This window comes from Aequorivita viscosa (genome assembly GCF_900106795.1).
GTDB lineage: Bacteria > Bacteroidota > Bacteroidia > Flavobacteriales > Flavobacteriaceae > Aequorivita > Aequorivita viscosa.
This window is the reverse complement of sequence record NZ_FNNS01000003.1, coordinates 56,945-146,540: the sequence shown is the minus strand read 5'-3', so window position 1 is coordinate 146,540 and position 89,596 is coordinate 56,945. Positions and strand designations below refer to the sequence as shown.

The following is an 89,596-nucleotide window of genomic DNA, read 5'->3' as shown; positions in this document are numbered from 1 at the left end:
TGTAGGTATTAATGAAACGACTGAAATCTCCTTTATTTTTTGAAACTATAGACCTAATTATGAAGTATGATGATTACAGCACCAAAGTTTTAGCACTAAAAAAATAGACCTACAAGGTTTTGGAAACCTTGTAGGATGAAAAATATACCTATAAAGAAATAATTATATCGCAACCATCTACCGTCTACCGTCTAAAGACTACCAACTATTATGACTGAATATTTCAATCTTCTCTGGCACGATTACACCTTGCGCACCATAACTTTGGGAACAGCGGTTCTTGGGGCAATATGTGGCATGTTAGGAAGTTTTGCCGTGTTGCGGAAGGAGAGTCTGTTGGGCGATGCCATTTCGCATGCCGCACTCCCGGGAATTGCGTTGGCGTTTATAATCACCGGAGCGAAAGATTCAGCAACACTACTCTTGGGGGCATTGGTAAGTGGTTTAATTGGAACGTATTGGATTCGTGGAATAACTTCCAAAACCCATTTAAAAAGTGACACAGCCCTAGGACTTATCCTTTCCACTTTTTTTGGTTTTGGAATGTTGCTATTGACGTTTATTCAGAAACAACCCAACGCCAATCAGGCTGGATTGGATAAATATCTTTTTGGACAAGCTGCAACTTTGGTCGAAAGTGATGTAAAATTGATGGTCATTGTTACTGCAGTATCGTTGGTTGTACTTCTTCTTTTTTGGAAGGAATTTAAAATCCTACTCTTCGATCCAGACTATACCAAAACGATTGGCTTCAACACAAAGTTTATAGATGTATTAGTTACATTTTTTATTGTTCTTGCTATTGTTCTTGGATTGCAAACTGTGGGTGTTGTGCTTATGAGCGCAATTCTCCTCGCCCCTGCCGCAGCTGCGAGACAATGGACAAATAGTTTGAGCACCATGGTTTTATTGGCAGGATTGGTTGGAGCACTGTCCGGTATTTTTGGCACTGCAATCAGTGCGAGTCAAGACAATCTTTCAACAGGACCGGTAATTGTTTTGGTGGCAAGCGTTTTTGTTTTGTTCTCATTAATATTCGCCCCTGGAAGAGGGTTGTTATTTAGAGAAATCCGTTTTAGAAATAATAGAAAAGACTTAGAACTGATGAAAACACTTCAGTTTATGTATGATATTGCACGCGATCACGAAAACATTTCGCATCCGCATGCTATTCGTATTCTCAACAATTTTCAAGGATACACAAAGGGTTCGCTCAAAAAACTAGAAAATGAGGACTTGATAACACTTGATGGACCCGACTGGGCATTGACTCAAAAAGGATTCGATACGGCAGCCGAAATGTATAATCAACATATGAACAATGAGTAGTCCACAGATAGAAATACAGATTATAGCTGCTGTTGTAGCGATGGCTTGTGCTATTCCGGGCGTGTTTCTGGTATTGCGCAAAATGGCATTGATTAGCGATGCCATCAGTCATTCTATTCTTCCTGGAATTGTAATTGGGTTTTTCATCACTCAGGATTTGAATTCGCCATTACTTATTCTTTTTGCTGCGTTTGTCGGGGTTTTAACGGTGGTATTAGTTGAATATATTCAAAAAACTGGTTTGGTAAAGGAAGACACAGCCATTGGTCTTGTGTTTCCCGCACTTTTTAGTATTGGGGTCATTATGATTTCCAAGAATGCAGGCGATGTTCATTTGGATGTAGACGCTGTTTTACTTGGAGAACTTGCCTTTGCACCTTTCGACAGCATGATGATTGATGGAACAGATTGGGGTCCAAAATCGTTATGGATAATGGGAAGTATTTTGATAGTGATTATAAGTCTGTTGCTACTCTTTTTCAAGGAATTGAAAGTAAGCACTTTTGACGCTGGTCTTTCGGCTTCATTAGGGATATCGCCCGTCGTGATTCATTATGGGTTGATGTCTGTTTCTTCTATAACTGTTGTTGGTGCTTTTGATGCTGTTGGAGCAATATTAGTTGTCGCACTAATGATTGCACCGGCCGCAACCGCATATCTTTTAACCGAAGATTTAAAAAGAATGATTGTACTTTCTATTTTTTTCGGAGTGCTTGCGGCCATTTCGGGATATTGGTTTGCCAATTGGTTGGATGCTTCTATTTCGGGATCGATAGCAACAACGTTAGGGATAATTTTTCTGATAGTGTATTTATTCGCGCCAAAAAAAGGTCTTATTTCTGTGCTTTATCGTCAAAAGCAACAACAGATAGAAGTTTCTTTAATTACCTTTCTTCTGCATTTAAACCGGCACGACGAAAAAAGGGAACGGCACATTAATCACTTGCGGGAACATATAGATTGGCAAGAAGCAAAAGCACAAAAAGTACTGAATCTTGCACTCAAAAACAATCTAGTTGAAATTGAAAATGACATTGTGTTCTTAACGGAGAAAGGATTAACATTTACTGAAAAATCGTTGGCATATATAATTGAGAATAAGCACGAGAAAATCGATTCGATGAAAGATGATTTTTTCCTGTTCCGAGGATAGGGGTTTAATCTGTTTGCTATCTTTGAAAACGCTCTTTTTTGAGAAAACTTTACTTTGGTTCTCAATAGAACTCTCAGGTTTTTGAGACCTATGAGGTTTTATTTTTAACGTATCTTTAAAAAATGAAAAAACCATTTACTATGAAATATTCACTTTTATCAATCCTTATACTATTTTCAAGTTTCGCTTTTGGACAGAACGAAAAAGCAAATCCACCAGTAATTGCAGTGAAAATTCCGTTAAATGAGTCGATTGTTCTTGAAGGTGTTTCTATTAAGTTTCTAGAAGTATTGGAAGATTCTCGTTGTCCAGAAGGTGTAAGTTGTATTTGGGCAGGGCGCGCAATTATAAAAGTGGAAGTTACTGCCGATGGCAGAACAAACGAAGAAACCGTTATTTTCGGTGAGCTAAGACCCGGAGAAAAAAAGAATACTACAATTTATAGTTCAAGTAAGTATTCAATTAATGGCATAACGTTAAACCCATATCCAACGGTAGAAAACTCAGAAGGCACAAGTTATGTGTTACTGGTTAGTAAACGAAAAGAAATAGCAAATTAGTGCAAATTACAGCTACCACAGTTTGAATTACCTCCTTTTTTCCCACTCGGTTTACGGTTTTCAAAAATAGGGTTCCACACGAATTTTTTCAGCATAAAGCCAACAGCGAGCGAAAATGTTATTAAAACTAGTATTGTTTGCATGCTATAAAGATAATTAAAAAGCTTCTGACCCTCAATCCGTTCTACTTCAAATCCGTTGGGTTAAATAAGTCTTATTTCAAAAATTGATACGCTGCTAGGGATAAAACATAAGCAATCGCGGTCATTACACCCAATTGCCACATCGGCCACTTCCAGCTATTGGTTTCTTTTCTTACAATAGCAAGGGTACTCATACATTGCATTGCGAAAGCATAAAACAACAACAACGAAATGCCACTCGCAAAGTTAAACAACGGACCGCCTAACACTGGGTTTACCTCTGCTGCCATTCTACTTTTAATAGTTTGTTCGTCGTCACTACCAACGCTGTAAATTGTGGCTAATGTACCTACAAATACTTCCCTTGCTGCGAAGGAACTTACAAGCGCAATTCCTATTTTCCAATCGTAGCCTAAAGGACGCACTGCGGGTTCGATGGCGTGACCAATTCTGCCAATATAGGAATGTTCAAGTTTAAACGAATCTATATGATGTTCAAGTTCTTCGGGCGAAAGGTTTTGAGAAGCGAATTCGGTTTTTACAATGGTCTCGGCATCATTAAATTTCCCTGGCCCGTACGATGCCAAAACCCAAAGGATAATCGAAATGGCAAGGATTATTTTTCCTGCTCCAATCACAAATGCTTTGGTTTTTTCAACCACTGTAATCAGCACGTTTTTTGGAAGCGGAAGTTTATAATTCGGCATTTCGACCACAAAGAAACTTTTGGTTTTAATCTTCAGGATTTTATCCAAGATCCAAGCTGAGAAAATCGCTGCTCCAAACCCGAGAATGTACATAAACATCAAGGTAAGCGCCTGCAAGCTAAAAATTCCTAAGATACGAGTGTCAGGGATTACCAAGGCTATAATAATTAGATATACCGGTAAGCGAGCCGCACAGGTAGTGAATGGCGTAACCAAAATGGTAATTAGGCGTTCCTTCCAATTTTCAATATTACGGGTGGCCATAATTGCCGGAATAGCACAAGCCGTTCCTGCTACCAACGGGACAACACTTTTACCGCTAAGACCAAATCTTCGCATTAATTTATCCATCAAGAATACTACGCGGCTCATATATCCGGTTTCCTCCAAAATGGAAATAAACAGAAATAAAAACGCTATTTGAGGAATAAAAATGACGATTCCACCAATTCCGGGAATAATTCCTTCCGCAATTAAATTGGTAAACTCGCCGGCAGGAAGGGTGTTTTTAGTCCACTCGCCTAAGGAAGCGAACGAGCGATCAATAAAATCCATTGGGTATTCGCTCCAATCGAATATAGCCTGAAAAATCAATAGTAGGATGCCGAAGAAAATAACATAACCCCAGACTTTATGTGTCAACACCCGATCTAAACGACTTCGTAAATCTTTTGCATTTGCAGTGTCTATATGAAGTGTTTCCTTGAGCGTTTCGTTAATATATTGATAGCGAACTATGGTTTCACGCTGTTGCATCCGCTTTAAATTACTAGCAGATTCTGTCTGGAATGTTGCAATTCCCTTTAGTTCGTTTCTGTTAAGTTTTCCAAAGTTGACGTCTTGAGTAATAACCAACCACAATTTATAAAGGTCTTGATTTGGAAACGCTTTTCGCAATCGGTCGAAGTATTCTGGAGCTATGTTCGAAGCGTTTAAACAAGGTTTCGTAGGAAGCTGGTTATAGTTTTCAATCAGTTTTTTAAGATAATCGAACCCTGTGTTTTTTCTAGAACTGATTAGCGCAATTTTGGTATTTAGCTTTTTCTCGAGAAGTGGAACATCCAACGTAATTGCTTTTCTATCCATTCTGTCTGCCATGTTTATGGCTAGAATTGTCGGAATTCCCAAGTCCTTAATTTGGGTGAAAAGCAATAAATTTCGTTTCAAGTTTTCCACATCGGCCACAACAACAGCAACATCTGGGAAATCTTTATCGTTTTTGTTGAGAAGTAATTCAATAACCACATTTTCGTCCAGCGAAGATGCATTTAGGCTATAGGTGCCGGGTAGATCTAGAATGTGGACTGTACAAGCACGTCCGAATTTGCATGTGCCTTGCTTTTTTTCTACCGTAATGCCTGGATAATTTCCAACCTTTTGATTTAAACCTGTTAAACGATTAAAAACAGAGGTTTTACCAGTATTGGGATTTCCAAGAAGCGCAACGTTAATGTGTTTGGCCATACTTTGGCTCCGCTTAGTAGTTAGCGGGTTTTTTAAAAATTATAATAATTCAATTTCAATTTTTCTGGCTGTTTCCAAACGAATTGCAAGATGACTGCCGTTGATGTCTAAATACAAAGGATCTTTAAAAGGAGCTATTTGCACCAATCTTACTTCATTGCCCGGTAAACAGCCCATTTCCAATAACTTTAAAGGCACGGCATCCAAAGAAAATTCTTTGATAATGCCCTTCTGACCAATTTTTAAAGAAGCAATAGTAATCACTTGTCTTTATTTAGATTGAGTTTAAACAAGGCAAAAGTAAGTGTTTTAATTTAAAATGAAGAAGGTGGAATCTAGAATTGTTATACAGAATTCAAACTTCTAGAAAGATTAAGATTTCCAACGCCCTCTAAGCGTTCTCCATACAATTTCAGAAAATAATCTCAAGTGGTTATTGCCAAAAAGAGAAAATTATTCCTCTTGCTTCAATATTTCGATGTCTTCTAATAAAGTTTCAATGGCTTCAGGGTCTGTTCCGTCATAAAACCCACGGATGCGTTTCTTTTTATCCACTAAAACGAAATTTTCGGTATGAATTAAATCGAATTCTTCATAAGGATTGTCTTTAGCAACCAAATAAGATTTTCTGGCAAGATCGTATATTTCTTTTCTATCGCCAGTGACCAAATTCCATTTTGCATCATTCACACCTTTTTCAATAGCATATTTTTTAAGTTGCGGTACGCTATCTATTTCAGGAGTTACAGTGTGTGAAAGCAAGAGAATACTAGCATCATCGGCTAATGATTTCTGAATTTGAGCCATATGATCCGTCATAATTGGACAAATAGTTTGGCAAGTGGTAAAGAAGAAATCGGCTACATAAATTTTGTCTTTGTAATCGTCTTGGGTTACCGTTTTTCCATTTTGATTAATCAAAGAAAAATCGGCAATAGTGTGGTATTTTTTCACGTATTGAAGGGTAGTATCGACCAATTCTGAAGAAACCTCTGCGGGCTGAAAAACCTTTAAGCTCTTTTTAGGATCCATTACTTGGTAAATCGCCGTAATGATAATGGCAGAAAGGAAAAACATTACAATTGCGAAGAATTTATATTTCTTGAAGAAAGAAAGCATGCTGTTAAATTTTAAATCAAATCGACATATTCGTAGGCAAAAATAGTCCCTAATATTTTCAAAATCGATACATTTAACATCAAAACCCCCTAGGCGCGACATCTTAAAATTATATTTCGATACTGAAACAAGAGAATATCATTAGGATGTGCATTTTGAAATTTTAAAAACAACTAATCTGATGAAATTATTTCTATCGTTATCTCTTTTATTTTCTTCTCTAGCTCTATTCTCTCAAAATTCTGATATTAAGCACATAAGCGAAGCTGAAGCTAAATCGGCGTCGAATCATTTTATAGGTGCTCGAAATATGAATACAAATAACTACGATTTAAAATACCATAGGTTAGCGCTGAACGTAGATCCAACACAAGCATATATTTCAGGAACTGTAACATCTCACTTTGAAGCAAAAGAATCTATTGCCACTGTTGTTTTCGAGTTAGTTAACAATATGACCGTTTCGGAAGTTAAACAAAGAGGAGTATCCCTTCCATTTACCCAAAACAGCGACGATGAAGTAGTAATTACTTTGCCACAAGTGCAGCAACAAGGAGTGTTAGATTCGTTAAGTATTAGTTATTCTGGAAATCCCGTTAGTTCTGGATTTGGTTCTTTTGAAGTAAATACTCATAACGGCGATCCTATTTTATGGACACTTTCCGAACCTTATGGAGCAAAGGCTTGGTGGCCATGCAAGCAAGATTTAATCGATAAGGTTGATTCTGTAGATTTCCATATTACCACCCCTCGTTTTAACCCTTCAAATGAAGAATATGTAGCCGTTGCGAATGGTTTGGAAATAAGTCAGACAATTCAAGGCGATACTAAAACAACACATTTTCATCACGGACATCCTATTCCAGCATATTTAATGGCAATTGCGGTTACCAATTACTCCGTGTATTCAGAGACTGTAGAAAACAACGGAAACCCATTCGAAATTGTTAACTATGTTTATCCAGAAGACCTTGCGTATGCACAACAAAATACACCGGTTACGGTAGATATTATGAATCTGTTTGCCGACAAGTTTGAACCCTATCCGTATGCCGATGAAAAATACGGTCACGCCCAAATGGGTTGGGGCGGCGGAATGGAGCACACTACGGTTTCTTTTATGGGAAACTTGAGTCGCGGATTAATTGCACACGAATTAGGCCATCAATGGTTTGGCAACAAGGTAACTTGTGGCAGTTGGCAAGATATATGGCTTAATGAAGGTTTCGCAACGTATATGGCAGGAATGGTCTATGAAAACCTAGATGGTAATGACGAATTTAGAAATTGGAAAATAGGACAGATATATTCAGCAACCGATTACCCCGATGGTTCTGTATATGTTCCTGCCCAAGACACCATCTCTGTAGGCAGGGTTTTTAGCGGAAGGCTTTCGTATAACAAAGCTTCTATGGTAGTACATATGCTTCGAAAAAAACTAGGAGATGCTAATTTTTTTCAAGGCGCAACAAACTATCTAAACGATCCTGCGTTGACCTTTGGATATGCTAAAACTGAAGATCTAAAACGAAATATGGAAGCTGTAAGTGGAGAAGATTTAACTGAATTTATTAATGATTGGATTTATGGTCAAGGCTATCCAAGTTATACTGTTACCTGGAATCAAGCCAATAGTGGCAGTGTGAATGTAAAGATTTCCCAAACGCAAAGTCATTCGTCTGTTTCCTTTTTTGAAGCCCCTGTACCCTTACGATTGAAAGGAAGCCAAGGAGAAACCCTCGATATTATATTGGAAAATACCGTCAATAATCAAACATTCCAGCCATCGGTGAATTTTATGGTTCAGAGCGTCCAATTTGATCCTGAATTCGACCTTATTTCACGAAATAACAATGTTGTATTAGGAACATCAGATATAAATCTGGAAAATGAAATTGTATTGTATCCAAACCCAACTTCTGACATACTTAACATTCAAAAACCAAATGCAGTACAGGTAGATCAAATTAAAATTTATAATGCTTTGGGGCAGTTAATAAGTTCGCAAGAATTTTCTGAAAACCTAGATTTATCTACGTTTACAAATGGTGTGCTTTTTATTCAATTAGAGACTTCGGAAGGTGTAATTAACAAAAGTATTGTAAAGGAATAGCGTTACTACATCATAAAATCGCTATGAAATAACTTCAAAATGTGTGTTAGTTCCCAATTTAGCTGACATATTTCCATTTAAGAAAATTGAATTATAAATAAGCGGCTTGTGTGTTGCTTATTTTTTTTGCCGAGCCGAAAAGATTACTTTTGTGCGCTAATTTTTTTAGAAACAACATATGAGTCCATTTGCTGTTAAGGCTATTCAGCTTCTTTTAAGTTTATCGTTATTAATTGTACTTCACGAATTGGGGCATTTTATCCCTGCCAAATTATTTAAAACTAGAGTTGAAAAATTCTATCTATTTTTTGATGTAAAATTCTCACTTTTCAAAAAGAAAATCGGCGAAACCGTTTACGGAATTGGTTGGCTTCCTTTAGGTGGTTATATTAAAATTGCCGGTATGATCGATGAAAGCATGGATCAAGAGCAAATGGCTGGACCGCCACAACCTTGGGAGTTTAGAAGTAAACCTGCTTGGCAACGACTTATTATTATGCTCGGTGGCGTTACGGTAAATATTATCGTTGGTTTCGTAATATATATGGGAATTCTATATGTCTACGGAAAAAACATTACCACCAATGAAGACCTACCACAAGGTTTTGCAATTACCGAACAATTTGAAGAATACGGCTTTAGAAATGGCGATCAGGTTTTAAAAGTAAATGGTGAACCGTTAGAAAACGTACTAGACATCAATAAATTCATTTTTCTTAGAGATGTTTCCAATGTAGAAGTCAAGCATGCCGATGGAACTATTGAAACCATTCAAGTGCCCGAAGATGCTGGATCGAAAATGTTTCAAAATGGAACAATGCACGCTTTTGAGCCTCGTCGTTCTGCTGTTATCGACACCGTTTTACAAGATCATCCTGCCGCAGCTGCAGGTTTGAAAAACGGGGATGTTATTACTTCCGTGAACGGTCAGTCTATTCAGTATTATGATGAATTTCAAAAATTAATGAATAAAGAAGATGAAAATACCATTGTATTTTTAAGAGGAAGCCAACAAGACACCATTAAGGTTACGCCTAACGAAGAAGGTCTAATTGGTGTAAATTCGCTTGGGAAAGACATTATTTCTCAATTAGGAAAAACTGAAATTACCTATACACTTGGAGAAAGTATCACTGGTGGGTTTAGCTACGGATATTACACATTAAGAGATTATATAGCCCAGTTTAAATATGTATTTACCAAAAAGGGCGCGACTCAAGTAGGAGGCTTTGGCGCCATCGGAAATCTTTTTCCACCTGTATGGGACTGGCAAAGTTTTTGGGCCACTACAGCGTTGATATCTATCATTCTGGCGTTCATGAACATTCTTCCAATTCCTGCTTTAGATGGAGGTCACGTAATGTTCTTGCTTTACGAAATTGTAAGTGGTCGTAAGCCTGGCGATAAGTTTATGGAATACGCTCAAATGGTTGGATTCTTTATTTTAATTGCCTTGGTACTATTTGCCAACGGAAATGATATATACAGATGGCTTTTTGAGTAAAAATTCACTAATTGCAATAAAATCAAACACCCCGTTCGAAAGTTCGGGGTGTTGTTTTTTAAGACTTATCGGGAATGAAAAAGCCGCTTCGGAAAACCCTAAGCGGCTTTAAAATAATTAGATTAGCTTGAGCTGTGTCAAGAACAATACAAGCAAACCATTAACAGCTTAATTAGGGATCAAGAACAGTTGTTGTGTTTATTCAAAGATTGTAGCTTCCCTAAATTGAAAAAATTACATGTTTTTTGCTCCTCCGAACTATGCGGGTTCGACTGGGCTCACCCTGATATAAGTGAGTTTTAAAACAGTGTGTACTATGACAATTTATGCTTCTTGTTTACCATAGCAAAGCGTATTCTAAAAACTTCTTCTTTTACGCTATATAAAAAGAAGGTTGAATGTATGATATATGAATGTAATACGTTTAATATACGCTATAAACACGCTATAAACACGCTATAAATATGCTACAAATACGCTATAAACACGCTATAAAGATGCTGTAATCATACTTTAAATTAAAGGGTACTCGATTTCTGGAGTTGCTATTAGCTTGTTAATGGATAATTGCGAAGGGTGATGAATAAATCTAGAAATGATTATTTTACGACGCTACTCTCTTGAGCTTTCAGTTTTTGGATCTCCTTCATTCTGCGTCTTTTTCTAACTTTCAGTTTCGCTCGATTGACCAAATAGAACATCACAGGAACCACAACGAGTGTTAGGAATGTTGCGAATATCAATCCGAAGATAACTGTCCAAGCTAAGGGTCCCCAGAAAATTACGTTGTCTCCACCAATGTAAATATTTGGACTGTAATCTGTGAATAACCCAAAGAAGTCTATGTTAAGTCCGATAGCTAAAGGTATAAGTCCGAGAACTGTTGTTATAGCCGTAAGCAATACAGGGCGCAAACGTGATTTTCCACCGGCGACTATTAAGTCGAAATATTGACGTTTTACAAGCATATCTTCTGCATCCATCCCTAATTCGTACTTTTTACGATCTATCAGAATTTGGGTATAATCTATTAGAACAATAGCGTTGTTTACCACAATTCCTGCAAGCGAAATAATTCCCATCATCGTCATTATTATAACGAAATCCATTTGGAAGGCAATCATTCCCAAGAATACGCCCGCCAAGCTGAGCACTACCGAAGAAAGAATTATTACAGGTTTTGAAAGTGAATTAAACTGTGCTACCAAAATCAATAAAATTCCACCAAGTGCAAAGAACAATGCTAATACCAAGAAGCCCATATTATCGTCTTGCTTTTCTTGTTCTCCTGTAAAGGCCAAAGTAATACCGCGTGGTAAGTCGTAATTTTGAAGCTCGGCTTTAAGATCATTTACAATTTGGGTTCCGTTATAACCTCCTAAAACATTTGAATAGAGCGTAATTGTTCGTTTAAGATCTTTTCTTTTAATAGAACTAAAAGACGCCGTATTTTTTTTGGAAATAACAGATGAAATAGGAACCTGTACAATTTTTCCTTGATTGTTTCTAAAAGTAATTGGTTGGTTGAAAAGCACACTTTCATTATAACGATATTCGGGTGCTAACCTTACGTTAATTTCATAATCGTCATCGTCTTCTTTATAGGTAGATGCTTCTTCTCCAAAAATGGCACGTCGAAGCGTTTGCCCAATTTGTCCTGATGAAATTCCCACTTGCCCAGCTTTTTCACGGTCTACGCTAATGTTCATTTCAGGTTTGTTTTTATTAACGTCGATTTTGAGTTCTTCAATACCTGCAATGCCCGAGGTTTCAATAAAGGTTCGAAGGTTTTCAGCAGTACGAAGCATTTCATCATAATCATCGCCCCGTAATTCTAGGTTTATAGGATAACCAACTGGCGGACCAGCAGCGTCTTTTTCAACTATGATGGAAGCTCCGGGAAAACCTTTTACTGCCTCTCGCACCTCATCGAGTACATCACTACTTTTTATTCCGCGTCGCAGTTGGAAATCTCGCATGGAAAGCGTTACTTTTCCTTTTTGAGGCATTTCGTTGCTTTGGCCACCATCGGTCATTGGGTTTCCTGCGCCTTGTCCAACTTGCGAAATAGCACTTTCGACCATAAAATTATAGCCGTTATCGTCATATTTTGAAATAGCGTTGTAGATACGCTGTTCTACTTGTTTAGTAAGTTCGTTGGTTTTGGCTATATCTGTTCCCTGAGGATATTCAATATACGTAATAATTTGATTGGGCTGATTTTCAGGAAAGAAGAGCACTTTAGGCTGAACGATTCCAACTAAAACAAATGATACTATTAAAATCGCAATGGTTCCGAAAAGAAAAACATAAGCCTTCTTGCCACGAAGTGCGAATTTTAGGGTGTTTTCATAGATATTTTCTAGTTTTTTAAGCGATTTATACTGAAAATATTCAACAGCTCCCGCCAGTACATATTTATAAAGCCACAACAAAAGTGCTGTTAGAATAGCCAAGTTTCCAAATCCACGGAAAGCGGCAATGTCCATTATAAAACCGGCTACCAAAAGCAACGCTCCTACTCCGAGTAAAATTAAGCTCCAACGAATAAGTTTTCTTTTGGTGAATGCTTCTTCTTCCACTTTCATAAATTCTGATGTAAGCATCGAATTCACTATTAAAGCCACAAAGAGTGAAGATGAAAGCACTACTGAAAGCGTAATTGGGAAATACACCATAAACTTCCCGATGGTTCCAGGCCAAAGTCCTAATGGGAAGAAGGCTGCTAAGGTTGTTGCTGTTGAAGCAATAATAGGCCACGAAATTTCACCCATTCCTTGTTTTGCGGCTTTTCGACGAGACATTCCTTGGCTCATTAAGCTATATACGTTTTCAACAACCACAATTCCGTTATCTACTAGCATTCCAAGCCCCATGACCAATCCGAAAAGCACCATAGTATTCAAAGTGAAACCCATAGCAGAAAGGATGGAAAGCGACATTAACATGGAGAGCGGAATTGCAAATCCAACAAAGAGGGCGTTTCTAAATCCGAGGAAAAACATCAATACGAGAACCACCAAGATTACTCCGAAAATGATGTTGTTAACCAAGTCGTTTACCTGATTTTCGGTTTTGATGGATTGGTCGTTTGTGAGGGTAACGTCTAAACCTTGCGGAAGAAAGTTTTTTTGTTCTTCAGCGACAATGGTTTTGATTTGCTCCACGGCCTCAATCATATTTTTTCCCGCTCGTTTTTTAATATCGAGCATCACTACGGGCTGTCCGTATTCGCGGGCATAGGTTGTGGGGTCTTTTTCTTGAAATTTGATGTCGGCAATGTCTTTTAAGAAAATAATTCCGTCATCTCTTTTAACAACCACTTTTTCCAGTTCTTTCGGATCTTGAATTTCTCCTGTAATACGAATGTTTTTCTGAACTCCGTATGTAATGATATTTCCACCAGAAATGGTAACGTTTTCACCTTTTATTGCATTTATTATGTCGTCAAAACTTACTTGTGATGCCGACATTTTGTATAGATCTACAGCAACCTCAACCTCTTTGTCTTCAACTCCACGGATGGTCGCTTCCTTAATTTCAGGAAGAAGTTCAATTTTGTCTTGAAGGTGTTTGGCGTAATCTTTTAATCGTTGAATTGGGTAATCTCCCGTTAGATTAATATTCAGAATTGGGAATTCTTCAGAAAAATTCAATTCAAAAACATTAGGCTCCACTTTGGCACCATTGGTAAGAACCGGCCACGTTGTTTCGGCTTTTACCTGATCTACCTTGTCTTTGATTAACTGTTTAGCGACGGGAATTTCAACAGTTTCTTCAAACTCAACGATTATAGTAGAATAATCCTGTAAGGTGGTAGAGGTTATTTCCTTTACACCAGCCACGCTCCTAAATTCTTCTTCCAAAGGTTCCGTGATAAACTTCTCCACGTCTTCGGCTGAGTTTCCTGGGTTTATGGAGCTTACATATATCTTGGTTTCTATAATTTCTGGGAACGCCTCTCGCGGCATACTGTAGTAGGCAAAAGCGCCCAAAAACAGTATGATAGACACAATAACGTAGACCGTCATTTTGTTGTCTATGGCCCAAGATGAAATACTAAATTCTTTATACGGATTTTTGCTCATGGTGCAAAAGTTTCTTAGTTTTTAATGATTACTCTTTGGCCATCACGAAGGGTTTTAGCTCCTTCTTTAATAATGGTGTCTCCTTTTTTGATACCCGACTTTACTTCTGTATGGTTGGAATAAGATAATCCGGTTTCAATAATAATACGTTTTGCCTCTCCAATTGAGTCATTAATCGGTTTGTAAATAAATGCAATTGTTTCTCCTTGTGAGTTTTCTTGCAATACATTTTCAGGAACGGTTATGGCATTTTCGGCTTGATAGTCGTTCACTTTTACTGTAGCAATCATATTTGGTTTTACAAGTCCGTCTTTATTCGGAATTTCAATTTCAATCTCGAAACTTCTGTTGTTCGGATTAATATAGTTACTCACTTGGCGTACTTTTCCTGTAAATTCTTCATTGATTGAAGCAAGGTTTACAATTACCATTGTGCCTTCATTTACATTTTTAAGGTAGGTTTCCGGGATCGAAGCCTTCACGTACATATTACTTAAATTCACCAATCGTATTATATCGCTCTGTCCCATTGAAACTACTTGTCCGGGATCGGAAATAACATCATCGACCACTCCACTAAACGGAGCTGTAATTATTGTTTTGGCAAGTTGTGTTCGCAATTGTTGGTTTGCATTTTTAGCTGCGTCATAATTAGACTTTGCTTGCAAATATTGAATTTCAGAACCTATTTTTTGTTCCCACAAACGTTCTTGGCGTTCAAAAGTGGTTTTTGCCAAAGCCATTTGTACTTCCTGTTGTGCTACCTGACTTGAAAGTCCGCCGTCGTCGATTTTTGCAAGACGTTGTCCTTTAGAAACCCTCTGTCCATTTTTTACATAAATATCGGTTAAAACTCCAGAATACTCTGCTTTTAGCACTACGTTTTGATCTGTTTCTACATTTCCTTGCACTTCAACAAAGTGTTTAAAAATGGTGTCTGTAATGACTTCCGCAGTAATTAAAACGGGTTGTTCTTCTTTTTCATGCGAATCGATATACTCGTTGAGTTTATCTAAATCACTTTTCAAATCTCGTTGTTGTTGGTTCAGTTCTGTGCGCTTTTCCTTAATCGCAGCAAGGTCTCCAGACTCGATAATAGCATCGACAGATTTTTTATCGCCACTGCAGGAAATAATGGTTACAAGCGTTATTAGAAGTAAGATTGTTTTTTTCATTGGTGTTTTGTTGGGAAATGAAAGTTTATAGGTTTAATAGTTTATTAGCTGTTGTTGAAAAAGTTTATATGTTTATAGGTTTAATAGTTGTTGTTGAAAAGGTTTATGGGTTTCTATGCTTTTGGGTTTAATAGTCGTTGTTGAAAAGGTGAAAGTTTATGTGATCGTCCTTCCAAATAAACACTTAAACCCCTCAACCCTTAAACTTGTTTTCCCTTTCCACACAATCTTATAAACACTTAAACCCCTCAACTTTTAAGCGTTTTTCTTCAATATTCACCCTTAATTTCTTGATATTTCATTCGCAATTGCGGGGTGTTTAGCACTGTTTCCAAATTCGCTTTTTCATTAATTACATTCAACATTGCTTGAAAGTACTGTTGCTGTGTTGTGTATAATTGAATTTGCGCTTGTCGTAAATCAAAACTGTCGGCAAGGCCTTCGGTAAATTTTACTTGATTCTTGTTTTCAATTCGTTCTGCCAAGGCTAGGTTTTTCTTTGAGTTTTCATAATTATCTATGGCAAATTGATAGTTGCTTTTTGCACTTGCCAAATCCAATTTAATCTGCTGTCTAGTTTGTTCAAAATCTGTTTTTGCTTGGTCTAATGCTATTTTGTGGCGTTGCGTGGCCGCACTTCGCAATCCGCTGCTAAAAATTGGAACAGTTAAATTAATTCCCAAAACCGATGATTGATACCATTTTTGGTCGCCATTAAAGAAAGTAAAATCTTCATTATTGGCTGAAGTTCCATAATTTATAAAAGCCGAAAGACGAGGAAGCGATTTGCTTTTCTGCAATTGCATTTCTAAGAATCTTTGCTCCACCAAATTACTAGCTATTTTAAAATCGACATTGTCCTCGATATTTAACGGCGCCTCCATTAATGATAGACTGATGTTTTGGTTGGTTAATTCGTCTAAGTCATCAGTTAAAATAACTTGTGTTTCAACGTCGATACCTAAAGCAAGATTGAACATTTGCTTGGCGATAGATTGACTTCTTCGAACATTGCTCAGCTGTATTTCAATATCTAAAAGGGTAATTTCAAGCTGCTCTACACTTTCTTCTTCGGTAAGTCCATTTTCAAAAATAGCCCTGATTTCGGTTAAGTTCTTTTCAAGATTTGTTTTATTCTTTTCAAAAATAGCTACGAGTTCTTGGGTTAAAAGCACACTTCCGTAGGCATTGATTACTCCTTTTCGAACTTCCAACCGGGTTTTTTCATTGGCGTTTTCAGAAAAACCTAAAAATGCTTTTGCTGCTTTTAAGCCCACTAAATAACTTCCATCAAAAATAAGCTGATTTAAGGTGGCCACAACATTGGCATTTTGTTTTGTTCCGAAGGTGAGCGGCATAAATGTTCCTGGCTCTCCACCCCCCAACTCGCCTGGAATAAGGGTTACAGGCTGCTTTAAATTGTTGTTATACGATACACTTCCATCTATTTGAGGTAAACCCGTAGCTGTAGTTTCCCATTTTTGCTTCAGGGCTTTGGCTATATCGCGTCGTGCATTCATAGAAACATAACTACTATCTAAGGCGAAAGTAATTGCTTCTTCCAAGGTAAAGGTGAGCGTTTCATTTTCCTGTGAAAAACCTAAGAAGGAAACAAGCAAGAGACTGAAAATTAATAATTTATTCTTCATCTATTCGATTTTCATTTATAAATCTATTGAGACTTAAGGCACCCTTTGTTGTAACGATGCCGCGCAGATGGTATTCTAAATATTCATCTGTTATATATTTTGCCGAATACTTATTTACAGGAAACAGCTTCTGATCTTTAGTCCCTATAATTCCCACAAAATAGAGACGTGCAATAAAATCGGGGTTTAGGTTTTTTCTATATAAACCTTGTTTAATGCCATTGACCAAATTGCGCTTTGTGCATTCCACCATTTTGTCAAACTGATCTTGATGCAAAGCTTTGCTTATTTCAGGATAATATTTTTCGAGCTGATAATGCGATGAAAATTGATCATCGTCTAGTTGATTCATCACAAATTTTTTAATTTCAAAAAGCTCATCAATTGGGTTTTGTTGTCGCGAACAAATGGCATCTATTCCGCTCAAGATATGGTCTTTTAACGCAAAAGTGCATTGCCGTATTAAAGCTTCCTTATTTATAAAGTGAATATAAATTGTTTTTTTAGAAATAGCCATTTCATCGGCAATATCATCCATGGTAACACTCTTAAAACCAAGTTTTAAAAAAAGTGCTGTTGCTTTTTCTATTATTTTTTGCTTCATAAGACGGCGCGAAGATACGTCGCGGAAACTGTTGAAACAAAAATAGTTTCCTAGGTTTTCGTTTTTTTAACGCTGGATTAACATTGCACGCTTTTTAGCATATTAATATGTGGACTTTAACTACGCTTGTTTTACTTTAGCCGAAATTTTTTGTGATGGAAGTTTTAAAAAAATACAATACGGTTCTTGCACAACATTTAGAAAAAGCTGTGAGCAAAGATGAACCGAAACAGCTTTACGACCCTATAAAATATATTTTGTCTATAGGCGGAAAACGAGTTAGACCCGCATTAACTTTATTGGTCTGCGACTTTTTTGATACCGATTTTAACAAAGCAATTCCAGCTGCGCTTGCTGTAGAATTATTTCATAATTTCTCTCTAATCCACGATGATATTATGGACGATTCGCCATTGCGACGAGGAAAACAAACCGTTCACGAAAAATGGGATGTAAACACAGGTATTCTCTCTGGCGATGCCATGTTGATTTTAGCATATCGCTTTTTTGAAGAATATGAACCCGCCATATTTAAAGAACTCGCTGAACTTTTTAGCGAGACCGCTCTTCAGGTTTGTGAGGGGCAGCAACTAGATATAGATTTTGAAACCCGAGATTCGGTTCAAATTTCTGAGTATCTTAAAATGATTGAGCAAAAAACTGCCGTTTTACTGGGTGCAGCTATGCAAATGGGGGCTATTGTAGCAAATGCATCTAAAAAAGACAAAGAAACCATGTATGAGTTTGGAAAAAACCTGGGCATTGCATTCCAACTTCAAGACGACTATCTCGATGTTTTTGGAAACCCTGAAACCTTCGGAAAACAAGTTGGTGGCGATATTATTTCGAACAAAAAAACCTTCTTATACTTAATGGCCGAAAAAAGAAGTACTCCGTCACAAGCTGAAGAACTCACACATCTTTTTAGCATAAATCCTACAGATCCTGCCGACAAGATTAAAACCGTAAGAGAGATTTTTATAGCTTCAAAAACAGCGGAAGACACCCGTTTAGAAATTGAAAAATATAGCAATCTCGCTTATTCGGTATTATACGAAGTAAATATTTCTGAAGATAAAAAGGAACTACTTCGCCAATTTGGTAAAAAACTAATGGAACGCGACGTTTAGAAATAAACTCTCACAAAAGGTACATAAGCATCTGCGTAAATACTCTTTTCCTTATCATAAAGTACGTCGTAACGAATGCCAATGGCAACATTGCCACTGTGAAACCCTACTCCAAAAAACAATCCAGGGTACCAATAGTGCTCTGTAGAATTTAAACCATCAAAGTCATACTTTCTAGATACGCTTAATTCTTCGAACTCTGCAGAAAGTTGAATTTCGGGAATTACATTATAAAGCGCAAGCACACTTCCACCCACGATAGTTGATTTATATCTGTTTTTTAAACTGCTATATGTTCCACTTAGCCCTACGCCCATTGCAAATTGATCGTTGAATTGATAAATAGCACTTGGAGCCAATGTTCCGCTGAAATAACCACTTCCAAAACTAAGTCCAATCCCCCCACCCAAACGAACTGGAGATCTAGGTTTATAGGCATCATTTTGACTCGAAGCTACATGTACTGTCAATAAAAACAATAGCGCTATAAAAAATTTGCCAAGACTCCTAAATACAGTCTTTTCCATTGTGAATACTTTAAGGTTTACAAAACATAAATATATGTTATCCATCCCAGTATTTAAGGTAATTATTGTACTTTTGTACCGTTTTATTAAATAAGTCTCATTTGTATATCAAACATGGATAAATTCTCATTCCTAAACGCGGTTCATCCTTCATACATCGCAGAACTTTACGAAAAATATTTACAATACCCAGATAGTATTGAGCCAAGCTGGAGAGCATTTTTCCAAGGTTACGACTTCGGATCTGAAGCTGGAAGCCAAGAGTTTTTTGCTCCTACCGAGTCTTCAACACAACCACAAGAGTATGACTTGGGGGCTATTTGTTCGGATGTAATCAAGGAGTTTCAAGTAATTCGCCTAATAGACGGATATCGTACACGTGGGCACTTTTTCACAAAAACAAATCCGGTTCGTGAACGCCGACAATACTCCCCCACTTTAGCACTAGAAAATTTCGGACTAACACAAGACGATTTAAAAGCTAAGTTTAGAGCAGGTGAAATTATTGGCCTTGGCGAAACTACTTTAGAAGAAATTATTAGGCATCTCGAAAAAATCTACTGCGATTCTATCGGGATTGAATATATGTTTATCCGAAATCCAGAAGAAATAGAGTGGATTCAAACTAAATTGAATGCAAACGACAATCAACCTGATTTTTCGTCTCAGCAAAAAAAGCACATTCTTAAAAAGTTAAACGAAGCTGTTTCTTTTGAAACATTTTTGCACACAAAATATGTTGGGCAAAAACGTTTTTCGTTAGAAGGTGGCGAAAGTTTAATTCCTGCATTAGACTCACTTATTGAAAATGCTGCTGAGAAAGGCGTCGAAGAATTTGTTATGGGAATGGCGCACCGAGGAAGGTTAAGCACCCTAACCAATATATTCGGAAAAAGCGCTAAAGATATTTTTAGTGAATTTGACGGCAAGGACTATGCCCTAGATATTTTTGATGGCGACGTAAAGTATCACCTAGGTTGGACTTCAAAACGAAAGACCGATTCGGGAAAAGAAATTAACTTGAATATTGCACCAAACCCATCGCACTTGGAAACTGTTGGAGCTGTAGTTCAAGGAATTACAAGAGCGAAACAAGACGATCATCATAAAGAAGAACCAAGTAAGGTACTACCAATAATAGTTCACGGTGATGCTGCAATAGCTGGTCAAGGTTTGGTTTATGAAATTGTGCAAATGGCACAACTAGACGGTTATAAAACTGGAGGTACAATCCATATTGTGGTAAACAACCAAATTGGTTTCACCACGAATTACTTAGACGCACGATCGTCAATTTACTGTACAGACGTGGGAAAAGTAACTTTTTCGCCAATTCTTCACGTAAATGCAGATGATGTAGAAGCAGTAGTACACGCAATGCTTTTTGCATTAGACTTTAGAATGACTTTTGGGCGGGATGTTTTTATAGATTTATTAGGTTATAGAAAATATGGTCATAACGAAGGGGATGAACCTCGCTTTACACAGCCAAAACTTTATAAAGCAATAGCTCGTCATAGCAATCCTCGCGATATTTATAGCAAAAAATTAGTTGCGCAAGGTGTTATTGATGAAAATTACACAAAACAACTAGAAGAAGAGTATAAGGCTAAATTAGAAGAAAATTTAGAAGATTCTAGAAAGGAAGATAAAACCACTGTTACTCCGTTTATGCAAGACGAATGGGAAGGTTATGAATATGTGAAAACGGAAACAATGATGGAGACCGTTGACACTAAAATAGACCTTAACAAGCTTGATGAAATAGCCGAAGTAATTACAAAACTTCCAAAAGAGAAAAAGTTCTTAAGCAAAATTAACAGGCTTATAGAAGCACGACACACCATGTACTTTAAAGATAATAAGTTAGACTGGGCAATGGGCGAGCTCCTTGCCTATGGTTCTCTTTTAAAGGAAGGCCACGATGTGCGAATGAGCGGTCAAGATGTTGAAAGAGGAACATTCTCTCACCGACACGCTGTAATTAAGGTAGAAGACAGTGAAGAAGAAGTGGTGCTTTTAAATGAATTGAAAGGCGATCAAGGCGATTTCTATATTTACAACTCATTACTTTCTGAATATGGCGTTGTTGGTTTCGATTACGGTTATGCAATGGCAAGCCCTAACACACTAACAATTTGGGAAGCGCAATTTGGTGACTTTAGCAATGGAGCCCAAATTATGATAGACCAATATATTTCGGCTGCAGAAGATAAATGGAAACTACAGAATGGTCTTGTAATGTTGTTACCGCACGGTTATGAAGGGCAAGGAGCAGAACACTCTTCAGCCAGAATGGAGCGCTACCTTCAACTTTGTGCTACCGACAATATGTTTGTGGCTAATGTTACAACTCCAGCCAACCTTTTTCATATTTTAAGAAGACAACTAAAAACAAACTATCGTAAGCCTTTAATTATATTTACACCTAAGAGCTTATTGCGCCATCCAAAAGTGGTTTCTACCAAGGAAGAAATGGCCAACGGAAGTTTCCAAATGGTTATAGATGATCCAAAAGCTAAAGCATCAAAAATTAAAACATTGGTTTTTGTTTCGGGTAAATTCTATTACGATTTAATTGAAAAGCGCGAAGAGTTAAAACGCGACGACGTTGCATTTATAAGGTTGGAACAATTATTTCCATTACCGAAAGACGAAATACGCAAAATGCTGAAAAAATACAAGAATGCCGATGATGTTGTTTGGGCTCAAGAAGAACCTAAAAACATGGGCGCTTACTCATATTTGTTGATGCATTTAGAAGAAGCTAAGGATTTTAGAATCTGCAGCAGAAAAATGTATGCCGCTCCAGCAGCTGGAAGTACAGTACGCTCTAAAGCGCGACATGCAAAAGTTATTGAGAATGTTTTTGACAAGAGTATGGATTAAGTATTCTGATATTTATTAATTTTAAACATCATTACGCTTAAAGTCAATAACAAAGTAAATAAAAGGATAATAAATTATTAAAGAATTAAACAGATAAAATTGTCTTCAGTGTTTCAATTCATTGAGGTTAAAAAATAAATACTATGGCATTAGAAATGAAAGTCCCTTCTCCGGGAGAGTCCATTACTGAAGTAGAAATAGCAGCTTGGTTAGTCTCTGATGGAGATTATGTTGAAAAAGATCAAGCTATCGCTGAAATAGATAGCGATAAAGCTACATTAGAACTTCCAGCAGAAGCTAGTGGAATAATAACGCTAAAAGCTGAAGAAGGTGACGCAGTTGCCGTTGGTGACGTTGTATGTTTAATTGATACCGACGCAGCAAAACCAGACGGAGCCAAAAAAGAAGCTGCTGAATCGCCTAAAAAAGAGGAGCCTAAAAAAGCTGAAGATAAGCCAAAAGCCGATGCTGAAAAGAAAGATGCCGAAACATACGCTACAGGTTCAGCTTCACCTGCTGCTAAGAAAATTCTACAAGAAAAGTCCATCATGTCCAAGGATGTAAAAGGCAGCGGACGCGATGGCCGAATTACCAAAGAAGATGCCGTAAATGCAGTGCCTTCTATGGGATCTCCTAGCTCTGGAAACAGAGGTAGTGAAAGAAAAAAATTGTCGATGTTGCGTCGTAAAGTGGCAGAGCGTTTGGTTTCTGCTAAAAATGAAACAGCAATGCTTACTACGTTCAACGAAGTAGACATGACGCCTATTTTTGAATTAAGAAGTAAGTACAAGGAGCAATTTAAAGAAAAACACGGCGTTGGTCTCGGTTTTATGTCGTTCTTCACGTTAGCTGTTGTACGTGCCCTTGAAATGTACCCTGACGTGAATTCTATGATCGATGGAGATTATATGATTTCTTATGACTTTAAGGATATTTCAATTGCCGTTTCTGGGCCAAAAGGCTTGATGGTTCCTGTAATTAGAAATGCTGAAAACTTAAGCTTTAGAGGTGTTGAAGAAGAAGTAAAAAGATTAGCACTTAGAGCACGCGATGGTCAAATAACCGTAGATGAAATGACAGGAGGAACCTTTACCATTTCTAATGGAGGTGTTTTTGGAAGTATGCTATCTACACCAATTATTAACCCACCACAGTCTGCCATTCTAGGAATGCACAATATTGTTGAGCGCCCAATAGTACGAGATGGGGGCATTGTAGTAGCCCCAATAATGTTTGTGGCACTATCTTACGACCATAGAATAATTGACGGAAAAGAGTCTGTAGGATTTTTAGTTGCTGTTAAAGAAGCACTAGAAAATCCGGAAGAGCTATTGATGGATAATAACGTGAAACGCGCGTTAGAACTATAACGAATTGTCTTTATAATACAAAAAATCCGGTCGATCGACCGGATTTTTTTGGTTAGTTAGGCTAACTCATTCTAAGACAACTTAACTTTTTTTATCAATTTTAATGAGTGCAGCTAGTTGACAACTCGACTCATTAAAACTTAAGTTTTACAATATCTTAGCCTGATGCATTTAAAACTTTACTACAAAAAGATATTACATCTTTCACATTGTAAAGATGCGATTCAAAAGTGAGCTTTAAAATACGTGGTAACACGTAATTTTATACTAACTAAAAACGGTTACGAACATTAAGTCAATTTACTTTGATGCTCTTTTGCCCAAATCAGCAGGCTGTTTGTTTTAGGTTCAAGGTCTAGTTTTGTAATGATGTTTGAACGGTGTTTTTCAACCGTACGATAAGAAATAAAAAGATGTGAAGCTATTTCCTTATTCGTTTTATCTTGGGCGATTAATTTTAGTATCTTTTTTTCTGAAGGAGTAAGCTTATTAAGTTCTGAATCTTCTACAAACACTACGCCTATTAATTCTTTAAGCTTTTCACTAAAAAAAGGCTCGCCTGTTTTTACGGTTTGAATGCACGTTTCAATTTCCTCCAGCGCAAATTCCTTTAAAATATATCCGTATATATTTAACTCTTTTGCCTTTTGGTATAATTCTTTTTCTTTATGAAGGGTTATTAAAACAATTTTAGTTTCGATATTTTGATTGGCACATTTTTGAGCAATTTCAATTCCTGACATATAAGGCATTTGTATGTCTAATATGGCAATGTCTGGTTTTTCGTGAACTATCAAGTTATAAGCTTCACGACCATCTTTTCCACTACCAATTAAATTATAGTCCTTTTCGACTAAAAAATCTCGCAATCCTTTTAATAAAAGGGGATGGTCGTCTGCAATAATTATCGAGGGATTTATCAAGTGTGTCATATCGGAAATTGAAATTCGATTAAAGTACCGCTATCTTTCTTAGTATTGACTTTCATTTGGCCATTTAAAACTTTGGTACGCTCTAATAACGTTTTAAGACCAAGGGACTTTGAATTTTTATATCGCTCACTAAAGTCAAAACCGCTACCATTATCTTCTATAGAGATAATGACATTTTTTTCTAATTTTTTAATCAATATTTTCCCCGCCCCAGCTTGGGCGTGTTTAAGAATGTTACTTAAGCTTTCCTGAACGATTCTGTAGATATTTACTTCATCTTCTTTAGAAAAAATATTGTCTATATTATCTATTTCAGAAGAAATAAACAGCGTAGTATTCTCATCAATTTGATCTAAAGTGTATTCAATAGCTTTGGTAATACCCAATTCTTGAAGTTGAAACGGATATAAATCTCGCGAAATGCCTCTCACTTCTTCAATCGTTTGGTTTACCATATCCTTGGTGTCTTCATCTCCCGCAAGCATCAATCTATTTTTAATGACAAGTAACTGCTGCCCAATTCCGTCGTGCAAATCCTTCGAAATTCGTCTTCTTTCATTTTCTTGAAAAACCAACAATTCCTGACTAAATTTCTCGTGAAGTAATTTGTTTTCTTTTAAATGAAGTTGGTTTCTGTATAATAAAATTACTCCAAAAAACAAGAGAATAGCAATCCCTCCAAAAAGAGCTGCCTTTTTAAACGATTCATTATCTTTTTCTAAAAGACTAATACTTGCATTTTTTTTAACTAGTTCTTTTTCTCGCTTCTCAGCTTCATATAAAGTTTGATAATAAAGCAAGGCATTGGTGTTACTTTTATTGTAGATAATATCTTTTAATTCTGCTGCGGCTTTAGAACTTTCAATACTTTCGAGTAAATCGCCTGCACAAAAATAAATGTCTGAAAGCAAATTATGACTCGCCATAATCTCATCTTCAATTCCTAGTTGCCGGGCTAGTTCGAGCTTTGTTTTTGCCAAAGTTAACGCCGATTCTAATTCGCCTGTAGCTTTTAGATAGGCTGCTTTTCCACTTAGATAGTTAATTTCGGATGCAATGTCGCCCGAAAAGTTGTAGTCTAAAGCTTCAATTAAATCCAAATGTCGTTTTGCCTCAACAAACTGATTGTTCTCGCAGTAGTAAACAATTAACATGGCGTGGATTCCTAGAAATGTAGATTTATTCGAAGGAGTTTTATCGTACAATTCTTCAGCTTTCAGCAGTGATTTGAATTCAAGTTCGCCCTCCCCCATTTTTCGATAATCAATTGCTTGATTGTAATATTCGCCCGCTAAATATGAATCCAATTCAAGTAATTTCATTTTGCTTATGAGTAGGTCCCGTTCTTTCTTGGCTTTATCATAAAAACCATTCATACTAAACATGTTAATTACGCCTTGTTGCGCATAAACCATGTAGGCGTATTCTTTTTTGTCTTCATATCGCGTATAAGCTTGAGTAAAGTTTTCACTAGCTTTTACAAATTTTCCCATGCTTGAATAGGCTTGCCCTCTAAAAAGATAAGCATCGGCTTTATTAAGTGTATCGTGTTTAGAAAAATTTACCAACGCAGTAGTATAGTCTTCAATAGCCCTTTCTAGGTTTCCTTTTGCGAGCGCTCTTCCTCTTTTAAGGTAGAGTCCTCCTAACAATAGACTGTCCTTAATTTTGTGTTTTTTTTCTAGAACTTTTTCGATTATTTCAACGGCCTTCATTGGGTCACCAGCAAAATTGGTTAGCGGACGTTGTAAATTCATTGCTTTTCTGGCAGCATCTTCAATGCTGTCCATTGATTCTGCAAGTTCAATATATTGAAGACTATACTCTATAAACGCTTTGGGGTTAGAGGAAAAAGTTCGGATTAATAAACTATCTAAAGCTACTAGCCTTTCCTCATCCGATTCGCTAGAGTTAGCGATTTTTTCGTAATGCAAAATATCCTGGCAATACCCGAAAAAAGGATAGAGCCCAATAATAAAGAATAAGGGGATAATTTTCTTCAAGCCGGTTTATTAAGTTCAATTTAAATATAAAAATACTTAAATTATTGAACATACTTAGGGCTAAAGACACTTTCTATTTCACATAAAAGCAATTTCTGCCATAATCTATCACCGCGCGATGATGTTTTAAGAAGTCAGCACCAATAATTCCGTGTACAGATTTTTCATCCACTTGCCTTAATGCTTCGTTTACGTGGGAAAGGTCAAACAACACAAAATCCATGTCTGAGATTTCCCATTCTTTAATGGCAAATGTGTTATTTCTAGACAACATTGTTTCCATATTGGTCGCCCCGGCACCAGCTGCTTTAATAAGACTGTCTTCACTTACTAATAAAAACCTTTCACTTTCGGTAAAACCAATACAACTTGTAGAAGCTCCTGTATCGAGAATAAAATTACCCTTAACGCCATTTATTTTTGCCGAAAACAAGTAATGTCCTGTAATAAGTTTTTTAAGAGGAATACGAAAGAAGCCGTGAGCCTCGATAAATTTACGTAATTGCATTGGCATTTTTCAGTAAAGATAGTAAACAAAATTGGTAGCTTTGTAGCTATGTTGACAGATACCCACACTCATTTATATAGTGAAGCTTTTAAAGACGATCGAGCCGAAATGATGAAGCGCGCCTTCGATCAAGGAATAGATCGGTTTTTTATTCCTGCGATAGATTCAAGCTATACAGACGCTATGTTCTCGTTAGAAAAAGAATATCCCACACAGGTGTTTTTGATGATGGGTCTACATCCTACATCTGTAAAGGAAAACTACGAATCAGAATTGAATTTGGTTGAAGCGCACTTTAAAAAAAGAAATTTTTATGCCGTTGGCGAAATAGGAATCGATTTGTATTGGGACACTTCTACTTTGGAAATTCAAAAAATCGCTTTTAAACGACAAATACAATTAGCTAAAAAGTACAAATTACCTATCGTTATTCATTGCCGTGATGCATTCGACGAAATATTTGAGGTATTGGAAACTGAAAAAGATGACAATCTCTTCGGAATTTTTCATTGCTTCACCGGAACTTTTGAACAAGCGCAGCAAGCTATTTCGTATAATATGAAACTCGGGATTGGCGGTGTGGTAACTTTTAAGAATGGAAAAATTGACACATTTTTAAATAAGATTCCGCTTAAACATATCGTTTTGGAAACAGATTCGCCCTATCTTGCTCCGGTGCCCTTTCGAGGAAAACGAAATGAAAGCAGTTATTTAACTTTAATATGTAAAAAGCTTTCTGAAATATACAATGTACCTGAAGCCGAAATAGCCCAAATAACCACCGAAAACTCCAAAGCCGTTTTTGGCATATAAATGTGTAAGCAATATGACTAAGAAACCAAATATACTCCTTATATATACTGGTGGAACCATTGGGATGATCAAAGATTTTGATACTGGCGCACTTCGCAACTTCAACTTTGACGAATTGCTCAATCACATTCCAGAGCTCAAGCTTCTTGATTGTAACATTAAAACCACAACCTTCGCAGAACCCATTGACAGTTCAAATATGGATCCTAAGTATTGGGTGGAAATTGCATCTATTATTGAGGAAAATTACGAATCGATGGATGGATTTGTCGTTCTTCACGGTAGCGACACCATGTCGTACACTGCATCTGCCTTAAGTTTTATGTTGGAAAACTTAGGAAAACCTGTGATTTTTACTGGATCACAACTTCCTATCGGAGATTTACGCACCGATGCCAAAGAAAACCTTATTACGTCTATTCAAATTGCTGCACTTAAAGAAAAAGGTGTATCTAAAATAGCTGAGGTATGCCTCTATTTTGAATATAAATTATACCGAGCAAACAGAACGACCAAGATTAACGCAGAACACTTTGAAGCCTTTGCTTCTCTTAATTATCCAGATTTAGTAATAAGCGGCGTAAACTTGGTTGTCAATGACAAAGCACTTTACAAACCAAATCGACGAAAAAAATTGATAGTTCACAAAACATTAGAAAGCAATATTATGCTAGTAAAAATGTTTCCTGGAATGGAAGAAGCCACATTAAAGCATCTGTTTTCTTATCCAGACCTGAAAGGATTAATCATAGAAACCTATGGAACTGGGAATGTAACTAACGTTAAGTGGTTTTTAGATTTACTTAAATCGGTTATAAAACGAGGAATTCCCGTAGTTAATATAACGCAATGTGCAGGTGGGAGCGTAAATATGGGATTATATGAAACAAGCACAGATTTAAAGAAAATTGGCATAATTAGCGGAAAAGATTGCACAACAGAAGCAGCATTGGCTAAATTAATGTATTTATTAGGACAAAATATATCGGCTACTAGTTTCAAAACCATATTTGAAACCTCCCTTCGCGGAGAAATGAGTTAAATTAACCTCCTAAATTATTTTATGGGTGGGATTTTTTTTTGATATTTGGCAATCGATTGGAAGAAATGCGTCTTCCTAGTGTATTTGAAATATTTTCTGGCCATTGATCCTGAAAATTCGAAAGGAACAAAATTAAATAGAGAGGTGGCCGAGTGGTCGAAGGCGCACGCCTGGAAAGTGTGTATACGCCAAAAGCGTATCGAGGGTTCGAATCCCTTCCTCTCTGCGAATACGTTTTCAAACTGTAAATTTATTGGCGCAAGCTTCAAATGAATTTATGAATAGTAAGCTATAATTGCCTTTGAATCAGTAATACGTCGTGAAATATTTTTAAATCGCTTTTATACTTACTGAGTAATTAAAGAACAAAAACTAAAACGCAACTTTTACAACAAGTTTTGCATTATAACGTTTAACGTTCAATAAGAAAAAACCTATCATGAAAACTTAATATTCTTATAACTTTGCAAATACTGCCAAATGCAGTGTAGATTATTATTCTTGTAGTTTAACTAATTTATTTTATATCTTTAAACCCTTAACTAAAAATCAAACCTTAAGTCGATAGCAATGAAAAAATTATTCTCTATTATGGCGGTTGCCGCAATGGTATTTGTGGGCTCGTTAAACGCAAACGCCGCAACGGCGCAAACAATGCCAAACAGTTCACAAGCTTTGCTCACAGCAGCTACAGTTACTTTTATTCAGGACGATGCAGCTACTGCAGCCAGTACTGAAACAAAAGGATTTCACCAAGAACTAAAAGAACGTTTTGTAGAAGGTGGACCTGCATTTATGGGGATTGTACTATTGTGTCTTATTCTTGGACTGGCAATCGCTATCGAAAGAATTATTTATCTTAATCTTTCAACAACAAACACTCAGAAGCTAGCTCAAGAAGTGGAGGATGCACTTAATAGCGGTGGAGTTGAAGCTGCTAAAGAAGTATGCCGAAACACAAAAGGCCCAGTTGCTTCTATCTACTATCAAGGTCTTGATCGTGCAGATGAAGGCGTTGATGTTGCTGAAAAAGCAGTTGTAGCTTACGGAGGTGTACAAATGGGACAACTTGAAAAGAACGTTTCTTGGATTTCTTTATTTATCGCAATTGCACCTATGCTTGGTTTCATGGGAACTGTAATTGGTATGATTGATGCATTCGATAAAATTCAGGCAGCAGGAGATATGAACCCGTCGTTGGTTGCAGGAGGTATTAAAGTAGCTCTTTTAACAACAGTATTCGGTTTGATCGTTGCAATTATCCTTCAAATTTTCTACAACTATATTATCGCAAAAATCGATAGTATTGTTAACAGTATGGAAGATGCTTCTATCACTTTAATCGATATGCTGTTCGACTATAAAGTAAAAAACAAAATCTAAACAAACCACAAGATGTCATTACATAAAATTTTAAAAATAGTAGCATTGCTTCTTAGCGTTGCAGGGATTATTTTTCTTGCAATGATCATCGTGAAAGGTGATCAAGAAGTAATCGACACAGGGGAAGGCTTAGATGGTTTCTTGTATGTGGCGTATATAACGCTTGCCATTACAGTAGCATTTGTACTTTTCTTTGTTATAAAAGGAGTTTTCTCTGGAAATATTAAGAACACATTAATCTCAATTGGAGCTTTTCTGCTAATTGTAATTGTTTCGTACGCTCTAGCAGATGGAACCCCAATGCAAATGCGCGATGTATCCCTTTCTGCCAGTGGCGCAAAATGGATAGACACTGGTCTATATGTATTTTACATATTGGGCATTTTAGCTATTGGAGCAATGGTTTTAAGCGGAGTTAAAAAAGTAATTAAATAAATTATGGCAAGAAGAGCAACACCAGAAGTAAACGCAGGGTCTATGGCAGACATCGCATTCCTGTTGCTTATCTTTTTCTTGGTTACAACAACCATCGAAAAGGATAAAGGTATTGCGAGACAATTGCCACCTAAGGAACCGCCAACAGATGAAAAGGTTATAATAAAGGAAAAAAACCTCTTTATTGTAAACGTAAACAGACAGGACCAATTATTGGTAGATGATAACCTAATGGAGCTTAAAGACCTTCGTAAGGCCGCTATCAACTTCCTAGATAATGGAGGCGCTCCAGCTGGAACTGCAGAATACTGTAATTATTGTAAGGGTGGTATGGCTGACAACCCAAACAAGCATAATCCAAAGTCATCGGACAATCCAGATAAGGCAGTAATATCAGTCCAAAATGACAGACTTACCTCATATAAAATGTATATCGCTGTTCAAAATGAATTGGTAGCAGCTTATAATTATTTAAGAGATAGAGAATCACAAAGACTTTATGGTTGGAAGTTTACAGAAATGAGTAAAGCTCTGGATGAAGGAAGCTATAAAGGCGATAAAGATTTGTTACAAGAAAAACTCGAGGTCGTTCAGAAACTGTTTCCTCAGAAATTATCAGAGGCAGAACCTAAAAAATCTGGATCCTAAAAATATTATCAATGGCTAAGTTTACAAAGAAAAAAGAAGGCGGATTGCCACCTGTTTCTACAGCATCCCTCCCGGATATTGTATTTATGTTACTATTCTTTTTTATGGTGGTAACAGTTTTGCGGGATGACAATTTGTTAGTTATGAACAAATTGCCAAAGGCAGATCAGGTAGAAAAACTGAAGAAAGACAGGTCAGTGTATATTTATGCAGGGAAACCTAGCGCGAGATACCAAGAAAAATTTGGAACTGAACCTAAAATACAAATCGGTGATAAGTACACAGACATTACAAATATTAAATTCGCATTGACAGAAGCGCGTCAAAAACTTCTTCCTGAATTACAGGACAAAGTGATGGTAGCTTTAAAAGTTGATGAAGAAACTAATACTGGAATGGTTACCGATATTAAACAAGAATTACGTGATTTAAACATGTTAAAAATAATCTACATTACCACTCCAGGGAATGAAGTAGAACAGTAAAATTACTTAATAATCTATCAAAACGCCTTGTTACAGAATTTGTAGACAAGGCGTTTTTTTATTCCGTAATACTGAAAATACACTTATCTTTAACCTATGGATACGCTTTTAAAGTTGCGAAATTTCTGGCTTATACTATTTCTTCCAGTAATGGTGTTTTCACAAGAGGAAGTAATAGACGGCACAAACGAATCGTATGCCGATTTAAAGTACAGAGAAGACCAGTTTTACTTTGGCATTACGTACAACCTAATCCCTAATTCCCCTCCTGGAATGAGTTCTAGAGGGCTTTCTGGCGGACTTCAGATAGGGTTTCTGAGGGACATGCCAATTAATGAAAGGCGCAATATAGCAGTTGCCGTGGGGTTAGGATTAACATATGATCAATTTGGGCAAAATTTATTTATAGGAGAGGACGCTGAAGGAAACACTATTTTCAATGTACTAGATAGTGATGTAGATTATACCCAAAACCGATTTGGCATGGCAATGGTAGAAATTCCATTAGAATTTAGATGGCGCACCTCCACTCCTACCGAATATAGATTTTGGCGAATTTATGCTGGAGCCCGGATCGGATATGCTTATTGGCATAAAGCTACTTTTAAACAACCTGGAAATAATGTGAACCAAACGAAAATATCTGAGTTTGACCCTGTTCGTGTTTCTGCAACACTAAGCTTCGGATACAATACCTTCAATTTTTTTGCTGCATACAGCCTGAGCCCGTTTTTTAAGGACGCTTATACCATCGAAGGCGACAAAATAGATCTTAGAAGCCTTAAGGTTGGCTTGATGTTTTATATTCTGTAATATGCATAGTTTTCACTTTTTCAGCTTACTAATTTTAAACAGAAGCCATTCAAAAGCCTCAACGGAACAAACATTTGAAAAATCAAAAATTTGAATACAGGGCAATCTACCAATTTCCATTCATTTAAATAAGAAGATCCTTACTCACTCTACTATAATTTCTTGATTTAATATTCAAAAAATACAGGCCGCTCGATAACTGCGAAACATCCAAGATGTACCCATTTTGGATAGTCAAATTTTGATTGGTTAAAAGTTTCCCTTCAACATTAAAAATTTGGACTTCGATAGTTTCAACAGCATTTTTTAAATTTAAAGTAAGTTGTTCGGCTGCTGATTTGGGTAAATAAGAAACTGTGGTTCTTTAAAGTTGTATTAACCAATATTTGGTTTCCATAAAAAACTTGATTTCCACTTGGTGAGGTTAAAATAGAATCGTCATTAATGGCATCAATTATCTCGTAAGAAAAAACACCCTGTTTTTAAGCCGTTTAAATCAAACGCGACACATAAAATTAGATAATTAATAACGATTCAACAAAACCGATGAAAACGAACTCTATTGTTATAGTAGCGATAAAATTTTTTTATTCGAAAAGTTTATAAGTTTCGAGCAAGATATGAAATAGCATGTGGCAGAGAGATTAATATTATTAAAAAGTCTGATTCATATAAAATGAAGGCATTAATCCAATTAGGTGTTCCCTCAAACTTCATGAAAGCTGCAACCCTAATTATAGCCACATATTGAATAAAATAAGCTGAGGCAGCGCCCCAACCAGGAAACCTAATCCTAATTCCAAATAGCTATGTGCATTTGCTTGTAACCTAGAGGAAGCCACCCAGCCATTTACAAAGAAAAAGAAACTGATAGGTATCAAAAGGTTTATTTTGAAATGTGCGCTCAAACCGACTAAAAAAAGCAGTAAGCCCGCGACCCCTATTTGGTGAAGGCTTACTTTTACTTTAAATAACACCATCACCAAAGAAGCAAATGCCGAAAATAAAATTCCCACAAAAAAGAAATATAGCTCTGGATTATCATACGGATTAAAGACCATTTTAATGACCAGCAACAACAATACACACTGAATCATTAACGGATATTTGCGCTCCTTTACATTCCTTAAATAAATAGTTTCTACTTGTCTTAGTGTTTTGAGTAAAAAAAAGACAACTATTGGAATGATAACCGTAACAATTGTAAGCGCAAAGAGGTTTGCTGTTACTAGTTCATACTCTACAAATCGCGGCGTAATATAAAAGTATATTGCTGTACCCATTATAGGCATCAGCAATGGGTGAAAGAGAATAGATCCAAGTTTTAGAAATAACCTCATCAAATTTCTTTTCTGAGTCGGGCTACGGGAAGGTCTAGTTGCTCCCTGTATTTAGCGATAGTTCGCCGGGCAATTGGATATCCTTTTTCTAACAGAAGTTTTGCTAATTTATCATCGGTATAAGGTTTACGCTTGTCTTCGTCAGCAATAATCATTTCGAGAATTTTTTTAATTTCCCGCGTAGAAACGTCTTCGCCCATTTCGTTTTTCATGGATTCACTAAAAAACTCCTTAATTAGTTTAGTGCCATACGGTGTATCTACATATTTACTATTGGCCACACGAGAAACCGTAGAGACATCCATATTAATTTTATCGGCGATGTCTTTTAAAATCATTGGTTTAAGCTTTCGCTCATCTCCAGACAAAAAGTATTCCTTTTGATGATGCATAATAGCATTCATAGTAACAAACAAAGTCTGCTGACGTTGTTTTATGGCATCGATAAACCATTTAGCAGCGTCTAGTTTTTGTTTTATGAAAATCACCGCATCTTTCTGGGCCTTCGATTTCTCCTTAGATTCCTTATAGCCTTTCAGCATATTGGTGTAATCGTGAGAAATATGAAGTTCTGGTGCATTGCGGCCATTCAATGTTAAATCTAGTTCGCCATCCACAATTTTAATCGCAAAGTCAGGAACTACGTGTTCCACAATTCGGTTATTTCCTGCATAGGTTCCGCCTGGTTTCGGATTTAATCCTTCTATTTCCCGGATTGCTTCCCTAAGCTGATCTTCAGTAATATCGAATTTCTGGATAAGTTTTTTATAGTGTTTTTTACTAAAAGGTTCAAAAGCAGTTTCTATAATTTCAATTGCCAAAGAAACCGAAGGAGTTGGGTCTTTACGCTCTAATTGGAGTAGCAAACATTCTTGAAGATCGCGTGCAGCAACTCCCGGAGGATCTAATTCTTGCACGATTGTTAACACCTTTTCAACATTATCTTCAGAAGTATATACATTTTGCGTAAAGGCTAAATCGTCGACAATGTCTTCAATTTCCCTACGAATGTAGCCGCTTTCATCTACACTTCCGACGAGAAATTTTGCGATTTCCTTTTCGTCCTCATCCAATCGATAGGTATTGAGTTGTTGGAGTAGATATTGGTTAAAAGATGTTCCTGCAGCGTATGGAATTTGGCGATCTTCATCGTCGGCACTATAATTATTTGCTGAAAGTTTATAGCTAGGAACCTCGTCATCGCTTAAATAATCATCAACATTAATATCTGTTTCGATAACCTCATTGCCTTCATCGTAGTCGTCTTCAAATTTATCATTTTCAAATTCGCTGTCGTAGGTATCGCTATCATCCTTTCCACCTTCCAAAGCTGGATTTTCCTGCATTTCCTGCGAAATACGTTGCTCAAAAGCTTGTAAAGGAAGCTGTATCATCTTCATCAACTGAATTTGTTGCGGAGATAATTTCTGTGAGAGTTTTAGATTTAATTGCTGCTTTAACATAGTTTAATCAACACATCAATAGGTTGTGGAAATAATTGGTTTTGTTATAAAGTTACAAAAATAGATCCATCTTTAAATACAATAACTCGTGTCTAACTTTCTATTATGCTTACAAGGAACACCTCAACAGTAAAAATGAAAAGTTTAGAAACTTAAAAGTCTGCGTTGCCTGGAGTACGTGGATACGGTATTACGTCGCGAATGTTACCCATTCCTGTTGTAAACTGAACTAAACGCTCAAAACCAAGTCCGAAACCACTGTGCACTGCTGTTCCAAACTTACGTAGATCTAAGTACCAATATAGCTCTTTTTGGTCGATATTCATCGCTTTCATTTTCTCTAAAAGCACATCATATCGTTCTTCCCGCTGCGAGCCACCTACAATTTCCCCAATTCCAGGGAAAAGCACGTCCATTGCTCTAACTGTTTTTCCATCGTCGTTCAAGCGCATATAGAAAGCCTTGATTGTTGCAGGATAATCAAAAAGAATTACGGGAGATTTAAAGTGTTTTTCAACCAAAAAACGTTCGTGCTCACTCTGGAGATCAGCGCCCCATTCTTCAATAATATATTTGAACTTTTTCTTCTTGTTTGGTTTAGAATTTTTCAGAATATCAATCGCTTCTGTATAGCTTACGCGTTTAAAATTATTATCGAGTATAAAGTGAAGCTTTTCGCGGAGCTTCATTTCACTTCGCTGATCTTGAGCTTTTTTCTTTTCTTCTTCTAAAAGCCTGTTTTCAAGAAATTCTAAGTCGTCTGCACAATTGTCTAAAGCGAACTTAATTACATACTTTATAAAATCTTCAGCCAAATCCATGTTGGCGTCTAAGTCGTTGAAAGCAACCTCTGGCTCGATCATCCAAAATTCTGCTAAGTGGCGACTTGTATTTGAGTTTTCTGCCCTAAAAGTTGGCCCAAAAGTATAAACCTTCCCAAGTGCCATAGCATACGATTCGGCTTCTAATTGCCCACTTACTGTAAGATTGGTTTCCTTTCCAAAAAAGTCTTCTTTATGGTTTACATTTCCATTTTCATCTAACGGAATGTTTTTAGGGTCGAGGGTAGTAACGTTAAACATTTCACCAGCGCCTTCGGCATCACTTCCTGTAATAATAGGAGAATGCATATAGTAAAAACCGTTTTTATGAAAATATTCATTTATTGCAAACGCTAGTTTAGAGCGTGTACGCATTACTGCTCCAAAAGTATTGGTTCGAATTCGTAAATGCGCTTGTTCCCTGAGGGTTTCTAGGGTATGTCTTTTTGGGGAAAGAACAGTGAGCTTTACATCGTCTGGATGTGCTACTCCCAAAACTTTTAATGATGAAACCTGCACTTCAACTGTTTGACCTTGCCCTTGACTTTCCACGAGCATTCCTACAACTTCAATAGCGGCCCCAATTGTAACTTTTTTAAGGATTTCGTCGTCTATATTTTCAAAATCCACAACACATTGCAGTGTTTTAATTGTGGATCCATCACTTAAAGCTATAAAGCGGTTACTTCGAAAGGAGCGTACCCATCCACGGACTTTTACTTCGTGCAGCGTAGGCTCAGTTTTTAACAGTTGGTCTATAGTTCTATTTAACATTGGTATTATTTTGAGTTGTAAAGATACTTTTAAATAAAATTCAAAAAAAGTGAAATACACCCGATTCTACATTCGAACACATAATGAAAATGGCGCATATTCAATTATAAACTTATTGTTTTAAAATTGCTTAATTACTTTCTTCATCTTCGGCATCGGGCAATATTTCGATGGCTGGCTTTCGCATTGTTTCTTTATTGGCTATACTTCGCTCCAAGGACAATAATAAGGTGGGAAGAAGCAATAAATTAGAGAGCATCGCAAATAGAAGCGTTATTGAAACTAAGGCCCCTAAAGCAACTGTGCCTCCAAAACTCGAAATTGTAAATACTGAAAACCCAAAGAAAAGCACAATAGATGTATAAAACATACTTACGGTCGTTTCACGAAGCGCGGCAAAAACCGATTTCTTTATCTTCCAATTATTGGCAACGAGTTCCTGCCTGTATTTTGCCAAAAAGTGAATTGTGTCGTCCACAGAAATTCCGAAGGCAATGCTGAATACTAAAATAGTCGACGGTTTAATAGGAACACCAACAAAGCCCATTACTCCCGCCGTAATTATTAAAGGCAATAGGTTTGGAATAAGGGAGATTATTATCATTTTAAAGCTTCGGAACATCCAAGCCATAAAGGTGGCTATTAATAAAATGGCCAATGATAACGATAAAATTAAATTGTTGACTAAGTAATGTGTTCCTTTCTGAAACACCAACGCTTTTCCGGTTACTGAAACATTGTAACGATCTGATGGGAAAATCTTCTCAATTTTTGTGTTCAGATCTTCTTCAATACGTTTAAACCTATCGGGCTCGGTATCTTTCATAAACGTTGTAATACGCGCAAATTGCCCAGTAGTATCAACATAGCTACTCAATAAATTTGTATCTGTATTGCTGCTTTTAGCATACGAAAGAATAAAAGTTCTTTCTTGATTATTAGGAAGTTGATAATACTCAGGATTTCCGTTGTAATACGCTTGTTTAGAATATTTAACCAACTCGACTACGGAAATAGGGTTTGCAAATTCTGGGATCTCTTTTATGTGGTCTTGCAGTTCATCAATTCGTTTTAAGGTAGGTAGACTCATTACACCTTTTTTCTTCTTAGTGTCTACCATTATTTCTAGGGGCATAATGCCTTCGTATTCCTTTTCAAAAAAGCGTATATCTGAAAAGAAATCTGTGTTTTTGGGCATATCTTCAATGATGCTGCCCGAAATTTTAATGTTGTATATTCCTATAATACTAGCGCAAAGTACCAAAACAGCAGCAATGTAAATAGTAATTTGTCTTTCCTTCACCATACGCTCAATCCATCCTGAAAATTTGCTTATCCAGTTTTTATTAAGGTGTTTAAGGTGCTTGTATTTTGGCACCGCCATATAGCTGTAAACTATTGGGATAATTAGCAAACTTAAAAGGAAAATAGCAACGATGTTTATGGAAGCTACAATCCCGAATTCGCGCAACAATTCACTTTTGACTAATATAAATGTCGCAAAACCACAAGCGGTAGTAAGGTTAGTCATTAAAGTTGCATTCCCAACTTTAGTAATAACGCGTTGCAACGATTTTGCTTGATTTCCGTGCAGTTTTATTTCTTGTTGGTATTTATTAATCAAGAAAACACAATTTGGAATTCCGATTACAATTATCAACGGAGGAATTAATGCTGTAAGAACTGTTATTTCATATTGTAACAAGCCCAGTATTCCGAAAGCCCACATAACGCCGATGATTACGGTACACATTGAGATAAAAGTGGCACGCCAAGAGCGGAAAAAGAAAAAGAATATCAAGGAAGTAACGAGCAAAGCACCTCCAATAAAAAGACCGATTTCATCAATAATACTTTGTGAATTCAAGGTGCGGATGTAAGGCATACCCGAAGTGTGTACCTTAACCCCCGTTTCGTTTTCAAAATTTTTAACTAACGGAATCAGATCATTTACAACAAAATCTTTTCTATCAGCAGTGTTTACGATGTCCTTTTTAAGATAAATAGCAGAGCGGATAGACTTTTTGCTCGGACTGTAGATAAGTCCGTCGTAAAAGGGAAGTTTATTGAAAAGATCGTCTTTATATTGCGCCAAGCTGGCATCTGTAAAAACCGAATCTTTTATAAACGGTACTAATTCAAATCCAACGGTATCGGTTCGTTTTTGAAGTTGTTTTAAATTGCCTACTGAAAGGGTAAATTCAACCTCACTAAATTTTTCAATATCTTTTGAAAGCCGGTGCCACGCTTGGAATTTTTTAGGAGTGAAAATAGCAGAATCTTTCACACCCATTACTATAAGGTTTCCTTCTTCTCCAAAATGTTTTAAAAACACATCGTATTCTAGATTAACAGGGTGGTCATCGGGCAATAAATTGGCTTCTGTGTAGGTAAAGCGCATATTTTTCCATTGCATGGCGAGCAGCACGGTTAATAGCGCGATAACTATTAAAATCCCCGTACGATTCCGCAAAATAAAACGAGCTACAACGCCCCAAAATCCGATACTGAAAAGTTTGTTCAAAACATTTTTTTAAAGACCGCCCAAAGGTAAGGATTCCCGATAAGTAGTAGATTTATTTTAAGTGGTATTTTGGAAGCGGTGCGCAATGATCTGCTAAGCACTTTCGAAATTATAACCTCAAGAATATTTGAATGTATAATTATCTAAATCAAATAAAGTTATAAAAACAAGAATAATAGGCCAAACAGGCAGACTATCCACAGCACAATTTCTTTAAACCAATATTCTGCTACGTCACCTTTTTCATAGTTGCGTTTATCGCTACCCTCAATATAATTAGCACATAGAATGGCTGTTGGGGCAAATAGAAACAATAATTCAGAGCCGTTTTTTTCAGGAGTACAAACAGCTATCGCAACGCTAGCAACTACAACGGTAAAAAAGATCATATAGTTGGACTTCTCTTTTAATGAAACAGACCCCAATCGCAATATTCTAATAAGCCATGTAAATAATAATAGCGTCAACACTAATGTAGTGGGAATAAGTACTTCTGAAAAATTATACAATGAAAAATCTAACCCAATAGGTTGTTTAGATGAAAAGAACCAAATAAACGTATCATTTGCCAACAGCTGAAACGCAGCATTAGTGAGAAGGACAGCAAAAAAGCCAACAATTGGAATAAGCGTCTCCCTAGCAGTAAGGTTTGGTTTTCGGATAATTGCAATCCAAAGTGGAATAAAAAACAAAAAACTCCAAAAATTAAATATAGACGCCACTGTTACCCAAATTGCTCCGTCTAGAATTTTTTTCTTCGAATTTGAGTCCTTTCGCAAGCTTATTATTCTTCTAAAAGCTAATAACAAAAATACATTTGCCCAAATTATCTCCGGATTTTGAAAAATAACAGGAAACATTGCAATAAATAAGGCATAAAAAAAGATGGCATAAGCATTAGACTGTGTTAAATGATTTTTGCCTACAATAAAATCTAACAGAATGATGCTAAACACAATAGCACATAGAAGTAGTACTAATTGAATAAAAGTAATAACATCAAAATCGGGTGAGGAATTATTAAATGAAGTCCAAATAAACCCTAAGCCTATAATCCCTCCTATGATTAAAAGATGGACTGGCTTAGATTTTCCGAAAAAGCTTGTTAGCATGGGTGTTATTTTATATTTTTGCTATCTAAAGTTTAAAGATATGACTTGGAAAGGTTTTTGGGAAGGAATAGCTTCCCTTTTTGAAGATGTGCTTTTTATTCCTCATAAAGCAATCGTAGCGTTAGAACTAGACAATTGGTTCCTGGCAAATGCAGTTTCTTGGATTTTTGTTTTAATTGCCGCAGCTGCTTTTATATATTGGATGTTACAACTTAAAAAATTTGACGAAAACACCGAAAGCCAGTATACCTTTGACGAAAGCCTTTGATTTTTTTATAAATCAAAGCCAATATCGCCACGATAATTCATCCTATCAAAAGATATCTTCTCGATATTTTGATAGGATTTTTTTAGTGCTTTTCTGAAATCGACATCTAAAGAAGTAATTGCTATAACGCGCCCCCCGTTGGTAAGAACCTTGCCATTTTCCGATTTGGTTCCTGCATGAAATACAATGGAATCTGCTACATTCTCCAAGCCTGTAATTTCTTTTCCCTTTTCATAATTTTCTGGATAGCCTCCTGAAACTAACATTACAGTTGTTGCTGCTCTATTATCGATTTCAATATTTACTTTGTCTAAATTTTGATTGTAAGTAGCTTCAAACAAATCGATTAAATCAGTTTTTATTCGTGGTAAGACAACTTCTGTTTCAGGGTCGCCCATACGTACATTATACTCAATAACATAAGGCTCATTATTCACTTTTATTAAACCAATAAAAATAAAACCTTTGTAATCTATATTTTCTTTTGCAAGACCATTTACAGTTGGTTTAACAATCCTGTCTTCAATTTTTTTCATCAACTCCGCATCTGCAAAAGGTACTGGGGAAATTGCTCCCATTCCTCCCGTATTTAGTCCTGTATCACCTTCTCCAATTCGTTTGTAATCTTTGGCTGTTGGCAGAATTTTGTAATTTTTTCCATCGGTTAATACAAAAACACTTAACTCAATTCCATCTAAAAACTCTTCAATTACCACTTTAGCGCTCGCATCTCCAAATTTACTGTGGGCAAGCATGTTTTCAAGTTCTTGTTTAGCTTCGTTGAGGTCGTTTAAAATCAATACTCCTTTTCCTGCCGCTAATCCATCAGCTTTTAAAACATATGGCGGATTTAAGGTTTCTAAAAACAACTTACCTGCTTCCAAGGATTTAGCCGTAAAGCTTTCATAAGCTGCTGTAGGGATGCCGTGCTGCATCATAAACTCTTTTGCGCGCTGTTTACTACCTTCCAGCAGCGCCCCTCGCTTTGAGGGCCCTATGAGCATAACCTCTTTTAATTCATAAGTCTCAGCAAAATAATCGGCTATACCGTGAACTAATGGATCTTCTGGCCCTACCACTACCATTTTTATATTGTTGCTAACAACACAATTTTTAACAGCTTCAAAATCTGTACTATTTATCGCTACATTTGTTGCAATAGTTTCGGTGCCCGCATTCCCGGGAGCAACAAATAAATTTTGGCAACGATTGCTTTGAGAAATGTAATAGGCAAACGTATGTTCACGACCGCCAGAGCCTAGGATTAGTATGTTCATGGTATTATGTATTTAGACTTATATAAAAAATTACAGGTTAATAGTTAAATGATAAATGCTGCTACGCTATTCTTCGGCGCAAAAATAGGAGTTTTATAAAATGACATCCCGAATATCAGCTTCAATATGTAATTGGTTTTACATATTTTGGAACCAACACTATAAATACAACTTCAATTACTCCCTCTGTTTTCGGTAGCTTCTTCAATACCGACTTCAAAAATAATTCATTTTATTACGAAATCTACGTTTTAGCGTTAAAAGCATTTTTTTATATCTAATATCAACTTAATATAAGCTGTTTGGCCTATTTGACAAGTTTAGAAAAACGATTAATCTATTTCATGAATCTGCCGTTAGTCAATTATACGAAAGAGGTTTAAAAATGACGTGGCTTACATTCAGTTTCCCTATTTTTGCGAATTAAGACAAAATCCAACTCACGCTAATGGAAATAACAATTGTTGCTGGAGCAAGACCAAATTTTATGAAAATATCGCCAATTATCAAGGCGATAGAAAAGCTTAAGACCGAGCAAAAACCAATTAGCTATAGGCTCATTCATACCGGTCAACATTATAGCGCTGCACTGAGTGATACTTTTTTTGATGAGTTACAAATACCGAAGCCAAACAAAAACTTAGATGTTAAAAGTGGTACGCAAGCTGAGCAAACAGCAAGTATCATGATTGCTTTTGAAAAAGAATTGGCAGAAAACAGACCCGATTTTGTGCTCGTAGTTGGCGATGTAACCTCAACAATGGCTTGTGCTATTGTAACAAAAAAGGCTAACATTCCTTTAATACACGTAGAAGCTGGCATTAGAAGTGGCGACAGGACAATGCCTGAAGAAATAAACCGAATGGTCACCGACAGCATTACAGATTATTTCTTTACTACCTCGGAAAAAGCCAGTCAGAATTTAATTGATGAAGGCCATTCTAAAGAAAAGATATTTTTTGTCGGAAATGTAATGATTGACACTCTTTTGAAAAATTTAAATCGAATTGAAAAACCTACATTTTGGAGCGATTTTAATTTAAAGCCTAAAGGATACTTCTTACTAACATTACATAGACCGTCAAATGTTGATAAAGGATCTTCGTTTGCAGAGCTCTTACGTACAATTGTATCACATGCAGGAGATACTCCTATTATTTTTCCGGTTCACCCTAGAACGCAACAAGTTTTAGAAGCAATAACCAGTGAATTTAAAAACTTACATGTAGTTGAACCACAAGGGTATTTAAACTTTATTTACCTTTTAAAAAATGCTAAAGCCATATTAACAGATTCGGGAGGTATTACCGAAGAAGCGTCTATTTTAAACGTTCCGTGCCTTACGTTTAGAAACTCGACGGAACGACCAGAAACCTGTACTTTAGGAACAAATGTATTAGTTGCCAATAATATCGAAAAGATAACTGCTTCATTTCAAAGGTTAAATAACGACGAATGGCAACAAGCGCAAGAAATACCGCTGTGGGATGGAAAAGCTTCAGAAAGAATTATTGAAAATTTAGTAGAAATATATTATTCAAAAAAAGGCAACTAGAATCATTGCGAACGTGAATCTACATTTGAAATAGATTTTGCCAATACAGAATTACATGACAGCTTTAGTATCCATTATAACACCAACCTACAATTCTGAAAAATACATCAGGGAAACTATAGCTTCTGTACATAGCCAAACGTACTCAAACTGGGAACTTATTCTTGTTGACGATTGCTCTACAGACCAGACTATTTCAGTCATAAAACAAATACAAAAAACCGATGACCGGATTCATCTCATCAAATCTACCGTTAATTCCGGTCCCGCTGTTTCCAGAAACAAGGGTATTGCAAAGGCAACAGGAACGTATATGACTTTCTTAGACGCGGATGATATTTGGTTTTCTGACTTTATTGAAACCAGTATCAAAACAATTAAAAAAACAGGCGTGCATTTTGTTTTTTCTTCTTACAGGCGATCAAATGAAGCGTTAGAATTTGTCTATTCAGATTTTATCGTTCCTCAAAAAGTAACCTACACTGACATTCTTAAAACAAATTCAATAAGTTGCTTGACTGCTTTTTTAGATATTGAAACATTAGGGAAAAAGTTTATGCCCGAAGTGTATAAAAGACAAGACATGGGGTTATGGTTGCGGTATTTAAAAGAAATTCCTTTCGCTTATGGAATTCAAGAACCAAAAGCCATTTACCGAATTCGAGAAAACTCCTTGTCTCGAAAAAAATCTGCCCTCATTAAATACCAATGGCAGTTTTATAGAAAAGTAGAGAACTTAAGTGTTTTAGATTCCAGTTACTATATGATACAATGGGCTGTGCGTGGGTTCTTAAAGTATAAGAACTAAATTAACGACTCAAACTGCTTCAACTTCCCACTTTTTGATCTTGGAATAAAATCCTTCCGTGTAAAATTGAAGTTTAAGTTAGGCTCTAAGTAGGTTTTTGCTGCTGCTTTAATGTTTATAATTTGTATTGCAGTCAAAGGCTCATTACTCTTATAAAGCACTTCAAAAGTATCCCGTGCGATTTGTTTGATTACAAATTCTTGAATATTTCCATCATTTTGCATTACGGTTTTGGTAACATAATAAAATGTAAGACCAGATGCTTTTTTGCCGCTTGGTAGTACCACAAAGTCGTTTGTCCTTCCAGTAATATGCTTAAAAATTGGTTTTTTAAATGTTGACTTCTCGTCCAAAACACCCATATCTCCAATTTCATAACGAATAAACGGGTGTGCTTTGTTAAACAAGTTAGTAACAACCACCTTGCCTTCAGCACCTAAGGGAACAGGATTGTTATTTTCGTCCAAGATTTCTATGAAAGACAACTCTGAGCTTACTTGCCAGTCATCTTCAAGATTGGTAATTGCTAAAATTCCAGTTTCTGAAGCACCATACTCGTTCACAACCCGAACTCCAAATTGTTTTTCAAGTAAAGCTTTGTCTTTATCAAATAACATTTCTGCCGTAGTAATACATACCTTCAGTGTTGGACAAACTGCTCTAAGCACAATTCCTTTTGATTCCAAATAATTGGCAAATAACACTATAGAGCTCGTATACCCGTTGATATATTGAAATGGTGTCGATTTAAATTTCTTTAAAATCCTTTCGAGTGCGTCGTCGGTAAGATCAAAAATTGAAAAACGATACCTTTTTCCTAAAAAATCTTTCAACCTTTCTTTTCTATAACCAATAAAATCTTTTGGTATACCATAAAAACGGGCCTGATACGATGAGTTTAAGTCAATTCCATACCATCCATATTTATAGATTATGTTTGCCCAAGTCATGGCGTGGGCAAATTTGTCTATTGCAAAGAACATTGGGGTTCCAGTAGATCCTGATGTTTTGTTTGTATAAAGGTGTTTAGGATTATTATAACCAATAGACAGCTTCTGCTCTAAAGGCTTTTGATAATCGGCTTTGGTCATCACTGGTAACTGATGCCATTTATCTGGTAAGCTATTTCCTACTAGGTTTTTATAGAATGCATTATTTTCAAAATGAAAGGTTACAATTTCTTTCTTCTTTTGATTAATATAATCTTCATATTCTGCTTCAGGAATACTTAAGATCCTTTCATATTCCTCTTTGGCTTTCTTCATCGGAAAACCATTTAGTTTTTGAGACAAATCGAAAAGATTCAACATACTACTTCTTGTTCAAAATTAGTTACTATCCTTTACAGATTGGTTCCGAGAAAAACTAATCGTCTAATAAGCCTTTTCCTCCCCTCTCAGGGCGTTATATATAGTTTGAAACACGATTTTAATATCGAGGAAGAGGCTTCAGTTTTCTAAATAGAAAATGTCGTACTTCACTCTGTTAATTATGTGACTTTCGCTGTCTACCTCACCACGAAACCCACTTACTTGTGCCAAACCTGTAATTCCTGGTTTTATAAAATGGCGCACCATAAATTTATCTATTCGTTCAGCATACATATGCGTGTGACTCACCATATGCGGTCTTGGCCCAACAACCGACATATCTCCTTTAAGAACGTTGATAAACTGTGGCAATTCGTCAATACTTGTCTTTCGGATGATCCGTCCAATTCGGGTAACCCGAGTATCACCTTTTTTAATTTGATGCAAATCGGCCATAGGATTTGGAATCATTGATCGGAATTTATAACAGTAAAATTCCTTATAATCTAAACCATTACGCTTCTGTTTAAAGAATATTGGTCCTTTCGATTCTAACTTAATCAATAAACCTAACAAAGGTGTTAACCAAGATAATATACCAATAATTACCGCAAGCGAGAGGATAATATCGAACGCTCTTTTAATAAATTTATTTAGCGGTTCATCTATGGGGATTTTACGCATGGACAATATAGGAAGCACGCCGTAATACGAAAAATCAAGTCGTTTACTATATATTTCCTTATTGTCTGGTAGAAACTTTAGGATTTTTAAATTGTTATCTACAAACTCAATAAGTTTCAGCAGATCTTTATTACTCAGCTCTGCAACGGAAGCATAAATTTCGTCAATTTTTTCATCCATCACATATTTCATACATTCTTCTAGTGTGTCGCTTCCTGATTTTTTAAAATCGAAAGTTTTATAGAGTTTATAACCATAGACGGGGTTTGCAGTGAAAAATTTACGGAGGCGATCTGTTTTTTGGTTTAAGCCTAAAATGACGACTTTTCGAATATTACCTCCTAAGTGTAGCCGATATTTTTTTAGCAAATAATAGATTCCAAATTTTACGATGGCGATACACGACATCACTAATAGAACATATTTAAAAACAATTGCCGGCGGTATATCAAACTGGTTGTAGAAGCCAAAAAATGAAAACACAATAAGCACAAAAACAATCCCTTGTTTGCCCAATAACGACATTATGTTTGCGGCATGCGTAAAACGATAAATTTCATAAAATCCAGAGCGCAATGAAAGAACAAGCCAGGCTATTGTTAAATAAACAACGAAATTGAAGTATGGAAACGATGTTCCAAACATGCTAAATGCCAAAAAATGGATAAAGAAAAGATCTATTCCGTAAGAAATAGGCCTTAAAAACCCTGAATATCTTCCACTTTTAAACATCTATTCGTTATCTATTATGCTTTGAAAAATCTTTGTGTTCACTTTTAAATAGCTCTTCTTTTGTTAGGCTTTTAAAGTATTCGTAGGTTTTTTTCATTCCTTCTTCACGAGAAACTTTAGGTTCCCAACCTAATATTTTTTTTGCTTTTGAGATGTCTGGTTCTCGTTGTAATGGATCATCTTCAGGCAAAGGTTTGAATATGATTTTTTGATTAGTTCCTGTTAGTTTTACGATTTCCTTCGCAAAATCAAGAATGGTTATTTCGCCTGGATTACCAATGTTTACTGGTAAGTGGTAATCACTGAGCAAAAGATGGTAAAGTCCTTCAATTTGATCATCTACATAACAAAATGATCGTGTTTGCAATCCGTCGCCAAAAACTGTTAAATCTTCCCCACGAAGGGCTTGTCCAATAAACGCGGGAATAACACGCCCGTCATTTAGACGCATTCTGGGACCATAGGTATTGAATATACGGGCTATTCTGGTGTCTAAACCATGGGTTCGATGATAGGCCATGGTAATGGATTCTTGAAACCTTTTGGCCTCATCGTAAACGCCACGTGGGCCAATGGTGTTCACATTTCCAAAGTATTCCTCTGTTTGTGGGTGTACTAAAGGATCTCCATAAACCTCAGAGGTAGAGGCGATTAGAATACGAGCATTCTTTTCCTTTGCCAATCCTAACAGGTTGTGAGTGCCCAATGAGCCTACTTTTAAGGTCTGAATAGGTATTTTTAAATAATCTATAGGGCTTGCTGGCGAAGCAAAATGAAGAATATAATCCAACTTGCCTGGCACGAATACAAATTTTGTTACGTCGTGATGGTAAAATTCAAATGCTTCAAGCTTGAATAAATGTTCAATATTCTTGATATCGCCTGTAATAAGATTATCCATCCCAATTACTTGGAATCCTTCGGAAATAAACTTGTCGCAAAGGTGGGAGCCTAAAAACCCTGCAGCACCTGTTATGAGTACTCTTTTCAATTTTATTTTTTTATTAGGGGCAAAAATACAATTTGCATTCCTTTTAAGTCTCTTTTATATCGTTGTTTTCGAGAGCTGAAACACTCGTCATGATAATTATCAAAATAAAGCCAATATAATAAGCTCCAATTTGCCTGTGGAATACATTTTCGACCAAACAATACATTACTAAAATTGCTAGCATTGCGGTTGGAAGAAAGTGCTTTCGAACTGATAAAAAGGTTACAACAATAAAGCCTAAAAACAGCAGTAAAGCAATAAAACCAGCACTAAGATAAAAGTCTAAAAACTGGTTATGTGTATTGTATTCTTTGGCAATGAAAACATCTCTTTTCTCCAAATTTGGTATCTCCGCTTCATAGCAGGAAACAAGCTTATCGTTTGTAGTAGCAAATCCATTTCCTGTTAACGAAAAACCTTCATCATCTATTATTTTCGCAGCGCATTGCCAGACAATCGCCCTTAATTCAAATGTTCTTGTGTTTTCTATTATTGGTACAATGGTGTTGGCTTTTGCGTCAGAATTGTAAATGTTGTCACTTTCATTTTTCAAAAGAAAAAACATTCCGATAACAGCTATAATAGCGCCACTCGCTAAAACCATTTTCCAAATTTTCCGTTGCCCATAAAATTGTTTTAATAACAATAAAACAAGCAGCGAAATTCCTGCAATTTTTGATGCAATTAAAATAATAAACACCAAGTTGATTACGATATTCGCTAAATGATAATTATTGTTAGGATGATATTGCTTCTTAATAGATTGAAAAGAAACCAGAATACTAAATGTGCTAAGAAGCCCAAGATAAAGTCGGTCAATTAACAATGATTCAACAACTTGAGGTGAATCTCCAAGTGCAAAACTTCCAGTATTATGCGTTATTAGCACAAAGTTATAAACTGAAAAAATGATGGCTGCCAAGGATGATAAGATAATAGCTCCCTTAATTTTACCAATCTCATCTGCGGTTGGTTTTGCTTCTGAAACAGGAATATAGAGGATTGCTAATCCTACAGCTATCATTACTTTTTTAATGATGTTATAATCTTCTAAGAATCGGCCACCCAAGAATGAATTAATACAGAGATAGGCGAACAGCGCAAGGAAAACAGCAATTGGAAGCGATTTCATCTTTTTGAAATCCTCTTTTTTTACAATTAAAGGAAAAGCGACAACCAAAATTATTAAAAGGATGTTAGGCAATGCTCTAATGTAATTATCAAAAGGGATAATGAGGTAGAGTAGCAAAAAAGCGTAAGGGTATATGGCAGCGAGCAGTATCCTCATTGGGTTTAGGAAATCTTTTTAAATTGTAGGGGAAGATAGAAAACTCTGAGGAGATATTAGATATTAGATGTGAGATTTTAGAAGAGAGTTGTTCAGTGGGCAGTCGCAGTTTTCAGTTCACGTTGTTCAAAAGTTCGGAACTCATAGTCTTATCCGAATTATTTTTTAGAAAATTGCTCTTTTATGAAGCGGTCCCCCGAGGGGGAGGGCGATATGTTATCGTGAAAACCGCTCTTTTAACACCAAAAAGATAAATTTCGAATTTCCAACCAAATAGCGTTTCCACATCCGTTTAGGTTCTTGGAGGAAGCGATAAAACCACTCCAGCCCCGCGTTTTGCATCCAAACGGGAGCTCTTTTTACTTTCCCAGCAACTACGTCAAAGCTACCACCAACACCCATAATCAGGTTCACATTTTTAAGGATATCGCGATATTTGTATAAGAAGTTTTCTTTTATAGGTGATGAGATTGCCACAAATAACATTTGAGTACCGCTATCTGCAATTTGTTGAGCAATTTCTTCTTCTTCAGAAGAGGAAAAGTAACCATTTCTATAACCTGCTATAATATTTGGGCTATAGATTTTAGAATATTTATCTACGACTTCTTTAACTACTTCTTCTTTAGCTCCGAAAAGAAAAATCTTATTGTGGTTTTTATGCGCCATTTCAACCAAATTGGCCATCAAATCGATACCTGCAACGCGTTCTTTTAGTGGCTTTCCTAAAAATTTTGAAGCCCAAACTACTGCTTGTCCATCGGCATTGATTATATGACTTTCGTTTACACTTTTACGAAGCTCAGAATCTTTCTGCATGGCCACTACTTTGCCTGCATTCACCACAACATGATGGACTTGCTCCCCACTTCGGATTTTTTCCTGTACCAACGCGAGGGTTTCTTGCATGGAAAGGTTGTTTATAGCGGTGTTTAGGATGTGGATTTTATCCATTTAGACTATTCAAATTAGTAAAAAACAGTTTTATCAAGAAGCTTCTCTTTTAAAATTAATAGATAAATAGCGACAGAAGCATTCTCAAAAAAATTACCCGCCAAAAATACCATAAGCCCAAGACTTAAAATAATGTATATCCCACTTTTATCAATATGAAAAGTGACAAAAGATTTATAAAAAGTAAATAGGTAATACAAGCCACCTAAAATTCCCCAAAAAAGGAAAACATCTATAAAGCCCATTTGACTCCGAACACTAAGCTCTGAAATACCACCAAACAGATAATTGGCCCAGCTCCAGTTCTCTTTAATGAAAGGAAGGGTTTGCTCCATAAAAAGGTCGTCTCGATAGGATAAAATGGCAGATAAAAGTCCTTCGTTTTGCCTAATTTGATTGAAAATACCAAATTCAAAAAAGAAGAAATAGGCTATTGCAGCACAGGCGGCCATAATTACAAAGAAAATTAGCTTACGTTGCTGCTTGCTGAAATTGACAAAGCAAATCAAATAAATAAAAAGTGATGCAATTAAAGCAATATAAAGAATCTTAGTACCTGTAAATATTGCGCATGCAATCACGAAATAAGTTTTCCAACTTTTTAAAAAATCTCTTTTTAGTTTAAGAAGAAAATAAAATATCGCAACTGCATATACGTACGAGCTTGTCGCTGAAGTTATAAAAAGACCATTATAACCAAATCGCTCACCGAAATACGACCTGAACATGGGGATTTCCCAGATGAATCCTACAAAAATAAAAACACCGTTCAGTATTAAGAGCGCTTCAAAAACCTGAAACAACGATTTTCTCTCATTTTCCCCGATTGGATAGTGATTGAAATAGATAAGGAGAAAAATAGGGAAAAGCAATTTACTAAAGCTTACCACCATTTCCTGATTAAAGCCATTAGCAAGAAAAATTTGGCCCACACAAAATATAACTGCCAAGACAAGCGGAGCAATAAGGCTTTTGGTTTTTCTCCATAAACCGAAAGTAAGTACTATATACACCGCGAATTTGATATATCGCGGAATATCAGATTTTCCTCCTTCAACACGGATACCATATTTGCTGATGGCTTCGGAAACAAAAAAGAGCAACAGCATAATAGCCATCAAGTGCTGCTTCGACTTTTCTTGTATCCTAGTGGTCCACATAGCCATTCTTTTTTGAATTTGGCAAATTAGAAAAGAACAGAACAGTGCCAAACAGCGCAACAAAAGTAATAGCCGCATTGTTTTGAAGGTAACTTTCAAAACAACTAATTGCAGCAATCATAAAGAACAAAAAGAAGAACTCTAAGTCTCGAGCTCGTATGGCAAATAGTAGGTTTGAAATCAGGAAGAAGAGGAAAAGAGCAAGCCCTACAATTCCGTATTCTAGGGCAAAAGATAGATACAAATTGTGCGCATCATATCTGTTGTTATACGAAACCATTAGGTTGTTCTTAAGATAGAAATCGGCTAAAGTCTCTTTTTCCGTATAGGTTCCATAGCCAAAAATAGGGCGTTCTGAAATTGCTTGTAGTGCCGCATCCCATCTCGCAATACGGGAATCGGCAGCAATTTCTTTAGTGTTGTAAGAAGTGTTTACCTGATCGGTTAATTCCCACTTCAGTTCATTTGTAAGCCTTGAAAAAATAAAAGTATTTGAAAGCGCCCGAGCTCCAAAAAGAACTGTGGCTACAATAAACACCAAACTAAGTGAAAGCACAAAATATCGTTTCTGTTTAAAGCTTCGTATGGCTCCTAACACAACAGCTGAAATTACAATAAGTCCATATAGTAAGAAAATGATTCGAGCATTTATGAAAAGTACGCCAATGGAAAGAAATACGATTCCAGCCCAAATCAACAGGTTATTGGATTGTTGATTCTTAAACAGGTTGTGAAAGAGAAGTACAAGCGAAAACAGAACATAAGACCCTAAATAGGTAGGATACATATCGAAAGGTTCCGTAAAATAATGATAGGTGTAATAATAGTTTAAAATTTCATCATCAAACTTTAAGAAGGGGCGTGTGGCAAAGTAATTTAAAAGTGTGTTAACTAATAATATGCCAATAGAAATAATAGAACCGGCTACAATTCCTTTAAAAAGGCTTGTTTTGACACGTTGCAGCATTGTTTGGGAATAAAACAACAAAAGCAAAGGACAGAGTAAAAAAGCAATCGTTCGTCCCATCACTTTCGTACCAATAAAAGTTGGTTCGGAATAAAAAACTCCAATTACATAAAGCAAAAAGAAGGGTAGAAGTGTGTAAATAAGCAATGAAGGCTTCCGTTTGACATACTCTTTTTTGATAAACAAAAAATATCCTGACCCGACAAAAAACAGAATCAAAAACAAATTACTTAAGCCTATGTGCAATGGTAAAAAGAAAGCCATAAGTAATGCAGCTACAGTCAATATGCTAACCTCAGCTTTTTTAAAATACGTTCTTGGACTTACCATATCTATCAATAAATGTCTATTTGTGAAGCCACCAAGAAGTTAGCCAAGGTTTCTCCTATGTGATTTAGTGCTGTTTGATTATAATGCACTGGGTCTTGTAGCCAATTTCTTTGTTCAAAATATTCAGTTTCACTATAACCAATAAAAGTATAATTATCTTCATCGGCTACCTCACGTTGTACTTGCCTAACGATTTCAAAACCAGAATCGCATATTCTACAACTTACATTTCTACCTGTTTCAACAATAATGAACGGAAGTGCAGCTCCGTATTTGTTACGATAGTTATTTATTAGCTTTTGTAATGAACTTTTGTATTGCAAACGGGTTAATTTCCCTTTACCTATCGCTTCACCATCATTTTCACCTTGAGACCAAATAATAGCATTGAGTTTAGGTTGGCTATTTGAAGATTCGGCAATTTTTGACAATGCTCTGTCTATTTTTCTATAGCTGTTTGAGAGTAAACCACCTGTTTTACCCCAAACACCCCAATTATTTTGTTCGGCTAAAGGGTGTAATGCACTACCGCCCTTGGCACATTGGACAATTAATATTTCCTGATTGGTAATTTTCGAAAGGTTTAAGGCCAAAGAAGGAGATAAGCTTCCTGTAACAGCTTGTTCAAAACCTAAATCAACTTGACCCACTGGATCTTGAAGGGGTGTAATTGCATTGAGTATGGAGTTGTATTCAAAACAATTTTTAAGTCCAGTAGCTGATTCTGCCGCATTGCCGGCTCCTACAGCATTGCTTTGTCCCGCAACGACAATAATTATTGGGTCATCCAACTCGAGGTCTTGCGGAGTGCAAGCGAGTAAAAAGCTGAAAAGAAAAAGGACAAACCCAAATTTCATCTGTAAATACTATTAGTTTTTTAAAACACACAATGAGCATCCTGCTAGTTATTCCGCTGTGCGCACCTTAGTTAATCGCTGATATTTCAAATTACTTTCGAGACTTAATTAATTTAGCCGGAACACCCCCAACTACCGTAAATGGCGCTACATCTTTTGTTACAACGGCACCAGCGCCAACAATTGCTCCTTCCCCAATGGTAATTCCAGGCATAACAACCACATTTCTTCCCAACCAAACTCCATCTTTAATAATAGGTGGATTAGGCTCAGTGTCTCCCTGATCTACAATGGGTATTTCAAGATTTTCGTGATTGTGCGAAACACTTAGGATTGCCACATTCGGTGCAATTAATACATTGTTGCCGATAACTGCTTGTTGGATAAATACATTTTCATTAATCCTGCAATTATACCCTATTGAAATCCCGTTAGCATTTGAGAGATATACGTTGTATTCTATTTTGCTTCTTTTATCAAAAGGCATCAGTTTTAATACTTTGGAAACATACCAAACCCGCCAAGTACTTGTAAACGACAAGAATCGGGAGTGGGGCAGGTTATAGAATATGGCATAATAGCATGCCAGACCAAGTTTTTTTAACATAGTTCCAAAAGTTGCTGATACAAATTTGCGGATACTTTTTCACTATCATACTGAATTGCAGTAGAAATTGCATTTTTACGCATTGTGAGCTTATCTACATCTAATATTGAATTGTATTCTATAATTCGTTTTGTCAAACTTTCAACATTATTCGTTTCAAAAAGAAATCCGTTCACACCTTCATTTATATAGGCAGAAGGAGCACCAATATTACTCGCTATTACCGGCAAACCGCACGACATAGCTTCCAGGCCTACCAAGCCCAAACTTTCATTGAGTGCTGTGGGAAACACAAATAAATCTAGGTTTTTATAGTGCGAAACGATTTGGCTTTGAGACAGTAATCCCAAGAATGCTATTTCACTTTCAAGGTTCAGCTCTTTTCGCAATTGCAACATTTCGGCTTCTTTATTTCCTTGTCCAATAATAAATCCATTAACTGAATATCCTTTATTTTTCAATTCTGCTACAGCTTTTAGAAAAACATCCCAACCTTTATTGGCATCAATTCTAGAAGTCATCCCGATGTTAATAACTCCTTTTTCGGGTTGTTTATGATTTTCGAGCTTAAAAACATTTCTGTTTATACCACCAGAAGGATAAACAATGATATTATTGACCGCAACCTCTGGAAAAGCATCTTTAATGATTTCGACAAAATACTGAGAAGGCACCACTACCCTTTTAGCATACTTTAAAGCAAATGCATTTATCTTTTTTTGAAGCTTGGAACTATTGAATTGTGTTATATCGGAGCCGTGAATATTAACCACAATTTTCTTTCTGAAAACACCTCCTAATAGAATTATTATTGGAGTATGGTGCCATAAAAAATGTATATATATGAAGTCACTTTTGCTGAAAACCCCATAAAATAGTGAATTGATATAATGAAAAAGATATTTCAGGGCTTTAGTAATAGCACTAGGTGTTTTTCCTTTAATAACTGCCAAATGTGAAAAACGCGCACCTTGACGCTCTAGGTTTTCGACGAAATTTTTCACGAAAACGCCGAAAAGTCCATCCTTTGTGGAAGGGTACATATTGGAGATTAGGAGTATCTTCATCGGTGTTTCTTAATTTGGAATAGTGTATTTAATGCGCATAACAACTATTTTTAAAAATAGAATTACGAACAATAAGATAAAGAAAACGACATCAAAATAGCCTGTATGAATTAGCATTAAGGCATTTATAGTAACTAAAACATAAAGAGCAATTGAAAAAGGGTCCTTTTTAGCCTTCATAAGTTTTTTTAGATATTCTATAAAAACTCCTAAAACAAAGAAGCCAAAGAAAACACCAAAATAACCACCATCTACAAACAATGCTCCTTGTAGTGTAGGAGTAATACTCCAGGGTTTTCCATCAGGGAGCTTACGGGCCTCAACTATTTCACCAATAATGTTTCTAACCCCTAGTTGTTCACCAGGCAGAACAGTAAGAAAATTAGCTATAGCTAAATAACCGTAGTAATGGTTTCCTTCAGTCTTTTCAACCAATGTTTTCACCACTTCTTGATCATATCTAAACACGGCCAAAGTAGGCATAAATGGCATAAGATAACTATGATCATCCATATAGTCTAAATCGACATTCTTAAAGAATTTTCTTACGTCATATTGCCTACTAACTCTGTAGGACGAAATGGAGGACATCAAAACTAGAACTCCTAATACCACTAAGAGGTTTCTAAAAGTGAATACGTTTTTATAATTATTTTGAAAATCATTTCGAACAATTACAAAAATGAGTGCACATCCACCTGCTAAAATGATTAATGGAGATCTATATCCTAAAGAAAGAACCGAAACTGATTGAATCGCAATAAAAATTATATGCCACCATTTTACTTTTTTATTTGCCAATAATTCACTGCTGAAAAACAGTAAGGTTGTAACAATTCCTAAGTAAATGAAGATATTAGTATATGAAATTGTTTTAAATCGGGCTGCCCCCATTAAAATTATGATACCGCCATTCATAGCGTGCGTAGCAAGAATGAGAACAAAAGAAAAAATGTTTGAACCCCAGAATATAACCTTTAGGACGTGAGGTTTAAAAGATCCCTTACTGGGTGAAAATTTAATTTTAAGTATTCTTATTAATAAAGTTCCAGAAATAAATCCTATTAATCCTAAAAAAACTAATAAATAGAGTACTCCATTCTCCATTTTTTCCTTGTAAAAAGGAAAATTGATAATGCCAATTAAATTAATTAATAAAAAAACAATTACGAACAGCCGCAAATAAGGCAATGCGCGAATACTAATTTTCTCTAATAGTACTTTCATTCATTTATTAGTAATAATTAGCCTCACCAAAAAATGTCAAGCTAATATTTGAAGCGAATATAAGAACCTTAATACGTTAAGCAATATTGAGAATTAAACTAAAGCACTATTTAATTCAAATCGTAATAAAGTGTTGATAAATCTGAACGTTTAAAGAACCAAAAAATTACGCAAGAAAGAGTTTTTAGAATTTTGAATGTAAAGATACTATTAAACCACAGCAACGCTATTATAAATAATTCAGATAACTAAACTACGTGATAAAATGAGGCTATTTACGAGCATGATTCGATTATATGTTCTTGAAATTGGGCATAAGCACTTGCATTTAAAAGTGCAAATAAGGTAAATAATAATGGTTTCATAAGTTTAGTTTTTTTAAAAGACACTTCTTTATAATACACATAACAAATAGATGTGTCCTTAGTCAGAATTTCCTTTCAATTTAAGGAATTTCTCTGTAAAATACGATAGTCCTACTAAAAGTGCGAAGTATGTGAAGAAGTTAGTTGAAACCGCACCTATCAATCCATGTTTTGGAAGCAACATAAATACCAAGATAATATTGATAATCGCCACAATAAATACAATGTAGAATCTAAACTTTTGCTTATCAAGAATGATAAGAAGCATTTCATAATTGGCGAATACAAATCGGGTCAACGCTGTTACAAGAACTATAACAAAAGCCAAGAGCGTTATATCATTACTTGGCACTTTTATAAGCTGGAAAATAAAGTCTTTGAAAAAATATAACAGCAACAGAATTCCAAAACCTACCAGAAAACTATATAATTGGAGTTTCCTAAAGTTTTTGAGCAAGCTTTTTCCGCTTAGCTTTTTTAAATAAGACAACACTACCTGCGACATTGAAACTGTAATTAGATAGACGGGGGCTATTATCACAAATAAGGCTCTATAATAACCATAAGTCTCTGTATCAAGAAGATAAAAGAGGAGTATCATTCCTGATTGAGTGTATAGCGCAGTAACCATATCTTGATATCCAAAGTATTTTCTTTCTAAAAAACTTTGCTTTAAATTTTCTTTTGATAAGGATTGTTTGCGCGAGCTGTCTTTCAAAATAGACCGATCTAATAAAATAGAAAGGAGAAAGACAAAAAGATTAATAGCAATAAGAACCAAGAAAATGAAATGTAAATTAGATACTGGATTTTCCCAAAGGAATAAATACCCAATGAATAAAATCAATAATAAAAAGAAATAGATATATGCTTTTAGTTCTTTTAGAAAATCTCCTGCACCTTTGTAAAAAGAAAACAAAATGAGGTTAAGTGAGAGAACAAATCCTAAAACAATTCCATATATCAATAAATCCCAACCTTTTACAAATTCTAAAAAAGGAGTTAAAATAAAATATAAAGATAAGGTCGCAATAAAAATTAGCGACGTTATATAAATAGAGTTTAAAAAAGTCTTTTTACTTTTTTCAATCGTCTGAGTTTCATTAATTAAAAAAATGGGGCTTCCGAAAGGCATAAATGCCATCAGGATATTAGAAGCTGAATACACAAATGAAAAAATTGCATAGTCGTGAATGCTAAGGATATTGATGAGCGTAATATTAAACAACCACCTTGAGCCAAATTGAAGGCCTTGCGATGTGTTGTTAAGAAGAATGTTTTTTAAGAATAGTTTTGTGCTCATTATCTTTCCTTCTAAAAGGCAATATTTTTCAAAACAATTCTATTTCCGATTATAGTTCTGTATTTGTCTCGATCAAATAAATAAAAAACTAAGGTGTCAATTTGAGTATGTGGAACAGCTATGGTCTCTATAAAATATTTATGATTATTAAAGGTTTGAATTTTCGGATGTGGATTCCAAGCGACTTCTTCATTAAACAAATGTTGTTCATCTTGATATAAATACATTCCCAAACTATAGTTCTCAACAAGACTTGAATCAATTTGGTCATTCAGTTTTAAAACGATGCCAAGACTATCTTTATGTGCTTGAAAAAAAGCGGTTTTATTTACTTCAAAATTATTTACAAATGACTGATTGATATTTCTAATATGTCTATAATCTGACAAACCGTTATTGAGATTTTCTATGCCAAACTGATTCTGACAACTTAAAATAATAGAAGCTGTACTCAATATTAAAACTATTTTAAATAACCTGAAGTTCATCATTAATAAGTCTATGGATTTGCAATTCTATTTTTCATTCTTGAAATTATATAATCCAATTCCTTTTTTCGGTCATAATTAAAATTTAACTCTCTGATAGCAATGATATTATTAGCATCAGCATAAAATGATATTTTCACCTTTCTACCATTCAATGGTTCAAATATTTTGTAGTGTTCGATAAATGTTTCAAATTTCCCTGTTTCATTATAACCAGCAACCCTATCTTTTATATGTTTGGTGTCAAATTTTTGAACAAGACTCCATTCATTCGTATCACTATTAAAAGCAAAAATATCGAAGTTCACATTAACACTTTGAGCTGAAACATGATACAAGGTTACGCCGGAGATATTTTCTTTTTCATCTCCAAAATCCACGATTAAATCAGCTGGTTTATGTGCGCTCCAATAGTTTCCGTGAGCCCATAGCTCATCAGTTAAATTTTCTGGACCATGTTTTTCACAATCAATACAAAAACTTGCCTCCACATTGGTGATTTTTGGTTTATCTAACTTGTAAATACTTCGTGTCATAAAACCTCCTAAATCAGAATTTAGGAATATCTGAGCATATTTTTTAAAAATTTCATCCCCAGAAACTTCGTACAACCATAATAATTGAATTACATGACCCTCATGATAATTTTCTTGAGAAATTTCATTTTTCCAATCCGCCAAACTATAACGAGAAGTATATTTTGCATCATAATCTTCGAGATGATTCTTGATGGTTTCAACGCCTGATTCAAATATTTTTAGTGCTAATTGTGAGTTTAAATCCCTATAGACATTATACACCCCTTCTAAACCGTAAATAGTGCCGTTTAAAACCCTTGAAGGCCTTTCGGTTCCATATTCTTCAAACCACAGTTCGCCTTCGTCCCAACCCCTTAGAAAGCCTCCATTTTCGACTGGAACCATATATGCCTTAAGCCCTTTTTCGATTAATCTGGTATACTTTTTATCCCCCGTTAATCTATAAGCCTCTAAGGAAGCGTTTAACAACAACCCCTGACTAAATGCTGAAGTCCAACCAGGCTCTAAATGATATAAAGGGGCAGAAACCTCAAAATACCAAAAACCATAATTATCAGTTTCATAAAAGTTCTTCTCAGCCCATTTCATCTGATCTAAAAACACTTTTTTAGCTGCTTCCGATTTAGTTTTTTTGTAGTAGTTAATCGCTTTTAATGCAACTTTACCAATTACTGTTGGGTGATAATTACCGTCTAAAATAGCTACTCCATTACTGTCGGTTTCTAAATCTTCTATCGGCTCAATATTATCTCCAACAAAAAAAGTATGCGACACTTCCTTAATAGAATCAAATTGTAAGGGTTTGGAAATATCCATGGTAGTGCCATCGTTGAAAGTTACAATATGGTTGTCGTAGGTGTTTTTAAATCGTTTAGCTAAACTTTCGCTAAGACTTATTGTATCGCTCTTAGAGATAGCATCAACCTTCGTTTGGTCAGCTTGCTGTTTATTCTTATCGGAACAACTACTTATAACACTTACGAGTAATAAAACGATTGCAAATTTGGCACTATAACTATTCATCCTTTTGTATTTTAAATGTAATGTCGTTAATTACTATTCTATCACCAATAACACCATCGTACCCATCTTTATCAAACAGAAAGAGCTCAATTTTATTGATTCGCCTAATTTCAGTTTCCATATTAAAAACTATGGAGTTTTCTTGGCTTTTTAAACGTATGTTGGTTTGATCGTATTCGTTTTTTTTCAATTTACTGGCATTACTAAGTGAAGATATATCTTCTTTATCAGGATATATATGAACTCCCAAAATATAGTTGTTCAAAGTATTCAAATTGGTTTTATCCTTGTCAAGGTTAATATTGAATCTTAATTCTGTTTTACTGTTTCTTATTACTGAAACATCGTTAACGAAAACATCTTTACTTAAATAAGCGTTTATTGCAGCGCGAAAGGATTTCTTTTGAAACTCATAATAATCATACTCAAAGTACTCATATTCTCTCATTTCTTGCTTCCAAATGTCTTCATCCGATCTTTTAGGTAGCTCATAATTTTCCTTTACATATTGGGCTAACAATTGGGTGGCTTTTATGCTTCCAAAGGTGTTTAAATGAGATTTGTCTTTGAAATCTTCAATTTTTAAATCCATCTCCTCATAATACTCATTTAGGTTTAGGAAATCGATATTTAATGATTTACAATATTCACCAAGTTCGTCAAAGAATGAGTAATTGAATTCGGTGGTAGCACGTGGATCGGGCGATGAAACCACCAAAATTTTAGCTCCTGCATTTTTAGCGAGACTTACAAAGCTTTCAATATCGGCTTTATTTTGTTTATCAATAAATTTTCTAGAAGGTTCAAATTTTTTGGTTGCATTTTTAAAATCCTTATACTTTTCTTTATCCTCTTCTTTAAGAATATTTCTAGCGCCTAAAAAACCTCCGTAATAAAAATTTTCTTTACTGTTTATGTATCTTCTTCTAGAAAGATTAAGAAAATCCTGCTCATTCCAACTGGTGTGATTTCGAATTAGTGGAAAATAAACGCCAAAATATTCATTTTTATCAAATACTCTTACGGTTTTTTTCAACTTATTAATTGAAAAATTAGACACAAAATCCATTGCTCTTAAATGATATCCCTTGTCGGCATCAGTCTTTATCGGGGTCAGGGTAGGTGGATAAATTTCTAATATTATAAGTTTCGGTTTTGTGTACTTTAAAGATTCTTCTAAGACAATATCTGTAATTGGCATTTTTAGACCATCCGAGCCTAAATTATAACTAATAGTTTCACAAACATCATTAATTATTAACGGGTTATAAGCTGTATACGCGTGTGAACTTCCATAAACAATGACATCAATATTCGTTTTTTTTGCCAAAGCTTTAAAATCTTCGGTGGTGTTTACATAGTAATGCACAGAAGAAAACACCTTATTCAAATAGATAAATCCAGCCGTTAAAAACGCCAACAGAACAACTATAGAAATAATTCGTTTCTTCATCATTAAAACTGGAAATAGATAAATTCGGAAACACTGTCATTTCCATAAATACCAAATATTACGATACTGTAAACAATCAATGTATATACTAGGCTCTGAACAACAAAATTGGACTTATTAATAACGCGTAATGCATTATATTTTCTATGGAATGCATCAAAAATTAATAGTAAAATAATTACGATTACGGCAAAGTCGAATTCGTGGGAGGGTAGGCCTAAATTATAGATACTCCAATCCACAAAGTTGAAGTTAAATAGGTTTGTAACAATATACACACTGTCGGCAAAAGTATTGGCTCTAAAAAATATCCAAGCAAAGCAGACTATTCCGAAAGTAATGAAGGTAAATAGAACTGAAGGAATTAGCGGTTTTCTATTGACTTTTAAAGCAGTGTTGCTCAATGCTTTTTCAGCCACTATAATAATTCCGTGAATTGCGCCCCAAATTACAAAGTTTATTGCTGCCCCGTGCCAAAGTCCGCTAACCACAAAAACTATAAACAGGTTAAAATAAGTTCTGTAATCGCCATTTCTGCTACCTCCTAACGGTATATACACATAATCCCTAAACCAGGTGGACAGTGAAATGTGCCATCTTCTCCAAAACGCTGTAATTGAAGTTGAAAAATAAGGTGTATCGAAGTTTTTCATCAAATTGAAACCAAGCATTCTGGAAATCCCAATTGCAATATCTGAATACCCAGAAAAATCGCAATAAATTTGAAAGGCAAAGAAAACCGTTGCAATAATTAAATCTTGGCCACTGTGCCCCGTTGGATTGCCGTACACTTCATTTACCACAATAGCGAGCCTATCTGCTATGACCATTTTTTTAAAGAGTCCAAACGCCATTAAAAGCAATCCGCTTTTAAAAGCTTTATAATCGAAATTATAGGTTTTAAAAAACTGCGGTAATAAATGGGACGCGCGTTCAATAGGTCCCGCAACCAACTGCGGAAAGAAAGCTACAAAGGTGAAAAACGATAACCAATCCTTGGTAGGTTTAATTCTATCGCGATAAATATCAATGGTATAGCTAAGGGTTTGAAAAGTGTAAAAGCTAATCCCAACTGGAAGGATTATTTGTAAGGTGAACGAATCCATTTCGCCTCCAAAAAACCGGAATGAATTGATAAATGAATCAATGAAAAAGTTGGTGTATTTAAAGTAGCCTAAAAGTCCTAGATTAATTAGAAGGCTTACCAGCAAATAGTTCTTTCGAACCCTTTTGTTTGTAGCTGCGTAAATTTTCTTACCAATAGTAAAGTCAACAATTGAACTAAACAGTATAAGAAACAGAAAACGCCAGTCCCACCAACCATAAAACAGGTAACTAGAAGCTAATAGAAAAGCATTTCGAAGGGTTAGCTTTTTTGCGACAATCCAATAAACCACAAAGAATATTGGAAAAAATATGGCAAAATCTATAGAGTTAAAAAGCATTAGCTACTAAATATAATGATGCCCTTTATTGAAAGTGCTCAATTGCAGAATCGTCAGCGATTGTGTAAAAATGAACTTGCATCACACCTTAATCGGCTTTGGCGTATCGCTTTAAACTTTTTACAATATAAAGCGCGAAAAACACCATCGAAAACAAAAAGACAAATAGAATTGGATATTTAACCTTGTTTGAAATTGACAAAAATCTTTTAATTTCTAAATTGTAATCGGTACTTACAACCTTAATCGGCGCTGAAAAGTCAATTTCTTGCGTTTTAAGTTGAACAATGTTTTCTAACAATTCAGTTTTTTTCTCAATCAAGTTAAACAAGTCTGAGCTATTATTAATTGTTACATTTGAAGCTCTATCGTCTATTTTGGCACTAGCTTTTAAAATTGAATCTATTTGAGCAATCATGTTATAATGCTCCTTGATTTCAAACTTATTGTTTTCTACAAATACTTTTTGATAGGCTTCTAGATTTTCATTTCCGTTTAAATAAGTGAATAAATCAGCAACTATTTTTTCAGAAGAACGATCGCCAGAAACCGCGATTTTCATGCGGTGATATTTAAAATATTTACTTGTAGAAAGGTCTTCTATATATTCTGAAAAGTCTTGTTTTTCGGCGATAAGCCTTAATACATCAAAATTTCGTCTAGATTTAGATACAAAATTGTAGATATCGGCTATTGGTTCAATTTTAATATTTTTTAATTTCCGAAAATTAGTGTCGAGTATTTGTTTAAGATACAAAGTGTCGTTTCTGGAAATTTTGTTGTTGATAACCTCAACTTTGTCGTATAGATAATCGACACTTTCAAAATTTGGAATTACCAACGCCTCGTTAATATAGGTTTTCTTACTTGTTGCATCTTTATAGTAACCATAAGCAAAGCCTAAAATAATTAGCACAATTACTATTATAAAGTACCTTTTAAAAAAGTCTAGAATTTGGAAAAAACCTCTAACAATCTTCTTAATAAAGTCATTAGATTTTTTAAATAAATACCCTAAATCTATCTCTTCCGATGTATTCTGCTGTGCCATAAATAATTTTTATTAATCAATGACTGTGTTTTTTAATACAGATTGTAAGCTTTTAAGCCAATTTATCTGTTGTAAGTTTAATGCATTAGTTGCCTTTGCATTGTCCAACACACTATAGGCTGGGCGCTTGGCAAAAGTACGGTAATGGTTTGTTTTTGCAAGTTTTACGTCTTCTAATTTCCCTGTCTCTTGTAGTATTGCTTTCGCAAATCCATACCAAGTGGATTCGCCGCTGTTACTATAATGGTAGATACCGTAAGCTTCAATGTCTATAGCTATCGATTGTAATAATGCATTAGCCAAATCATTTGCATTTGTGGGTGTTCCTACTTGCTCTGTTGTAATGGTTAGCGATTTTCCTTCGTGCGCGTATTTTAAAATTGTTTTAAGGAAGTTATGTCCGTATTGTGAATAAAGCCAAGAAGTACGGAAAATGTAGAATTTATCACATACTTCTTGAATGTATTGTTCCCCTTTAAGCTTGGAACTGCCGTACACATTAATCGGATTGGTATCGTCCGTTTCTAAATAGGGTGATTGTTTTTTTCCGTCAAAAACATAATCTGTAGAAACATGAAGCAAAACAGTTTCATTTCTATTACAAATGGAAGCTAGGTTTTTAACTGCTTCAGCATTAATGGCAAAAGCTCTTTCTTTTTCACTTTCTGCCTTTTCAACATTGGTGTAGGCTGCGGTATTTATGCAATGTGAAAAGTTGTGTTTGTTGAAGAAGTGATTTAATGAATCGAGGTCTTCAATATTGAGTTCTTCCTTTGAAACAAAGACAAATTGAAAGTCAGGAAATCTGGACGAAGCATCTTTTATGCATCTTCCCAATTGTCCGTTTGCGCCAGTAACTAGTATTTTTTTCATTTAATAGCGTCGTGAAAACTAGGAAGTTCCAAATCTTTTTCTGAAACAATAAATTCTTCCTTTGGAAGATGCCAATCTAGGTTTAAGGTTGCGTCGTTGTATATAATTCCTCCTTCAGAAGCTTTATCGTAATAATTATCGCATTTGTACGTAAAAATAGATTCTTCTGAAAGTGTAATAAAGCCGTGCGCAAATCCTCTTGGCACAAACAACTGAAGTCGCTCAACATCGTCTAGCACAACAGAAAATGATTTTCCAAAAGTTTCGGAGTGCCTTCGAATATCGACAACTATGTCCAATACTTTTCCTTTGGCAACCTGCACAAGCTTGGCTTGAGCCCTATTTCCACGTTGAAAATGGAGCCCTCTCAATACTCCTTTTGAAGAAATTGAAAGGTTATCTTGAACAAATTTTGTTTCTATTCCAGTTAATTTTTCAAAAACATTTTGATTATAAGTCTCGTAAAACAGACCACGTTCATCTCGAAAAACCTTTGGTTTGAGAATAAAACAATCTTTTAGTGGGGATTTTTGTAATTCCAAATTTAATCTAGTTGAAGTAAATGTTTTCCGTACCCGCTTTTCAACAAAGGCTCTGCCATCGCTATTAATTCATCTTTTGAAATGTAGCCCATTTCATAAGCTGCTTCTTCAATAGAGCCAACCTTAAGGCCTTGTCTTTCCTCAATTACCTCAACAAACTGGGCTGCTTGCATCAAGGAAGCAAAAGTGCCTGTATCTAACCAAGCAGTACCTTTATCCAGTATGCTTACATTAAGTTTTCCTTGTTTTAAATACACGTTATTAACATCGGTAATTTCAAGCTCTCCACGGCCACTAGGTTTAATGTTTGAGGCTATATCTATTACGTTGTTATCGTAGAAATAAATTCCCGGCACGGCATAATTAGATTTTGGTTTTAAAGGCTTTTCTTCAATAGAAAGCGCTCTTCCTTCCTTATCAAATTCAACAACACCGTAACGCTCTGGATCTAGCACATGGTACGCATAGATAACGCCTCCATCGGGATCGTTATTGGATTGTAATAATTCTTTTAAACCAGAGCCGTAAAAAATATTATCGCCTAATATTAAAGCAACCTTGTCGTTTCCTATAAATTCTTTACCAATTATGAAAGCTTCGGCAAGGCCATTCGGGTTGGCTTGTTCGGCATACTGAAAATTACACCCTAATTTTGAACCATTACCTAAAAGTTGTTTGAAAAGCGGCAGATCTTGAGGTGTAGAAATGATTAAAATATCCTTAATACCCGCATACATAAGAGTGGACAATGGGTAATAAATCATTGGTTTATCATAAACAGGCATCAACTGCTTGCTAACTGCTAGTGTAATAGGATGCAAACGTGTACCTGAGCCTCCTGCTAAAATTATTCCTTTCATATAATATATTTGTTGTTTTAAAATATAGTGTCTTAATGGCTAATTTTATACCTACAAGGTTCCCTCCTTCGTCGGGGAAACCTTGCAGGAACGCTTCCTTGGTCTTTGGGGAAACCTTATCAGATTATCAAATAAGCCTAATAAAAAGTTACTGCTTTACCGTGCGTACCTCTTTCTGTTTTCTAAGATTTTAAACCCATTAAAATTATTTTTCACGGTTTATTATTGTGAATTTAAGGTCGATTACTATTCAAACAGCTCTGAATACGAACCAATCCGAATCAATTTTATGGTCTTGGGCGATTCTATTTGAAACCAAATAATCAGAAGGTCGGGTTTTATATGACATTCCCAATCTCCTTCATATTTTCCCTTCAATTTATGCGTTGTCATAGTTGGAGGAATGCCTTTAACTCCATTAGCCCGAAGAATATCTAAAACAGCAACAGCCAAATTAACATCTGTCATATTTCGCTTCTGAAGCTTTTTAAAATCCTTCTTAAATTTGGTGGTAAAAATAAAATTATACATCGAACTCACCACTTAGTAACGAGTCCCTCCATTTGTTAAAATCTTCAATTTTTGTAAGATTTATATCATTATGAGCTTCATAAATCGCTTGTTGCGTTTCTGCATTGGGAATGTTGCCCACTTCACGATAGAGCAAATACTCTATATAATTGTTTAGACTTCGCTTTTCGGCTTTTGCTTTTTCCTTTACGAGTTCTAACAAATCTTTGTCAAAACGAAATGCGGTCTGTACTTTCATGCTTTTAGTCTTATTTTATACTCCAGACAAATTTAACTAATAACAACCTGTTATACAAATGTTATTTCAACCGTATAACTTTAAAAAGATAGATTTATAACCTATCTCTCTTATCTAAATACCAAGCAATTGTTTTCTGAATCCCTGTTTCAAAATTCTCGTTAGCTTTCCAGCCTAGTTCATTTTCAATTTTTGTTGCATCTATAGCATATCTAAAATCGTGACCAGGACGATCCTTCACAAAGGTTATTTGCTCTTTATACGATGCGTTTTTCGGAAGCATTTCATCGAGCAATTCACAAATTACATTTGCTATGTATAAATTTTCACGTTCATTGCGACCCCCGATATTATAGGTTTCGCCTAACTTTCCTTTTTCTAACGCCAAGAAAATACCACTGCAATGATCCATTACGTAAAGCCAATCGCGAACGTTTTTTCCGTCGCCATAAATAGGAATAGAATCTCCGGAAATTGCTTTGCGAATAATTGTTGGAATCAATTTTTCTTTATGTTGATTGGGGCCATAATTATTTGAACAATTGGTTGTAACAACAGGCAATCCAAAAGTGTGAAAATAACTCCGCACAATAAAATCTGAAGATGCTTTTGAAGCGCTATACGGACTATTGGGCGCGTAGCTGGTTTTTTCGGTAAAAAGTCCAGTTTCTCCTAAAGTGCCATAAACCTCATCGGTTGAAATATGTAAAAAACGTGCGTTCTTGAATTCCTTTTTTAAATCGTTCGGGCTATTCATCCAAGTTTTATAAGCTGTATGAACTAGATTAAAAGTACCTACAATATTTGTTTGAATAAACTCTGAAGGACCCGAAATAGAATTATCTACATGGCTTTCTGCAGCAAAGTGAACAACCTTATTAAATTGATGTTCAGCGAAGAGTTTTTTGATTAATTCTTCGTCACAAATATCACCTTCAACAAAGGTGAATTTATCTGAAACAGCTTCTAAATTTTTAAGATCTCCTGCATACGTTAGCTTGTCTAACACAAAAATTTCATCATTCGAGTTTTCAGCAACATAGGCAACGTAATTGGAACCAATGAAACCTGCGCCTCCAGTAATCAGTACTTTATCATTCATTTAAATTATTTTTTAGATGAGTCTAATATTTGTTTTAACATTTTTTCGGTGATTAAATACGTAGGTTTTACCCCTGTTGTTCCCAATCCACCAGATGCTAAAGTGCTTCCTGTTTCGAGAGGGTTATCTGAAGCGTAATACGCATATCGAACCTTCACTTTTGGACTGATGCTACGCCGTATTTTTGATGCAGATTGAATTGCTTTTTGGTAATGTGCGCCTTCCATTTCTAACCCAATTACATTCCAAGTAGAGTTGTGGAAAAACTTTAAAACATCTCTATTTTGAAGTGAAGTTCCTAAAACTGAAATCATCGTTCCTTCAAAAACCTTAACGTCATCATCTTTAAATAACGTCTTCGAAATTTCATTTTTAAACGGATAATTATCTGCTGTACCTTCAAAAACATGTGCAGATGGAATCATTATATCGCCTTTTCCACCTTCCAAAATACCCGCCTTTCCCATAATAGAAACGGAAGCAACATTTAAAAATTTATGTTTTTGATTGGTCTTTGGATATGGCTTTAACAATTCGTCCATAGTTTCGTATGCTTGTTCCCCGAAAGCATAATCCATTACAATAATTACGGGTTTTTTCGATTCTTCAATATCTTTTAAACCTTCTGTATAAGAATTGTTTTTAATTTTGGAAGTATCTATTATTTGCACATCGATATTGGTTCCGCTTTCGTCTTCTAAAAAGACCATACCTTGGCTTAGGGCTGTCTTCATCACTTTCTCGCGAAGCATTTTACTTGTTGGGCTGCTTAAAGCTTCGAAAACCTGCATTGCTTTCTTTTTCGCAAACTCAGAGGGCAGTGCTTTTTCAGCATACAATGTATTCATTACACTATGCATATTGGCACTAATTATATGAAGCGGACGCTCCAATAATCCTTGTTCTTCTAAAGTTTGTTTTATGCGGTATGCCCATCGTTCGCCATGGATATGATGGCCTAATCTTTCGCGAAGTACTGGACTAAATGTTATAATACGTTTATTGTCTTCTACCACCTCAGACATGGCCAATTTGCCCATAAAATAGATGATATTGAAAAAACGATTTTCATCTTTCTCTGTAGCGAAATACGGAAAAGCATTTTTTATTTCTTGAAAAGTTCTTCCCAAAAAGTTGGCCGTATGGGTAAGTGCTATTTCTTTTTCTTCTAGGGTGAGTTCACCTTTCTTTAAAACAACTTCTTCCAATTTTTTCCAATCTCGAATAACATCTCCGTTCTCGTTGATAAGAACTTGCTTCATAATTTTATGAGATTCGATAAAAAGAAATGTTAGGTGTGTAAGAATATCATAAATTTCTGAGCGTCCTCGGGTAATTTCGATATTCATTTGTTCAGCATCTATACGATAGCAATTTCTTCGGCGTTTAAGCGGAATTATCGTCTCGAAGTGCGAATCTTTATAGCCTTCGTCGCTTGTTAAGTTTATATACCTACATTCTTCAATTCCGTGTGGTAAACGATCCATGATATACAGCAATCCTTGAAGCTCAATTTTTTCTTCTGTAATGGATCCGTAAATTTCTGGCCGCAATGTTAACAATGCCTCGCGCAAGGATTCGCCCGAAACCCCCATGGGTTTATAGAAGCCTCGATTTAATAGGTGGCGCATTGTAATGTAAAGCCTCTCTATGGCTCCTGTGCTCTCTTGGGCACGTGTTCTGGTGTGTGATTTCAAATTATTCATATAAATACAAATATACTACTAATTTTAAGGCTGAATCTTAATCAATGCATCTGCAATTTTTCGATCGTTAGAAAGCCTAGGAACTTTGTTTTGTCCTCCAAGTTTACCTTCCGATTTCATATACTCTCGAAAGCTCTCTCTTTTTAAACTCCTCAATTGTAATGGCCCGAGCACTTTTCCTTCAATTAAATCGAAATAATACGAGTTTTGTTGTTTCATTTCGGCATCTAGAAACGCAGCTACTTCTTGCAGGTTTTCGGGTGGCTTTTCAAATTCAATAAGCCATTCGTGATGCGGTAAATCTCCTTCAGAAGGAGTTACTTGCGGGGCAACAGTAAATTCAGTAATCGAAAACCCGAATTTTGTCATCGCTTTATTCATAGACTCTTCCACTTCTTTTCCGATTACGTGTTCGCCAAAAGCAGAAATAAAATGTTTAATTCGTCCTGAAACAATTACGCGATACGGTTTTGTTGACGTAAATTGAATGGTATCGCCTAAATTGTAACCCCACAAGCCGGCATTTGTTGAAATTATCATTACATAATCAATACCTGTCATAACTTCACCGATGGTTAATCGCTTTGGGTTTTCTTGAAAAAACGATGCTGCTTCAACAAATTCATAGAAAATTCCTGAATTGAGAAGCAATAACATCCCCTTATCTTTCTGACTATCTTGAAACGCGAAAAAACCTTCGCTAGCAGGAAATAGCTCAATACTGTCAACTTTTCTGCCGATTAGGCTTTCAAACTTCGCGCGATATGGTTCATAATTTACGCCACCATAAATAAACAGATTAAAGTTTTTGAAAAGGTCGCCAATTTTTTGATTGGTGGTTTCCTGAAGTTTTTCAAAATACATTTGTACCCACGGTGGAATTCCGCTAATAACCGTCATATCCTGATTTTTGGTTTCTTCGACGATGGCATCTACTTTCGATTCCCAATCGTCAATACAATTGGTTTCCCAGCTAGGTAAACGGTTTTTTTGTAAATATGAAGGCACATAATGCGCCACAATTCCTGATAGTCTTCCGGTTTTAATGCCGTTTTTTTCTTCGACCTCGGGGCTGCCTTGTAGAAAAATCATTTTGCCATCTACAAAGTCTGCTTTACCCGTTTCGTTGATGTAACACAAAATGGCATTTCGGGCGGCTTCCACGTGGTAGGGCATAGATTCTTTTGTAAGTGGGATAAACTTGGCCCCCGAAGTAGTTCCTGAAGTTTTGGCAAAATAGAGCGGTTTTCTTGGCCAAAGCACGTTTTCCTCACCCTTAACGACACGCTCTACGTAAGGTTTTAATTCTTCGTAATCCCTGATGGGAACACGTGTTGCAAAATCGTTAAACGACTTAATGTTTTTGAAATCGTGATCTTTTCCGAAAGCTGTATTTTGTGCTTCGGAAATTAATTTAATAAAAACGCGTTGTTGTGTTTCAACAGGGTTTTGCGCCCATTGCTGCATTTTTTTTAGAACGATTTTTGCGAAAATTTTTGCCGCGAAGGATTTTATAGACATAGGCTTTTAATCAAAATCAATATAGCTTGTTGGGTTTACTGGAATTCCGTCCCGCCACAGCTCAAAATGAAGGTGTGGGCCAGTTGTAAGCTCGCCAGTGCTGCCAACGGTTGCAATTACTTCCCCTGCTCTTACACGTTCTCCTTGTCCTTTGGTAAGCATCGCATTATGTTTATAAACCGAGATAATATCGCTGTTATGCTTTACAATAATAACATTTCCTGTTTGAGCGGTCCATTCGGCAAAAATCACGGTTCCATCGGCGATGGATTTTACCGGTGCATCTTTAGCTGTAACAATATCTACAGCGTAGTGCTTTTTTTTGCTATCATAGTTTTCAGAAATAGTTCCGTTTACGGGTGCAAATAAGGTGTATTGATATTCGCGATTATCGACTAACGGATTGTATTTGTCTTCTTGTCCTACCTTTTCTCTTAAAAGTGAATCTTTTCTTGAGGTTCGAATAAGTACAGACGGATCTGTTTTTGCGACTTCAATAATAGAATCTTTGTTGAATTCTACGGTTTTTACGTCTCCAGTAAGCACTTTTTTAATTGAAGCAAGGTACTGCTCGTTCAGGTTGATTATTTTCTGTAATGAATCTGTTTTATACACCAAGACAGATGCCTGACGCTTTAAAGTAGTTGATGAATACCCAGGAATATACTCTCTAAGTGGCGTAAATGCTATGATTATGGTTGTTGTTAATATAAGAAGCAACGCAAATAGCGTACTAAAAATAAAAACGTTTAACCTATTAAGCTTAAATGAAAACCGCTCCTCAAAAGTTTCCTCATTGAGAATTACGAGTCTGTATTTATGCAGTAGTTTCTTTTTGAACCTCTTGGCGCGTTTTTCCTTCTTAACCATTGGTTTACTAGCTTTTTTACAAATATAAAATAAACTCGAGCCTAAACGCTAAAGTTACCTTCAAAACGTTCTATCTAAACATTTCTTGTTACCTTTGCTTCATAAAATTTTTAAAATTATGAGTGCATTATTTCTTCCTTTAGCTATAGGTCCTTGGCAGATTGCTTTAATCGTTATTATTGTACTGCTGTTATTTGGCGGAAAGAAAATTCCTGAGCTTATGCGTGGTTTAGGTAGTGGCCTTAAGGAGTTTAAAGATGCTTCTAAAGAAGAAGATACTACCGATAAAAAATTAGATGAGAATAAATAAATGTGTTCTTTCTAACTAAAGAAAATCCTCGTTCAAAGTGATATTTGAACGAGGATTTTTTAATTTACGCCGTTTAGCTACTTCTTTTCTAATTTTTCAACCTTCGCCAACTCTAAAATTGATTCTAACTCGAATTGAAGGTCTCGTTTTCTGGCCGCTGGAGCGTATGAAAACCCTTCTAATATCAAGTAGCGGTTGTTTTTTTCGTCTTTTACGGCGAAATTTATAAAAGGACCGCCCATCCAAGCGCCTTTTACTTCCCAAGTACCTTTGGTTTCGTATGCAAAAAGGCCATCAATAGTAGTTTTAAACAAATATGGGGCATAAGCGCCTTCTGTAACGAAAAGCCCATCGTCTTCTACTGGTAATAACTTACTGCCTATGGAATCTCTTATTTTAATAATATCGCCTATTGCTGTACTATCGTTTTCAATAAAACTTAAAGGCGCTTCGTACACAAGAATATTTGTAGTACCATCATCAAGATCTTTTCTATACCAAAAAAACGAATCGGTTGCTTTCGCCAATCGATACGCTGAAGGAATTTCTAAACGTACGCCCATTACCTTTGCCAACGTATCTGTTTTAAGCAGCGAGAGCTTTGTTCTACGTTGTCTTTCGGAAATTTCACTTTTGTAGAAATTCTCAATTATTTTCTGGGCATTTTCATTTATTAACTCAACTAATTTCTCTTCTGAAGTAGCCTTAATTATGGCTCCGGTTTGAGGTTTAGCGTATTCGTTTGTAGCAAGTTTTACAGTATTATCTTCACTTAAAACTACGTATAAGAAGAGTCTGTTGCTTCGTGCAAATCCTGTAAAAATTTCAGGTTGCATCTGGTTTATAGAGAAAAGTGGTTCGTCTTGTGGAAGGCCGTCTGTGGGTGCTGCAAAATTGTTTCGAATGGACTCTCCGACGGTGCCATTCCATAAATCATTGGGAATTACAACTTGAAGTGCATTAATGTTTCCAACAGAATCAGGAACAAGGGATTTATCTCTCTTTCCGCTCCCACTGCAAGCGGATAGTACGACTAGAAACGAAAGCAGGGCAATATAAAATGGCCTCATGTAGAAGGTTGTTTAAAGAAACTATCCTTTATAGATTTTAAGTTTAGTTCCGGGTTTAATGTTACTACCACTAATATCGTTCCATTTTTTGATATTTTGCACCGAAACTCCAGGAAACTTTCTAGATATGCTCCACAATGAGTCGCCATTGCGCACAGTATATGTTTTTTCGGAGGATGAATTTGATTTTGATTGCGTATTACTAGCAATATCTTGCCCCATTTTTCGTGGATAAATTATAAGATTTTGCCCAACCCTTAAGTTGGAGCTTCGCATTCCATTCCAGTTTTTTATCTGGCTTACGCCTACACCGTATCTTTCTGCAATTCGTCCTAAAAAATCTCCACTCTTAACGCGGTATCTAATTTTTTCTGGCTGTTCGTATAATTCTGGTGCGGCTTTCTCAGCCTCTTCCTGCTCTTCTTGTACAAAGGTGTAAATGGCTTCTTCGTTGTTTACAAAAGTTCCTACTGCTGTAATTGGAAGTCGAAGTACATAGTTTTCATCTTTAATTACGGGGATAATTCCCAGTTTATATGACGGATTTAAAAACTCAAGCTCCTCCATATCGAGGTTTGTGAGTTTTGCAACTTGCTCTAAGGTAATTTGTTGCTTTACCTTTATAGTATCTGTTGCTACATACGGAATTCGCGCTACTTGCTTTTCAAACCCGTGTTCTGTAGCGTATTCAAAAATATACATAGTTGCTAAAAACGCCGGAACGTAACCAGCTGTTTCCCTTGGCAGATATCTTCGTAAATCCCAATAATTCGTTTTTCCTCCCGAACGACGGATTGCTTTCGAAACATTTCCTGGCCCAGAATTGTATGCAGCGAGTGCCAAATCCCAATCGTTAAAACTTTCATTTAAGCTTTTTAGGTATTTACTAGCAGCTTCGGTAGCCATAATTGGATCTGAGCGTTCATCAACATAGGAGCTTACATCTAATCCAAACATTTTTCCGGTAGCAAACATAAACTGCCAGAGTCCTGTAGCGCCTACTCTAGAGCGGGCTCTCGGATTTAATGCCGATTCTACAACAGCCAAATATTTTAATTCTAAAGGAAGGTGATGCTTATCTAGTTCTGCTTCGAACATTGGGAAATAATATTCGCTGAGCCCCATTAAACGTTCAAATGAGCGTCTTCTATTTTTTAAATAATGCTTTATTACGCTTTCCAAAGATGTGTTGTACTCTACGTTAAATGGGGTACGTGCATCTAATTCCTTTAAGCGTTGTTTTAAAAGCTCGGTAGGCAATTCGGAATAATCTACTTCTTCAAATTCTTGATTTACTACACTGCTATAGATATCGTCAAACAAATCGGATTTGTAAACTTCTTTTAACCACAAACTATCCTTCTCCCTAGCTATTGCAATATCTTGTAAGTTGTAAATAACACTATCTTTTACAACCGTTGCCACTACTGTTGAAGGTAATTCATCAGAAATTTTGGTAATTCTAATTGAATCCACAACTTTAACTTCCTTGGTTTGAAGTGGCTTCTTCGATTTTTTATCTTTTTGCGCAATACCAATACTACTAACAGCCATAAGTAGCATTAGAGGAAGAATTTTGGATAATTTCATCAGCTTTTTATTGTGTTTTAGGATAACAATTGAATTCGCCTTAATCTGTTTGTTTATCAAGTCTAATCCGCAATATGTATGGATATAAACTGCTATTTGACAAATAAATTATATCAAAAATAATAATTCTTCGAAAGTATACAAATTATCGTATCAAACAACCTGTGTTACAGAATTTTATAACAATTAAGACAACGCTTTGATTCCTGGTAACGTTTTTCCTTCTAACATCTCCAACATAGCTCCTCCGCCAGTTGAAACATAGCTTACTTTATCGGTCAAATTAAACTGTTGAACAGCCGATACAGAATCGCCACCACCTACTAGCGAAAACGCTCCATTTTTTGTTGCTTTTGCAATGCTAAGTCCTAACGATTTTGTGCCTTCTGCAAATTTTTCCATTTCAAAAACGCCTACAGGGCCATTCCACAGTATAGTCTTCGATTTGTCTATAACTTCACTAAAAAGATCATTGGTTTCAGGTCCTGCATCCAAGCCCATCCATCCGTCTGGAATATTATTTATCGCTGAAATTTTTGTATTTGCCGTTGCCGAAAAACTATCGGCTATTACGGCATCAACAGGAAGATGAACTGAAACGCCTTTCTGTTTTGCCTTTTCTAATATTTCGAGTGCTAAGTCTTGTTTATCTTCTTCAACTAACGAATCTCCAATAGCTCCGCCTTGCGCTTTAATAAAAGTAAAAGCCATTCCTCCACCGATAATTAAATGGTCTATTTTATCAAGAATATTTTCAATAATGGTGATTTTTGAAGAAACTTTAGCTCCGCCTATAATTGCCGTAACAGGCTTTTCGTTGTTTTCTAATACCTTTTTAACGCTTTCTATTTCTGAGGCCAACAGCAATCCAAAACATTTGTTTTCAGGAAAAAAATCGGCTATAACAGCTGTAGAAGCGTGTGCTCTATGGGCTGTTCCGAAGGCATCATTTACATATACATCACCAAATTTTGAAAGTTTTTCAGCAAACGCTACATCTCCTTGCGTTTCTTCGGGATGGTAACGCAAATTTTCTAATAATAAAATCTCACCCGATTGAAGATTCGAAACAACCTTTTCTACATCAACGCCAACACAGTCGTCAATAAATTTCACTTGAATGCCAAGAATATCAGATAACGGACTGATAATGTGCTTTAAAGAGAATTCGTTTTCTCTGTTTTTCGGACGTCCAAGGTGCGACATTAAAACACAACTCCCGCCATCTTCCATAATTTTCAAAATGGTTGGTTTTGCAGCTCTAATTCTGGTATCATCGGTTACATTCAGCTCTTCATCTAGTGGAACATTAAAATCTACTCGAATAAGTGCTGTTTTACCTTTAAAATCTATGTCATTTACTGTTTTCATGGTGATTGTTTTATAGTACAAATATAGTCCTTTAGCAATAATGAAGGTTTAAAATCATTTCGCAAAAATATTTAACAATTATTACGTAGCCACCGAGGGATGGAATAAGCTTAGCTGTATTATGTAGAGTTAAAAATTGTTTAGATTTGCGTATGGATTTTTCAGAAGTAATCGGCAATCAGCATTTAAAAGCCCACCTATCAACTACAGTTGAAAACGGTCGAATTCCGCATGCACAACTTTTTTGTGGAATTAATGGCAGTGGATTATTACCAATGGCGTTGGCGTATGCTTCAGAATTATTGTCTCGCCAGTTTGAAAAAGGAAGTCCAGAATATATTCAATCAAAAAATAAGGTTTCCCGACTAGCGCATCCCGATTTGCATTTTGTATATCCGGTAAATACAAGTGATATTGTAAAAAAGAATGCCATTTCAGACAATTATGCCGATCAATGGAGAAAGTTCGTGTTGGAAAACCCGTACGCTTCACTTTTTGAATGGTTACAAAACCTTGGGATTGAAAAGAAGCAAGGAAACATTAGTAAGTATGAAGCCGAACAGATTTCAAAAAAGCTGTCGTTAAAGGCGTTTGAAGGCGGTTATAAAGTGATGATTATTTGGATGGCAGAAAACATGAACAGTGAATGTTCGAATAAAATCCTGAAGCTCATTGAAGAACCCTCAAACAAAACCGTACTGCTATTACTTACTGAAAATGAAGGTAAAATACTAACAACCATACATTCGCGTTGCCAAAAACTTCATTTTCCACTACTTTCTGAAGCCGATATTGCCGAAGGATTAGTAAAAAACCTTAAAGTTCAAGAAACCATTGCGCTCCAAACTTCAAGAAGGGCTCGCGGAGATTACAATAAGGCGTTACAGTTATTACAAGAATCTGGAGAAGACCAAATTTTTGAAAAATGGTTTATAAGTTGGGTGAGAACAGCATTTAGAGCAAAAGGAAATAAAGGTGCCATAAATAATTTACTCGATTGGAGCGATGAACTCGCCAGTCAGGGACGAGAAACACAGAAGAAGTTTCTAGCGTATTGTCTTGAAGTTTTTAGACAGGCAATGTTACAAAACTATCAAGCAGACAGTTTAACTTTTTTCATAGCGAGCGATCAAAGTTTTTCTTTGTCAAAATTTTCACCATTCGTACATCAAAACAATATTTTTGAGATCACCGCAGCTTTAGAAGAAGCTTCTTATCACATAGAGCGAAATGGAAATGGAAAAATTATATTCACAGACCTCTCTATTAAATTAACGCGTCTCATTCACACTCGCGAATTAGTATAAGTTAATTTTATCTGTATTTTAAAATTCATAAGAATTGTTGATTAAAAAGAAGCTGATTAGCTTGTTTTATTTGAAATAAATTAAAATCAGCGATGCGAAACACCATACACGTAACAAAAACGCCTGAAATCGCTTTAAAACAGCTTATTTCACTTTTCGTAGACAATAAATGTGCGAAGAATACTCTTTTGATGTATTTCCCTTCAAATTTGATTTAAGGCCGATCCAAAATGCTTTTAAAGAAAAAGACTTTCCTGTCTTATATTTTTCTGAAAGTAAGCTCACGTAAAAGGAATCGAAAACCATTGGCTTTATTTTTTCCATTTTAAAATTTACGGAAAATAACTCTTCAATTGCTATTTTCGAAAAATGCCATAAGTGTCTTGGCACATCATAGGCAGCCCAAAAATTACCATAATAGGTTGCGTCAAAACTTTTGTAATTTGGAACAGCGATAATTAAGCTTCCACCTGGTTTTACCAAATCGGTCAAAATGGAAATAGTTTCGTCTAAGTTTGGAATATGCTCCAATACATGCCAGAGGGTGACTACATCAAATTGTTCACCTTTAAATTCATCAAGGGAATTCTTTAAAACAATTCCTTTTTCCAAAGCTAAAGATCTTGCTTTTGTATTGGGTTCCATTCCTTGCACTTTCCATGCACTTTCCTTAGCAACCTTCAAGAAATCTCCTGTTCCCGCACCCACATCTAGTAAAGAACCCACTCCTGAATTTTGAGTGAAAATCAATTTAGTTTTATTTCGAAGCGACCACTTCTTTACTAATTGATATACGCTAGAAAGTAAGCCTTTCTTCTCGTCGGTGTGTGAAATGTAATCTTCACTTTCGTAATATCGCCCAAGTTCCTTCAATTTTGGTTGGGGAACGGTTTTTAATAGATCTAGTTCCTTATCATAAACCAAATCGAATGATTCGCCAGAGACTAAAAAATCTTTTGTTTTTAAATAGTTATCAAAATGATTCACTAATAAATTTTAGATTGAATATAGTTATGAATTATAATTGTTTCACGTGGAACAACGCGTTTAACGACCCATATACACTAAAAGGACTGATACATCATTTGGGGAAACGCCGCTAATTCGCGAAGCTTGTGAAACAGTGACAGGTCTAATTTTAGAAAGTTTTTCACGCGCTTCGTACGAAAGTGATTTTAATTTTGAATAATCAAAATTCTCAGGAATTTTTAAACCCTCTAAACGATGTAATTTATCGGCATTGTTTTTTTCCTTTTCAATATAGCCAGAGTACTTAACTTGTACTTCTGCTTGTTGAATTATTTCAGAATCCAATTCATGTTGTTCAATGTAATCTGCAACCGATGGAATTGTTTTCATATCCTCCATTGTAACTTCTGGACGCGAAAAAAACTTAAACATTTTATCACTTTGAGAAACCAAAGCAGAGTTTCTTCGTTCAAAAATCTGATTGATCTCTTCAGGTGAAACACTCGTTTCTTTAAAAAAGTTGACGAATCCAACAGACTTATTCTTCTTGTTTTCCATCTTTCGCATACGCTCTTCTGTAGCCAATCCAATTTCAAACGACTTTGGAGTAAGACGGAAATCGGCATTGTCTTGGCGCAACAAAGTTCTATATTCCGCCCTTGAAGTAAACATTCGATACGGCTCTTCGGTACCTTTAGTAATTAAATCATCGATTAAAACACCAATATACGCTTCATCTCTCCGAAGAATAAACGGATCCTTTTCACGAATTTTTAAATGCGCATTAAATCCAGCCATTAATCCTTGTGAAGCTGCTTCTTCATAGCCAGTAGTTCCATTAATCTGACCAGCGAAATACAATCCAGAAACCAACTTAGTTTCGAGTGTATGTTTTAATTGTGTAGGTGGGAAAAAATCATATTCAATAGCATATCCCGGACGGAAAAACTTAACATTTTCAAATCCCGCAACACGACTCAAAGCCTTAAATTGAACATCTTCGGGCAAGGAAGTAGAAAAGCCATTTACATAACACTCTACCGTATCCCAACCTTCTGGTTCAACAAAAATTTGATGTCTATCCTTATCTGCAAAACGATTTATTTTATCTTCAATTGACGGACAATATCTCGGACCTAAACTTTGAATAGCCCCATTAAACATTGGCGACCTATCAAAACCTTCGCGTAAAAGATCATGAACTTCCAAACTTGTATGCGTAATGTAACAAGATCTTTGTTTTGTGAGTGGTTTAGTCGCATCCAGAAAAGAGAACTTTTCAGGAACTTCATCTCCTGGTTGTTCAATCATTTTAGAAAAATCTAAAGAACGACCATCAACACGAGGAGGCGTACCAGTCTTCATTCTGCCAGCTTCAAAACCTAAATCGGTTAAATCCTTGGTAATTCCAGTAGAAGCAGATTCGCCAGCTCTACCCCCACCAAATTGTTTATCGCCAATATGAATCAAGCCATTTAAAAAAGTTCCATTAGTAAGCACAACAGCTTTGGCACGGATTTCTAATCCAAGCGAAGTTCTAACTCCTTTTACCACTCTATTTTCAACAATAATACCCGAAATCATTTCTTGATAGAAATCAAGATTAGGCAAACTTTCCAATTGCAATCGCCAAGCTTCAGCAAACCGCATTCGGTCGCTTTGAACTCTTGGGCTCCACATAGCAGGCCCTTTAGACTTATTAAGCATTTTAAACTGAATGGCTGTTTTATCTGAAACAATACCGCTATAACCGCCTAAGGCATCAATTTCGCGAACAATCTGGCCTTTGGCTATACCACCCATAGCGGGATTACAGCTCATTTGAGCAATAGACTGTAAGTTCATGGTAACCAATAATGTTTTTGAACTCAAGTTAGCTGCAGCTGCTGCTGCTTCGGAACCTGCGTGACCACCACCTACTACAATTACATCATATTCTTTGGAAAACATCGGTATAAATTTAAATTGTTCCACGTGGAACAATTAATTCCACTAGGATGATAAAAAAAGGACACAAAAGTACGATAATTATCTGGAGATAAACAAGTTTAACACAAATCTAAGAATAGTCAAACCCCAATTTAGACATTGCTTTGTCTTCTAAAAAACGCATATTATTCTCCTCGTCACTGGTTTTATCCTTATAACCACAATAATGAAGAATGCCGTGAATAATTACTCTATGAAGTTCCTTTTCAAAAGGGACATTATAAGTTATTGCATTTTCAGCAACACGCTCAACCGAAATAAAAATTTCACCATTCACCTGTCTACCCATTCCATAATCAAAACTAATGATGTCTGTTAAGGTATCGTGTCCGAGAAACTCTACATTCAATTTATGAAGGTAATCATCATCACAAAACACATAACTAATTTCCCCGAGTTCGAGACCCTCAGAATTAATTGTGTTAGCTATCCAATCTTTTAAGCGATCTTGCTCTTGAAGTTCGAATTCGGTATCGAAAGAAAAATCAATCATTTGCGTTTTTAAAATAATCTTGAACCTTAATCTTATAGTCCTGGCGCAAAGGTAAAGCCTCGCGATTTAAAATTTCAGTAGTATTAAAATAATTTTTAATTTCCTCAGGGCTCAAGGTTGCATCGTTTCTAAACGATTTTCTATTGGTTTGAGCCTCTCTTCTACTTTCCTGTCCTTGCTCCAAAACAGCTTCATCTAACTTTAAAAGTTCGTGCTTTAGATTTAACATATCCTGTAGCGTATTTTTATTGAAACCTTTGTCTAACAATTGTTGCTCGATTCCTTCCATCTTTTTAAGAAGTTCGGCACCGATTCCTTTAACACCACTTTGATTCAGCCTGTCTTGCAATTGCTGACGAAGTAATTGTTGCTGTTTATAAATTTCAAATAATTCGCCATTCATGCCCTCGTTATCTCCACTGACACCTTCACCCTCTTTACCTCCTTGTTGCTGGCCGTTTTTGCCATCCTTGCCATCCTTGCCATCACCCCCTTCGCCTTCACTTCCTTCACCTTGACCTTCACCTGGACCTTCTCCTTCACCTTGACCTTCTCCTTGACCTTCTCCTTCACCCTTGCCTTTCTCACCTTTTTGCAAACCTTCCTCCATTTTTTCACTTAAGCTTTCCTGTTTCTTAATAATGTCAGGGAGTTGAAACCCTCCTCCACTTCCAGAACCCGGACTAGGCGGACCTTCACCAGAACCAGAACCAGAACCTGAGGCCATTTGCATCTGCATTTGCATATTTCCTAATAGCTCATCAAGAAGTACAGCTAAATCATTGGAACCCATCATTGTATATTGTTGATTACCAACACCTTGCCTTGTATTGTTTTGAGCCAACCGGTCTAAAGACTTTTCAATATTATACTGTATATCAGTAAGTTTTGAATTGATTTCATCTCCCAATAACGGTTGACGTAGTGATAGGGCGAACAAACTGTCGTCAACATGTTCAAAGTTGACTTTTAATTCATTCTGAACATTAAGCAACTTACCAAAAACTGGATTCCCGTAGTTAATCGATTTAAATTTTTCCATTAAATCTTCCTGACGGGAAGAGAATACCACGAGATTATCGAGGATCTGTCTAAGCATTTTAACGTCCTCATCTAATGTTTCCATTTGGCCAGACATCATTTGCTGTTGCATTTTTTGACTCATTTGCTTCATCTTCTTTCCAGCCTTCTTTTGACTTTCAGAAGCTCCCTTGGCGTCTTGCTCTTCTAATTTATCAGTAGCTTTTTCCTGCTCCTCATCAACCTCTTCTTCGGCAGGCTTGTCTTGTGGAATATCGAGAGGCTTTTTTAAAGTTTCATTTTCCTCTTGTAATTCTTTCATCTGCTCTTTGTACTCTTCAAAAGCTTGGTTGAGTTCTTCTTGAGCTTCCTTGGTGTTTTCTTCTTCAGACTTCTCAGAAAGTTTTTCCTGCTTCTCACCCAACTTGAATAACTCCTCAGCAAGTTTTTCAGCTTTCTTTTCTACGTAATAACGTTTGGTAAGTTCAAGTAACTGCTCAAGATTTCTTTCTTGATTTTTATTTTGTTTCGATAGCTTCTCAAGTTTTTCAGTCAGTTCTTCCATTTGAATTTTATCCTGAAGTTTTTCGAGCTCATCAAGTAGTTTTTCATTCTCCTTAAGCCGCTCTTCATTTTCATCCAAACGTTTCTCAAGTTGTTCTTTAAACGGGTCTTGATCTTTATTTTCGGGTTGAAAGTTTTTAAGGTCTTCTTTTAGCTTCTTTGAAAAATCCTTCATCATCTCCTCTTGCTGCTGTTGCCTTTGGATAAAGTTCTCAAGTTTTATTCTATCGTTGAAATTCAATTCATTCTTCTCCTTCTGATTTCTAGAAATTTCGTCCAAAACCTTTTGATCCTGTTTCATTTCCTCCAAAGACTTATCCATGCCTTGAATGGCCTTGTGTTGGTTTTGAAGTTGTTCGTTTTCAATCTCATCTGTAGTTAACTTTCGAAAAGAATAAATTCCAGATTTAGACGATTTAAAATTATGAATAGCATCATTGTCAAACACCTGAAAATAATATTCATACGAAACCCCATCTTCCAATTCGAGATTTCCTGGGAAAACAAAAGTGAATTGATCAAAATTAGTTCTACTTCCAGGTAACGATTCAAACATCGCATTTTTTTCGTCACCTTCAGGATAATATACAACTCGAAGTTTTGTAAGCCCATAGTCATCAGAAACACGACCTAGAAAAAAGATGCGTTGGCTATTGGTACTGTCGGTTTTTGATTGCACGTCAATTTCAGGAAATTGATCCTTGATTACATTAAGCGTAAATGCTAAATTTTCGTAATCCACCAAGTTTTCATTTGAAGTAGTAATTGCATAATCTAGTTTCGTATAGATTCCCTTTTCAAAATTGAAGTCCGTTCCATTCGAAGTGAATAAAAAGGAAGTATCGGCTGTTTTCAAATTAACCGCATTTGTATTTTTGGTCGCGATTTTCCACTTCACCTTTGTTCCTTCGGGCACTACTGCGTTTCCATTTCCTTTTAAAACTTCGTCTGCTTTATTGGTATAGCTCGGATAATCGAGCAACATTTCAAAATTCAAAAGCGAAGGCGTTTTTACAACATCCAGGATATAGTTTCTTGAATTCACTTTATTGGCTTTAAATCTAAAGTCGATAGGTTCGTCGGGCTGTTGAAAGGTATATTCAAACAAACCTGGCCCATTTTGCTGCATATAATAGGTTTCGCCATTAAAAAGGATACTAGCGCTTTCTGGAACTGTGGTGCCATCGGTTCGTACTTGTAATTTGAAAGGTTTTCCCTCTATAGCGTGTAATTCGTCATTCATTACGATAAACGAAAATGGCGCGGGAGGTTCAAAAGCGGTGTCGTATTGCACAACACGGGTATAACTTGAGGAAAAAATGTTAACATCGCCTAAGGTGCTAAAAAGTATAAATATAAAAACAGGAATAGCCGCATATTTTAAATACTTGGCATTCTTTTTAAAGTTTACAGCACTTTGAAAAGGCACTGGTTGAAGTTCAACAGCTTTCTGGTCAATACTGGCCGCAAGCAGTTCACTTTGATGCGGGTTTTGATTTAATTGAATAACATTCAGCAGCTTATCGCTTACCTGCGGAAAATGATTACCAATTATTCGAGAAGCATCTTCATAATTTATTCCCTTTCGGAATTTGAACAGTTTCGCCAGCGGAAAAACAATAAACCGAAGAAATAGGGCTAGTTCAACAATCACGAAAGTCCAAAACAACAATCGCCTTCCGGATGGGCTGAGCCAGAGGAAATATTCAACGAGCAGCGTCATCAAAAAATACAACAACCCGATGGCGAAAAAAAGGATAGCTCCTTTGATAAGCTCATTGGTATAGTACTTTCTAATAAACGCTTCCAGTTTTTGCTGGATGACACTAAAGTTGCTCATAAATATTTTCAAGCACAGGAAGTTAAACCTGCAAAATTTTCAAGTTAATCATTATTCCACAAGGTGAATAAATCCTAAAGGCCTATTTTAAAGGGAGCTAAAAATACAATAAATATCCCTTCTTACAACGTTGCAAAAATCGTCCCAAATATGATAGGAAGCCTGAAAAGGAATTACTTTAAAAAGCGCACATAGAATTGTACCTTTGCAACAAGTTTAACCATTCAAAAACACGCCTGTTTGCGCAGGAAATAGTTATGCCACAAAAAGTTAGAGTACGTTTTGCCCCAAGCCCCACAGGACCGTTGCATATTGGAGGTGTCCGAACCGCATTGTTCAATTACTTGTTTGCAAAAAAACACGGAGGTGATTTTCTATTGCGAATTGAAGATACAGACCAAAATCGTTTTGTTGAAGGCGCAGAAGAATACATCGTAGAGGCTTTAAATTGGTTGAACATACCTTTCGATGAAGGCCCTAAGACTTCCCATTTCGCAGGAGGTGGAGACTATGGCCCCTATCGACAAAGTGAGCGGAAAGAGCTTTACAAGCAGTACGCCGATAAGCTACTTGAATCTGGAGATGCGTATTATGCCTTTGACACGGCAGAAGAGTTAGATGCACATAGAGCTGATCACGAAGCCAAAGGAAAAACTTTTATCTACAATTGGCACAACCGATTAAAATTGAAAAACTCCTTGGTGTTTTCAGAAACAGAAACACAGCAAAAAATTGCCAATGGCGAGGAATATGTAATTCGGTTTAAATCGCCTGAAAACGAAACGCTATTTTTAAAAGATATGATTCGTGGCGGAATGCAGGTAGAAACCAACATTCTTGACGATAAAGTGCTTTTTAAAAGCGACGGTATGCCAACCTACCACTTAGCAAATATTGTGGACGACCATTTAATGAAAATCACCCACGTAATTCGAGGCGAAGAATGGTTGCCTTCATTGGCATTACACGTTTTATTGTATCGCGCTTTTGGTTGGGACGCTCCTAAATTTGCGCACTTACCATTAATTTTAAAACCTACGGGCAACGGAAAATTAAGCAAACGAGACGGCGATAAAATGGGCTTCCCAGTATTCCCGCTTCAATGGAAAACTAGCGATGGAGACGTGTTTTCTGGTTATCGCGAAGACGGCTATTTGCCAGAAGCAGTTATAAATATGCTTGCCTTCTTGGGTTGGAATCCAGGAACCGAAAAAGAAATTTTCAGTTTAGACCAATTGATTCAGGAATTCGATTTAAGTCGCGTAAATAAAGCAGGTGCTAAATTTGATCCAGAGAAAACAAAATGGTTCCAGAATCAGTATTTTCAGCAGTTGGATGATGCTCAGCTAGCTGCGGATTTTTCAAGGTTGTTAGAAGAAAAAAAGATTTCGACCGAACTTGTGCTAAGCGGAGTCGAAGGTCCTAATCTAACTACAATAGTTTCACTTTTAAAAGAGCGCGCGAGCTTTGTAAGTGATTTGTGGGAACAAGGAAGTTTCTTTTTTGAAGCCCCACAAAATTATGATGATAAAGCTGCTGCTAAAGCATTTAAACCCGAAACTCCTGAATTGCTTCATAAAGTGATTGATATACTCTCGGAAACCGATGATTTTTCAAGCGTAAAGCTATCTGAAGCTGTAAAAGGTTGGATTACTTCAGAAAATATTGGCTTTGGAAAAGTTATGATGCCATTGCGATTGGCGTTAGTAGGCGAAATGAAAGGTCCAGACGTGTTTGATATTCTAGCTATTTTAGGGAAAGAAGAAGGTATTTCACGTATTGAAAAGGCCATTGAAACAATAGGGTAATAATTACTTAGTTTTTGTATCTTAATCAACTTATAATTATCATTAAAAATTAAGTGTATGGGTTATGTCATTTTAGTGCCACTATTACTACTTGGATTGTTTATTCTGCTAGGTGCATTTTTCACAGTAAAGCAACAAACTGCGGCTATTATAGAACGATTTGGGAAATTTCAGAGTATGAGAAACTCTGGATTACAGTTTAAAATTCCTTTAATTGACAGAATTGCAGGACGTATAAACCTGAAAATTCAGCAGTTAGATGTAATTGTTGAAACGAAAACAAAAGATGATGTTTTTGTGCGACTCAAGATTTCTGTTCAATTTCAAGTATTGAGAATGAAGGTTTATGATGCTTTCTATAAGCTTGAAAATCCGCACGATCAGATTACTTCTTATGTATTTGATGTGGTGCGTGCCGAAGTTCCAAAAATGAAATTGGACGATGTTTTTGAGCGAAAAGATGATATCGCCATCGCGGTTAAGTCGGAACTCAACGAGGCAATGAGCGAATATGGATACGATATTATCAAAACGCTAGTAACAGATATTGACCCAGACATTCAAGTAAAAGCAGCGATGAATCGAATTAACGCTGCAGAACGTGAAAAGGTTGCAGCAGAATATGAAGCCGAAGCGGAACGAATTAAAATTGTAGCCAAAGCACGCGCCGAGGCTGAAAGCAAGCGATTACAAGGTCAAGGTATTGCAGACCAACGTCGCGAAATTGCACGTGGACTAGAAGAAAGTGTCGATGTATTAAACAACGTTGGTATTAATTCTCAAGAAGCCTCTGCCCTGATTGTAGTGACACAACATTACGACACTTTACAGTCTATTGGAGAAGAGACCAACACCAACCTAATTCTGTTGCCAAACTCCCCACAAGCGGGTAGCAATATGCTAAACGATATGATTGCTTCTTTTGTAGCGAGTAATCAAATTGGCGAGGAAATGAAAAAGCAAAACGCCAAAAAAGGCATCGAAGCCAAAAAGCGACCCAAGCGTCAAGCACCTCCAAGGCCTGAAGAAGGTGAAGACCTTACCTATTAAGGATTCAAAAACATAATTAAATACAGCCGCCTCGAATGAAAATTGAGGCGGTTTTTTTATGTTTTAAAATGGATTGACTGCAGAGAATTTAAGGTAAGTACATACCAATATTATCAAAAATAGCGCACTTTTCCCTGCTGGACTAAAAGAATAAAAAAGCTGAATATTCTTGCACAGGCCTTGATGGTATTATGAAAAAACAATAGGTTTTAGGATTGTTTTGAAGATTGTGGTACATTTAACGAGTAGAACACTAAAATAGTAGGGCGTTTAAGATGTATATATAAGACATTATGCTTTTTAGAACTACGTTTATGACTATGTTGGCAACAATTTAAAAAAAGGTGCATAAAAGATAAAGTCGATAAAAATCTGATTCTGAATGGTATAATAAATTATGGAATTTTGGCAAATGTTATTTCAAAAAAAACGAAAATCAAACTGACAAGGAAATAATCCCCCCTCGAAATTTTTATTTATTTGTTAGGTGCTTAAACCGTTTACCAACACAAGCAAAACGTATTAATTTTAACAAAATCAAGCAAGTAAAACAAAAAAATGAATCAATCTGAATTAATAATTTTAAATTTCTCAGAAATACGAAGACGAAGCATAAAACTTTGGAATGGATTACCTGAGAAGTTCTATAATTGGAAACCAGACAAAAAAGCAATGAGTTCATCAGAAATTATTAGACACGTTTTAGAAGCTGATTATGGCTGGAATATTATTATTAATCAAGGAGATATGTCTAATTACAAAACACCGTGGAAAAATCGACCGTTCATAAGTGTTGCAGACGAAATTAAATTTGCTGAACCTTATAGAAATACATTTTTAGAAAGTATTAAACAATTTTCTGATACAGAATTACAACAAACTACAATTGTTCATCCTGGAAATGGTAATAAAAAAGTTCTTGTAAATTATTTATTACGAATTGGATATCACGAATCGGTTCACGCTGGGCAATTCCTGTCGTATTTAAGAGCAATGAAAATTGAAAGACCAAACATTTGGGAATAATAAAACTTTGCTGAGTTCAAGACACAAATTATTATAGGAATAAACTTTCGTTTTAAAAACCGGTAGAGCTGAATTTTGAATAATAAAAGTAAGCGCTAAGTTCTCCACACATTATGTACTTGTAGAGTTTAAAAAATAGAGGCTGCTTTATTGGAAAAGTATATTTTTTCAAGTGTTACTAACAAATTGTTATCAGTAATTTTACTGTTGAGTACTAAAATAAGCCCCAATATAGATTTTATATGAAAACCCTGCTTCTAGTTTTACAGTTGCTTTTTACAGTAAATATTTATGCTCAAGACTTTACTCAAAATGAATTCGATAAAATCAATAATGATGTTAGTCGTGCAGTATACTCACTGGCCCAACCTTTAAATGCAGCAAAATTTTCTGAAAAATTCAACATAGCCGATACTGATTTTCAAATTCTGGAACAGCTTAATGCTGGTGAAAAATTAACGTTTAATGACCTAATTTCTGAAAACCACATACTCCCTATCTTTTTCCCTGCAGATAAACCGGACGAATTACAATTGACGCTATTTGCCTTTAAAGCATTGCCAAAAAGAACTAATGA

Annotated in this window: 73 protein-coding genes, 1 tRNA gene and 2 pseudogenes (1 of these 76 only partly in view); 25 read left to right on the top strand and 51 right to left on the bottom strand. The window is 35.9% G+C overall.

Annotated elements, in window-relative coordinates:
- Nucleotides 1–210: 210 nt before the first annotated feature.
- The 3 genes from BLW28_RS02620 (at nt 211) to BLW28_RS02610 (ending at nt 3,042) form a co-directional block, all read left to right on the top strand.
- Nucleotides 211–1,329 (top strand): metal ABC transporter permease, encoded by a 1,119-nt coding sequence (locus BLW28_RS02620; protein ID WP_073214995.1) that lies wholly within the window; start codon nt 211–213, stop codon nt 1,327–1,329.
- Nucleotides 1,322–2,482: a metal ABC transporter permease gene (locus BLW28_RS02615; RefSeq protein WP_073214991.1), complete on the top strand. Its 1,161-nt coding sequence runs from the start codon at nt 1,322–1,324 to the stop codon at nt 2,480–2,482. Before BLW28_RS02620 ends, BLW28_RS02615 begins: the two co-directional genes overlap by 8 nt.
- Nucleotides 2,483–2,604: 122 nt before the next feature.
- Nucleotides 2,605–3,042 carry a hypothetical protein gene (locus BLW28_RS02610; protein ID WP_073214988.1) on the top strand — a complete coding sequence of 146 codons (438 nt, stop codon included), beginning with the start codon at nt 2,605–2,607 and terminating at the stop codon, nt 3,040–3,042.
- Between the two features lie 214 nt (nt 3,043–3,256).
- Here the strand turns inward: BLW28_RS02610 and feoB are convergent, their stop codons facing one another.
- From feoB to BLW28_RS02595, 3 genes are all read right to left on the bottom strand, one after another.
- Nucleotides 3,257–5,356: a ferrous iron transport protein B gene (gene feoB, locus BLW28_RS02605; protein WP_073214985.1), complete on the bottom strand. Its 2,100-nt coding sequence runs from the start codon at nt 5,354–5,356 to the stop codon at nt 3,257–3,259.
- 39 nt (nt 5,357–5,395) lie between these two features.
- Complete coding sequence (locus BLW28_RS02600) at nt 5,396–5,620, bottom strand: FeoA family protein (RefSeq protein WP_073214982.1); 225 nt, start codon at nt 5,618–5,620, stop codon at nt 5,396–5,398.
- Between the two features lie 189 nt (nt 5,621–5,809).
- A complete protein-coding gene (locus tag BLW28_RS02595; protein ID WP_073214979.1) occupies nt 5,810–6,475 on the bottom strand; it encodes an SCO family protein in 666 nt (221 codons plus the stop codon).
- Nucleotides 6,476–6,656: 181 nt separating this feature from the next.
- Here BLW28_RS02595 and BLW28_RS02590 point away from each other — a divergent pair, with 181 nt between their 5' ends.
- Together BLW28_RS02590 and rseP are read left to right on the top strand one after the other, a co-directional pair.
- On the top strand, nt 6,657–8,588 hold the full coding sequence (locus tag BLW28_RS02590; protein WP_073214964.1) for a M1 family metallopeptidase: 1,932 nt from the start codon (nt 6,657–6,659) through the stop codon (nt 8,586–8,588).
- A 178-nt stretch (nt 8,589–8,766) separates the two neighbouring features.
- Complete coding sequence (gene rseP, locus BLW28_RS02585; RefSeq protein ID WP_073214961.1) at nt 8,767–10,092, top strand: RIP metalloprotease RseP; 1,326 nt, start codon at nt 8,767–8,769, stop codon at nt 10,090–10,092.
- 599 nt (nt 10,093–10,691) lie between these two features.
- Here rseP and BLW28_RS02580 read toward each other — a convergent pair.
- From BLW28_RS02580 to BLW28_RS02565, 4 genes are all read right to left on the bottom strand, one after another.
- A complete protein-coding gene (locus BLW28_RS02580; protein WP_073214958.1) occupies nt 10,692–14,180 on the bottom strand; it encodes an efflux RND transporter permease subunit in 3,489 nt (1,162 codons plus the stop codon).
- A 14-nt stretch (nt 14,181–14,194) separates the two neighbouring features.
- Nucleotides 14,195–15,355 (bottom strand): efflux RND transporter periplasmic adaptor subunit, encoded by a 1,161-nt coding sequence (locus tag BLW28_RS02575; RefSeq protein WP_073214955.1) that lies wholly within the window; start codon nt 15,353–15,355, stop codon nt 14,195–14,197.
- A gap of 269 nt (nt 15,356–15,624) precedes the next feature.
- On the bottom strand, nt 15,625–17,004 hold the full coding sequence (locus tag BLW28_RS02570; RefSeq protein ID WP_073214952.1) for a TolC family protein: 1,380 nt from the start codon (nt 17,002–17,004) through the stop codon (nt 15,625–15,627).
- Nucleotides 16,994–17,608, bottom strand: coding sequence for a TetR/AcrR family transcriptional regulator (locus tag BLW28_RS02565; protein WP_073214949.1), 615 nt, complete (start codon nt 17,606–17,608; stop codon nt 16,994–16,996). Before BLW28_RS02565 ends, BLW28_RS02570 begins: the two co-directional genes overlap by 11 nt.
- A gap of 155 nt (nt 17,609–17,763) precedes the next feature.
- Here BLW28_RS02565 and BLW28_RS02560 point away from each other — a divergent pair, with 155 nt between their 5' ends.
- Nucleotides 17,764–18,738 carry a polyprenyl synthetase family protein gene (locus BLW28_RS02560; RefSeq protein WP_073214945.1) on the top strand — a complete coding sequence of 325 codons (975 nt, stop codon included), beginning with the start codon at nt 17,764–17,766 and terminating at the stop codon, nt 18,736–18,738.
- Here BLW28_RS02560 and BLW28_RS02555 read toward each other — a convergent pair.
- Nucleotides 18,735–19,265, bottom strand: a complete 531-nt coding sequence (locus tag BLW28_RS02555; protein ID WP_073214942.1) for an alpha-ketoglutarate decarboxylase — start codon at nt 19,263–19,265, stop codon at nt 18,735–18,737. The two genes, BLW28_RS02560 and BLW28_RS02555, sit on opposite strands and share 4 nt — an antisense overlap.
- Before the next feature lie 114 nt (nt 19,266–19,379).
- On the opposite strand from BLW28_RS02555, the gene BLW28_RS02550 reads away from it, so the two are divergent.
- Nucleotides 19,380–22,154, top strand: coding sequence for a 2-oxoglutarate dehydrogenase E1 component (locus BLW28_RS02550; RefSeq protein ID WP_073214939.1), 2,775 nt, complete (start codon nt 19,380–19,382; stop codon nt 22,152–22,154).
- 143 nt (nt 22,155–22,297) lie between these two features.
- Nucleotides 22,298–23,524, top strand: a complete 1,227-nt coding sequence (odhB, locus tag BLW28_RS02545) for a 2-oxoglutarate dehydrogenase complex dihydrolipoyllysine-residue succinyltransferase (protein ID WP_073214935.1) — start codon at nt 22,298–22,300, stop codon at nt 23,522–23,524.
- A gap of 290 nt (nt 23,525–23,814) precedes the next feature.
- On the opposite strand, the gene BLW28_RS02540 is transcribed toward odhB, so the two are convergent.
- The 3 genes from BLW28_RS02540 to BLW28_RS02530 form a co-directional block, all read right to left on the bottom strand.
- Nucleotides 23,815–24,456, bottom strand: coding sequence for a response regulator (locus BLW28_RS02540; RefSeq protein ID WP_073214931.1), 642 nt, complete (start codon nt 24,454–24,456; stop codon nt 23,815–23,817).
- On the bottom strand, nt 24,453–26,459 hold the full coding sequence (locus BLW28_RS02535; protein WP_073214928.1) for a tetratricopeptide repeat-containing sensor histidine kinase: 2,007 nt from the start codon (nt 26,457–26,459) through the stop codon (nt 24,453–24,455). Before BLW28_RS02535 ends, BLW28_RS02540 begins: the two co-directional genes overlap by 4 nt.
- A gap of 73 nt (nt 26,460–26,532) precedes the next feature.
- Complete coding sequence (locus BLW28_RS02530) at nt 26,533–26,967, bottom strand: retropepsin-like aspartic protease family protein (RefSeq protein ID WP_073215113.1); 435 nt, start codon at nt 26,965–26,967, stop codon at nt 26,533–26,535.
- A gap of 48 nt (nt 26,968–27,015) precedes the next feature.
- On the opposite strand from BLW28_RS02530, the gene BLW28_RS02525 reads away from it, so the two are divergent.
- The 8 genes from BLW28_RS02525 (at nt 27,016) to BLW28_RS02490 (ending at nt 32,586) form a co-directional block, all read left to right on the top strand.
- Nucleotides 27,016–27,780 (top strand): TatD family hydrolase, encoded by a 765-nt coding sequence (locus tag BLW28_RS02525; protein ID WP_073214926.1) that lies wholly within the window; start codon nt 27,016–27,018, stop codon nt 27,778–27,780.
- Between the two features lie 13 nt (nt 27,781–27,793).
- Nucleotides 27,794–28,822 (top strand): asparaginase, encoded by a 1,029-nt coding sequence (locus BLW28_RS02520; protein WP_073214923.1) that lies wholly within the window; start codon nt 27,794–27,796, stop codon nt 28,820–28,822.
- 138 nt (nt 28,823–28,960) lie between these two features.
- Nucleotides 28,961–29,048: transfer RNA gene (locus BLW28_RS02515), tRNA-Ser, on the top strand.
- A 344-nt stretch (nt 29,049–29,392) separates the two neighbouring features.
- Entirely contained in the window at nt 29,393–30,205 is an 813-nt protein-coding gene (locus tag BLW28_RS02510) for a MotA/TolQ/ExbB proton channel family protein (RefSeq protein WP_073214920.1), read from the top strand.
- Nucleotides 30,206–30,217: 12 nt separating this feature from the next.
- On the top strand, nt 30,218–30,640 hold the full coding sequence (locus tag BLW28_RS02505) for a hypothetical protein (RefSeq protein ID WP_073214916.1): 423 nt from the start codon (nt 30,218–30,220) through the stop codon (nt 30,638–30,640).
- Between the two features lie 3 nt (nt 30,641–30,643).
- Nucleotides 30,644–31,288 (top strand): ExbD/TolR family protein, encoded by a 645-nt coding sequence (locus tag BLW28_RS02500; RefSeq protein ID WP_073214913.1) that lies wholly within the window; start codon nt 30,644–30,646, stop codon nt 31,286–31,288.
- A gap of 11 nt (nt 31,289–31,299) precedes the next feature.
- Nucleotides 31,300–31,773 (top strand): ExbD/TolR family protein, encoded by a 474-nt coding sequence (locus tag BLW28_RS02495; protein ID WP_073214910.1) that lies wholly within the window; start codon nt 31,300–31,302, stop codon nt 31,771–31,773.
- Nucleotides 31,774–31,869: 96 nt separating this feature from the next.
- Complete coding sequence (locus tag BLW28_RS02490) at nt 31,870–32,586, top strand: porin family protein (protein ID WP_073214907.1); 717 nt, start codon at nt 31,870–31,872, stop codon at nt 32,584–32,586.
- Nucleotides 32,587–32,710: 124 nt separating this feature from the next.
- Here the strand turns inward: BLW28_RS02490 and BLW28_RS16130 are convergent.
- From BLW28_RS16130 to BLW28_RS02460, 6 genes and pseudogenes are all read right to left on the bottom strand, one after another.
- Nucleotides 32,711–32,908 (bottom strand): annotated as a pseudogene (locus tag BLW28_RS16130) (T9SS type A sorting domain-containing protein); the annotation flags it as partial.
- Between the two features lie 412 nt (nt 32,909–33,320).
- Nucleotides 33,321–33,926, bottom strand: coding sequence for a hypothetical protein (locus BLW28_RS02480; protein WP_073214904.1), 606 nt, complete (start codon nt 33,924–33,926; stop codon nt 33,321–33,323).
- Entirely contained in the window at nt 33,926–35,389 is a 1,464-nt protein-coding gene (gene rpoN / locus BLW28_RS02475) for an RNA polymerase factor sigma-54 (RefSeq protein WP_073214900.1), read from the bottom strand. The genes BLW28_RS02480 and rpoN overlap by 1 nt, the downstream gene beginning before the upstream one ends.
- Before the next feature lie 152 nt (nt 35,390–35,541).
- Entirely contained in the window at nt 35,542–36,984 is a 1,443-nt protein-coding gene (gene asnS / locus BLW28_RS02470) for an asparagine--tRNA ligase (protein ID WP_073214897.1), read from the bottom strand.
- 130 nt (nt 36,985–37,114) lie between these two features.
- Nucleotides 37,115–39,508, bottom strand: coding sequence for an efflux RND transporter permease subunit (locus tag BLW28_RS02465; protein ID WP_073214893.1), 2,394 nt, complete (start codon nt 39,506–39,508; stop codon nt 37,115–37,117).
- A 158-nt stretch (nt 39,509–39,666) separates the two neighbouring features.
- On the bottom strand, nt 39,667–40,620 hold the full coding sequence (locus tag BLW28_RS02460) for a DUF6427 family protein (RefSeq protein ID WP_073214890.1): 954 nt from the start codon (nt 40,618–40,620) through the stop codon (nt 39,667–39,669).
- A 40-nt stretch (nt 40,621–40,660) separates the two neighbouring features.
- Between BLW28_RS02460 and BLW28_RS02455 the strand changes: the two genes are divergently transcribed.
- Nucleotides 40,661–40,888, top strand: coding sequence for a DUF6341 family protein (locus tag BLW28_RS02455; protein WP_073215110.1), 228 nt, complete (start codon nt 40,661–40,663; stop codon nt 40,886–40,888).
- A 5-nt stretch (nt 40,889–40,893) separates the two neighbouring features.
- Here BLW28_RS02455 and purD read toward each other — a convergent pair whose 3' ends face one another.
- Nucleotides 40,894–42,165, bottom strand: a complete 1,272-nt coding sequence (gene purD, locus BLW28_RS02450; RefSeq protein ID WP_073214887.1) for a phosphoribosylamine--glycine ligase — start codon at nt 42,163–42,165, stop codon at nt 40,894–40,896.
- Nucleotides 42,166–42,613: 448 nt separating this feature from the next.
- On the opposite strand from purD, the gene wecB reads away from it, so the two are divergent.
- A complete protein-coding gene (gene wecB, locus BLW28_RS02445; protein WP_073214885.1) occupies nt 42,614–43,720 on the top strand; it encodes a non-hydrolyzing UDP-N-acetylglucosamine 2-epimerase in 1,107 nt (368 codons plus the stop codon).
- A 55-nt stretch (nt 43,721–43,775) separates the two neighbouring features.
- Entirely contained in the window at nt 43,776–44,528 is a 753-nt protein-coding gene (locus BLW28_RS02440; RefSeq protein WP_073214881.1) for a glycosyltransferase family 2 protein, read from the top strand.
- On the opposite strand, the gene BLW28_RS02435 is transcribed toward BLW28_RS02440, so the two are convergent.
- From BLW28_RS02435 to BLW28_RS02310, 26 genes and pseudogenes are all read right to left on the bottom strand, one after another.
- A complete protein-coding gene (locus BLW28_RS02435) occupies nt 44,525–45,838 on the bottom strand; it encodes a phenylacetate--CoA ligase family protein (protein ID WP_073214878.1) in 1,314 nt (437 codons plus the stop codon). The genes BLW28_RS02440 and BLW28_RS02435 overlap by 4 nt on opposite strands.
- A gap of 63 nt (nt 45,839–45,901) precedes the next feature.
- Nucleotides 45,902–47,254: pseudogene (locus BLW28_RS02430) on the bottom strand (exopolysaccharide biosynthesis polyprenyl glycosylphosphotransferase).
- Nucleotides 47,255–47,261: 7 nt separating this feature from the next.
- Nucleotides 47,262–48,245 (bottom strand): UDP-glucuronic acid decarboxylase family protein, encoded by a 984-nt coding sequence (locus BLW28_RS02425; RefSeq protein WP_073214872.1) that lies wholly within the window; start codon nt 48,243–48,245, stop codon nt 47,262–47,264.
- 43 nt (nt 48,246–48,288) lie between these two features.
- A complete protein-coding gene (locus BLW28_RS02420; RefSeq protein WP_083540657.1) occupies nt 48,289–49,533 on the bottom strand; it encodes an O-antigen ligase family protein in 1,245 nt (414 codons plus the stop codon).
- Nucleotides 49,534–49,749: 216 nt separating this feature from the next.
- The gene (locus BLW28_RS02415) at nt 49,750–50,487 is read right to left on the bottom strand and encodes a WecB/TagA/CpsF family glycosyltransferase (RefSeq protein ID WP_073214865.1); all 738 of its coding nucleotides are present in this window, start codon (nt 50,485–50,487) and stop codon (nt 49,750–49,752) included.
- Between the two features lie 14 nt (nt 50,488–50,501).
- Nucleotides 50,502–51,653, bottom strand: a complete 1,152-nt coding sequence (locus tag BLW28_RS02410) for a hypothetical protein (protein ID WP_143156780.1) — start codon at nt 51,651–51,653, stop codon at nt 50,502–50,504.
- Nucleotides 51,634–52,944: an O-antigen ligase family protein gene (locus BLW28_RS02405; RefSeq protein ID WP_073214860.1), complete on the bottom strand. Its 1,311-nt coding sequence runs from the start codon at nt 52,942–52,944 to the stop codon at nt 51,634–51,636. The genes BLW28_RS02410 and BLW28_RS02405 overlap by 20 nt, the downstream gene beginning before the upstream one ends.
- A gap of 5 nt (nt 52,945–52,949) precedes the next feature.
- Nucleotides 52,950–53,801 (bottom strand): sialate O-acetylesterase, encoded by an 852-nt coding sequence (locus BLW28_RS02400; protein ID WP_073214857.1) that lies wholly within the window; start codon nt 53,799–53,801, stop codon nt 52,950–52,952.
- A gap of 91 nt (nt 53,802–53,892) precedes the next feature.
- Entirely contained in the window at nt 53,893–54,288 is a 396-nt protein-coding gene (locus BLW28_RS02395) for an acyltransferase (RefSeq protein WP_200791516.1), read from the bottom strand.
- 113 nt (nt 54,289–54,401) lie between these two features.
- Nucleotides 54,402–55,475 carry a glycosyltransferase family 4 protein gene (locus tag BLW28_RS02390; RefSeq protein ID WP_083540656.1) on the bottom strand — a complete coding sequence of 358 codons (1,074 nt, stop codon included), beginning with the start codon at nt 55,473–55,475 and terminating at the stop codon, nt 54,402–54,404.
- A gap of 9 nt (nt 55,476–55,484) precedes the next feature.
- Nucleotides 55,485–56,702 carry an oligosaccharide repeat unit polymerase gene (locus tag BLW28_RS02385; RefSeq protein WP_073214846.1) on the bottom strand — a complete coding sequence of 406 codons (1,218 nt, stop codon included), beginning with the start codon at nt 56,700–56,702 and terminating at the stop codon, nt 55,485–55,487.
- Between the two features lie 423 nt (nt 56,703–57,125).
- Nucleotides 57,126–58,370: an oligosaccharide flippase family protein gene (locus tag BLW28_RS02380; protein ID WP_073214843.1), complete on the bottom strand. Its 1,245-nt coding sequence runs from the start codon at nt 58,368–58,370 to the stop codon at nt 57,126–57,128.
- A gap of 11 nt (nt 58,371–58,381) precedes the next feature.
- Nucleotides 58,382–58,825: a hypothetical protein gene (locus tag BLW28_RS02375; protein WP_073214841.1), complete on the bottom strand. Its 444-nt coding sequence runs from the start codon at nt 58,823–58,825 to the stop codon at nt 58,382–58,384.
- A 44-nt stretch (nt 58,826–58,869) separates the two neighbouring features.
- Complete coding sequence (locus tag BLW28_RS02370; protein WP_073214838.1) at nt 58,870–60,420, bottom strand: D-glucuronyl C5-epimerase family protein; 1,551 nt, start codon at nt 60,418–60,420, stop codon at nt 58,870–58,872.
- Complete coding sequence (locus BLW28_RS02365) at nt 60,413–61,876, bottom strand: hypothetical protein (protein WP_143036825.1); 1,464 nt, start codon at nt 61,874–61,876, stop codon at nt 60,413–60,415. Before BLW28_RS02365 ends, BLW28_RS02370 begins: the two co-directional genes overlap by 8 nt.
- Nucleotides 61,876–63,318, bottom strand: coding sequence for an MBOAT family O-acyltransferase (locus BLW28_RS02360; protein ID WP_073214830.1), 1,443 nt, complete (start codon nt 63,316–63,318; stop codon nt 61,876–61,878). Before BLW28_RS02360 ends, BLW28_RS02365 begins: the two co-directional genes overlap by 1 nt.
- An 88-nt stretch (nt 63,319–63,406) precedes the next feature.
- Nucleotides 63,407–64,369 carry a hypothetical protein gene (locus BLW28_RS02355; RefSeq protein ID WP_073214827.1) on the bottom strand — a complete coding sequence of 321 codons (963 nt, stop codon included), beginning with the start codon at nt 64,367–64,369 and terminating at the stop codon, nt 63,407–63,409.
- Nucleotides 64,370–64,381: 12 nt separating this feature from the next.
- Nucleotides 64,382–65,242, bottom strand: a complete 861-nt coding sequence (rfbD, locus tag BLW28_RS02350) for a dTDP-4-dehydrorhamnose reductase (RefSeq protein WP_073214822.1) — start codon at nt 65,240–65,242, stop codon at nt 64,382–64,384.
- Nucleotides 65,239–65,784: a dTDP-4-dehydrorhamnose 3,5-epimerase gene (gene rfbC, locus BLW28_RS02345; protein WP_073214819.1), complete on the bottom strand. Its 546-nt coding sequence runs from the start codon at nt 65,782–65,784 to the stop codon at nt 65,239–65,241. The genes rfbD and rfbC overlap by 4 nt, the downstream gene beginning before the upstream one ends.
- A 2-nt stretch (nt 65,785–65,786) precedes the next feature.
- The gene (gene rfbA / locus BLW28_RS02340; protein WP_073214814.1) at nt 65,787–66,644 is read right to left on the bottom strand and encodes a glucose-1-phosphate thymidylyltransferase RfbA; all 858 of its coding nucleotides are present in this window, start codon (nt 66,642–66,644) and stop codon (nt 65,787–65,789) included.
- A gap of 246 nt (nt 66,645–66,890) precedes the next feature.
- A complete protein-coding gene (locus BLW28_RS02335; RefSeq protein ID WP_073214811.1) occupies nt 66,891–67,175 on the bottom strand; it encodes a type II toxin-antitoxin system RelE/ParE family toxin in 285 nt (94 codons plus the stop codon).
- On the bottom strand, nt 67,168–67,413 hold the full coding sequence (locus tag BLW28_RS02330) for a hypothetical protein (RefSeq protein WP_073214808.1): 246 nt from the start codon (nt 67,411–67,413) through the stop codon (nt 67,168–67,170). Before BLW28_RS02330 ends, BLW28_RS02335 begins: the two co-directional genes overlap by 8 nt.
- A gap of 94 nt (nt 67,414–67,507) precedes the next feature.
- Complete coding sequence (gene rfbB, locus BLW28_RS02325; protein WP_073214804.1) at nt 67,508–68,515, bottom strand: dTDP-glucose 4,6-dehydratase; 1,008 nt, start codon at nt 68,513–68,515, stop codon at nt 67,508–67,510.
- Between the two features lie 5 nt (nt 68,516–68,520).
- Complete coding sequence (locus BLW28_RS02320) at nt 68,521–70,221, bottom strand: DUF6909 family protein (RefSeq protein ID WP_073214800.1); 1,701 nt, start codon at nt 70,219–70,221, stop codon at nt 68,521–68,523.
- A gap of 24 nt (nt 70,222–70,245) precedes the next feature.
- Nucleotides 70,246–71,742 (bottom strand): GH3 auxin-responsive promoter family protein, encoded by a 1,497-nt coding sequence (locus BLW28_RS02315; RefSeq protein WP_073214797.1) that lies wholly within the window; start codon nt 71,740–71,742, stop codon nt 70,246–70,248.
- 6 nt (nt 71,743–71,748) lie between these two features.
- Complete coding sequence (locus BLW28_RS02310; protein WP_073214793.1) at nt 71,749–72,612, bottom strand: M23 family metallopeptidase; 864 nt, start codon at nt 72,610–72,612, stop codon at nt 71,749–71,751.
- 118 nt (nt 72,613–72,730) lie between these two features.
- Between BLW28_RS02310 and BLW28_RS02305 the strand changes: the two genes are divergently transcribed.
- Nucleotides 72,731–72,922: a Sec-independent protein translocase subunit TatA/TatB gene (locus BLW28_RS02305; RefSeq protein WP_073214790.1), complete on the top strand. Its 192-nt coding sequence runs from the start codon at nt 72,731–72,733 to the stop codon at nt 72,920–72,922.
- Nucleotides 72,923–72,999: 77 nt separating this feature from the next.
- On the opposite strand, the gene BLW28_RS02300 is transcribed toward BLW28_RS02305, so the two are convergent.
- From BLW28_RS02300 to BLW28_RS02290, 3 genes are all read right to left on the bottom strand, one after another.
- The gene (locus tag BLW28_RS02300) at nt 73,000–73,992 is read right to left on the bottom strand and encodes a DUF4837 family protein (protein ID WP_073214786.1); all 993 of its coding nucleotides are present in this window, start codon (nt 73,990–73,992) and stop codon (nt 73,000–73,002) included.
- Nucleotides 73,993–74,013: 21 nt separating this feature from the next.
- The gene (locus BLW28_RS02295) at nt 74,014–75,582 is read right to left on the bottom strand and encodes a LysM peptidoglycan-binding domain-containing protein (RefSeq protein WP_073214784.1); all 1,569 of its coding nucleotides are present in this window, start codon (nt 75,580–75,582) and stop codon (nt 74,014–74,016) included.
- Between the two features lie 186 nt (nt 75,583–75,768).
- A complete protein-coding gene (locus tag BLW28_RS02290) occupies nt 75,769–76,953 on the bottom strand; it encodes a phosphoglycerate kinase (protein WP_073214781.1) in 1,185 nt (394 codons plus the stop codon).
- Nucleotides 76,954–77,105: 152 nt separating this feature from the next.
- On the opposite strand from BLW28_RS02290, the gene BLW28_RS02285 reads away from it, so the two are divergent.
- Nucleotides 77,106–78,260 (top strand): DNA polymerase III subunit, encoded by a 1,155-nt coding sequence (locus BLW28_RS02285; RefSeq protein ID WP_073214778.1) that lies wholly within the window; start codon nt 77,106–77,108, stop codon nt 78,258–78,260.
- A gap of 144 nt (nt 78,261–78,404) precedes the next feature.
- Here BLW28_RS02285 and BLW28_RS02280 read toward each other — a convergent pair whose 3' ends face one another.
- The 4 genes from BLW28_RS02280 to BLW28_RS02265 form a co-directional block, all read right to left on the bottom strand.
- Nucleotides 78,405–79,247: a class I SAM-dependent methyltransferase gene (locus tag BLW28_RS02280; protein ID WP_073214775.1), complete on the bottom strand. Its 843-nt coding sequence runs from the start codon at nt 79,245–79,247 to the stop codon at nt 78,405–78,407.
- 60 nt (nt 79,248–79,307) lie between these two features.
- Entirely contained in the window at nt 79,308–81,179 is a 1,872-nt protein-coding gene (gene mnmG / locus BLW28_RS02275) for a tRNA uridine-5-carboxymethylaminomethyl(34) synthesis enzyme MnmG (RefSeq protein WP_073214772.1), read from the bottom strand.
- Between the two features lie 109 nt (nt 81,180–81,288).
- A complete protein-coding gene (gene ybeY / locus BLW28_RS02270) occupies nt 81,289–81,711 on the bottom strand; it encodes an rRNA maturation RNase YbeY (RefSeq protein WP_073214769.1) in 423 nt (140 codons plus the stop codon).
- On the bottom strand, nt 81,704–85,135 hold the full coding sequence (locus BLW28_RS02265) for a DUF4175 family protein (RefSeq protein WP_073214766.1): 3,432 nt from the start codon (nt 85,133–85,135) through the stop codon (nt 81,704–81,706). The genes ybeY and BLW28_RS02265 overlap by 8 nt, the downstream gene beginning before the upstream one ends.
- Before the next feature lie 257 nt (nt 85,136–85,392).
- Between BLW28_RS02265 and gltX the strand changes: the two genes are divergently transcribed.
- The 4 genes from gltX to BLW28_RS02245 all read left to right on the top strand — a co-directional run.
- On the top strand, nt 85,393–86,943 hold the full coding sequence (gltX, locus tag BLW28_RS02260; protein WP_073214763.1) for a glutamate--tRNA ligase: 1,551 nt from the start codon (nt 85,393–85,395) through the stop codon (nt 86,941–86,943).
- 57 nt (nt 86,944–87,000) lie between these two features.
- A complete protein-coding gene (locus tag BLW28_RS02255; RefSeq protein ID WP_073214761.1) occupies nt 87,001–87,993 on the top strand; it encodes an SPFH domain-containing protein in 993 nt (330 codons plus the stop codon).
- A 558-nt stretch (nt 87,994–88,551) separates the two neighbouring features.
- On the top strand, nt 88,552–89,019 hold the full coding sequence (locus tag BLW28_RS02250; protein WP_073214758.1) for a DinB family protein: 468 nt from the start codon (nt 88,552–88,554) through the stop codon (nt 89,017–89,019).
- Nucleotides 89,020–89,261: 242 nt separating this feature from the next.
- A protein-coding gene (locus tag BLW28_RS02245) for a hypothetical protein (RefSeq protein WP_073214756.1) crosses the window boundary here: on the top strand, nt 89,262–89,596 show its 5' portion. The gene runs 211 nt beyond the window's last position; only the first 335 of its 546 coding nucleotides appear in the window; its start codon is at nt 89,262–89,264; its stop codon lies beyond the right edge, outside the window.

Excerpts from the sequence above, each read along its gene's own strand:
- BLW28_RS02525 (WP_073214926.1), top strand. The coding sequence starts at position 27,016 with ATGTTGACAGATACCCACACTCATTTATATAGTGAAGCTTTTAAAGAC.
- BLW28_RS02390 (WP_083540656.1), bottom strand. The coding sequence starts at position 55,475 with ATGAAGATACTCCTAATCTCCAATATGTACCCTTCCACAAAGGATGGA.
- BLW28_RS02330 (WP_073214808.1), bottom strand. The coding sequence starts at position 67,413 with ATGAAAGTACAGACCGCATTTCGTTTTGACAAAGATTTGTTAGAACTC.
- rpoN (WP_073214900.1), bottom strand. The coding sequence starts at position 35,389 with ATGTTAAAGCAGCAATTAAATCTAAAACTCTCACAGAAATTATCTCCG.
- BLW28_RS02455 (WP_073215110.1), top strand. The coding sequence starts at position 40,661 with ATGACTTGGAAAGGTTTTTGGGAAGGAATAGCTTCCCTTTTTGAAGAT.
- odhB (WP_073214935.1), top strand. The coding sequence starts at position 22,298 with ATGGCATTAGAAATGAAAGTCCCTTCTCCGGGAGAGTCCATTACTGAA.
- BLW28_RS02575 (WP_073214955.1), bottom strand. The coding sequence starts at position 15,355 with ATGAAAAAAACAATCTTACTTCTAATAACGCTTGTAACCATTATTTCC.
- BLW28_RS02490 (WP_073214907.1), top strand. The coding sequence starts at position 31,870 with ATGGATACGCTTTTAAAGTTGCGAAATTTCTGGCTTATACTATTTCTT.
- gltX (WP_073214763.1), top strand. The coding sequence starts at position 85,393 with ATGCCACAAAAAGTTAGAGTACGTTTTGCCCCAAGCCCCACAGGACCG.
- BLW28_RS02500 (WP_073214913.1), top strand. The coding sequence starts at position 30,644 with ATGGCAAGAAGAGCAACACCAGAAGTAAACGCAGGGTCTATGGCAGAC.
- BLW28_RS02365 (WP_143036825.1), bottom strand. The coding sequence starts at position 61,876 with ATGATGAAGAAACGAATTATTTCTATAGTTGTTCTGTTGGCGTTTTTA.
- BLW28_RS02400 (WP_073214857.1), bottom strand. The coding sequence starts at position 53,801 with ATGAAATTTGGGTTTGTCCTTTTTCTTTTCAGCTTTTTACTCGCTTGC.
- BLW28_RS02440 (WP_073214881.1), top strand. The coding sequence starts at position 43,776 with ATGACAGCTTTAGTATCCATTATAACACCAACCTACAATTCTGAAAAA.
- BLW28_RS02510 (WP_073214920.1), top strand. The coding sequence starts at position 29,393 with ATGAAAAAATTATTCTCTATTATGGCGGTTGCCGCAATGGTATTTGTG.
- BLW28_RS02335 (WP_073214811.1), bottom strand. The coding sequence starts at position 67,175 with ATGTATAATTTTATTTTTACCACCAAATTTAAGAAGGATTTTAAAAAG.
- rfbB (WP_073214804.1), bottom strand. The coding sequence starts at position 68,515 with ATGAATGATAAAGTACTGATTACTGGAGGCGCAGGTTTCATTGGTTCC.
- BLW28_RS02530 (WP_073215113.1), bottom strand. The coding sequence starts at position 26,967 with ATGCAATTACGTAAATTTATCGAGGCTCACGGCTTCTTTCGTATTCCT.
- BLW28_RS02495 (WP_073214910.1), top strand. The coding sequence starts at position 31,300 with ATGGCTAAGTTTACAAAGAAAAAAGAAGGCGGATTGCCACCTGTTTCT.
- rseP (WP_073214961.1), top strand. The coding sequence starts at position 8,767 with ATGAGTCCATTTGCTGTTAAGGCTATTCAGCTTCTTTTAAGTTTATCG.
- BLW28_RS02405 (WP_073214860.1), bottom strand. The coding sequence starts at position 52,944 with ATGGTAAGTCCAAGAACGTATTTTAAAAAAGCTGAGGTTAGCATATTG.
- BLW28_RS02540 (WP_073214931.1), bottom strand. The coding sequence starts at position 24,456 with ATGACACACTTGATAAATCCCTCGATAATTATTGCAGACGACCATCCC.
- BLW28_RS02300 (WP_073214786.1), bottom strand. The coding sequence starts at position 73,992 with ATGAGGCCATTTTATATTGCCCTGCTTTCGTTTCTAGTCGTACTATCC.
- BLW28_RS02380 (WP_073214843.1), bottom strand. The coding sequence starts at position 58,370 with ATGAGCACAAAACTATTCTTAAAAAACATTCTTCTTAACAACACATCG.
- BLW28_RS02360 (WP_073214830.1), bottom strand. The coding sequence starts at position 63,318 with ATGCTTTTTAACTCTATAGATTTTGCCATATTTTTTCCAATATTCTTT.
- BLW28_RS02410 (WP_143156780.1), bottom strand. The coding sequence starts at position 51,653 with ATGGCTATGTGGACCACTAGGATACAAGAAAAGTCGAAGCAGCACTTG.
- BLW28_RS02570 (WP_073214952.1), bottom strand. The coding sequence starts at position 17,004 with ATGAAGAATAAATTATTAATTTTCAGTCTCTTGCTTGTTTCCTTCTTA.
- feoB (WP_073214985.1), bottom strand. The coding sequence starts at position 5,356 with ATGGCCAAACACATTAACGTTGCGCTTCTTGGAAATCCCAATACTGGT.
- BLW28_RS02615 (WP_073214991.1), top strand. The coding sequence starts at position 1,322 with ATGAGTAGTCCACAGATAGAAATACAGATTATAGCTGCTGTTGTAGCG.
- rfbA (WP_073214814.1), bottom strand. The coding sequence starts at position 66,644 with ATGAAAGGAATAATTTTAGCAGGAGGCTCAGGTACACGTTTGCATCCT.
- BLW28_RS02560 (WP_073214945.1), top strand. The coding sequence starts at position 17,764 with ATGGAAGTTTTAAAAAAATACAATACGGTTCTTGCACAACATTTAGAA.
- BLW28_RS02385 (WP_073214846.1), bottom strand. The coding sequence starts at position 56,702 with ATGAAAGTACTATTAGAGAAAATTAGTATTCGCGCATTGCCTTATTTG.
- BLW28_RS02435 (WP_073214878.1), bottom strand. The coding sequence starts at position 45,838 with ATGTTGAATCTTTTCGATTTGTCTCAAAAACTAAATGGTTTTCCGATG.
- BLW28_RS02550 (WP_073214939.1), top strand. The coding sequence starts at position 19,380 with ATGGATAAATTCTCATTCCTAAACGCGGTTCATCCTTCATACATCGCA.
- BLW28_RS02355 (WP_073214827.1), bottom strand. The coding sequence starts at position 64,369 with ATGGCACAGCAGAATACATCGGAAGAGATAGATTTAGGGTATTTATTT.
- BLW28_RS02565 (WP_073214949.1), bottom strand. The coding sequence starts at position 17,608 with ATGAAGCAAAAAATAATAGAAAAAGCAACAGCACTTTTTTTAAAACTT.
- BLW28_RS02580 (WP_073214958.1), bottom strand. The coding sequence starts at position 14,180 with ATGAGCAAAAATCCGTATAAAGAATTTAGTATTTCATCTTGGGCCATA.
- BLW28_RS02460 (WP_073214890.1), bottom strand. The coding sequence starts at position 40,620 with ATGCTAACAAGCTTTTTCGGAAAATCTAAGCCAGTCCATCTTTTAATC.
- BLW28_RS02395 (WP_200791516.1), bottom strand. The coding sequence starts at position 54,288 with ATGCCTTTTGATAAAAGAAGCAAAATAGAATACAACGTATATCTCTCA.
- BLW28_RS02370 (WP_073214838.1), bottom strand. The coding sequence starts at position 60,420 with ATGAATAGTTATAGTGCCAAATTTGCAATCGTTTTATTACTCGTAAGT.
- BLW28_RS02250 (WP_073214758.1), top strand. The coding sequence starts at position 88,552 with ATGAATCAATCTGAATTAATAATTTTAAATTTCTCAGAAATACGAAGA.
- purD (WP_073214887.1), bottom strand. The coding sequence starts at position 42,165 with ATGAACATACTAATCCTAGGCTCTGGCGGTCGTGAACATACGTTTGCC.
- BLW28_RS02255 (WP_073214761.1), top strand. The coding sequence starts at position 87,001 with ATGGGTTATGTCATTTTAGTGCCACTATTACTACTTGGATTGTTTATT.
- BLW28_RS02265 (WP_073214766.1), bottom strand. The coding sequence starts at position 85,135 with ATGAGCAACTTTAGTGTCATCCAGCAAAAACTGGAAGCGTTTATTAGA.
- rfbD (WP_073214822.1), bottom strand. The coding sequence starts at position 65,242 with ATGAAAAAAATACTAGTTACTGGCGCAAACGGACAATTGGGAAGATGC.
- ybeY (WP_073214769.1), bottom strand. The coding sequence starts at position 81,711 with ATGATTGATTTTTCTTTCGATACCGAATTCGAACTTCAAGAGCAAGAT.
- BLW28_RS02610 (WP_073214988.1), top strand. The coding sequence starts at position 2,605 with ATGAAAAAACCATTTACTATGAAATATTCACTTTTATCAATCCTTATA.
- BLW28_RS02290 (WP_073214781.1), bottom strand. The coding sequence starts at position 76,953 with ATGAAAACAGTAAATGACATAGATTTTAAAGGTAAAACAGCACTTATT.
- BLW28_RS02315 (WP_073214797.1), bottom strand. The coding sequence starts at position 71,742 with ATGTCTATAAAATCCTTCGCGGCAAAAATTTTCGCAAAAATCGTTCTA.
- BLW28_RS02305 (WP_073214790.1), top strand. The coding sequence starts at position 72,731 with ATGAGTGCATTATTTCTTCCTTTAGCTATAGGTCCTTGGCAGATTGCT.
- BLW28_RS02480 (WP_073214904.1), bottom strand. The coding sequence starts at position 33,926 with ATGAGGTTATTTCTAAAACTTGGATCTATTCTCTTTCACCCATTGCTG.
- BLW28_RS02595 (WP_073214979.1), bottom strand. The coding sequence starts at position 6,475 with ATGCTTTCTTTCTTCAAGAAATATAAATTCTTCGCAATTGTAATGTTT.
- BLW28_RS02415 (WP_073214865.1), bottom strand. The coding sequence starts at position 50,487 with ATGGATAAAATCCACATCCTAAACACCGCTATAAACAACCTTTCCATG.
- BLW28_RS02285 (WP_073214778.1), top strand. The coding sequence starts at position 77,106 with ATGGATTTTTCAGAAGTAATCGGCAATCAGCATTTAAAAGCCCACCTA.
- BLW28_RS02420 (WP_083540657.1), bottom strand. The coding sequence starts at position 49,533 with ATGAGGATACTGCTCGCTGCCATATACCCTTACGCTTTTTTGCTACTC.
- BLW28_RS02295 (WP_073214784.1), bottom strand. The coding sequence starts at position 75,582 with ATGAAATTATCCAAAATTCTTCCTCTAATGCTACTTATGGCTGTTAGT.
- BLW28_RS02590 (WP_073214964.1), top strand. The coding sequence starts at position 6,657 with ATGAAATTATTTCTATCGTTATCTCTTTTATTTTCTTCTCTAGCTCTA.
- mnmG (WP_073214772.1), bottom strand. The coding sequence starts at position 81,179 with ATGTTTTCCAAAGAATATGATGTAATTGTAGTAGGTGGTGGTCACGCA.
- BLW28_RS02505 (WP_073214916.1), top strand. The coding sequence starts at position 30,218 with ATGTCATTACATAAAATTTTAAAAATAGTAGCATTGCTTCTTAGCGTT.
- BLW28_RS02520 (WP_073214923.1), top strand. The coding sequence starts at position 27,794 with ATGACTAAGAAACCAAATATACTCCTTATATATACTGGTGGAACCATT.
- BLW28_RS02620 (WP_073214995.1), top strand. The coding sequence starts at position 211 with ATGACTGAATATTTCAATCTTCTCTGGCACGATTACACCTTGCGCACC.
- BLW28_RS02555 (WP_073214942.1), bottom strand. The coding sequence starts at position 19,265 with ATGGAAAAGACTGTATTTAGGAGTCTTGGCAAATTTTTTATAGCGCTA.
- asnS (WP_073214897.1), bottom strand. The coding sequence starts at position 36,984 with ATGTTAAATAGAACTATAGACCAACTGTTAAAAACTGAGCCTACGCTG.
- wecB (WP_073214885.1), top strand. The coding sequence starts at position 42,614 with ATGGAAATAACAATTGTTGCTGGAGCAAGACCAAATTTTATGAAAATA.
- BLW28_RS02320 (WP_073214800.1), bottom strand. The coding sequence starts at position 70,221 with ATGAATAATTTGAAATCACACACCAGAACACGTGCCCAAGAGAGCACA.
- BLW28_RS02310 (WP_073214793.1), bottom strand. The coding sequence starts at position 72,612 with ATGGTTAAGAAGGAAAAACGCGCCAAGAGGTTCAAAAAGAAACTACTG.